The 87,447-nt window shown below is 54.9% G+C and carries 78 protein-coding genes and 5 tRNA genes (1 of these 83 cut by a window edge); 54 read left to right on the top strand and 29 right to left on the bottom strand.

The window, feature by feature from the left end; genetic code table 11:
* The first annotated feature begins 169 nt into the window (after positions 1-169).
* The 11 genes from B6S09_RS13980 to B6S09_RS13925 all read left to right on the top strand — a co-directional run bounded on the left by B6S09_RS13980 (position 170) and on the right by B6S09_RS13925 (position 11,757).
* The gene (locus tag B6S09_RS13980; protein ID WP_094279107.1) at positions 170-1,030 is read left to right on the top strand and encodes an MFS transporter; all 861 of its coding nucleotides are present in this window, start codon (positions 170-172) and stop codon (positions 1,028-1,030) included.
* Between the two features lie 27 nt (positions 1,031-1,057).
* Positions 1,058-1,831 (top strand): hypothetical protein, encoded by a 774-nt coding sequence (locus B6S09_RS13975; RefSeq protein ID WP_094279106.1) that lies wholly within the window; start codon positions 1,058-1,060, stop codon positions 1,829-1,831.
* Between the two features lie 157 nt (positions 1,832-1,988).
* On the top strand, positions 1,989-5,807 hold the full coding sequence (locus tag B6S09_RS13970) for a hypothetical protein (RefSeq protein WP_094279105.1): 3,819 nt from the start codon (positions 1,989-1,991) through the stop codon (positions 5,805-5,807).
* Positions 5,808-6,024: 217 nt separating this feature from the next.
* Complete coding sequence (locus B6S09_RS13965; RefSeq protein ID WP_094279104.1) at positions 6,025-6,411, top strand: hypothetical protein; 387 nt, start codon at positions 6,025-6,027, stop codon at positions 6,409-6,411.
* 82 nt (positions 6,412-6,493) lie between these two features.
* Positions 6,494-7,674, top strand: a protein-coding gene (locus tag B6S09_RS13960) for an IS3 family transposase (RefSeq protein WP_439331558.1) whose coding sequence is annotated in 2 segments (ribosomal slippage) — positions 6,494-6,787 and positions 6,790-7,674 — 1,179 coding nt in all. Because the reading frame shifts where the segments join, the coding sequence is not laid out codon by codon here.
* 87 nt (positions 7,675-7,761) lie between these two features.
* The gene (locus B6S09_RS13955) at positions 7,762-8,166 is read left to right on the top strand and encodes a DUF1801 domain-containing protein (protein WP_094279102.1); all 405 of its coding nucleotides are present in this window, start codon (positions 7,762-7,764) and stop codon (positions 8,164-8,166) included.
* A 179-nt stretch (positions 8,167-8,345) separates the two neighbouring features.
* Entirely contained in the window at positions 8,346-8,852 is a 507-nt protein-coding gene (locus tag B6S09_RS13950; RefSeq protein WP_094279101.1) for a GNAT family N-acetyltransferase, read from the top strand.
* Between the two features lie 233 nt (positions 8,853-9,085).
* Positions 9,086-9,712, top strand: a complete 627-nt coding sequence (locus B6S09_RS13945; RefSeq protein WP_094279100.1) for a LysE family translocator — start codon at positions 9,086-9,088, stop codon at positions 9,710-9,712.
* A 238-nt stretch (positions 9,713-9,950) separates the two neighbouring features.
* A complete protein-coding gene (locus B6S09_RS13940) occupies positions 9,951-10,331 on the top strand; it encodes a SpoIIAA family protein (RefSeq protein ID WP_094279099.1) in 381 nt (126 codons plus the stop codon).
* 113 nt (positions 10,332-10,444) lie between these two features.
* Entirely contained in the window at positions 10,445-10,708 is a 264-nt protein-coding gene (locus B6S09_RS13935) for a hypothetical protein (protein WP_134113991.1), read from the top strand.
* Positions 10,709-11,172: 464 nt separating this feature from the next.
* On the top strand, positions 11,173-11,757 hold the full coding sequence (locus tag B6S09_RS13925) for a GNAT family N-acetyltransferase (RefSeq protein WP_094279118.1): 585 nt from the start codon (positions 11,173-11,175) through the stop codon (positions 11,755-11,757).
* Positions 11,758-11,877: 120 nt separating this feature from the next.
* Here the strand turns inward: B6S09_RS13925 and yegD are convergent, their stop codons facing one another.
* Positions 11,878-13,236 carry a molecular chaperone gene (yegD, locus tag B6S09_RS13920; RefSeq protein WP_094279096.1) on the bottom strand — a complete coding sequence of 453 codons (1,359 nt, stop codon included), beginning with the start codon at positions 13,234-13,236 and terminating at the stop codon, positions 11,878-11,880.
* Positions 13,237-13,474: 238 nt separating this feature from the next.
* Between yegD and B6S09_RS13915 the strand changes: the two genes are divergently transcribed.
* The 13 genes from B6S09_RS13915 (at position 13,475) to B6S09_RS13855 (ending at position 21,963) form a co-directional block, all read left to right on the top strand.
* Positions 13,475-14,053 carry an O-methyltransferase gene (locus B6S09_RS13915; protein ID WP_094279095.1) on the top strand — a complete coding sequence of 193 codons (579 nt, stop codon included), beginning with the start codon at positions 13,475-13,477 and terminating at the stop codon, positions 14,051-14,053.
* Between the two features lie 53 nt (positions 14,054-14,106).
* Positions 14,107-14,466 carry a VOC family protein gene (locus B6S09_RS13910; RefSeq protein WP_094279094.1) on the top strand — a complete coding sequence of 120 codons (360 nt, stop codon included), beginning with the start codon at positions 14,107-14,109 and terminating at the stop codon, positions 14,464-14,466.
* 72 nt (positions 14,467-14,538) lie between these two features.
* On the top strand, positions 14,539-15,021 hold the full coding sequence (locus tag B6S09_RS13905) for a GNAT family N-acetyltransferase (RefSeq protein ID WP_094279093.1): 483 nt from the start codon (positions 14,539-14,541) through the stop codon (positions 15,019-15,021).
* 46 nt (positions 15,022-15,067) lie between these two features.
* Entirely contained in the window at positions 15,068-15,502 is a 435-nt protein-coding gene (locus B6S09_RS13900; protein WP_094279092.1) for a hypothetical protein, read from the top strand.
* A gap of 78 nt (positions 15,503-15,580) precedes the next feature.
* The gene (locus B6S09_RS13895; protein ID WP_166670326.1) at positions 15,581-16,807 is read left to right on the top strand and encodes an IucA/IucC family protein; all 1,227 of its coding nucleotides are present in this window, start codon (positions 15,581-15,583) and stop codon (positions 16,805-16,807) included.
* Complete coding sequence (locus B6S09_RS13890; protein WP_094279090.1) at positions 16,804-17,217, top strand: GFA family protein; 414 nt, start codon at positions 16,804-16,806, stop codon at positions 17,215-17,217. Before B6S09_RS13895 ends, B6S09_RS13890 begins: the two co-directional genes overlap by 4 nt.
* Positions 17,218-17,284: 67 nt before the next feature.
* Positions 17,285-18,433 carry a sterol desaturase family protein gene (locus B6S09_RS13885; protein ID WP_094279089.1) on the top strand — a complete coding sequence of 383 codons (1,149 nt, stop codon included), beginning with the start codon at positions 17,285-17,287 and terminating at the stop codon, positions 18,431-18,433.
* 79 nt (positions 18,434-18,512) lie between these two features.
* Positions 18,513-18,905, top strand: a complete 393-nt coding sequence (locus B6S09_RS13880; RefSeq protein WP_094279088.1) for a DoxX family protein — start codon at positions 18,513-18,515, stop codon at positions 18,903-18,905.
* A gap of 68 nt (positions 18,906-18,973) precedes the next feature.
* Entirely contained in the window at positions 18,974-19,480 is a 507-nt protein-coding gene (locus tag B6S09_RS13875; protein ID WP_094279087.1) for a DUF3087 domain-containing protein, read from the top strand.
* Positions 19,481-19,482: 2 nt separating this feature from the next.
* Entirely contained in the window at positions 19,483-19,698 is a 216-nt protein-coding gene (locus tag B6S09_RS13870) for a DUF3565 domain-containing protein (RefSeq protein WP_094279086.1), read from the top strand.
* A gap of 25 nt (positions 19,699-19,723) precedes the next feature.
* On the top strand, positions 19,724-20,074 hold the full coding sequence (locus B6S09_RS13865; RefSeq protein ID WP_094279085.1) for a GlpM family protein: 351 nt from the start codon (positions 19,724-19,726) through the stop codon (positions 20,072-20,074).
* A 73-nt stretch (positions 20,075-20,147) separates the two neighbouring features.
* On the top strand, positions 20,148-21,128 hold the full coding sequence (locus B6S09_RS13860) for a hypothetical protein (protein WP_094279084.1): 981 nt from the start codon (positions 20,148-20,150) through the stop codon (positions 21,126-21,128).
* A 13-nt stretch (positions 21,129-21,141) separates the two neighbouring features.
* Positions 21,142-21,963, top strand: a complete 822-nt coding sequence (locus B6S09_RS13855) for a mechanosensitive ion channel family protein (RefSeq protein WP_094279083.1) — start codon at positions 21,142-21,144, stop codon at positions 21,961-21,963.
* Positions 21,964-22,082: 119 nt separating this feature from the next.
* Here the strand turns inward: B6S09_RS13855 and B6S09_RS13850 are convergent, their stop codons facing one another.
* A complete protein-coding gene (locus B6S09_RS13850; protein WP_094279082.1) occupies positions 22,083-23,867 on the bottom strand; it encodes a BCCT family transporter in 1,785 nt (594 codons plus the stop codon).
* Positions 23,868-24,077: 210 nt separating this feature from the next.
* On the opposite strand from B6S09_RS13850, the gene recC reads away from it, so the two are divergent.
* From recC to B6S09_RS13820, 6 genes are all read left to right on the top strand, one after another.
* Complete coding sequence (recC, locus tag B6S09_RS13845; protein ID WP_094279081.1) at positions 24,078-27,494, top strand: exodeoxyribonuclease V subunit gamma; 3,417 nt, start codon at positions 24,078-24,080, stop codon at positions 27,492-27,494.
* Positions 27,491-31,093: an exodeoxyribonuclease V subunit beta gene (recB, locus tag B6S09_RS13840; protein WP_094279080.1), complete on the top strand. Its 3,603-nt coding sequence runs from the start codon at positions 27,491-27,493 to the stop codon at positions 31,091-31,093. Before recC ends, recB begins: the two co-directional genes overlap by 4 nt.
* A complete protein-coding gene (gene recD / locus B6S09_RS13835; RefSeq protein ID WP_094279079.1) occupies positions 31,090-33,093 on the top strand; it encodes an exodeoxyribonuclease V subunit alpha in 2,004 nt (667 codons plus the stop codon). The genes recB and recD overlap by 4 nt, the downstream gene beginning before the upstream one ends.
* Positions 33,094-33,194: 101 nt before the next feature.
* A complete protein-coding gene (locus tag B6S09_RS13830; RefSeq protein WP_094279078.1) occupies positions 33,195-33,719 on the top strand; it encodes a DUF3455 domain-containing protein in 525 nt (174 codons plus the stop codon).
* Between the two features lie 118 nt (positions 33,720-33,837).
* Positions 33,838-34,404 carry a sigma-70 family RNA polymerase sigma factor gene (locus B6S09_RS13825; protein WP_094279077.1) on the top strand — a complete coding sequence of 189 codons (567 nt, stop codon included), beginning with the start codon at positions 33,838-33,840 and terminating at the stop codon, positions 34,402-34,404.
* The gene (locus B6S09_RS13820; RefSeq protein WP_094279076.1) at positions 34,401-35,105 is read left to right on the top strand and encodes an anti-sigma factor; all 705 of its coding nucleotides are present in this window, start codon (positions 34,401-34,403) and stop codon (positions 35,103-35,105) included. Before B6S09_RS13825 ends, B6S09_RS13820 begins: the two co-directional genes overlap by 4 nt.
* A 54-nt stretch (positions 35,106-35,159) precedes the next feature.
* On the opposite strand, the gene B6S09_RS13815 is transcribed toward B6S09_RS13820, so the two are convergent.
* Together B6S09_RS13815 and B6S09_RS13810 are read right to left on the bottom strand one after the other, a co-directional pair.
* Complete coding sequence (locus tag B6S09_RS13815; protein WP_094279075.1) at positions 35,160-36,998, bottom strand: ABC transporter ATP-binding protein; 1,839 nt, start codon at positions 36,996-36,998, stop codon at positions 35,160-35,162.
* A 31-nt stretch (positions 36,999-37,029) separates the two neighbouring features.
* The gene (locus B6S09_RS13810; RefSeq protein WP_094279074.1) at positions 37,030-39,504 is read right to left on the bottom strand and encodes an EAL domain-containing protein; all 2,475 of its coding nucleotides are present in this window, start codon (positions 39,502-39,504) and stop codon (positions 37,030-37,032) included.
* A gap of 345 nt (positions 39,505-39,849) precedes the next feature.
* Between B6S09_RS13810 and B6S09_RS13805 the strand changes: the two genes are divergently transcribed.
* Together B6S09_RS13805 and B6S09_RS13800 are read left to right on the top strand one after the other, a co-directional pair.
* Positions 39,850-40,323, top strand: coding sequence for a hypothetical protein (locus B6S09_RS13805; protein ID WP_094279073.1), 474 nt, complete (start codon positions 39,850-39,852; stop codon positions 40,321-40,323).
* Positions 40,324-40,768: 445 nt separating this feature from the next.
* Entirely contained in the window at positions 40,769-41,032 is a 264-nt protein-coding gene (locus B6S09_RS13800; protein ID WP_243832846.1) for a DUF1496 domain-containing protein, read from the top strand.
* Between the two features lies 1 nt (position 41,033).
* Here the strand turns inward: B6S09_RS13800 and yfaE are convergent, their stop codons facing one another.
* The 5 genes from yfaE to ubiG form a co-directional block, all read right to left on the bottom strand.
* The gene (gene yfaE, locus B6S09_RS13795; RefSeq protein ID WP_094279072.1) at positions 41,034-41,306 is read right to left on the bottom strand and encodes a class I ribonucleotide reductase maintenance protein YfaE; all 273 of its coding nucleotides are present in this window, start codon (positions 41,304-41,306) and stop codon (positions 41,034-41,036) included.
* A complete protein-coding gene (nrdB, locus tag B6S09_RS13790; protein WP_094279071.1) occupies positions 41,303-42,436 on the bottom strand; it encodes a class Ia ribonucleoside-diphosphate reductase subunit beta in 1,134 nt (377 codons plus the stop codon). Before nrdB ends, yfaE begins: the two co-directional genes overlap by 4 nt.
* 112 nt (positions 42,437-42,548) lie before the next feature.
* Positions 42,549-44,825 (bottom strand): class 1a ribonucleoside-diphosphate reductase subunit alpha, encoded by a 2,277-nt coding sequence (gene nrdA, locus B6S09_RS13785; RefSeq protein ID WP_094279070.1) that lies wholly within the window; start codon positions 44,823-44,825, stop codon positions 42,549-42,551.
* A gap of 334 nt (positions 44,826-45,159) precedes the next feature.
* Positions 45,160-45,834 (bottom strand): HAD family hydrolase, encoded by a 675-nt coding sequence (locus tag B6S09_RS13780; protein ID WP_094279069.1) that lies wholly within the window; start codon positions 45,832-45,834, stop codon positions 45,160-45,162.
* A 6-nt stretch (positions 45,835-45,840) separates the two neighbouring features.
* Positions 45,841-46,539: a bifunctional 2-polyprenyl-6-hydroxyphenol methylase/3-demethylubiquinol 3-O-methyltransferase UbiG gene (ubiG, locus tag B6S09_RS13775; RefSeq protein ID WP_094279068.1), complete on the bottom strand. Its 699-nt coding sequence runs from the start codon at positions 46,537-46,539 to the stop codon at positions 45,841-45,843.
* Between the two features lie 162 nt (positions 46,540-46,701).
* On the opposite strand from ubiG, the gene gyrA reads away from it, so the two are divergent.
* From gyrA to aroA, 4 genes are all read left to right on the top strand, one after another.
* Positions 46,702-49,311, top strand: coding sequence for a DNA topoisomerase (ATP-hydrolyzing) subunit A (gyrA, locus tag B6S09_RS13770; RefSeq protein ID WP_094279067.1), 2,610 nt, complete (start codon positions 46,702-46,704; stop codon positions 49,309-49,311).
* A gap of 133 nt (positions 49,312-49,444) precedes the next feature.
* On the top strand, positions 49,445-50,530 hold the full coding sequence (gene serC, locus B6S09_RS13765) for a 3-phosphoserine/phosphohydroxythreonine transaminase (RefSeq protein ID WP_094279066.1): 1,086 nt from the start codon (positions 49,445-49,447) through the stop codon (positions 50,528-50,530).
* 527 nt (positions 50,531-51,057) lie between these two features.
* Complete coding sequence (gene hisC, locus B6S09_RS13760; protein ID WP_208321756.1) at positions 51,058-52,158, top strand: histidinol-phosphate transaminase; 1,101 nt, start codon at positions 51,058-51,060, stop codon at positions 52,156-52,158.
* Positions 52,159-52,266: 108 nt separating this feature from the next.
* The gene (gene aroA, locus B6S09_RS13755) at positions 52,267-53,547 is read left to right on the top strand and encodes a 3-phosphoshikimate 1-carboxyvinyltransferase (protein WP_094279065.1); all 1,281 of its coding nucleotides are present in this window, start codon (positions 52,267-52,269) and stop codon (positions 53,545-53,547) included.
* 160 nt (positions 53,548-53,707) lie between these two features.
* On the opposite strand, the gene B6S09_RS13750 is transcribed toward aroA, so the two are convergent.
* The gene (locus B6S09_RS13750) at positions 53,708-54,103 is read right to left on the bottom strand and encodes a MerR family transcriptional regulator (RefSeq protein ID WP_094279064.1); all 396 of its coding nucleotides are present in this window, start codon (positions 54,101-54,103) and stop codon (positions 53,708-53,710) included.
* 137 nt (positions 54,104-54,240) lie between these two features.
* On the opposite strand from B6S09_RS13750, the gene B6S09_RS13745 reads away from it, so the two are divergent.
* The gene (locus B6S09_RS13745; protein ID WP_094279115.1) at positions 54,241-54,729 is read left to right on the top strand and encodes a hypothetical protein; all 489 of its coding nucleotides are present in this window, start codon (positions 54,241-54,243) and stop codon (positions 54,727-54,729) included.
* Here the strand turns inward: B6S09_RS13745 and B6S09_RS13740 are convergent.
* The 5 genes from B6S09_RS13740 to B6S09_RS13720 form a co-directional block, all read right to left on the bottom strand.
* Positions 54,721-56,541 (bottom strand): EAL domain-containing protein, encoded by a 1,821-nt coding sequence (locus B6S09_RS13740; RefSeq protein WP_094279063.1) that lies wholly within the window; start codon positions 56,539-56,541, stop codon positions 54,721-54,723. The two genes, B6S09_RS13745 and B6S09_RS13740, sit on opposite strands and share 9 nt — an antisense overlap.
* Positions 56,542-56,728: 187 nt before the next feature.
* Positions 56,729-56,804 (bottom strand) — tRNA-Asn (locus B6S09_RS13735).
* A 14-nt stretch (positions 56,805-56,818) separates the two neighbouring features.
* A tRNA-Asn gene (locus B6S09_RS13730) sits at positions 56,819-56,894 on the bottom strand.
* A 15-nt stretch (positions 56,895-56,909) separates the two neighbouring features.
* Positions 56,910-56,985: transfer RNA gene (locus B6S09_RS13725), tRNA-Asn, on the bottom strand.
* A 16-nt stretch (positions 56,986-57,001) separates the two neighbouring features.
* Positions 57,002-57,077 (bottom strand) — tRNA-Asn (locus B6S09_RS13720).
* Between the two features lie 836 nt (positions 57,078-57,913).
* Here B6S09_RS13720 and phbB point away from each other — a divergent pair.
* The 5 genes from phbB (at position 57,914) to glnS (ending at position 63,988) form a co-directional block, all read left to right on the top strand.
* Entirely contained in the window at positions 57,914-58,660 is a 747-nt protein-coding gene (gene phbB, locus B6S09_RS13715) for an acetoacetyl-CoA reductase (protein WP_094279062.1), read from the top strand.
* Positions 58,661-58,688: 28 nt separating this feature from the next.
* Positions 58,689-59,900 carry an acetyl-CoA C-acetyltransferase gene (locus B6S09_RS13710; RefSeq protein ID WP_094279061.1) on the top strand — a complete coding sequence of 404 codons (1,212 nt, stop codon included), beginning with the start codon at positions 58,689-58,691 and terminating at the stop codon, positions 59,898-59,900.
* Between the two features lie 58 nt (positions 59,901-59,958).
* On the top strand, positions 59,959-60,294 hold the full coding sequence (locus B6S09_RS13705) for a phasin family protein (RefSeq protein WP_094279060.1): 336 nt from the start codon (positions 59,959-59,961) through the stop codon (positions 60,292-60,294).
* 106 nt (positions 60,295-60,400) lie between these two features.
* Positions 60,401-62,179, top strand: a complete 1,779-nt coding sequence (gene phaC, locus B6S09_RS13700; protein WP_094279114.1) for a class I poly(R)-hydroxyalkanoic acid synthase — start codon at positions 60,401-60,403, stop codon at positions 62,177-62,179.
* Positions 62,180-62,326: 147 nt separating this feature from the next.
* Positions 62,327-63,988: a glutamine--tRNA ligase gene (glnS, locus tag B6S09_RS13695; RefSeq protein WP_094279059.1), complete on the top strand. Its 1,662-nt coding sequence runs from the start codon at positions 62,327-62,329 to the stop codon at positions 63,986-63,988.
* Positions 63,989-64,061: 73 nt separating this feature from the next.
* Here glnS and fur read toward each other — a convergent pair whose 3' ends face one another.
* A complete protein-coding gene (gene fur / locus B6S09_RS13690) occupies positions 64,062-64,493 on the bottom strand; it encodes a ferric iron uptake transcriptional regulator (RefSeq protein WP_094279058.1) in 432 nt (143 codons plus the stop codon).
* Between the two features lie 101 nt (positions 64,494-64,594).
* Here fur and B6S09_RS13685 point away from each other — a divergent pair, with 101 nt between their 5' ends.
* Both B6S09_RS13685 and B6S09_RS13680 read left to right on the top strand, forming a co-directional pair.
* Positions 64,595-65,023 (top strand): hypothetical protein, encoded by a 429-nt coding sequence (locus B6S09_RS13685; protein WP_094279057.1) that lies wholly within the window; start codon positions 64,595-64,597, stop codon positions 65,021-65,023.
* Positions 65,024-65,104: 81 nt separating this feature from the next.
* The gene (locus tag B6S09_RS13680; RefSeq protein ID WP_094279056.1) at positions 65,105-65,347 is read left to right on the top strand and encodes an LPP leucine zipper domain-containing protein; all 243 of its coding nucleotides are present in this window, start codon (positions 65,105-65,107) and stop codon (positions 65,345-65,347) included.
* Between the two features lie 104 nt (positions 65,348-65,451).
* On the opposite strand, the gene B6S09_RS13675 is transcribed toward B6S09_RS13680, so the two are convergent.
* The 5 genes from B6S09_RS13675 to B6S09_RS13655 form a co-directional block, all read right to left on the bottom strand.
* Positions 65,452-66,360 carry a L,D-transpeptidase family protein gene (locus B6S09_RS13675; RefSeq protein WP_094279055.1) on the bottom strand — a complete coding sequence of 303 codons (909 nt, stop codon included), beginning with the start codon at positions 66,358-66,360 and terminating at the stop codon, positions 65,452-65,454.
* Between the two features lie 98 nt (positions 66,361-66,458).
* Positions 66,459-66,986: a flavodoxin FldA gene (fldA, locus tag B6S09_RS13670; protein WP_094279054.1), complete on the bottom strand. Its 528-nt coding sequence runs from the start codon at positions 66,984-66,986 to the stop codon at positions 66,459-66,461.
* A gap of 44 nt (positions 66,987-67,030) precedes the next feature.
* Positions 67,031-67,315 carry a LexA regulated protein gene (gene ybfE / locus B6S09_RS13665; RefSeq protein ID WP_094279053.1) on the bottom strand — a complete coding sequence of 95 codons (285 nt, stop codon included), beginning with the start codon at positions 67,313-67,315 and terminating at the stop codon, positions 67,031-67,033.
* A 3-nt stretch (positions 67,316-67,318) separates the two neighbouring features.
* Entirely contained in the window at positions 67,319-67,540 is a 222-nt protein-coding gene (locus B6S09_RS13660) for a DUF2788 domain-containing protein (protein WP_094279052.1), read from the bottom strand.
* Positions 67,541-67,596: 56 nt separating this feature from the next.
* Positions 67,597-68,361 carry an alpha/beta fold hydrolase gene (locus B6S09_RS13655; protein WP_094279051.1) on the bottom strand — a complete coding sequence of 255 codons (765 nt, stop codon included), beginning with the start codon at positions 68,359-68,361 and terminating at the stop codon, positions 67,597-67,599.
* A 138-nt stretch (positions 68,362-68,499) separates the two neighbouring features.
* Here B6S09_RS13655 and B6S09_RS13650 point away from each other — a divergent pair, with 138 nt between their 5' ends.
* From B6S09_RS13650 to B6S09_RS13635, 4 genes are all read left to right on the top strand, one after another.
* Positions 68,500-68,991 (top strand): replication initiation regulator SeqA, encoded by a 492-nt coding sequence (locus B6S09_RS13650; RefSeq protein ID WP_166670328.1) that lies wholly within the window; start codon positions 68,500-68,502, stop codon positions 68,989-68,991.
* 22 nt (positions 68,992-69,013) lie between these two features.
* Positions 69,014-70,657, top strand: coding sequence for a phosphoglucomutase (alpha-D-glucose-1,6-bisphosphate-dependent) (gene pgm, locus B6S09_RS13645; protein WP_094279049.1), 1,644 nt, complete (start codon positions 69,014-69,016; stop codon positions 70,655-70,657).
* Between the two features lie 144 nt (positions 70,658-70,801).
* Positions 70,802-71,830 (top strand): succinylglutamate desuccinylase, encoded by a 1,029-nt coding sequence (gene astE, locus B6S09_RS13640; RefSeq protein ID WP_094279048.1) that lies wholly within the window; start codon positions 70,802-70,804, stop codon positions 71,828-71,830.
* A gap of 184 nt (positions 71,831-72,014) precedes the next feature.
* Positions 72,015-72,890: a hypothetical protein gene (locus tag B6S09_RS13635; RefSeq protein ID WP_094279047.1), complete on the top strand. Its 876-nt coding sequence runs from the start codon at positions 72,015-72,017 to the stop codon at positions 72,888-72,890.
* A gap of 204 nt (positions 72,891-73,094) precedes the next feature.
* On the opposite strand, the gene B6S09_RS13630 is transcribed toward B6S09_RS13635, so the two are convergent.
* The gene (locus tag B6S09_RS13630) at positions 73,095-73,649 is read right to left on the bottom strand and encodes an HPP family protein (protein ID WP_094279046.1); all 555 of its coding nucleotides are present in this window, start codon (positions 73,647-73,649) and stop codon (positions 73,095-73,097) included.
* 132 nt (positions 73,650-73,781) lie between these two features.
* Between B6S09_RS13630 and B6S09_RS13625 the strand changes: the two genes are divergently transcribed.
* The 3 genes from B6S09_RS13625 (at position 73,782) to B6S09_RS13615 (ending at position 74,562) form a co-directional block, all read left to right on the top strand.
* On the top strand, positions 73,782-73,982 hold the full coding sequence (locus B6S09_RS13625) for a hypothetical protein (protein WP_094279045.1): 201 nt from the start codon (positions 73,782-73,784) through the stop codon (positions 73,980-73,982).
* Between the two features lie 52 nt (positions 73,983-74,034).
* A tRNA-Ser gene (locus B6S09_RS13620) sits at positions 74,035-74,125 on the top strand.
* A 131-nt stretch (positions 74,126-74,256) separates the two neighbouring features.
* Positions 74,257-74,562 carry a monooxygenase gene (locus tag B6S09_RS13615; RefSeq protein WP_208321755.1) on the top strand — a complete coding sequence of 102 codons (306 nt, stop codon included), beginning with the start codon at positions 74,257-74,259 and terminating at the stop codon, positions 74,560-74,562.
* Between the two features lie 33 nt (positions 74,563-74,595).
* Here the strand turns inward: B6S09_RS13615 and B6S09_RS13610 are convergent, their stop codons facing one another.
* The 5 genes from B6S09_RS13610 to B6S09_RS13590 all read right to left on the bottom strand — a co-directional run bounded on the left by B6S09_RS13610 (position 74,596) and on the right by B6S09_RS13590 (position 81,426).
* Positions 74,596-77,175 carry a TRAP transporter permease gene (locus B6S09_RS13610; RefSeq protein WP_094279043.1) on the bottom strand — a complete coding sequence of 860 codons (2,580 nt, stop codon included), beginning with the start codon at positions 77,173-77,175 and terminating at the stop codon, positions 74,596-74,598.
* A 117-nt stretch (positions 77,176-77,292) separates the two neighbouring features.
* Positions 77,293-78,276, bottom strand: a complete 984-nt coding sequence (locus B6S09_RS13605; protein WP_094279042.1) for a TAXI family TRAP transporter solute-binding subunit — start codon at positions 78,274-78,276, stop codon at positions 77,293-77,295.
* Positions 78,277-78,432: 156 nt separating this feature from the next.
* Positions 78,433-79,569 carry a MalY/PatB family protein gene (locus B6S09_RS13600; RefSeq protein WP_094279041.1) on the bottom strand — a complete coding sequence of 379 codons (1,137 nt, stop codon included), beginning with the start codon at positions 79,567-79,569 and terminating at the stop codon, positions 78,433-78,435.
* Between the two features lie 62 nt (positions 79,570-79,631).
* Entirely contained in the window at positions 79,632-80,531 is a 900-nt protein-coding gene (locus B6S09_RS13595) for a LysR family transcriptional regulator (protein ID WP_094279040.1), read from the bottom strand.
* Between the two features lie 130 nt (positions 80,532-80,661).
* Positions 80,662-81,426, bottom strand: coding sequence for a YciK family oxidoreductase (locus B6S09_RS13590; RefSeq protein ID WP_094279039.1), 765 nt, complete (start codon positions 81,424-81,426; stop codon positions 80,662-80,664).
* A gap of 151 nt (positions 81,427-81,577) precedes the next feature.
* Here B6S09_RS13590 and sohB point away from each other — a divergent pair, with 151 nt between their 5' ends.
* Positions 81,578-82,591, top strand: a complete 1,014-nt coding sequence (sohB, locus tag B6S09_RS13585) for a protease SohB (protein WP_094279038.1) — start codon at positions 81,578-81,580, stop codon at positions 82,589-82,591.
* An 82-nt stretch (positions 82,592-82,673) separates the two neighbouring features.
* Here the strand turns inward: sohB and astB are convergent, their stop codons facing one another.
* Positions 82,674-84,008 (bottom strand): N-succinylarginine dihydrolase, encoded by a 1,335-nt coding sequence (gene astB, locus B6S09_RS13580; RefSeq protein ID WP_094279037.1) that lies wholly within the window; start codon positions 84,006-84,008, stop codon positions 82,674-82,676.
* 336 nt (positions 84,009-84,344) lie between these two features.
* Here astB and topA point away from each other — a divergent pair, with 336 nt between their 5' ends.
* Both topA and B6S09_RS18475 read left to right on the top strand, forming a co-directional pair.
* On the top strand, positions 84,345-86,972 hold the full coding sequence (gene topA / locus B6S09_RS13575; RefSeq protein WP_094279036.1) for a type I DNA topoisomerase: 2,628 nt from the start codon (positions 84,345-84,347) through the stop codon (positions 86,970-86,972).
* A gap of 105 nt (positions 86,973-87,077) precedes the next feature.
* On the top strand, positions 87,078-87,242 hold the full coding sequence (locus B6S09_RS18475; protein ID WP_166670325.1) for a hypothetical protein: 165 nt from the start codon (positions 87,078-87,080) through the stop codon (positions 87,240-87,242).
* A gap of 31 nt (positions 87,243-87,273) precedes the next feature.
* Here B6S09_RS18475 and B6S09_RS13570 read toward each other — a convergent pair whose 3' ends face one another.
* Positions 87,274-87,447, bottom strand: the 3' portion of a protein-coding gene (locus B6S09_RS13570; protein WP_094279035.1) for an MGMT family protein. 165 nt of this gene lie beyond the right edge of the window; only the last 174 of its 339 coding nucleotides appear in the window; the start codon falls outside the window, past its right edge; its stop codon occupies positions 87,274-87,276.

The raw sequence follows: 87,447 nt of genomic DNA, 5'->3' as shown, positions 1-87,447 counted from the left end.
GCATCCTGCATTCTCCTCATAGGGGCGTTGAGAACTAATGTGTTTTTGGCGAAATTCATTAGATCAAACGGCAGGGTGCGCGTCTACCTCTCTGATTCAGAAGAGAATTATGAGGGGATTCGCTAGAACAGGGCGTTAGGCTATTTAATCTCTAAAAGGAAAAAATCAGTTGGGAAATTTTCGAGAAAAGGCTAGAAGGTTCTATGAGAAAAATCAGGCCTTATGTAGCAAACTAAATAGAAGTCAAAAGTTTTATTACTTTGGCTTTATTTTTGGCTTACTTGCTGCCTTTTGGTACGTCACCCCTTTTTCCGAATTATTCTTGTCAGTTTTTATAGCAGCAGGCTTACTTCTTACTTGTGGCGTCGCATCTGATATTTTAATTGTCTATAAAAAAGTCTGGGAAACAAATATAGGGAAGGGGCTTATTTTAGTTATTTATGCTGCGGCAACAAATTTTGCGTATGCTCTTTCATCCCAGATAGTAAACGAAATAGTTACATTTGAATCGTCAAAGCTTATATATTCAATAAACCTTGTTGCAGTAATGCTTTTACCGCTTTTTGTATTAGCATTCACCTATCTTGTATTTGCAGTGATATTTATTTTTGGACAGTTCTACATGCTAATAATTGCGCATGCTGAGCAGCTCAAGACCGACGAATGCCTAAAGCATATAGTGCCTGAAGAAATTGAGAATTATGCATTCAGAACGTTTTTGGTTCGTTTCTTTGTTTTTCCTTCAGTATTTGGGTTTTATTGGAGTATAGGCGGCCATGCTATGCCTGCTTATGGAGATTTCGTAGAAAATACGACGAAAGCATTTATCTATAATCTAGAAGCGAAAAAATTCTCTCGGTGTGAGCTGTCAAAGGGGCAAAAGGTAATAGAGGTAAATGATAAAGAGATAGTCGTTGTTGAAAAATTAAGTGGGGGTTACTTATTTTCTCCTCAAATTTGTTCGCCAACACTTAAGCCTAACAAAAAGCTCAACAAGGACGCAGAAAAAGACTCTGCGCCTGTTAGCTAAGCGTTAGGACTCACGCAGGTAATTATTATGGCGAATAAGAAAGTTGAAACATGCTATGCGTGCGATGAAGTAGCCACTAGTCGTGAGCATGTTCCTCCGAAATGCCTGTTTCCAACGGAACTTGGTGTTAACTTAAGGATAGGGCTTATAACAGTTCCTTCGTGTGATGTGCACAACGGAAGGAAATCTGATGATGATGAATTTTTACTTGCGAGCTTAGCCGGAATTATTGGTTGCAATAACATAGGTATGCTCCATAAATTTACCAAGGTAGATAGAGCAATTCGGCGTTCAGGTGGTCGATTACTGGGGAAGGTGCTAAAAGATCAAAAAATAAAAATACATGAACTGAGAGACGGAAATAAATTTAGTGTGGCTTGGGGAAAGCCCGATTTAAAAAGGCTGCATGACTGTTTTTCATTAATTGGTAAAGGGCTTTATAAACACAAATATGGAAAAGCATTCGACGGTAATGTTATTTGTGAAGTCCTTTATGTTCCGACGACGAACCGTGGTTGGAAAGGTTACAGAGAGTTTGCTGTAGCAGAAATGTCCAAGGAGTTATCTTCGTGTAAAGTCGAAGGTGAGAATCCGGAAGTATTTCAGTGGGTGTTGGGTCCTGAAGACCCATTTGGTTCAAGTTGTGCTAGGTTAACGTTCTACGGGAATTTGGTCGTGTATCTAGCGTTTATCTCAAGTAGGGTGAACATGGAAGATTTCGAAAGCTTATTCGATATCGCTCAAAAAACTGAAAAACCTGTTTATATACAGAAAGATGGTAAACGTTATCGTATAAACTGAAGCCCTAACAAAAGTAAGCACTTGACCCCAAAAAGCTACGCTTTTTCGGTCAAGTGTTACAAGCGTTCGGCGAATAGGTTCATCAATCGCGCCTAATCAAAGGATATAAATGGACGCTACCGCTATTCAGGCCATATAGATTTAAGGAAGTGTAAGCATGGACCACACCCACATCGTTCAAGCAGGCGACCTAGACCGTTACGCGCCTACAAGAGACAGCCAAGCGGTCATTCCAGAGCTTGTTTACTGGCTTGTTAAGCAGACCTGCTCAAACCTTGTCGTTTGTAGAATCCCTTACGGGGATGCTGTGAACCAGCCTGGTTGGGACGGCATGGTTGAAACAGATGAGGGATTTCTCGAGTTCGTGCCAAAAGGTAAGTCGTATTGGGAAATCGGAACTGGAGCCGACCCTCAGAGCAAGGCAACTGATGATTTCAGAAAGCGAACCGACGAAATCGATGATAAGCAACGCGCGGATTCCTCGTTCGTGTTCGTGACTCCCCGATCATCGGGCTCAGGGGGTTGGAACGAACCCGAGCAAACGAAGTGGTTGGAACGAAGGAAAGATAAAGGATGGAAACTGATTCGAGTCATAGACGGCGTTAAGCTCGCCGATTGGTTAAGAGAATATCCTGCCATCGGAAAGTGGTTAGCAAAAAAACTGAATCTAACGGGAAATCTCGGAGGGCTATCGACTGCAACCGAACACTGGGACGATCTAATTGCGGAGTGCGCTGCTGACGATCCCCCCTTCCCGCCCAAACTATTTACCGTCGGAAGGCCAGGGGCATGTGAGGCGTTGCAGGCACTATTTGAAGGAAAGACGCAGGTTCTCATGCTCTTCGCCGAGAGTCCGCAAGATGTCGCCGATTTCGTCTCGGCTTTTCTTGCGGAGCTGGACCCGGACACATCTGGGACCTTCAGCAATCGTTGTCTTTACATTAACGACGAACAAGCTTGGCGGAGTATCGTTGAGACCCGATCCCCTCACGTTCTAGTTGCGGACCCTCGCCTCGGGCTGGAAACCGAGGAGGGTGCAGCACTTCAGTCAATAGCCCGTCGTAAGGGCCATGCAGTGGTCGTGCCTCTTTGTGGCGCATGGTCAGGGAGTAGCCCGGAAATCCTAAAGCTGAGGAGTCCGTCGCAATCACAAATCGAGTCGGTTCTCAAAGAATCAGGATACACCGATATACGCGCCAGAGAACTTGCCAGGATTGGAGGCGACCGAATTTCCGCTCTTCGCCGCCATTTGCGAGGCTACGGAACTCTGCCGCCATACGCCACATGGGACAATGCGACTCTCATCGCGCAAGCAGGGCTAGTTGGGAAATGGGATGGATCAAGCCCCGCAGATCGCTCCGCCTTGGAAATGTTGCTGGGAAAAGGGTACGGGGAGTGGATCGAGATTCTGAGACCTGACACGCTTCGTTCGGACTCTCCCCTGATTCAAAATGACGAAAAGTGGCGATTTGTTGCCCGTGGTGAAGCGTGGGGTTCACTCGGGAGTCGGATTACCGATGATGATCTAGATAGGTTTCAGAAGACGGCGGTTAGTGTCCTGGGGGAGCGAGACCCCAAGTTTGACCTTCCCAAGGAAGAGCGATTTGCCGCGAGTATTCATGGCAAAGTGCTCACTCATTCACACCTGATTAGGAAGGGAGTTGCTGAGACACTGGCATTGATTGGAAGTCGTCCAAAGGTATTGACTTCGTGCAGCGAAGGGAAAGCGGAGTCCACCGCTATTCTAGTTGTGCGCGATTTATTAAACAAAGCGAGCTGGGATCGCTGGGCTAGTCTGGATTCAATTATGCCGCTTCTAGCAGAAGCTGCGCCCGACGAGTTCCTCGATGCGGTGGAATCTGTTCTTGTCGATCTAGAAAACACACCCTTCCATAAGATCTTTGCCGAAGAGGGAGGAGGTGGATTGGGCGGCTGGAATTATATGAGCGGACTTCTTTGGGCGCTAGAAACCTTGGCGTGGAGTCCCGAATTCCTCTCCCGCGTTTCAGTGATTCTCGCCGATATTGCCTCATTCGATCCCGGTGGGAACTGGGCGAATCGCCCTTCGAACTCGTTGGCAGATATCTTCTTGCCATGGCATGTACAGACCACAGCGCCATTTGAAAAGCGTAAATCGGCCGTTGAGGCTGTGATAAGGGAACAACCCGTTGTGGGTTGGAAGCTTCTTTTGGCGCTATTACCGCACACCCACGGGTTCACCAGTGGGTGTCATCGCCCTGTCTGGCGTGACTTCATTCCGAGGGATTGGAAAGACGGTGTCCTAAGAACCGAATACTGGGAACAGATCACTGCCTTCACCGACCTCGCCGTTGCCCTAGCAAAGAGTGATTCAGGGAAACTCTGCGAGCTAATCAAAAGGCTATCTGATTTACCAAAGTCAGCTCACGAAAGCCTGCTCGAACACCTAAGCTCGGATGCGGTTGTATCATTGCCTGAGGCGGATCGCCTGCCTCTTTGGGAAAACCTCGATGAGTTGGTTAGGCATCACCGGAAATTTTTCGATGCAGATTGGGCACTCCCAGAGGATGCGGTCAACAAGATCGCGGAAACTGCGCAAACGCTAGCACCAACCTCGCCTCCATTTAAGTACCATCACCTTTTTGGTGGCAGGGATTTTGATCTGTATGACGAAAAGGGAAATTACGATGAGCAGCGAAAGCGACTCGATGAAGCACGACAAACTGCCATTGCTGAAATCATAGGTGACAGTAATGTCGATGCCGCCTTTAACTTCGCTGCAATGGTCGCCGCTCCTTACGAAGTAGGTCGAGCGCTCGGCGTGATCGCATCCGATGAAATGGAGGGTTCGATACTGCCCTTGCTGTTGGATTCTGAGGACGACATAACGGCTCGAGTAGTTGCCGGATTCATTTGGGTTCGCTTCTGGAAACTCAAGACTGAGTGGGTGGATGCAGTTCTTGGAAGAGCGTGGTCTCCAGAGCACCAATCTAAGTTCCTAACTCTCCTTCCTTTTGAAGAGGAAATATGGAATAGGGCTTCATCGCACCTGACCGCCTCTCACGAGGCACTGTATTGGAAAAATGCGAATGTAAATCCCTACGGACCAGATCGCGACTTGACGGTAGCTATTGAAAAACTGCTTGAATACGGACGCGAAGGGGCGGCAGTCATGTGCGTCGCTCGCACGGCAGATGATAGGTCGCAGTTCAATGAATCTCTCGCCACGCGCGCTCTTCTGGCGGTCCTTGGGAGTGAGCGCGGAATTGAGGAGTTGGACAACTACCGGACGGTTGAATTGATAAAGCACCTTCAGGGATCCGAAACGGCTGACAAGGACTCTCTTTTCCGAATTGAATGGAATTTTCTCCCGTGGCTGGATCGATTCTCATCTGGATCACCGGTCACTCTGGAAAAGCGACTTGCCTCTGATCCAGCTTTCTTTGCGGAAGCTATTGGGCTCGTTTTTCGCTCAAAAAATACCAACGCGGATGATTGCGACGATCTTGAAGAACAGAAGAAGCACCTCGCCAAGAACGCATACAAACTTCTCACGGAATGGAAGCGTTGTCCAGGAAGCCAAGATGATGGAACATTCAGCGCGGAGGTGTTTAACGTGTGGCTCAATGAAGCGCGTAGGTTAACAGAAGAATCAGGACATGCGGAAGTTGCTCAGATTCAAATTGGCCATGTATTAACCTGTGCTCCCCCGGACCCCGATGGATTATGGATTCATAACGCGGTCGCTACAGCGTTGAACTTTCGCGACACAGGGGAAATGCGTTCTGGCTTCACTACTCAACTCTTCAACGATCGTGGAGTTCATGGATTCACTCACGGGCAAGAGGAGCGCAGGCTTGCGAGCGAAAATCGGGAGAAGGCGGAACAGCTCGATTCCAAAGGCTATACGCGGTTTGCTACGGCAATGCGCGAGTTCGCTGAACAATATGAGCGACAGGCTGAACGCGAAGCTAAGCGCGACCCATACGAAGACTGAGGAAATCAAGCCGAACAAGGCGCTACACCGGACGGCAATTCCGCTGCGCTCCATTGCCGCCGGTGAGCTTTGGCGTTAGGTACCTAGGTTAGAAACCGCCTAATATATAAATGTTTAATAAATGTAATTATTTGAAATAGCGCTAAAAAGCATTAACAAGAACCAATGTAATATCTTGGTTCTTATTAGTTTTTTATGTATCAGAAAGGAGAATTTTATGATTTACAATGTCAGATTGGATAAGATGATGAACTCACCAGAGGATATAAATGACAAAGGAGATACGCAGTTTCGAATAAAAATTATGCCTCAAGTCGATTTAACTTGGATAAAACAGTTTGAAGAGGCATACAATGCATCCAAATCAAATGTGTGGAGAAAAGTTCAAGTTCAAAATACCTATATTGAAATTTCATGTCATCACTCCGAACTTGTAGATTCGCATTTACCAAGTATTAAAAATGCTATCAATACAGCTAATGCAGTTTGCCAAAAAATGCATGAGGCATATGAAAAAAATAGACAAGAGGCGATTGAAAAGGAAAAGTCCGAAAAGAAAGCGAAGCAAGATATTTTGGATAATCTAAACCTTAACTTAGAGTAGTTACCTAACAATCTGTTTAAGAGTGATTCTGTAGTTCCCCCGTTTTAGTGGACACCTCAGTCAAACGAAGACGAGGTGAGAAATGCCAGCGTACAAGAACCAGAAGAAGACTCGGCAATACACGAATGAATTCAAGGTCAGAGCCGTTAAGCTGACGTACCTGAGCGGGAGAAGTGTGAAGGGTGTAGCGGAGTCTCTGGACATTCATCCCTTCATGTTGTCACGATGGCGCAAAGAGTATCGAGAAGGAAAGATCGTGGCGGACAAACGTAGGAAAGCGGAAAGTAAGCCGAAAGCTCTGAGCGAAAACGAACGGATCCGTAACCTGGAAAAACAGGTTGCTGAGCTGAAGGAGGAAAACGACCTGCTAAAAAAGTGGCAACGGTTTCTCACGGAGGAACGCAAGAACTGTTCCGGTTTGTAGCTCAGCACCGTTTTCACTATGGTGTACGACGTTTGTGCCGTTTTCTGAACGTGTCCGCCAGCGGCTTCTATGCGTGGCAACAACGTAAAACGAGCCGGCGTGACCAGGCCAATGAGGAACTGATAGAGCAAATAAAACGGACTTTCACCGCAAGCAGAGAAACCTATGGTAGCCCCAGGGTTCATCAAGCTCTGAAGCGACAAGGCATTCATGTCGGCAGAAAGCGTGTTGAGCGGCTGATGCGGGAAGCCGGGTTGAAAGCGCGCGTCGCCCGGGTGTATCGCAAAGTAGCTGGATTGCATCGTTTTTATCAGAAGTCGGTGAATCTACGTAAAGACCTGCCAAAGCCGACAGCTCCCAATCAACATTGGGCTGCGGATCTGAGCTACATCCGGGTCGGTTCACGCTGGCTATACCTTGCCGCCGTCATCGACCTGTATTCTCGCCGTGTCGTGGGATGGTTACTGGGCAAGCGTAAAACGGTATCTCTGACGCAAGCATCTCTGCAAATGGCGCTGAGAAACCGGCGCCCGAAGCCCGGTCTGATCTTCCATACGGATCGAGGAGTTGAATATCGTGCTCATGAATTACAGCACCTGCTGAAACGACACGGGATCAGAGCCAGTACCAATCGGCCAGGAATGTGTACAGACAATGCGGAGATGGAATCATTCTTCCATACCCTGAAGGGTGAATTAATTAAAGAAAACCGCTTTTATGGTGAGATGCATCTGCGGGATAAACTGGCCGGATACATCCAGCATTTTTATAATCGATTTCGACTGCACTCAAGTCTAAATTATATGATCCCAGTTGAATATGAGGCCCTGGTGGCGTAGTTGAAGAGCGTGTCCGATTTATCGGGGGAAGATCACGCCCCTGTCGGGCCGCCGCTTCGCTTCGCGTTATGTGAATAGGAGGTTTCAGTGAACAAGGTAGTCAAAGAATGCTTCGATGAATATCCGGAAAATGCTCGTGTTAGGCTAGAGGAGCTACGAAATCTAGTCTTTCAAATCGCATCTGATTTGGAGCTGGGTGAAGTCGATGAAACTCTAAAGTGGGGTGAACCTAGCTATAGTGTAAAAACAGGCAGCCCGCTAAGAATGGACTGGAAGCTAAAATCTCCTAACAACTATTACCTGTTCTTTAATTGCCAAACTAAGTTAGTCGATACATTTCGAGAATTGTATGGTGAAGAACTGGTGTTTCAGGGAAACAGAGCAATCGTTCTGTCCATATCGCAAGTGTTGCCAGAAACAGCAATCAAGTCCTGTTTAGAGTTGGCTTTAACCTATCAGCAGCGTAAACATTTACCTCTTTTTGGCGCGTGAAAAATTCACATAACAAACGACTATGGCGTCAGTAGTTAATCTTATGCTGTTTTTTCTTCCCACCTGACGCCATCGTGAAGCATCGCATTGAGGATAACAACCATCTTCCTGACATAGTATGGGGCAACGAAACTTAACCGGTGTAGGCTGCCGGAAAGTTACATGGTGAAGCAAGGGCTATGATTTTGGTAAAACTGAGGAATCTTCGTCACGAGGATAAAGAGGCTGTCATTGCCATGCTTGGCGATCCTCAAGTAATGAGGTTTCTTGGGCCTCGCCGCGCTCTGACTGAAGGTGAGGCAGGTGCATGGTTCGGGAATGCCCTCGTTAACCCGGATCGCTTCGCTATTGCCAACGCTGAAAGTGATGAATTCATCGGGTTTTGCGGCGTTAAACAGATAGATGGTGTTCTGGATTTCGGCTATTTCATCAGATCGGAGTTTTGGGGCAACGGCATAGCTGCGAAGGCATGCGAGCTGGCAGTTGAAAGGTTATCCTCAGAGATCGATTTAGAAACCGTTCAGGTTTTCATCGCGGATGATAATGTTGCTAGCCAGAAAGTAGCTCAAAAATTGGGTTGGCAGGCCACGTATAATGATTCTAAGGATGGAGATGATGGCCGTTATTACCGGATCACCCTGCAATCAGGGGTCAACCCGACACCAAAAGCGTACGATAGCAATTAAGCAACCGGATTCAGCTTGGGTGACAGACATTACCTGTATTTGTACCTGGCAGGGTTGGTTGTATCTGGCTGTGGTGGTTGAGCTGTTGCATCAAGCAGTGGTTCTATACACCGCATGGCCTTGCCCGAGCCGGAGGGGTTGATGATATCGGGCCCGCTGAACGGGCTTCTGTTTGAGGCAGGGGTGTGTCATCTGTTTCGCGGGGCAGTCCACTCACGGGAATGGAGTCGAAAATGGAGCATATAAATTATTTTCTTATCGTATTTTCAGCGATAGCGGCGATTGCTAGTCCGGGGCCGGCAACACTGGCTATCGCTGGAGCATCTATGGGGAAAGGAAGGTTATCTGGTTTACATCTTGCTTTTGGTGTATTAACCGGCTCTTTAATTTGGTCAATCCTGGCTGCGTTCGGGTTGGCTGCGGTATTGAGGTCAAATGTCTGGCTGTTTGAAGTTCTTAGGTATTTGGGAGCTTTCTATCTTCTGTATCTTGCGTACAAATCATTAACATCAGCGCTGAACCCGATGTCACACAGTATTCCGGAAGTGCAGTTAGGCTCAAAAAAAAGTAATTACTTGAAAGGTTTGCTTATTCATTTGACGAATCCAAAGGCAATCCTCTTCTTTGGTGCTCTGTATTCGATGGGTGTTCCCAACACGGCAACACCGAAAGATTTCCTTTCTGTCGTTGTGGTGGTTGGTCTGGTCAGTGCCGTGATCTTCATTAGCTATGCGGTTATTTTTTCTCATGCAGGGGTAAGAAGTCTGTATATAAAATCCAAAGCGATATTTGAAGGGGTATTTGCAGTGTTCTTTGGTTCTGCCAGCTGCAAACTTCTTCTCAGTGACATTGAGGGATAGCTTTTACAAATTGTTCAGGGCAGAGCTGGTCGTCAGCAGTATGTGTTAACGGTAACAAAGCATGATTAAGATGCCCTGCAAAAATTGAAAGTGAGGTTATACTTCATCTGGTAGATGACTCTAACATCAGTGGAGTGTTCCCAAAGTAATTGAGGGTTATATCTGATACTTTGACTGCTGATTGCTTTGCGTTGTTCCTGCCTGGTTACAAGCTCATTCAATTCATCGGTGCATTATTATGACTAACGAACATCACGGTATCTCAATAGGTATAGAGCGCTTTGGTTCCGAATTTCTCCTTGTTTTCAGGGCGACAGGGAAGCTCACCCATGAAGATTATCAGGCTATTACCCCTTTCTTAGACGCTGCTCTGGCTGGAGTCAAGGGTAAGCATGTTAAGGTATTGGTCGATATTTCATCGTTTGCTGGTTGGGAGCTTCGTGCTGCCTGGGACGATTTTAAACTGGGTGTGAAAATGGGGAGTCAAATCGAGAAGGTTGCTATTTATGGTGATAAAAACTGGCAAGAATTAGCATCAAGAGTCGGCAGCTGGTTTATCTCGGGGGAAGTGCACTCCTTTAACGATTATGGAGCGGCGATTGAATGGCTGAAGGGGTAGCTCTTTTTCATTGATTAAGACAGAATTATTTTTTGATTCTTGTCTATATTAGCTTTTATTTAAGGGCTTGAAATGAAAAAAGTGCTTTATCACTATCTCTGCTGGGTGCGGTTGTGCTGGTTTCTTCAGGGTGTACGTCAACGGCCAAACTGTTGGGCGACTTTGCTGAAATAGCGGTAGACGCTTCGCCTTTTGTGGCAGAACCTGAAGCCCGGGAAGCCTATAGTATTGAAAAAACACAACAAGGCATGACTTACACGGCAGCGACGGGTGAGGATAAAGCTTTTGTGATTGAAAAAATAGAGCACGAGTACATTACTGCCGTTGATCGTTTGTCTCGTCTTGTTGTCAGGACGGAAAAAACCGGAAAAGAATGAGACGAAGCTAATAAAGGTTACCGTTTCACCTGCCATCATATGATGACGGTTAAAAATAAGAAAACAGCGGATACATTCGGCTATTGCGTAAGTTATGACTCCGAACGTGTGGTTAATGGCACCGTCACTGATCCCCAAAAAGATTTATTCATTTATGTTGCCAGAGACAACCCCTTGTCTGTCACAACTGTGACTGATGATTTTATCAAGCTCATGTGCGGTGAAGACTTTCACAACAAGTATAAATGACCGGGATGCCTGACTATTCAGCTGGCCTTGGAAGGTAGACAGCTGATGTGTTCTTGTGCTGGATGGTGTACGGATTTCGAGACTACTATAATGGAGATAGTTGCCATCACAGGGTCATTGTGTGGTCAACATACCTGTCTGAAACGCATGTCTGGAATAAATTCGCTGGGCGGGTTTTCCACGGTGCGGATGCCTCAGTTCAAGATGGTGAGTCTATGGATATACAGAATGCGAAGAAAGAAGATGCAAAATATCTGGCATTCTTGATCAATCTGGCCGGGGAGGGCATACCGCATTATTTGTGGTCTGGGATGACCAGATCTGGAGAGACTCCATCCGATATTGGTATACAGCGTGCGGGGAGAGAGGATGGAGGTTTTAGCTACACTAATGCGAGAGTGGTAAAAGAGGGAGCTGATGTTGTTGGTATGCTCCTCTCTTACCGGCTCGACGATCCGTATATCATTGATAATTTAGACGATATTCCGGAAGTGGTCAGGCCTCTTGTTGTGCTGGAATCCAAGGCTCCCGGAACCTGGTATGTAAACGCAGTTGCCACCCTGGCATCACATCGTGGCCAGGGTATCGCCACCGGGCTGCTAAAGGACGCAGAGGCCAAAGCCATTGTTCATGGTGTTACCAGAATGAGTCTTATCGTGGCGTCAGAGAATCAATTGGCGAGAGGCCTTTATTTAGGGCTGGGCTATGAGACTCGGGAGACGCTGCCTGTGGTGGACTATCCTGGCTGTCTTCATGGCGGCAGCTGGGAACTGATGGTTAAGGAATTATCAGCTGCCTAGCCAGTGCACACCGAGCCTCTTGATGGGAACCCTGGGCCGAGATAAGGTGCCACTGGCCGTTGAACCTGACTGTTAACAGCCAGAATCAAGCTTATTCCTGCCTTGTATGGTCATCCATGTTCAGGAATAAATGGTGTTGGCCCAGCGTGTTAATCCTGCCGTTACACTGCCGAAATGATCCCCAATCACAATCGGGGTGTGAGGGAATTGCTGTTGCAGAAACTGGCTGAGTACCGGAGAGCGGGCGGTGCCGCCGGTAACAAATACCACCTCCGGCTGAGTGCCGCTTTGCGTAATGGCGTCTTGCATCAGCGCGGTGATCCGGCTCAGCTCCCGCTGGCAGGCTTGGCCAAAGCCATCCCGGTCCAGCAGCACGGCGAGGCCATCATCAATGTCGGACAGATCCACTTGCTGGCTGGCGTGCTCAGTGAGTGCAATTTTGCTCTGTTCGGCGGCATTAACCACCCGATAGCTGAGTTTGTGCTGTTGTACGGTATGCAGGCGTTTAACCAGTTCGGGCTCGGCGGCATCCCGCACCAGCTGTTGCAGAAAACGGCCGTTGGCAGCACTGTAAAACTCGGTTTGCAGGTTGATGTCATTAATGGCTACCGCCTGCCAGTAGCTGTTCACCGGAATGGCCTTGCCGCTTTTCAGTGAGCTGTTCAGGCCAAAGACCGGCATCAGGCCTTTCAGTGCCAGGGCGATGTCAAAATCGTTGCCGCCCACCCGCTCACCGCTGTGGCTGAGCAAATCCCGGCTCCGGTCTTGTGCGGCTGCCTGCTCCGGCCCCATCAGCAGCATGGAGCAGTCGGTGGTTCCACCGCCAATGTCCACAACCAGAACCCGGGTTTCCTTGGTGAGGCTGGCCTCATATTCAAAGCCTGCGGCTACCGGCTCAAACTGGAATTCTACCTCTTTAAAGCCGACTCGTTTGGCGGCACGGGTCAGGATGGCCAGGGCCTGCCGGTTGCTTTCTTCTCCGCGCAATCCCTGGAAGTTCACCGGGCGGCCAATAACCGTACGGGTGACGCTGCGGCCAAGCGCGGTTTCCGTCAGGCTTTTTACGTTGCTCATCATAGCCGCAACAATGTCTTCAAACAGCTCAATTTGCGGTGGCAGCAGGCCGCTGGCCCCCAGAAAGGATTTGGGTGACTTGATGTAGTAGCCTTCGTCGGGCTCCTGCAGGTAGTGGGTTAATGCATCACGGCCAAAGAACAGGTCGGCAGCAATGCCATCCAGAGCCAGCTCCTTGATTTCAGCCTGTCCTTTTTGCAGAGCGAAGGTACGTTGCTGTTTGAAGGCGGGCTGCTCTGCCGGAGGCAACTGAGCGTACAGCCAGTTGACGATCACTTCCCGGCTGGGGGCATACAAATTGGAGGCGATGTAACGACCATGATCGCCAAGCGGTAGAATCGCCGGCCGGTTTCCATCCATTACACCCACTGCACAGTTGGATGTGCCATAGTCAAATCCGATCATATCAAGGCCCCGCAAGCAAAAAGGCCGCGTATCGTACAGAGTTCGCCGGCCCCGGGCAAGGGCCCGTTCGGGGCGTTTGTCTGCTGCCGGTGAAGGACACGGCGCGGTAAATACTGGGGCAGAGCCGGTTTTTTTACGGTTGAACCTGCCTGCACATCCCGCCAGAATAGACTCTTTTGAGTTCTGCTATGGCTGATGCCATTAACACTCCACAGTGATATTTGCGAAGGACATTGCGATGACATTTCAGGATATGATGATGCAGCTGGAGCAGCATGGTGTTGCCAATGATTTGAACCAGCCGGACAAGTCCAGAAAATATCTTAACATTACCCGTGATACCGGTGAGTTTCTCGCTATTCTTGTGAAAGCGACGGGGGCGAGCCAGGTGCTGGAAATAGGGACGTCCAACGGCTACTCCACGCTCTGGCTGGCCTCGGCACTGCCGGAGCATGGCAAGGTTTACACCATAGAGTCCAACTCGCAGAAAGCAGCAGAGGCGGCGTTGAATTTCACCAAGGTTAATCTGACTGACAAAATTGTTCAGGTGGCGGGGGATGTGACGGAGGTGCTGCCTGCTATTCCCGGTAACGTCGATTTTATTTTTCTTGATGCAGACAGAAAGCAATATACCTTTTTGGCGGAATCACTGTTCGGGTTGCTTAAAGAGGGTGGTCTGCTGGTGTGTGATAATGCCATTTCCCACAGTGATGAACTTCAGCCATTTACCGATTGGGTGAACGGCCAGCCACATCTGAGCTGTTCACTGGTTCCTGTCGGTAAAGGAGAGCTGCTGGTGTTCAAGGGCGGCCGGTAAAGCGCTCAGGCTGCCCGGGTGGGGTGAATGGCGGCTTAACAAGAGGCTATGCCATGAACGAGCATGAAAAACTGAATTATGTTGAATTCTCATCACCCGACCTGAATGCCACCAAAGCTTTTTTTGAAAAAGCATTCGGCTGGTCGTTTACCGATTATGGGCCCGAGTACACGGCATTTTCCGGTCAGGGCCTGGATGGTGGCTTCTTCAGGGCCGATAAGTATTCCAGTACGGCCAATGGTGCAGCGCTGCTGGTGTTCTACAGCGATGATCTTGAACATACTCTTGCCAGGGTCAGTGAGGCGGGTGGCAATATCGTCAGGCCCATATTCCGCTTTCCCGGTGGTCGCCGTTTTCATTTTACCGAGCCGGGTGGTAATGAGTTTGCGGCATGGTCCGATGCCGGCGAATAAGTCGCGATGGCGATGAACATGATGAGATGGCCGCCCGGTGCCGATGCCATCATATTACTTTAAGGACTGAGCATGTCAGTGAAACCTGTAACGGACGCCATGTGGCCGGCTATTCTAACATTGCAGGAAGAGGCCTATGCCGAAGTAGCGCCAGAAAGCCTTGAGGTGCTGCAGAGTAAATGGCAGCGATCTCCCGACAGCTGTTTTGTGTATCAGGACGGTGAGCAACTGGCAGGCTACTTGCTGGCCCACTCCTGGAGTGGCGAGTCACCTCCCAGTTTATTTAAACCCCTTCCGCAAAAGGCGGGGTGTGACTATCTGTTTCTGCATGATTTGGTGATCAGCCAGCGCGCGGCAGGGAATGGCGTTGGCTCGGTGATGACGGATCATTTAATTAAAACGGCGAGTATGCTGGGATACGGTAAAATCCGGCTGGTATCGGTTCAGGATTCCAGTATATTCTGGCAAAAAATGGGTTTTATTCCCATGGATACGACGGTTTGTGCAAGCTATGGTGCAGGAGCCCAATTTATGCAGCGGGATATTTTGGTTTAAATCCGCTTTCTATATCTGTCCGGCGGTGTTTTAACAAGGAGCACGCATGTTTGTTGCATTGAAGTGGGATCATCTTATCGGTGACCATTTTATTAAATGGATTGTGGTGGAATGTGAAGGTCTGAGTAACAAGTTCGGCCTGCCTCAGGCGTTACCGCCGCGCAGGGATGTCGCCTACTTTACCAGTCCGGTATCGGCAGAGGCCGATGCAAATGCCTTTGCCGATTATAAAAATGGGGTATCGGATTTTGTACCGCAGGCAGATTATTCTCCATATATTTCCGGGCATCATGGCTTTTGTCATTATGCCTGGGACCATACCTATCTCGGCGAATTTATCAGGCATGCCGTGCTGTACTGGGAAGATGAACATCATCAGGCCGGTGAGCCTCGCAGAGACGATATTGCCTATTTTATCTGCCCGCAGACGTCGGAGCAGGACAGTCGCTTCCTGGCGCAATATAAGCTTGCCGGCCACTGAGCCGGTATATGGCAGTGATGCTGGATGCCGAATATACTTTTCTCACCATCCTACGGAGGCGGTGGAAGCCCGCAGGCCATGATTCCGACCCTGATCTACGCCGACAGATACCGTAACGAAGGCACCTGCAGTTACAGCCGTTATGCCGATCATACCCAAGCCCGGGATCAATATCGCCCCGATGCCGGGCACACGGGGTTCGCGTTGCCGGTGTTTGAGTTGCCCCGGGAGCAGATGCAGCTATATGTGGCCAATCCTTCGCCGGCACTGCTGCAACAATATCTTTCCGAAAACCGGGTGCGCTTTTGCCTGCATCCCCAGGTTCTTCAGGAACGGTCTGCTGATCCTTATGTCAGCCATACCCTTGCCGCAGGCACCCGATGCCGCGATCTGGCGGTAGTGCCCAGCTCTTCATCCCGAACCCTGTATGTGCAGCAGCATGGGCCGGCTCATGCGCTGAAGGTGCATTTTCCGTTTCAGGTGTCCCGCTATGAGCGAAAAATGCGGGACGAAGTTATCGAGCAGGCGGTCAATGTGTCCCGGGAGCTGGAGCAGGGCATTGAGCAAATGGACGGGCAGTTCGCTTTCCTGCGGGAGGTGCTGGGCGTGGTGCACCGGAGCCTGGGTAATGAGCAGGGCTGGGGAGAGAACTGGGGTTATTTGGTACGGGAGATGACGCCGTTCCCGGAAGGGACCGGTAACGGTTCTTTGCTGCCAGGATTTGCACTGTATGGCAACGACTTTTTCCATCCCGACATGCCGCCGCTGTTGTTTGAGCTGATCGGAACACGAGATCCGCTGTCGTTTGTGCTGGAACAGATCATGTTTCCCGTTATTCGCCACTGGGTGCAGGCGTTCCGGCAGTTTGGTTATTTACTTGAGCCCCACGGGCAGAATGTGTTGCTGGAAATTAACCAGGACGGAAATATTGCCCGCATTGTACATCGTGATCTGAGTGTGGGCATCGACATGCGCCGCCGGCGCGATCTCGGGCTGGTTGATGGCCGGCTGAATGCTTATAACCGTATGGAGTCGAACGAGTTTCACAGTATCACCTATGACAAGTTCATGGGCAGTCATTTTTTTGACCGCATTGTGGCGCTCTGCACCGGGCGCTATCCGTCACTTGCCAGGGCTGATTTTACCGGCCCCTGCCGCGAGGAGTTTGCGCGCTGTTTCCCTGAACATGAGCACTATCTGCCACCCACGGTGTGGTACTTCAGTGAATTGCGGGACAGCTTCAACAAACCTTTGTATCAGGACACAGGAGCCCGGCCCGAGTGGCGCCCCGGGAGGTGTTCATGAGTAGCATACATACCGGGTCCTGCCTGTGTGGCGGGGTGCGTTTTGAGATCCGGGGTGAGTTTACGGCCTTTTACCTGTGCTATTGCCGGCGCTGCCAGAAAGGCACAGGCTCGGCCCATGGTGCCAACCTGTTTTCCGGCTCGGCCAGTCTGGTCTGGCTGCAAGGTGAAGCGCTGGTGCAGGTGTTCCGGTTGCCGGATAGCCGGCACGTCAGGGGCTTTTGCCAGTGCTGCGGCTCGGCGTTGCCGGTGCAGGATAGCGCAGCGGGATGGCTGATGGCCCCGGCGGGCAGCCTGGATACAGCCGTCGCCCTGCGCCCCCGGGGGCGCCTGTTTGTCGGCAGCCGTGCCGGCTGGGCCTGTGAGCTGGACAGGGTGCCCGAATTTACCGCATTGCCGGGTGAAAAATGATTCAAAGTATTGATGTTATTAGCATTAAAGCGTTCATGTGTTTTTCTTTTGAAGATGAGTTTGTGTGATGAAGGATCCTTATGTTTACCGTGAGCGGCAGGTGCCGTCTGACGACAGGCGGGCGTTTCGCCTGGGTGAGGGCAAGATCAGTGGTTATTGTTCGCTGTTTCTCGGGGCGCTCAGCCTGCTGGCGGTACTGGCTTATCTGTATCCGTCCTGGCTGACCACCACCGAGCTGCGCCAGGTGTATGATGCCGGTGAGTTGCAGCAGGTGCTGAAATACGGCATGTATTTTTCGCTGTTTTTTGGTGTGCTGACCTTTGCGCTGAATGGCTACCGGCGGCTTGGACTGGCGGGCATTGCCCTGACGTCGTGCGCCTTTGCGCTGGGCGGCTATGGCGTGCCGGTGGGCCCTGTGGAGCCCAAAACGCTGTCGTTGGGGGTTGACTGGCTGATCCTGGCCTTTATGGGCTCGGTGGCCATTTTTACCACTCTGGAAAAGCTGTTCCCCAAATACCGTAATCAGGTGATCCTGCGCCCGGAGTGGGGGCTGGATCTGCTGTATTTTTGTTTTAACCATCTGGCCATCTCGGCCATTCTTATCTATGCCAACTACCATGCCAGTCATTTCGACTGGGCCATCAGTCCGGCGGTGCAAGGAGCCGTGCAGTCCATGCCGGTGTGGCTGCAGGTCGTGCTGATTATTCTCTGTGCTGATTTTGTGCTGTATTGGGAGCACCGGCTGTTCCATGAAGTGCGCTGGTTATGGCCGGTGCATGCGGTGCATCATTCGGTAGAACATATGGACTGGCTGGCAGGCTCACGCGGGCATTTTTTACAGGTGTTTTCAGAGCGGGCCATGGTCATGATACCGCTGTATCTGCTGGGGGCGGATGAGGCGGCACTGAACGCTTATGTGGCGTTTGCGGCACTGCAGGCGGTGCTTATTCACTGCAATCTGGGCCTGCCTTTCGGACCGCTTAAGTACCTGCTGGTTACGCCGCAGTTTCACCACTGGCACCACAGCTCGGAACAGCCGGCGCTGGATACCAACTACTCCGCCCATACCGTGGTGTTTGACTGGCTGTTTGGTACCTATCACATGCCTGCCGGGCATTGGCCGGCAGAGTATGGCACTACTGTCCGGTTGCCGCGCACCTTTATGGCGCAAACGTTTTATCCGTTGCGGCAATGGTGGCAGCGGTTGCGGAAATAACGTCTGGTTTTGGTTTGCGTCTGCGTCTGGTCGCTTATGCTATCCGGTAACAATAAAACCGATGAACAGGAGGTAAAACATGAACCATTTTCTGAGTGCCTGGCGGCCACGGGTATTAAGCCTGGTGCGGGTAATATCGGCATTTCTGTTTATGCAGCACGGCGGGCAGAAAATACTGGGCTTTCCGGCAGCCAGCCGGGGGGAGTTTGAGTTGTTCTCGCTGCTGGGGGCTGCCGGCGTGCTGGAGCTGGCTGGCGGAGCCTTGCTGCTGCTCGGACTGTATACCCGGCCCGTGGCGTTTGTGTTATCGGGACAAATGGCGTTTGCCTATTTTATGGTGCACCACCCTCGTGGATTCTGGCCGCTGAACAATGGCGGTGAACTGGCCATTATGTTCTGTTTTGTGTTCTTTTATCTGGTGTTTGCCGGTGGCGGCAGCTGGAGCCTGGACAGGCTCCGGGGCCGGCGCTGACCGGCGTTAGCAAGAACACCCGGCCGCGCTTATAATGCGGCCGTTTTTGTTTATTTGCTCAGGTGATTATGAAGCTTAAAGAGATAGATAAGGGGCGTTATCGCCGTCATCTTAACAAGGTGTTTATTGGCTCTGCACTGGCACTGGCGGTGCTCAGCCTGGGAATTGCCCAGTTGCTGATTGCGTTTTTCCCCAATGCCGCCGGCAGCCATTTTCACTGGAATTTGCTGGGCGTGGTATTTGGCGCTCTGCTGGTGGGGGCGGGGCTGAGCCGGTTGCGTCAGCATCCTTTTATGACCGAAGTGGTGTATGTGTGGGAATTGAAGCAAAGGCTGAACAAAATTGCGCGCAAACGCCGGAAAGTGGAAGCAGCAGCGGAGCAGGGGAATGAAACCGCCATGCAGGTGCTGCAGTTTTGTTATGCCGGTTCCCGCCAGTTATGGCAACTGGATGACAACACCATCGTCATGGATGAACTGACGGTGAAGCAGACCGAGCTGAATAATCTGGCCAACACGCATGGTGTCATCCTGGATGCCGGTGTGTATGACGAAAACATGCTGAAGCAGTTCTGAGTATGCGCCAGGCCATTGTCGGTTATCACCGGGATGATGAGCTGCACTGGGTTGCGGAGCTGGCCTGTGGTCACCATCAGCATGTGCGCCATCAGCCGCCTTTTATTAACCGGCCCTGGGTGAGCACGGCCGAAGGTCGGGCCGGCATGCTGGGTGTATTGCTGGATTGCAAAAAGTGTGACCGGGGAGAGCCGGCAGATAGTCAGACGGATACATGAGGTCAGGTTAACCGGAGGAGCGGGTGTGCTGTCGCTGTTTTTAAAGTCGTTACTGGGTGCGCTGGCGGTGTTGCTGATTGCGCTGTTATCCAAGAGTAAAAGTTTTTTTATTGCCGGTCTGGTGCCTTTATTCCCTACCTTTGCGCTGATTGCTCATTATCTGGTAGGAACGGAGCGGACCATGGCGGATTTACGGGTCACCGCGTTATTCGGGCTGTATTCCTTGTTACCCTATGCAGCCTACTTGCTGGCGGTGTACTGGTTCAGCTACCGCTTCAGTCTGTTTGCCACGCTGGCACTGGCAACGCTGGTCTGGGGGCTGTGTGCTGCCGGCCTGTTGCTGGGATGGCTAAGGTATTATTCCGCAACAGCCTGAACATCGTTCTTATACTGATGTTGTTTACTGCGGGTATGAACGCACCTTGTGCCATACAACCAGGAGAAATGCGATGGCTGTTGATGCTCACTGGCGGCTGATCCCGCTGAGTGACTTTCAGTGTCCGGCTCCACCGGCCACTACCCGGCTGCAGCGCGGCTGGCATACACTACAGCGGGTGCTCGGGGTAACTGAAGAGCCCGAGGCGGGAAACACGGAAGACTTGCCCGCCGACGCTGGATTTAACCGGGAGCCGGCGGTCTTTGCGCTGGACCGGTTTCTGCAAGACTGGCCGGGCGAAAGCCAGGAGGTGCGTTTTTTGCTGGAGCCGCCATTCAGCGCCGTCGCCGATATTGCCAGAGACTGGGCCGCGTGGCGGCAATGGCCACGGCTTGAACCGCCCACGACGGCGCAGTTGCTCACGGCGGATGTCAGTGCCTGGTGGCAGGTTCAGCAGGTACACGGCCCCTGGCTGATTGACGATCTGACCTGCTATTTTCTGCGCACTGCCCGGGGCATGACCTTTTTACGACGGCTGCTGATACAGCTGGCGCAAGGGGCATTTGGTCCCGGTCTGGTGGTGTGTAACAGCTGGACTTACCGGTTTATCACTGCGGGCTTTGACCCCGGGTTAACCGCCGTCTATTGCTTTGCACCGGCTACACCAGCGTTGCTGCGAGAGTTGGGCATAGAGGCAACAGAACGGCAATTGTTGCGCCTGACGGCAACGGCCAGAGGCAATGCCGGTGTGGCACTGGCATTGTGGAAAGCGCAGCACAACACATCGCCGTCGCTCCCCCATGTTCCTGCCTGCACCGACGATAACGACGCCTTTGTGTTATATGCCCTGTTATTGCACCGTGGTCTGAGTGAACCGATGTTGCAGCAGGTGCTGCCCATGCTGGCAGCGGAGCAGCTGGCGGCCTGTTTGCTCAGGCTACTGGCGTCAGGATTGGTTGCTCAGCATCAGGCAGGCTGGCAGATCAGTCCGGTGGCCTACGGTGAAGTGCGTGAGTTTCTGGCCGGGCGGGATCACTGTCTGGACGACTTTTAGCAAGGACATGCCCATGGATGCCGAGAAAATCCGTAATTTGTTTCACCGCATCACGCCGGAACTCATGATTGAACTGGCGGTGGTCGTGGCGGTCGCACTGGCGCTGGCCTGGCTGATACAACGCATGCTGCCCCTGCTGGCGGCCCGACTGCATGGCAAACGACGGCATTGGGTGCTGGCGTTAATCCCGACGTTGCGTATCCTGGTGGTCGCGGTTGCCCTGGGGTGGATAGTCAGCCTGCTGATTGAGCCGTCGCTGCGTAATATGGTGGCCATTTTGGGAGCCGTGGGGCTGGCCCTGGGCTTTGCACTGAAAGACTACGTCAGCAGCCTGTTTGCCGGCGTGGTAGCAGCGTATGAGCGACCTTACCGGCCCGGAGACTGGATTGAAGTGGACGGCTGTTATGGTGAAGTGCGTCATATTGGCCTGCGGGCGGTAGAAATGGTGACTCCTGACGACACTGTGGTGATCGTGCCGCATTTAAAGCTGTGGGACGGCCTTATCCGCAATGCCAACAACGGCGGTGCCAGCCTGATGTGTGTCGCCAGCTTTTATCTGGCTCCGGAGCACGATGCTTATGAGGTGCAGCGGGTGTTGCACGATGTGGCACTGTCGAGCCCCTACCTGAAACTGGGCCGGCCGGTGGTGGTGGTGATGGAGGATCATCCCTGGGGCAGCCGTTACCGTATTAAGGCGTACCCCATGGATCCGCGTCAGCAGTTTTTATTTATTTCTGATCTTACTGCCAGGGGCAAAGCCCTGTTGCACGGCATGGGGGTGGAGTTTGCCCGGGTAGAAGCCATGTCCGGCAGCGGGAACAACAACGCAGGGTGAAGGAGCAGACAGAAACGGCCCGAGGGCAGGGGAATGCCAGTATTAAAAAAGCCTGTGCGGGTACTACAGATGTTCGCACAGGCTTTTTGGTGGCGGGCAGGTCAGATGTGCTGCGGTGATCAGGCTTTCAGCGGGGTCACCTTGTCCGTCTCTTCGTCCTGCTGCTGCCGGATTTCTTCGTATTCTGCCTGCTGGGCCAGTACGGAGCCTTCCGGTGCTTCCGAGGTCTGGCCTTCTTCCCAGGGGGCCGATTCGGGCAATTCTTCAATATGGATGGTTTTCAGGGAATAGTCGGGCTGATAGTGCAGATCGTATTTGGCCGCTTTGATAATCGAGATCATCATCATGGCCATAATGACGATCAGCGGCGCCCCGGCAAAAATCGAAGCGGTCTGCAGCGTCGACAAGCCGCCCAGAAACATCAGCACTGCCGGCATAAAACAGAGGGTAAATGCCCAGAACAGGCGGTTCCAGCGGTGCGGTTCACCGTCGACTTCCCGCTGCACCACCGACGCCAGAATAAAGGAAATGGAGTCAAAGGTGGTGGCAGTGAAAATAATGGCCAGCAGGGTAAACACAGCAATCATCAGCCAGCTCATGGGCAGGGTATTGAGCACGGCAAAAATCGCGGCGGTCGGACTTTGCTGGTTAAGAATACCGACAATATCCAGTTCGCCGGACAGCTGCATATAAAGCCCGTAGTTACCCAGGATCACAAAAAATACGGCACAACCCAGTGAGCCGAAGAAGATGGAGCCCACCACCATCTGGCGAATGGTTCGTCCTTTGGATATTTTGGCGATGAACAGACCTACCGTTGGGGCAAACACCAGCCACCAGGCCCAGTAGAAAATGGTCCAGTCTTTGGGAAAGCGGGTTTCATTAAAACCGTACCCGGAGAAAGGGCCAAACGATTCGGTCCAGGTCATCATGGTGATCATCTGGGTGAGAGAGCGGCCAATGCTTTCCAGCCCGGTATTCAGAATAAAGCCGGTCGGGCCGGCAACCAGCACCACCGCCAGAAAGATCATGGCCAGGTAAAAATTGATATTGGAAAAAAACTGAATACCGCTTTTCAGGCCGCGCCAGGCACTCCAGGCAAACAGTGCCGTGGTGCCCAGCAACACCATGACACGGGTCCAGTCGTTCACCGGCAGGCCAAACAGCTCGTGCAATCCTTCGGTCACCATCGGCGATGCCAGGCCCAGCGTAGTGGCACCGCCTCCTATCATGCCGAACACAAAGAACACGTCCACCAGTTTGCCCCAGTTACTGGTGGCGAAGTTCTCACCAAACAAGGGTGCCAGGCTCTGACTGACCTTCAGCCGGGGGGAGTTGCGCACATGTGCGAAATAGGCGATAGGAATGGCCGGGATCAGATAGATTGACCAGGCCACCGGGCCCCAGTGAAAAATACCATAAGTGGCGGCCCAGCGAATGGCCTCGGGCGTACCGGGCTGCAGACCAAAGGGAGGGCCCTGATAGTAATAGGCCCATTCAATGATGCCCCAGTAAAGAATGCTGGCACCAATGCCGCCGCAGAACATCATGGCCGCCCAGGAGCCGTTTTTGAATTCCAGTTCGTCTTCGGGCTTGCCCAGCTTGATATTGCCAATATCTGAGAACGAAATGTAAATCACAAAGATCACGGCGATCAGGCCCAGCGCCAGGTAAAAGACGCCAAAGGTATCGGTGATCCAGGTTTTTGCCTGAGCAACCCAGCTGGCGCCCTGCTCGGGAAACAGCACTAGTGGCAGGGTAACGGCGGCCAGAATGAACAGCACTGAAAAGAAAGTAAAGCGATCGATACGGGTGTCGGGGGGAGTGTCGCCGGATGGCTGCGGTTGTGGAAGAACCGTATCAAAATCACCTAAATGAACGCTGTGTTCCTTTTTTATCGTCATTTAATGAATCCTTGTTATTACCGTTCCATGGGGTCAAAGGAATTGAGCCACGTTTCTGCTGAGCAGAAAAGATTAGAATTGTAACCATTTATTGCCTGATGGCAATGAATGGGCTGCCGGCGGCTTTTTAGCCATTGGCACAGACGATGCTTAATGTCGCATGGATTCGGCATTATGATGAGGGTCATGCACGGGAAACAAGGACTCGCAATGCAGAACAATAACGGGCTCAGCCCCGGCCTGATGGTGGTGCATGGTAATCACCTTGAAGCGCTGAGAGAACTGGCCGTGACCTGGATGCGGCGTTATCCGCTGGCCCCCCTCGAAAATGAAGTAATACTGGTGCAAAGCAACGGTATCGCGCAGTGGCTTAAGCTGGCGCTGGCCGCCAGGCAAAGCGGCGGTATTGCCGCTGCAGTGCAGGTGGATCTGCCGGCGCGCTTTTTGTGGCAGAGCTACCGTGCCGTGCTGGGCAGTCATACCATCCCGCGGCTCTCTCCTCTGGACAAGGCTCCGTTGACCTGGCGGCTGATGCGGCTGTTGCCCTCGCTGGTTACCGAGCCGTGTTTTGCACCGCTTGCGCATTTTTTACAGGATGACAGTGATGGCCGGAAACGCTATCAGCTGGCTGAACGGCTGGCGGATCTGTTTGATCAGTATCAGGTTTACCGGGCCGACTGGCTGTCTGCCTGGGCAGACGGAAAGGACGTGATGATCCACGGCCGGCGAGGCGAGCAGCCACTGCATGACAGTGTGCTGTGGCAGCCGGCGTTGTGGCGGACCTTGCTGAATGATGTGGGCGAGCAGGAGCTGGCGGGCAGCCGGGCCGGGGTTCATCCGCGTTTTGTGGCGCATATGCGCGCAAGCGAACAGCGTCCAGCCGGATTGCCGCGCCGGGTGGTGGTGTTCGGTATTTCCTCACTGCCGGCGCAGACCCTGGAGGCGCTGGCCGCCATGGCCCGTTTCACTCAGGTGCTGTTGTGTGTGCACAATCCCTGTCAGCATCATTGGGGCGACATTGTGCCGGATCAGGATCTGCTGCGTCATCAGTATCGCCGTCATGCCCGCAAGGCCGGTCAGCCTCCGGGGCTCAGCGATGCACAATTGCACCAGCATGCTCATCCCTTGCTGGCGGCCTGGGGCAAACAGGGGCGGGATTACATCAACCTGCTCGACAGTCTGGACGACCCTGACAGCTACCGTGCCCGTTTTAATGCCATTGGCAGTCGCATCGATTTGTTTGACGATGGCAACACCGCTCACCTGTTGGGTCAGTTGCAGGATGACATGCTTCATCTGCGACCATCGGCGGAAAGTCGCGAGCACTGGCCGGCGCTGACTGAAGCGCAGCTCAGCATTGAGTTTCATATTGGCCACAGTCCCCAGCGGGAAGTGGAAATACTGCACGATCAACTGCTGGCGCGATTCTCGGCAGACCCGACCCTTCGTCCCCGGGATATCATTGTGATGGTGCCCGATGTCAACGTTTATACGCCCCATATTCAGGCGGTGTTTGGTCAATATGAGCGGGACGATGATCGTTTTATCCCCTTTACCCTGGCGGATCAGGGCAGCCGGGGCAGTGAGCCGCTGCTGATTGCGCTGGAGCATTTGCTGCGTTTGCCCGACAGTCGGCTGCCGGTCAGCGAAGTACTGGATCTGCTGGATGTGGCCGCACTGCGCCGGCGTTTCGGGATTAAGGAGGCGGATCTGCCGGTGCTGCGCCGCTGGATAGAGGGAGCCGGGGTGCGCTGGGGGCTGGATGCCCGTCGGCGGGCCGCCCTCGGCCTGCCCGCCGAGCTGGAGCAAAACACCTGGCGCTTTGGCTTGCGGCGCATGCTGCTGGGTTATGCCGTGGGCACCGGGGACGCCTGGGCCGGTATTGAGCCGTATGATGAAATCGGCGGACTGGATGCAGCCATGATAGGTCCGTTGGTAAACCTGCTTAATGCCATTGATACCTTGCACGACAGCCTGACCGAGGCGGTATCGGCTCCCGACTGGGCATTACGTCTGCATGAGCTGATGGCCCGTTTTTTTGAGCCCGATAACGACCACGAACAAGCGCTGGTGGCCGGCCTGACCGATGCGCTGGAGCAGTGGCAGGCATTGTGTGCCGGCGTGGATCTTACCGAGCCCTTGCCATTGACCGTGGTACGGGAAGCATGGCTGGGCGGGGTGGATCAGGGACGCCTCAGCCAGCGTTTTCTGGCCGGGGCGGTTAATTTCTGTACCCTGATGCCCATGCGGGCCATTCCGTTTCGCCGGGTGTGCCTGCTGGGCATGAATGATGGCGACTATCCCCGCAGCGTGACGCCGCTTGATTTCGATCTGATGGCCGGGGATTACCGTCCCGGGGATCGCTCCCGCCGGGAGGATGATCGTTACCTGATGCTGGAAGCACTGCTCTCGGCCCGGGATGGGCTGTATATCAGCTGGGTGGGCCGCAGTATTCGCGATAACACCGAGCGACCGCCGTCGGTGCTGGTGGGCCAGCTGCGGGATCATCTGGCAGGCTGGCAGTTGCAAAGCGGTGCCAGCCTGCTGGAAGCCATTACCACAGAACACCCGTTACAGCCGTTCAGCCGGCGTTATTTTACGGAAAGCGGTCCGCTGAAGAGCTATGCCCGGGAGTGGGTGCAGGTCAAGGATGGCACGGCCAGCCATAATGCGGCACTGCCGCCGTGGCAGGCGGATGGCCCGGTGTTGCTGGAGCAACTGCAGCAGTTTCTGCGTCAGCCGGTGGCCACCTTTTTTTCCCGCCGGTTAAAGGTGGTGCTGGAGCAGGCCCCGGCCACCGGACAGGATGAAGAGCCGTTCGCCCTGGACGGGCTTGAACGCTACGTGATTAAAAGAGAGCTGCTCGATGCTGCCGCCGGAGCCGATGATGTGCATGACGCCCTGAGCCGGGCGGCGGGCCGGTTGCAGGGGCAGGGAAGATTGCCTCTGGCCGGTTTTGGTGAGCGGGTGCGAGCCGAGCTGCTGACTGACTTGCCGGAACAGCTGGCACGTTATCATGCCCTTTGTCATCTCTGGCCGGAACGGCTTGACTCTCCGCTACCTCTGTCAGTCAGTCATCAGGGCATGCAGCTGGAAGGCTGGCTGGGCGGGCTGTGTCAGGGCCATGGCCGGCTTGCCCTGATTGAGCTGCAACCCGGCGATCTGCAAAGTGGTAAAAGCCTGCGCTGGCACCGCCTGCTGCGGCCTTTTGTGGCGCAGGTGGTGGCCTGTGCCTCCGGTATTGAGCTGAGCCTTTACCTGGTAGGCGAAGACATTACCCTGCATGGTGCCCCCCTCCCGCAAGAGCGGGCTCAGGCCGTGGTGCAGGACTGGCTGGAAGGGTTTCAGCAAGGCATGACAGCCCCGTTGCCGGTGGCCCTGAAAACCGCCTTCAGCGCACTCGAACAATCCCATGAGGCCAACGTCTTGCCGGCGGCCCGTAAAACCTATGAAGGTGATGGCTATCACAGCCGGGGTGAACGGGCGGAAAACGGCGTGCTGATGCGGCAGTTTCCCGATTTTGACAGCCTGAATGCCGATGGCACCTTTGTCCTTTTCAGCGAACGGTTATACCGGCCGTTGCTGGAGCATGGCCCGCAGCCGCTGCCTCAGGAGGCATTATCATGAGTGCAACACGTCCGCTGGCACTGACCTTCCCGCTGTATGGCAGCAGGCTGATTGAGGCCAGTGCCGGCACTGGCAAAACCTTTACTATTTCGGCGCTGTATTTGCGGCTGGTACTGGGGCATGGCGGCGAGCAGGGCTTTGCCCGCGAGCTGCTGCCGCCGGAAATTCTGGTGGTAACCTTTACCGATGCCGCCACTCAGGAGCTGCGGGATCGCATTCGCAGCCGGCTGGTGGAAGCGGCGGCGGTGTTTCGCGGTGAAGCCGGCGGTGATGATCTGCTGGCTGCCCTGCGGGATGAAGTTCCCCCTGAACAGTGGCCCGGCTGTGCTTATCGTCTTGATATTGCGGCTCAGTGGATGGATGAGGCTGCGGTGTCCACCATTCATGGCTGGTGCCAGCGCATGTTGCGGGAGCACGCCTTTGACAGCGGCAGCTTGTTTACCCAGACCCTGCAGACCGACCACAGTGAGCTGCTGGCCGACGTGGTACGGGACTACTGGCGTCGTCAGTGTTATTGCCTGGACGGGGCGGCACTGGACTGGGTGCTGGCACACTGGCAGACGCCGGACGCGCTGTTGCCTAAGCTGAGGCCGCTGCTGAGTGAGGCGGACGGGGCCGAAGGCGGACTGGGGGAGCTGCTGACGCAAAGCCTGAACGAGCGTGAAGCCCAGTTGCAGGAGCTGAAGGCTCCCTGGGTAGCCTGGGTGGATGAGATTGAGCATCTGCTGCAATCGGCCATTGCCGCCAAACAGGTGCACGGCAAATGGCTGCAGGCCAAACGTACGGACGGCTGGCTGGCGGCCATCCGGGCCTGGCTCGGCAGCGATGCCATTGAACTGACCCTGAGTGAGGCTGCGGTTTATCGCCTCACCCCGGACGGGATCACGGAAGCCTGGAAAGACAGCGCCGATGCACCTGTTCACCCTGCCTTTGCGGCCATGCACACGCTGCCGGCGCAGCTGGCGGCGCTGGCTGCCCCGCTGGAAGCGCCGCTGCGCCATGCCGCGGCGAATGTGCACCGGCATTTTGAGCTGGAAAAGCGCCGGCGGGCCGAGATGGGCTTTGACGACATGCTTTCCCGGCTCGATGATGCGCTGGCGGGAGAGAATGGTCCGCATCTGGCAGACGTTATCCGCCAGCAGTTTCCGGTGGCGCTGATCGATGAATTTCAGGATACGGATCCGCTGCAGTTCCGCATTTTTGACACCATTTACCGGGTGGCGGAGAACCGGCGCGACAGTGGTCTGTTTATGATCGGTGATCCCAAGCAGGCTATTTACGCCTTCCGCGGTGCCGATATTTATACCTACCTTGCCGCCCGGGCTGCGACCGCAGACCGGCATTACACCCTGGATACCAACTTTCGTTCATCCTCGGCCATGGTCTCGGCGGTTAACCAGCTGTTTGAGCGGGCCGAAGCGCATGCCGACGGGGCCTTTTTGTTCCGTGAAAACGGTAACAACCCTTTGCCCTTTGTGCCGGTGCAGGCCCGGGGCCGTGATCAACAATGGCAGTGTGACCACGCCCCCGGGCCGGCACTGGTGCTGTGGCAGCTTGACAGTGAGGATGGTAAGCCGTTTTCGGGCGGTGCCTATGTGGAGCAGATGGCCGGACGCTGTGCCAGCCAGATGACCCACTTGCTGAGCCTGGGCAGTGAAGGCCGGGCCGGCTTTGCCGGCGCCGAGGGGATGAGGCCGGTGCAACCTAGTGACATGGCGGTGCTGGTACGCAGTTTTCGTGAGGCTCAGGCCATTCGCCAAGCGCTGGCGGAGCGGGGAGTACGCAGTGTGTATCTGTCCGACAAGGACTCGGTATTTGCCAGTCCTGAAGCCGGTGATCTGCTGTTCTGGCTGCAGGCGTGCGCCGAGCCCGGCCAGGATGACCGGCTCAGGGCGGCGCTGGCCACTGCCACACTGGGGCTGAGCCTGTCCGAGCTGGAACGGCTGAATCAGGATGAGCGCCATTGGGAAGACAGAGGTATGCAGTTCCTGGCGTATCGCCGGATCTGGCAGCGTCAGGGGGTACTGCCCATGGTGCACCGGCTGCTGCACGATTTTGAGTTGCCGGCGCGATTGTTGCGAGGCACGGAAGGCGAACGCAGCCTCACCAATATACTGCATCTGGCGGAGCTGATGCAGCAGGCCGCCACTGGTCTGGATGGTGAGCAGGCGCTGATCCGTTATCTGGCCGACTGCATTCACGGCGAACGTCAGGCCGCCGATGAACAGGTATTGCGGCTGGAAAGTGATGCGGATCTGGTGCGGGTGGTGACCATTCATAAATCCAAGGGGCTGGAATATCCGCTGGTATTCCTGCCGTTTATCTGTTCGTTCAGAGAAAGTGGGGCCAAAGGCAGTGCGGTGCAGTTGCATGAAAACGGCCGCAAGCGCCTGGTGCTGACCCCGACAGAGGAGCAGAAGGCACAGGCCGAGCGCGAGCGGTTGGGGGAAGATCTGCGGCTGCTGTACGTGGCCCTTACCCGTGCCCGTTATGCTTGCTGGCTGGGACTGGCCGATATTGCCGTGGGTAATGGTAAAGCTTCACGTCTGCACGATTCCGCCCTGGGTCGCTTGCTGGGTGGCGGTGCGGTACTGCAGGGGAATTTACAGGACTGGCTGCAGCCGCTGGCAAGCGAACATACGGCACTGTGCCCGGCTCCGGAAGCGAATGATACGCAGCTGCTGGCCGGACAGAGTGCGCCCCCGGCACCGATGTGGAGCACGCCGCTTCGTGCGGCGGCAGAACACTGGTGGATTGCCTCATACAGTGCGCTGCTCAGCCGGGATGATGCCGGCCGGCGCTTTGATGATGCCTCGCCGGAGCGGCCAGAGACGGGTAAAAGCGGTGATGACAATACCGAGCGCCCCTTTACGCCGTTACGGCCTGATGAAGCACCGGGCCTGCACCGTTTTCCCAGAGGGCCGGCGGCGGGAACCTTCCTGCACGGCCTGCTGGAGCTGGCCCTGACGGAGCAGCCGGATGAGCTGGCGAGTCAGCTGGCCCGTCGCTGCCAGTTACGGGGCATGGATGAGTGGGCGGATCCCCTTGCCGGCTGGCTGCAGGGACTGCTGGCCACGCCTTTGTTTGAACAGGGGCCGGCGCTGCGGCAGCTCGATTGTTTTCAGCCGGAAATGGAATTCTGGCTGGAAGTCAGCCAGGTACGCATTGCCGAGCTGGATGCGCTGGTACGACGTCATATTCTTCCGGATCGGGAGCGGCCAGCACTGGCCTCCGGACGGCTGAACGGCATGCTCAAGGGCTTTATCGATCTGGTGTTTGAACATGAAGGCCGTTACTACGTGGTGGACTATAAATCGAACTGGCTGGGGCCGGATGATGCGGACTATACCCAGGCCGCCATGGTGGAGCAGGTGATCCGGCATCGTTACGATCTGCAGTATGTGCTGTATGTACTGGCGTTACACCGGCAACTGCTGCTGCGCTTGCCCGATTATGATTACGACACCCACATGGGCGGTGCGCTCTATGCCTTTATCCGCTGTCCCGGGGCCGGCTGGTTTGATAGACCTCCCCGGATGCTGATAGAAACCCTGAATGCACTGTTTGATGGCGACCAACACGAGGAGATGCAGGCATGATCACCACGGAGACCACACCGTCCGGCTTGCTTGAGCTGCTGGAGCACTGGGTGACCCTGGGCTGGTTGCGGCCGCTGGACCAGGCGTTGACGCATTTCCTGGCGGAGCAGGTACCGCAGACGGATGCCCGGGTGCTGCTGGCGGCGGCACTGGCCAGCCATCAGCTGGGCCATGGTCATGTCTGTCTGGATCTGGCGGCGACCCTGGCCGAGCCCGACTTTGCCCTGTCGCTGCCGCCGGAAGGGGAAGACGGGCTGGCGGATGCCTGGCTGCCGTCAACGCAGCTGGCGGATCTGAACCTTGAAAGCTGGCTGGCGGCACTGGCGGACAGTGCCCTGGTGGCCGCAGCGGGTGAGCCGGACCGGCCGCTGGTGCTGAAAGGTGAGCGGCTGTATCTGCGGCGTTACTGGCGTTATGAACAAGGGGTAGCCCGGGCATTGAGCACCCGTATTGATGATGACCGGACGGTGCCTGCCGATCTGCACTGCTGGCTGGAGCGGTTGTTTCCTGAGCCATTAATGCTGGATGGCGTGCGCCAGACTGACTGGCAGAAGCTGGCCTGCGCGCTGGCAGTGAGCAGCGGCTTTACCCTGATCACCGGCGGGCCGGGCACCGGTAAGACCACCACGGTGGTGCGGTTGCTGGCACTGTTGCAAAGCACCGCCGAGCAGCCACTGCGGATCCGGCTGGCGGCCCCTACCGGTAAGGCGGCAGCCCGGCTGACCGAGTCAATTGGCGCTCAGGTGGCCTCATTACCGGTAGACGAGCGTGTGCGTGCGCATATTCCCGCGGAGGTGAGTACTCTGCACCGGTTACTGGGCAGTCTGCCGGGCAGCCGCCACTTCCGTCATCATGCCGGTAATCCGTTACCGCTGGATGTGCTGGTGGTGGATGAAGCTTCGATGATCGATCTGGAAATGATGCATAGTCTGCTGATGGCGCTGCCGAGCCATGCCCGGCTGCTGATGCTGGGCGACAAGGATCAGCTGGCTTCGGTGGAGGCGGGGGCCCTGCTGGGAGATTTATGCTGTTACGCCGAGCAGGGCCTGTATACCCCTGAGCGGCTGGCCTGGCTGGAGCAGGTCAGTGGGGAACGGGTGGCACATCCGTCTCTGGTGCCCGGTGAGCCCGGCCGTCATGCACTGGCTCAGCGGGTGCTGATGCTGCGTTACTCCCGTCGTTTTGCCGGTGGCTCTGGCATTGGCCGGCTGGCCGAGGCGGTCAATGGTCAGCAGCCCGCCCTGGCCCGGGAGCAATTGCAGCGGTTTGACGAGGTGGCCTCGGTGCGCGTCAGAGGCGAGCAGGACAGGGCGCTTAACCGGTTACTGCATCAGGGACGCGGTGCAGCGGCAGGCTACGGTGATTACCTGACGCAGCTGCACGGTGAACGACCGGCAACTGGCACTGCCTTTGATGATACTGCCTGGCATCAGTGGGCCGGCAGGGTACTGACGGCCTTTGACCGGTTTCGGCTGTTGTGCGCGGTACGGCGTGGTCCCTGGGGCGTTGAAGGACTGAACCAGCGTATTGCCGGCCTGCTGCACCGGCGCGGCCTGCTGGAAGCAGAAGAAGGCTGGTATGAGGGGCGGCCGGTACTGGTTACCCGTAACGATTACGGCTTGGGGCTGATGAACGGCGACATTGGCATTGCCCTGCGCCTGCCGGAAGGTGATGGCCGCACCGTGCTGCGGGTGGCGTTCCCCCGCAACGACGGCAGCGACGGGCTGCGTTTTGTGTTGCCAAGCCGGCTCAGTGACGTGGAAACCGTGTTTGCCATGACGGTACACAAATCTCAGGGCTCGGAGTTTGCGCATACCGCACTGATATTGCCGCACGTGCTGAATCCGATCCTGACCAAGGAGCTGCTGTATACCGGCATTACCCGGGCCAGGGACTGGTTTACCCTGCTGGAGACCGGTCAGGGTGTATTTGAGCAGGCCATCGGGCGTCGGGTAGAACGGCGCAGCGGCCTGCTGGAAACCCTGCAGCAACAGGGGTGAAAAATTTTTTGTGCCTGGGTGCATCCAGAGCAGGAGGTGGCGGGTATTACCTGTGTGGCCACGTTGCCACACACGATATTTCTGTCACAAGGAGCAATGACATGCACAACATTAACCGCAACATCACCCCGATACTGGCCTCGGCCTTTCTGTTCTCATCTGCAGCCTGGTCTGCTGTACCGGAAAATGTGCAGGTACCGGCGGGTAACAAGGTGGCGATGGAAACCGTAGGAGTAGGGAAAATTACTTATGAATGTCGTGACAGGGCTGATGCCGCCGGCGAGATGGCCTGGGTATTTATGGGCCCGGATGCGGTGCTGAAAGACGGCAGTGATACCGAGGTAGGCCGCTACTTCGGGCCACCAGCTACCTGGCAGGCAACGGATGGCTCCAGTGTGACCGGTACCCAGATGGCGGTGGCACCGGGCGGAGAGGGCAATATTCCCTTCCAGCTGGTCAAGGCCAACCCTGCCGAGGGCAAGGGAGCCATGACGGGAGTAACCTACATTCAACGACTGGATACCCAAGGCGGAACGGCACCGGTCATGAGCTGTGGCAAGGACAACAAGGGTGAGCGGCAAATTGTACAGTATCAGGCCGACTACCTGTTCTGGAAAGCCGGCTGAGGCGGGGAACACAGCCAGGCTCAGGGGAAACAGTAATATTCAGCACCGTCCGTCAGTCATGGTCTAAGCTTGAAACTGAATATGGTTTCGTTTGACTACTTTTGGACGGTGTCTCCCCATGAGTTCATCAATGGCAGATACGGATTATCAGTGCTTGCTGGCTGCTTGCGCCCGGGGTGAACGCAGTGCCCTGCACCGGCTCTACCAGTGCGAAGGCGCCCGCTTGCTCGGGGTGGTCATGCGCATTGTACGCGACCATGCGCTGGCGGAAGACATTGTGCATGATGCGCTGATCAACATCTGGCTGCGAGCCGGCACTTTTGATCCGGCTCGGGGCTCAGCCCGGGGCTGGATATACAGTGTGGCGCGGCATCTGGCCCTGAATACGGTGCGTAACCGGGGCCGGGAACAGAGCATGGAAACAGAGCAGACCGAGCTGATGGATGCTCACCGTTCATTTGAACACTGGCAACAACGTCAGGGCAATGCCACTTGGGAAGAATACGGTGCCCGGGTTGAGCACTGTCTGGGCACGCTGGAACCCGAGCGGCGCAACTGCATTCTTCACGCCTATATGGACGGCTGTACCCACCATGAAATTGCCGCCCGTCTGGGGGCTCCCCTCGGTACCATCAAGGCCTGGATCCGGCGTGGCCTGGCAACGCTCAGGGAGTGCATGTCATGAGGGAGAAGAGTCGTTCAGATCCGGCCATCTATGCGCTGGCCGGGGAATATGTGTTGGGCACCCTGTCTGCCGCTGAACGGAAACAGCTGGAGCTGCGGTTGCGGGGCGATGTCGCGCTGCAGCATGCGGTAGCGCAGTGGGAGGAGCGGTTACACCCGCTCACGGCGCTGGCAGAGTCCCGGGAGCCATCGGCCCGGCTGTGGCCCCGGGTGGAGCGCAGCCTGGATGCACTGGAGCCGTTGCAACTGGCTGGCCGGCGGCCACCCTGGTGGCGTCGGCCCTTGCTCTGGCAGGGCGTGAGTGTGGCCAGTCTTGCCGCCTGTGCGTTGCTTGCGGTGTTGTTGTGGCTGCCGCCTTCGGCAGAGCCGCGCTATGTTGTGGTGCTGGTGGCACCGGAGCAGCAGACCCCGGGCTGGCTGGTCAGGGCCAGTGATACCAGCGAGGTGCAGCTGACTCCGCTGGCGGCAGTGACGGTACCGGCGGACCGGGTGCTGCAGTTCTGGACAAAAGGAGAGGACTGGCCAAAGCCGGTATCATTGGGGTTGGTGGAACCCGGGCAGCCGCTGCGGGCTACCCTGGATAAATTGCCCCCGTTGGCCCCCAACCAGCTGTTTGAGCTGACCCTGGAGCAGCCCGGTGGGTCGCCGACCGGGCTGCCGACCGGGCCCATTCAGTTTATCGGCCGGGCGGTGGCGCTGTAACCTCAGGCCGGGCTGATGCCCGGCCTAATTCGCTTCAGTTGGTGACAAGGGCGTTCAGGGCTGCAGCCCGTCGGCCAGAAAACCACCGGTCTGGTGGTTCCACAGCTGGGCGTAGATACCGTTCTGCTCCAGCAGCTCCTGATGCGAGCCCTGCTCGACGATGCGCCCCTTGTCGAGCACCACCAGACGATCCATGGCGGCAATGGTGGAGAGCCGGTGGGCGATGGCAATAACGGTTTTACCTTCCATCAGCTGATACAGGCTCTCCTGAATGGCGGCTTCCACTTCGGAATCCAGTGCCGAGGTGGCCTCGTCCAGTACCAGAATAGGCGCGTCCTTGAGCAGTACCCGGGCGATGCCAATACGTTGTCGCTGGCCACCGGAGAGCTTGATCCCCCGCTCGCCCACCTGGGCGTCGTAGCCCCGGTTACCGTCTTTATCTTCCAGCCCGTGAATAAACTCATGGGCGTGGGCCCGCTGGCTTGCCGCCACCATTTCCTGCTCGGAGGCATCTGGCTTGCCGTAGAGAATGTTTTCCCGGATGGAGCGGTGCAGCAGGGAGGTATCCTGGGTCACCATGCCGATCTGACCGCGCAGGGAGTGCTGGGTTACCTCGGTGATGTTCTGGCCATCGATGGTGATGCGGCCTCTCTCCAGCTCATGCAGGCGCAGCAGCAGATTAACCAGGGTGGACTTGCCCGCCCCGGAACGGCCGACCAGGCCGACTTTCTCACCGGGTCTGATGTCCAGATTGAAATGCTGGATGACGGGCTCATCGCGGCCATACTGGAAAGTCACGCCTTCAAAGCGGATCTCCCCCCGATGGATGGTCAGCTCGCCGGCACCGGCTTTATCTTCAATGGCCACGGAGCGGGACAGGGTGTTCATGCCGTCGATCACGGTGCCGATATTCTCGAACAGGGCACCAATTTCCCACATGATCCACTTGGACATGCCCTGCAGGCGCAAGGCGATGCTGATGGCCACGGCGATGACGCCGACGGTGACGGTGGTGTTCATCCACAGCCCGATGGAGAGCGCAGTAATGGTAAACAACAACAGGTAGTTGATGGCGTCGACGCTCAGCACAAAGCTGGTGGCCAGACGCATCTGGCCATAGACGGTGCCGAGGAAAGCGCGCATGCCCTGTTTGGCGTAGCGGGTTTCGGCGTCGGCGTGAGCGAACAGCTTGACCGTGGTGATATTGGCGTAGCTGTCAACAATGCGGCCGGTCATCATGGAGCGGGCATCTGCCTGGGCGGTGGCAACTCGTTTCATCCGTGGGACGAAGTAGCACTGAATGCCGATGTACAGCAGCAGCCAGAGCAGAATGGGCAGCATCAGGATCAGATCCGAGTGGCCCATCATTACCAGCATGGCGATCAGGTATACGGACACATAGACCAGCACATCCAGCAGCTTCATCACGGTTTCCCGTACCGCCAGCGCCGTTTGCATGACCTTGGTGGCGATGCGGCCGGCGAACTCGTCCTGATAGAAGCTCATGCTTTGGCTCAGCAAGTAACGGTGTGCCAGCCAACGGATGGACATGGGGTAATTCCCCAGCAGCGACTGGTGCATCAGCATGGAGTGGCTGAAGCTCAGCAGCGGAACGATCACCAGTACCAGCCCCCCCATCAGTATCAGGGTATTCCGCTGCTCCGCCCAGAAGGACTCGGGATTGTGACTGGCCAACAGGTCGACCAGCCGGCCCATGAAGCCCAGTAGTGAGACTTCGATGATGGCCACCAGGGTACTGAGCAGCGCCATAGCGAGCAGTGGCCATTCAAAGCCCCTTGTATAATGGCGGCAAAAGGCATACAGGCCGTTGGGAGGTTGTGTGGCGACGTCTTCCGGAAAAGGTTTGGTCAGGTTTTCAAACAGTTTGAACATCGGGTGGTCCGGTTAAAGGAATATCAGCGTGTTACCCTGACTGTTTTATACTGTCAAGCCATTCTCTGGCAAATGTCTCCGCCGGTACCGGCCGGCCGGTCAGAAAGCCCTGTATCAGATCCACCGGATAGGGAGCAAGCGCCTGCATCTGAGCTTCGGTTTCCACTCCTTCTGCCACAATTTTGTATTCCAGCTCCCGGGCCAGCCCGGTGACTGCGGCCAGAATGGCGTTGCTGCTGCGGGACTCGCCCAGGCGCTGAATAAAGCTGCGGTCTATTTTCAGGGTGTCTATCGGCAGATCCTGTAAATAGCTCAGGGAAGAGTAGCCGGTGCCAAAGTCGTCGATGGCAATGGTAAAGCCCAGCTCGCGCAGGCCATCAAGTAACGGAATGGCCTGCACCGGCTTGTCGAGCAGCACATTTTCGGTCAGTTCAATGCCGATCAGCCCCGCCGGTAACCGGTGCTCCATCAGCAGATGCCGGAACTGTACCAGCAGATTATGTTGCCAGAATTGCTGGGTTGACAGGTTAACTGACACTGGAACCGGTAACAGCCCCTGATCCAGCCAGTGCCGTTGCTGAGCGGCGACGTTATGCAGCAGGCTCATGCCCAACGGTACAATCAGGCCGGCCCGCTCTGCCAGAGGAATAAACTCCGCCGGTGATACATGGCCAAATGCAGGATGATGCCAGCGCGCCAGGGCTTCGGCACCGGCCAGCGTCCGGTCTGTTCTGTTTACCTGCGGCTGATAAAAGACAGCCAGTCCTTCACCGGTTTCTACGGCATTACGCAGTGCGGTTTCCATGGCCAGCAGCTTGTGCTGCTGGTGGTTCATCTCCCGGCTGAACAGGCGGTAATCGTTGCGTCCTTCCTGTTTGGCCTGATACATGGCGGCATCTGCGTGGTGGATCAGTTGCTCGGCAGAGCCTGCGTCATCCGGATACAGGCTGATCCCCAGACTGCAGCCGATGCGAAACTCGTGGTTGCCGATACGAAAAGGTTTGGCTACGGTCTCTATCAGGCGCTGGGCGATACGGCTGGCTTCTTCGGGCTCATTGAGTTCGGGCAGCAGAACAATAAATTCGTCTCCGCCCAGACGGGCCAGCGTATCATCTTCGCGCAGCCGGTGGCGTATGCGCCGGGAGACGTCCAGCAGCAGCTCATCACCGGCGGCATGTCCCAGGGTATCATTCACTTGCTTGAAATGATCCAGATCGAGAAAAATCACCGCCAGGTGCTGTTTGCTTCTGTTGGCATGGGAAATGGCCAGCTCCAGCCGGTCTTCCAGCAAGCGACGATTGGGAAGACCGGTCAGCGGATCGTAGTAGGCCAGCCGGCGGATCTTGTCTTCATTTTCCCGGATATGCGTAATATCGGTAAATAGTGCGGCAAAGTGGGTAATTTTGCCGTTATCGTCATGAATGGCGGTAATCGTCAGCAGTTCGAGGTAAAGCTGGCCGTTCTTACGCCGGTTCCAGATCTCACCCCGCCAATAGCCCTTTTCACCGATGGTTTGCCACATTCCCCGGTAAAAAGCCGCATCGTGACGGCCGGAAGACAGGATGGCCGGAGTCCGGCCAATTGCCTCTTCGGCACTGAAGCCGGTGGTATGGGTAAACGAAGGATTGACGAAGACAATGCGATTGTCAGCATCGGTGATTACGATGCTTTCCAGTGAGGCCTCTATCACTCGCTCAGCCAGCTGCAGGTTAAGTCGCGAGGTGTGCAGGGCCTGATCCCGCTCTTTCAGCAGTTGCTGGATCTCTCTGAGATGGCGGAGCTCGGCTCCGTTGATGATTTCCCGGAAGCCCAGCAAGCCGACCACGTTATTATCATCCAGCACCGCCAAATGGCGTACCCGGTTATTAATCATCACATCACGTGCGTGCAACAGGCTGTCTTCGGGAGAGACCGTCAGCAATGGTTTGCTGGCCAGTTCGCTGACAGGAGTGTGTCCGTGATGACGTGCAATGATCCGTACCATATCACGTTCGGTAATGATGCCCAGCTGTGCGCCGGAGCAGGTGACGACGGCGGCATCCTGGCGATGGTGCAACAGCGCGCTGGCAGCCTCGACCAGTGACATTCTACCCGGCAGGATCAGCGGTGTCATGTTCATGGCATCTTCAACACGGCGCAGACCGAGATAGGGCTCCAGCCCCTGTTTTAAAGCCATATCGGTCTGTGACACCATGCCCACCGGGTGGCCCTGATCATCGACAACCACCAGATGACGGCACTCTTGTGTTCTGAACCAGCGCTCGGCATTACTGACCGGCGTACTGAGATGCAGGCTGTGTACCGGCTGGCTCATTACCTGATGCATCGGTACATCGAGGCAACCTGGCTTGTTGAGATCAAGCTTCAGGCTGTCACGTTCGGTCCAGATACCGATGGCACGGCCATTTTCCAGCACCAGAATGGAGCTGCACTGGCGAGTGGCCATACGCTCGGCGGCCTCCCGCAGGGAAGTCTCGGGAGAGCAGGTGAGCAGGCCGGTGTGCATCAGCCGCTCTATCAGCACGGGAGTTGTCGTAATATCAGGCACGTTACCAGGCAATATAAAGGTTTAATCACTTACCTTATATGTGGTAATTGCACTTGGCAATTATTCGATCGTGATTTCCCGCCGGGAGGGCTCGTTGTTTTGCATTGTGCGATAGCCGGATACGGAACCGTCATTGCACACTGCGGTTCTCGGTTCTCGGTTCTCGGTTCTCGGTTCTCGGCCGGTGCCTTGTTATACCTATTGTGATGTGTGACAGTGCTCTCTTCTGGTAATGAACATACAAGTCGCCGAAAAGCCGTTTATAGTCAACCTGTAGAGAAGGGCTTATGGAGGCGGAATATCATGTTTGCACGGTATCCCTGGTTACTGTTTTACCTGTTGCTGACGGGTTGTGCCGGCTCTCAGGAGCGGGCACTGGCCAGACTGGATGAGATTGCCGGACGGGTGATAAGGATACCCTGCCAGCAGCCTGATTACCGCTACCGCCAGGTGGAAAACAGCCATGTGGCCGGTTTGATTGATGAAATAGAAACCTTGCGTTGTCCGGGGCTGGAGTTGCAAACCTACCTGTCCCGGGAAGCGGCTCGGCCCGACGGCATGCCGGTTTATCTTTACGTGAGCCGCCCGCACCCGGCACTGCCGGTGTTTTTGCAACCAGGCAGTGCCGGTTCAGATCTTGAGCACCGGATTGGCCGGCCGGCCAGCCGAAAGGGAGCTCGCTGGTATTATGGCTCGGATGAAACCACAGAAAAGGTCATCATTGAGTGGCAGAACGGCCTGATAAACAGCCTGCAATGGGAATGGTATTTTGACTGAAACCAAAAAGGGCACCGCGGTGCCCTTTTGCTGAAAACATATTTTATTCAGTGTGATGACGCTTTTCCCGTTTTTCCTGACGTTTTTCTTTCAGGGTTTTCTGGGCTTTCTTTTTCACTTTTTCCTTGCTCATGATTTGGCTCCGTTATTTATCGCCTGCAAAAGGGTGCCGTTTTCCCTGTTGCCGGCGCAAAATGTCGTGATGACAGAGTTACTACATGGTCACGGCAAAATGACTACTTCAAGGTAATGTCTCCTTTATCAGCTGCCATGATGGCAATACCAACAAAAAACACAGTGTAAGCAGTACTGCTTTTACAAGTGACTAAAAATACTGGAAAAAATAATTACAACTACCCTAGCCAAGGCAGAGAGGAAAAGCAAGTGCCGGCGACAAAGGCAGTGTTAAGATAGTATCCGGTAGACGAACAATAAGGAGCAAAGCATGAAATATCTGATTGTCGCCGCTGTTTTGAGTGTGCCGGTGCTGGCCGGGGCAAACACGATTTCTACCAGTCCGGTGGAGTTGAATATCGCAGCCGGCATTGAGCCGGTATGTTACTTCGAGGACAAGCGTTATTCCCGGGGGGCAGTACTGCAGATGGGGCAACGATGGTTTGTGTGTGAACGGGAAACGTCTTTTGAGCAAAATGGCCGGTTAAGCTGGCATCCTTTTCAGCCGGATGAAGCCAAGCAACAGCGAAACTGATTCAGGCCTGTTTTTTCAGGGCAAGCAGGGAGACATTGAGGGTAACGTCGCCCTCTGGCCGGCAGCAACAGGGTAATACCTCACCGCTGGCCACGAAGGCCAGCGGGGGCTGCTGATAGCAGACACTGCCTTTTACCAGAGCAGTGCGGCAAGCACCGCAGTATCCGCTGCGGCATTGATATTCCACGGCATGACCGGTGCGCTCCAGGCCATCGAGCAGGGTTTCCCCTGCCCGCAGCTCAAAGCTGGTGTCTTGCGTATGGATCTTGCTCACAACTCAAAGTCACCCAGATCGTCGTGACTGACATGGGCGTCGATTTGTCCCACCAGGTAAGAGCTGACTTCCACTTCCTGAGGGGCGACCTGCACGTTATCGGATGACAACCAGGCGTTTATCCAGGGAATGGGGTTTTGTTTGGCACCTTCAAAGGCCGGCTCCAGACCCACTGCCTGCATGCGCAGGTTGGTGATGTATTCCACATACTGGCACAAGATATCTTTGTTCAGGCCGATCATGGAGCCGTCTTTAAATAGGTATTCGGCCCATTCCTTTTCCTGAATGGCGGCGGCCTTGAACAACTCAAAGCACTGTTGTTCACAGTCCTTGGCCACCTGCGCCATATCGGGATCATCTTCACCACTGCGCAAAATGTTGAGCATGTGCTGGGTGCCGGTCAGGTGCAGGGCTTCGTCCCGGGCAATCAGCTTGATGATTTTGGCATTGCCTTCCATCAGCTCGCGCTCGGCAAAAGCGAAGGAGCAGGCAAAACTGACGTAGAAGCGGATGGCTTCCAGCGCGTTAACACACATCAGGCACAGGTAGAGCTTCTTTTTCAGCTCATACAGATTCACCTGTACTTTCTTGCCCCGGATGGTGTGCTCGCCTTCACCATGGAGGTGATAGAAGTTGGTGTACTCGATCAGCTCGTCGTAATAGTGGGCAATGTCTTTGGCGCGCTTCTGAATGTGTTCGTTTGCCACGATGTCGTCAAACACGGTGGCCGGATTATTCACAATATTGCGGATAATATGGGTGTAGGAGCGCGAATGAATGGTCTCGGAGAACGCCCAGGTCTCGATCCAGGTTTCCAGCTCGGGAATGGATACCAGTGGCAGCATGGCTACGTTGGGGCTGCGGCCCTGAATGGAGTCAAGCAAGGTCTGGTATTTGAGATTGCTGATGAAAATATGCTTCTCGTGATCGGGCAGTGCCTGATAGTCAATGCGATCCTGAGAGACGTCTACTTCTTCCGGACGCCAGAAGAAAGACAGCTGCTTTTCAATCAGCTTCTCAAAAATTTCGTATTTCTGCTGATCGTAACGAGCCACGTTCACCGGGTTACCGAAGAACATGGGCTCCTTCATGTGATCGTTCTGAATTTGACTGAAAGTGGTATAAGACATGTTTCTTGTTCCGCAAACAAAGGCGCAGAGTCGCATGACCATGGTGTGACCATCCAACACTGCGCACAGCGGCAGGGCCAGCCCCGCCGGGATAATTTATTGTGATGGTGCCTTAGATTTTGCAGGCGCCACCAGCGCAGCCATCGTCTTCCTGCATGTCGTTCTGGGCGTCTGCCGCACCATCACGGGTGTTATGGTAATACAGGGTCTTGAGACCGAATTTATAAGCCGTGAGCAGATCTTTCAGCAGTTGCTTCATCGGCACCCGGCCGCCTTCAAAGCGGGCAGGATCATAGTTGGTGTTGGCAGAAATGGCCTGATCCACAAATTTCTGCATGACACCGACCAGTTGCAGGTAGCCGTCGTTGGAAGGCATCTGCCACAGCAGTTCATACTGGTTTTTCAGGTTTTCGTACTCGGGAACCACCTGCTTGAGAATGCCGTCTTTGGACGCCTTGACCGAGACCAGGCCGCGGGGCGGCTCAATGCCATTGGTGGCGTTGGAGATCTGACTGGAGGTCTCGGACGGCATAAGGGCGGTCAGGGTGCTGTTACGCAGACCTGTGGTTTTGATCTCTTCGCGCAGGGCTTCCCAATCCAGGTGCAGAGGCTCCTGGCAGATGGCATCGAGATCCTTTTTATAGGTGTCGATGGGCAGCACGCCCTGGGCGTAAGTGGTTTCGCCAAAGGCCGGGCATGCACCGAACTCCTTGGCCAGCTGTACCGATGCTTTCAGCAGGTAATACTGAATGGCTTCAAAGGTTTTGTGGGTCAGGCCAATGGCACTGCCATCCGAGTATTTTACGCCATTCTTGGCCAGATAATAGGCGTAGTTGATGACACCGATACCCAGCGTACGACGGTTCATGGAGCCTTTTTGCGCCGCCAGCAGCGGGTAATCCTGGTAATCGAGCAGGGCATCCAGAGCACGCACTGCCAGATCGGCCAAGCCTTCCAGATCTTCCAGCTTGTCGATGGCACCCAGGTTAAAGGCCGACAGGGTACAGAGCGCGATTTCGCCGTTTTCGTCGTTGATGTCCATCAGCGGCTTGGTGGGCAGGGCGATTTCCAGACACAGGTTGCTCTGGCGTACCGGGGCCACTTTGGCATCGAACGGGCTGTGGGTGTTGCAGTGATCCACGTTCTGAATATAGATACGACCGGTACCGGCACGTTCCTGCATCATCAGTGAGAACAGCTCAATCGCCTTGACGGTACGCTTGCGAATGTTGTCGTCGGCTTCGTACTTAAGGTAAAGCTCTTCAAATCTTGCCTGATCTTCAAAGAACGCATCGTACAGACCGGGCACGTCGGACGGGCTGAACAGGGTGATATCTCCACCCTTGATCAGACGCTGATACATCAGACGGTTGATTTGTACACCGTAGTCCATGTGGCGGACCCGGTTTTCTTCCACACCGCGGTTGTTTTTCAGTACCAGCAGGGATTCCACTTCCAGGTGCCACATGGGGTAGAACAGGGTGGCTGCGCCGCCGCGTACACCGCCCTGAGAGCAGCATTTTACTGCAGTCTGAAAATGCTTGTAGAACGGAATACAGCCGGTATGGAAGGCTTCGCCGCCACGGATGGGGCTGCCGAGTGCACGAATCCGGCCGGCGTTGATACCGATGCCGGCCCGCTGGGAGACATAACGTACAATGGCACCAGAGGTGGCATTGATGGAGTCCAGGCTGTCACCGCACTCGATCAGCACGCAGGAGCTGAACTGGCGGGTAGGGGTGCGCACGCCGGACATAATGGGCGTGGGCAGGGAAATCTTGAAGGTAGACACGGCGTCATAGAAACGGGTGACATAATCCAGCCGGGTCTCTTTCGGGTATTTGGAGAACAGGCAGGCGGCCACCAGCATATAAAGGAACTGGGGGCTTTCGTAGATATCACCGGTTACCCGGTTCTGCACCAGGTATTTGCCTTCCAGCTGTTTGATGGCGGCATAGGAGAAGTTCATGTCCCGATCGTGATGCAGGCGATCGTTCAGGGTTTCCAGCTCGGCACGACTGTAGTCGGCCAGAATGTGCTGGTCGTATTTGCCCATTTCGGTCAGGCGCACCACATGCTGATAAAAGTGGGGCGGCTCGAATTCGCCGTAGGCCTTCTTGCGCAGGTGGAACATCGCCAGACGGGCGGCCAAGTACTGATAGTCCGGTGTCTGCTCGGAGATCAGATCGGCGGCGGCCTTGATAATGGTCTCGTGAATGTCTTCGGTGCGAATGCCATCGTAAAACTGAATATGAGAGCGCAGCTCTACCTGAGAAACAGAAACATTATCGAGGCCTTCGGCGGCCCAGGTGATCACCCGGTGGATCTTGTCGAGATCGATGGGCTCCTTGTTGCCATCGCGTTTGGTAACCAGCAAATGTTTGTTCATAAGGCGAGCGTTCTCCCGGTCGTGTTGTGGCGCATAACTCGTGCGTAACAAGCACACTATATAGTGTGGTCACCGCATAGCAAAAACACAACATCTAGTTGTCATATTTGGAATGGGCACAATATAGTGTGTTGGCTCTGGTTTCTCAAGCCGGTCCAAAGGCCCGGGGGCTGTGGATAATCTGTGGGCAGTGGTACTATGTTTGCACTCACTAACTTCTGTGCCGTTGGCATTCTGGCATTAGCAAAACACTGGCTTTTTTATGGCCGGCGGAAAAACTTTTTTAAAATATTTGGCTTGCAAAAAACGCTGGAGTGCGGATCCGCAGGATCTTTCAGCAGCGGCCTGGAAAGACCGTTTTTAACCAGTGGGTCAACGCTGAAACCGACTCCATGACACCGTGTGATTGCCATTGCCGGGGATCCTCTCCGGCTGAAATATAGCCCCAGCCGGCGGCCAGGGTACGCATGCCGGCAGCCAGGCCTGCTTCTATGTCGCGACGGTGATCTCCCACATAGACGCAGTGATCTGCAGCTACCCCCAGATGGGCGGCAGCATGCAGCAGGGGAGCCGGGTGCGGCTTTTTCCGGGGCAGGGTGTCGGCACTGACGGTAATGCCGCAGCGGGAAAACAGCGGCAGATCCGCCAGCAGCGGCTCGGTCAGGGCTTTGGGTTTATTGGTGACCACACCCCAGGGAATGTCATTGCCATTAAGCCATGACAGCAGCTCGGGTACACCGGCGTAAGGCTGAGTGTGATGGCACAGGTTCATCCGGTAAAAGCCGAGCATGCGATCCCGCAGTTGCTCCAGGCCGTGTCGTTCAATCAGAGCCGGAGGAATGCCGGCCCTGAGCAGCGCATAGGAACCATCGGATGTGGTACAGGCCAGCACCTCGTCGGGGAGGGCATTCAGCCCCAGACCAGTAATAACGTGGTTGGCCGCTGCCCCCATGTCACCTGCGGTATCGAGCAGGGTGCCATCGAGATCGAACAAAACCGCCTTAAGCATGGTGGATTACTCCGGTTTAATGGCGTGGATCATATAGTTGACATCGGCATCCTGGCTGAGCGCAAAGTCACCGGTCAGCGGCCGGTACACCACGCCCTGTATATCCCTGACCACCAGGCCGGCGGCTTCAATAAAACGGCACAGCTCGGCAGGACGAATAAATTTGCGGTGATCATGAGTGCCTTTGGGCACCATTTTGAACAGGTTCTCAGCGGCGGCAATCATCAGCAGCCAGGCTTTGGGATTGCGGTTAATGGTGGAAAACACCAGATTTGCACCGGGCTTTGCCAGTGCGGCACAGGCCGCCACCACAGAGGCGGGCTCGGGCACGTGCTCGAGCATTTCCATACAGGTGACGACATCATATTGTCCAGGCTGCTCGCTGGCCACTTGCTCGGCGGTGGCCTGGCGATAGTTCACGCTGACACCGCTTTCCAGCGCATGCAGCCTGGCCACTGCCAGCGGCTCCTGGCCCATATCAACGCCGGTGACCTCGGCACCTTCCCGGGCCATGCTCTCGCTGAGAATGCCACCGCCACAGCCGATATCGATGATGTGTTTACCAAAAAGGCCATCGGCCTTATCGGCAATCCAGCCCAGACGCAGCGGATTAATGTTGTGCAGCGGCTTGAAGTCGCCGTCCAGGTCCCACCAGCGTGAAGCCATGGCGTCGAATTTGTCGATTTCCTGTTGATCTACGTTCATGAAAGCGTGCCTTAAAGTACCGGACTTGTTGAAGCGCCCATTATAACCAAGCGGCCGGGAAAATCCGCTCCGGTGATGAGTTGCTCCCGTCGGGCCGGAACTGTGCTAGAATGGTCCGCTTTTTAAAGCCATATAATCAATAACCTGGGGACAAGGCTTGCTATGACCGATTTGGCCCGAGAAATCATGCCGATCAACATTGAGGAAGAGCTGAAACGCTCCTACCTCGATTACGCCATGAGCGTGATCGTGGGGCGTGCGCTTCCTGATGTTCGAGACGGCCTGAAACCGGTGCATCGCCGCGTGCTGTTCGCCATGAACGAGCTCGGCAACGACTGGAACAAACCCTATAAAAAGTCGGCCCGTGTGGTGGGCGATGTAATAGGTAAATATCACCCCCACGGCGACAGCGCGGTCTATGACACCATAGTACGCATGGCACAGGACTTTTCCATGCGTTACACCCTGGTCGATGGCCAGGGTAACTTCGGCTCGGTGGACGGCGATTCTGCTGCTGCGATGCGTTACACCGAAGTACGCATGGACAAAATTGCCCACGAGCTGCTGGCGGACCTGGACAAGGAAACCGTCGACTGGGTGCCCAACTACGACGGCACCGAAATGATCCCGGCGGTGATGCCCACCAAGGTGCCCAACCTGCTGGTAAACGGCTCCTCCGGTATTGCCGTGGGCATGGCCACCAATATTCCGCCCCACAACCTCAACGAAGTGGTGGACGGCTGCCTGGCACTGATCGACGATGAACACATCAGCATTGATCAGCTGATTGAGCTGATCCCCGGGCCGGATTTCCCTACCGGCGGTATCATCAACGGCAAGTCGGGGATTCTTGACGCCTATCGCACCGGCCGCGGCAAAATTTATGTGCGCGCCTTGGCTGAAATAGAAGTAGACGAGAAAACCAATCGCGAAACCATTATCGTCTCCGAGCTGCCCTATCAGGTAAACAAGGCCCGGTTGATCGAGAAAATTGCCGAGCTGGTCAAGGAAAAGCGCATCGAAGGCATTTCCGCCCTGCGTGATGAATCCGATAAAGACGGCATGCGCATTGTCATTGAAGTGCGTCGGGGCGAAGTGGGCGAGGTGATTCTCAATAACCTTTATGCCCAGACTCAGATGCAGTCCGTATTCGGCATCAACATGGTTGCGCTGGATAACAATCAGCCACGTACCTTCAACCTGAAGGAAATGCTGGAGTGTTTTATTCAGCACCGCCGCGAAGTGGTCACCCGCCGCACCGTATTTGAACTGCGTAAGGCGCGGGACCGGGCCCATATCCTGGAAGGCCTGGCCATTGCCCTGGCCAACATCGATCCGGTGATTGAATTGATCCGCCGCTCGCCGACCCCGGCAGAAGCCAAGGCCGGCCTGCTGGCTCAGGGTTGGGAGCTGGGCAACGTGGCCAGCATGCTGGAGCGTGCCGGTGATGACGCCGCCCGCCCGGAATGGCTGGAGCCCGAGTACGGCATTCGCGATGGTCAGTACTACCTGACTGAGCAACAGGCCCAGGCCATTCTGGAGCTGCGCCTGCACCGCCTGACCGGCCTCGAGCACGAAAAGATCCTGGAAGAGTACAAGGCGCTGCTGGAGCAAATTGCCGAGCTGCTGCATATTCTCAACAGCGCTGCCCGCCTGATGGAAGTGATCCGTGAAGAGCTGGAAGCGCTGAAAGAGCAGTTTGGTGACCAGCGCCGCACCGAGATCACGACCTCTAGCGCCGAGATTAACCTGGAAGATCTGATCACCCAGGAAGACGTGGTAGTAACTCTGTCTCACCAGGGCTACGTCAAGTACCAGCCGCTCACCGATTATGAAGCTCAGCGTCGGGGGGGCCGCGGCAAGTCCGCTACCCGCATGAAGGAAGAAGACTTTGTTGAGCGGTTGCTGGTGGCCAATACTCACGACACCATTCTGTGCTTCTCTACTGCCGGCAAGGTTTACTGGCTCAAGGTCTATCAGTTGCCGGAAGCCAGTCGCACTGCCCGCGGCCGTCCTATCGTCAACCTGTTGCCGCTGGATCAGGATGAGCGGATCACCGCCATTTTGCCGGTGAAGGAATATGCTGACGACAAGGCGGTATTCTTTGCCACTCGTCACGGTACGGTGAAAAAGACCGGGCTGACTGCCTTCAGCCGGCCGCTGGCCTCGGGCATTCGTGCCATTAACCTGACCGAGGGCGATGAGCTGATCGGTGTGGACATTACCGACGGTGAGAACGAGATCATGCTGTTCTCCGATGCCGGCAAGGTAGTGCGCTTCCACGAAGATCAGGTGCGCTCCATGGGACGAACTGCCACCGGTGTACGTGGTATTCGTCTGGGTGATGAAGACAGCGTGGTCTCGCTGATCGTGCCCAGAGGCGAGGGGGCCATTCTGACCGCCACTGCCAACGGCTACGGCAAGCGCACCGCGTTGGAAGAGTACCCGACCAAGAGCCGTGCGACCCTGGGTGTGGTATCGATCAAGGTAAGTGAACGTAACGGTGCCGTGGTGGGAGCCATTCAGGTTGATGATGGCAACGAAATCATGCTGATCACCAACGGTGGCACCCTGGTGCGTACCCGGGTGTCGGAAGTGAGCCTGATTAGCCGTAACACCGCCGGCGTGCGTTTGATCCGTACCGGAGAAGACGAACAGGTGGTGGGGCTGCAGCGCATTGAAGAGCCGGAAGATGACGACGAGCCTATCGAAGGCGAGGAAGGTCAGAGCACCGGTGATGCCAATGATGCTGAGCCGGCCAGTGAGGAATAAATAAAACGAGGCCTGCGGGCCTCTTTTTTGTGTCTTGAATCACATTTGGTTTTGACTTGGCGCGTCCGCGCCGTGTAAAACGAGTAGGCGCCACTATTCAGGCGCTCAACATTAGCAGGTTAACTCAGGGAAAATGGAGAAGATGGTTTACAACTTCAGCGCAGGTCCGGCCATGTTGCCGGTTGAGGTGATGCAGCGGGCACAGGCCGAGTTTTGTGATTTTAACGGACTGGGTGTGTCGGTGATGGAGCTCAGCCACCGTGGGGCCGATTACATTGCGGTGGCGGAGCAGGCCGAACGGGATCTGCGTGAACTGATGCACATCCCCGATAATTACAAGGTACTGTTCCTGCAGGGCGGCGGCCGCGGTCAGTTTGCCGCAGTAGCACTGAACCTGATGGGCAAAAATGCCAAGGCCGATTATATCGTTACCGGTCAGTGGTCCCGTTCAGCCGTGGCCGAAGCGGAGAAGGTGGGGCAGGTGCGTGTGCTTGATGGTTTTGAAGCCGGTGCAGAGCCGAAAAAACTGGCCACCAGCTGGGATCTGGATCCCACGGCGGCCTATGTACACTACTGCCCGAACGAAACCGTAGAAGGCATTGAGTATGACTTTGTTCCCGAGACCGGCAATGTACCGCTGGTGGCGGATATGTCTTCTACCATTCTTTCCCGTCCGGTGGATGTGAGCAAGTTCGGTATCATATATGCCGGTGCCCAGAAGAACATAGGCCCCTCTGGCCTGGCGGTGGTGATTGTGCGTGACGATTTGCTCGATCAGGCCTGCCCGAATGTTCCGGCGATCATGGATTATGCTGCCATGGCCAAGGCCGACTCCATGCTCAATACTCCGGCCACCTATGCCTGGTATCTGGCCGGTCTGGTGTTCCAGTGGCTGAAGGAAAAAGGCGGTGTGGAAGTCATCGGTGCGCAGAACAAAGCCAAGGCGGAGCTGCTTTACAACTACGTGGACGCCAGCGACTTCTTTGAAAACCGGGTTCACCCCAGTGCCCGCTCCTGGATGAACATTCCGTTCCAGCTGAAGGACGAGTCTCTCAATGATGCGTTCCTGAAGGAAGCCAAGGCTGCTGGCCTGCTGGCGCTCAAGGGACACCGCATTGTGGGTGGCATGCGTGCCAGCGTGTATAACGCCATGCCCATTGAGGGCGTACAGGCCTTGGTCGACTTTATGGACGAGTTCGCCAAGCGGCACGCCAAATAAGCATTCACCCTGCCGGTGTGCCACGCATTCTTGCCGTTAGCGGGACGGTGCAAGCTCGTCGGCCAAAGCGCACTGTTTCTCCGGCACGCCGTGGGAAATGATACTCAATGTTTCAACCCGCTGCGAACATACTAAATGTTCGGCCGGCTTGAAACATCTCGTCACGGCGAGCAAGCTCACCCCATGCAGGCTTCACTGCGCATCTGACCGCCAAGGATGGCGGGAATGCCGAACATGCAGGAGCAATTTTCGGCCTTGGCGCAGAGGGCGCGGCGAAGCAGTCACCCTTTGACCTCCTGGTTCTAGCACAGAGCTGCCTGCACTCAAACAGGCGGCGCTACGGCGGCACGAAGCGGCAGCGGGGATTGCCGGAGCCGACCGTCAAATACCAGAGATGGCATGTGACGAGCGTCCCATGGATGGGCTCGAAGCGTGTCGGCGGAGTGCAACCGCACTGTTGCTTCGCAGTGCTGAATATCAGATAACAACATCAGGCAAGGCATCAACAACACATACAAGGAGCCATCGTGAATATTGATTTTCTGGCCCTGGCCAACCCGGGTGTCCCGGGTCTGCATCCTTACCAGCCGGGCAAGCCGGTGGAAGAGCTGGAGCGCGAGCTCGGCATCAGTCACAGCGTCAAACTGGCCTCCAATGAAAACCCATTGGGCCCGGGCCCCAAGGCCATCGCCGCCATTCAAAAAGCGCTGCCGGAACTGGCCCGTTACCCGGATGCCAACGGCTTTTCCCTGAAAACCGCCCTGGCCAGCAAACTGAAAGTAGGAGCCGATCAGATTATTCTGGGTAACGGCTCTAATGAGCTGATTGATCTGCTGTTCCATACCTTTGTCGGCCCGCAGCAGGAAGTGGTGTATTCCCAGTACACTTTTATTGTCTATGCCCTGGCCACTCAGGCCCATGGTGCCAAGGCGGTGGAAGTACCCGCGGTGAACTGTGGTCATGACCTTGACGCCATGGCCGCGGCCATCACCCCTGCTACCCGGCTGGTGTGCATTACCAACCCGAATAATCCCACGGGTACCTTTCTGACTCAGAACGAGGTAAAGGCCTTTATGGCGTGTGTGCCGGCTAATGTGCTGGTGGTGCTGGATGAGGCATATACCGAATATGTGAACGACGCTGAGCGATTGCCGTCCATCGACTGGCTGAAGGAATATCCGAACCTTATCGTGTCCCGCACTTTCTCCAAGGCTTATGGCCTGGCCGGCCTGCGGGTAGGTTATATGGTCTGTCATCCTGAGCTGGTGGCGGTGCTCAACCGGGTACGCGAACCCTTTAACTGCAACAGCCTGGCACTGGCAGCCGCAGAGGCGGCTCTGGGTGATGACGCCTATCTTGCCGAAGCAGTGGCCCTCAACCGGCAGGGGATGGCCATGTATGAAGCTTTCTTTAATGAACAGGGGCTGAAGTACATACCGTCAAAAGGGAACTTTATTACCCTGGACCTTGAGCGAGATGCCGGCCCGGTTTATGAAGCATTACTGCGGGAAGGGGTGATTGTGCGTCCGATCGCCGGCTATGGCCTGCCTGCCTGTCTGCGCATCAGCATTGGCCTGGAGCAGGAAAACCACCGCTGCATTGAGGCGCTGAAAAAGGTGCTTGGCTAATATTATTAATGCCCGTGTTAATCCTTAAGGCAAGTGGCTTGCCCCGTTGCCGCTGCCCTGATAACGTCAGGGCAGCTTTAATCGTTTTATCCCATCTTCAGGAAGATTATGGAACGCCTTAAATTATCTCCCATTGCCCGGGTGGAGGGCACGGTCAACCTGCCCGGCTCCAAGTCGGTGTCTAACCGGGCTCTGTTGCTGGCAGCGCTGGCGCAGGGCACCACGCGTCTGACCAACCTGCTCGACAGCGATGATATTCGTCATATGCTGAATGCCCTCAAACAACTGGGGGTGCAGTATGAGTTGTCGGACGATAAAACCGAATGTGTGGTGCATGGGCTGGGCCGTGCATTCAGTGCTGATGAGCCGTTGTCGCTGTTTCTTGGTAATGCCGGTACTGCCATGCGTCCGCTGTGTGCTGCCCTGTGCCTGGGCTCAGGTGATTTTACCCTGACCGGGGAGCCGCGCATGTGGGAACGTCCCATTGGTCACCTGGTGGATGCGCTGCGGGAAGCGGGTGCTGATATCAGCTACCTGAAGGCCGACGGTTATCCGCCGGTATTTATTAATGGTAAGGGCCTGTGGGGTGGCGATGTCCATATTGACGGCTCGGTTTCCAGTCAGTTTCTTACCGCTTTTCTGATGGCAGCACCGATGGCGTCAGGTGACACTCGTATCCATATCAAGGGAGAGCTGGTATCCAAGCCTTACATTGATATTACCTTGCATATCATGAAGCAGTTCGGGGTGGTGGTAGAGCACGATGATTACCAGACCTTTTATATTGCCGGTAATCAGATCTATGTTTCACCGGGTTCGTTTCTGGTGGAAGGCGATGCCTCTTCGGCTTCTTATTTTCTTGCCGCCGGTGCCATCAAGGGCCGGGTACGGGTGACCGGCATTGGTCGCGACAGTATTCAGGGTGATATTCGTTTTGCTGATGTGCTGGAAGCCATGGGAGCCAAAATCACCTGGGGTGATGACTTTATTGAAGCGGAGCATACCGGTCCGTTGACCGCTGTTGATATGGATATGAATCATATTCCCGATGCGGCGATGACCATTGCCACCACAGCGCTGTTTGCCAAGGGTACCACTCGTATCAGCAACATTTATAACTGGCGGGTGAAGGAAACTGACCGGCTCTACGCCATGGCCACCGAGCTGAAAAAGCTGGGGGTTGAAGTGGAAGAAGGGGAAGATTACCTGGTCATCAATCCAGCAGTCACGCTGCAGGAGGCAGAAATTGCCACCTATAACGACCATCGTATTGCCATGTGCTTTTCGCTGGTGGCTCTCAGCGATACGCCGGTGGTGATCCTGGATCCCGGCTGTACCTCGAAAACTTTTCCGGACTATTTCGACAAGCTGGACAGTATCAGCCTTTAAGCAAAAAGCCCCGCAAACAAGCGGGGCGTTTTTAGCTGTAAGCTATCAGCAGTAAGTTGTTCTGCGCTGCCTGCCGGCGCGAGGTCATACCTGCAAGCACAGCTCAGCATCTCCAGACCTCACCACTGATGGCTGACAGCTTAAAGGTTACAGCTGTCAGTTAGTGGTGTTTCATTTTTTCCAGCGCTTCCCGGGCCTTGATATCGGCCGCATCCAGCTCTGCCAATACCTTTTCAATATCGTCTTGCTGCTGCTGCAGCATGATACGTTTTTCGGCGATCATGGCCACCATGGAATGCAGTTGGGGGCGGGTGCTGTGTTCGGCATCATAGAGCTCAAACAACTCGCCCATTTCTGCCAGGCTGAAGCCAAGGCGTCTGCCACGCAAGGTCAGCGTCAGACGGATACGGTCCTTATGACTGTAAATACGAGTGTTGCCTTTACGTTTGGGGGTGAGCAGCCCCAGCTCTTCATAGTGACGCAGGGTGCGGGGAGTGATATCAAACTCGTCGGCCAGCTCGGAGATGGTATAGGTAACTTCCTTATTGGGCATCATGACTACTCCTGCGACAACGTAAATACAAGCCAGAACGGCGAACCATACACCCATGGCGGCATGCTGTGAAGCCCGGCTTTGACTCACACCGCCGATTACGCCAAGATTGAGCCTTTATGGCAAGAGGCGGGGACGGAGTGTTTATTTTTAAGGTCAGGGATGGTGAAGGCCATCGGGCCCGGATCCGCATTCAGGCACTGGACTGGAGCGAGCGGGGAGAGGTGACGTTCAGTGCCGACAGCGATGCGCTGGCCGTGACGTTGCTGTCGGGGTGTCGCAGTGGCAGAGGGCATTTTGAATTGCTCGCCGGTGCCAAGCCCATGGACGTGGAACAATGGCTGGAATATTTGCAGGAGCAGGGTCGGCTGAGTGAGGTGGATGTTCATATTCATACGCCACTGGAAGATGATTACACCAGCCTGTGCGGGCTGAATAATGAGCAAGTTCAGCAACTCCTGCAACTCGTCTATAAAATCGGGGGATTCAACCAGCTGCAGATCCGACGTTACCTGAAGCACAGGAACAATCCGTCTACCATGTCGACCCGTTACGGGCCCGAAGAGCTTGCCCGTTACCGCCATCTGGGCGAGCTGATCAATTATCTGCTTAAACTGAAATCAGCCTAGGCCAGCGGCCTGTGTGCTGAACTCTGCCAGCGGAAGCGGCTTGCTGACAAGATATCCCTGCACACCATCTATGTACATGGTTTCCAGCAAGCGCTTCTGATCTTCTGTTTCTACCCCTTCTGCCACCACATGGCAGCCCAGGCGCTGGGCCAGATCGATGATCATGCGAACAAATTGCTGATTGGCACTGTCATCTTCCAGATGGCGTACCAGCTCAGGATCCAGTTTGACGTAATCTGGTTTAATATCTTTCAGCAGCCGGAACGAGCCGTAACCATGGCCGAACTTGCTGATGGCCGAACGGGCACCGCTGCGGCGGAGCATTTCAATCAGGCGTTTGCCGTGACTTAGTTGATGCTCCAGTACATGCTCGTCGAGCTCAAACACCAGGCTGGCGGTGACATTGCTATTCCGCATCAGCACCCGCTCCAGCCATATCAAGAAAGAACTCTGTTGCAGGCTGGCCGGTGTCAGGTTAATGGCCCAGCGCTGTCCGGGGAGATCGTGAAGGGCGACCTGCTGCAGGATCATTTCGATAATTTTCTGTTCAAAGAGCATGGACATACCGAGCCGTTGCAACATGGCGAACACGGTAGAGGACGGGTAAACACCGCCGTTCTCATCAGGGAAGTGGGTAAAGACTTCGTTATAGCCGGGCAGGGAAGGTTTTAGTAGCCTGGCCGGCTGTATCATCAGCAGGATCTGATCTCCGTCAAGCATGCTTTGCAGTCGTTGACGCCACTGGCTTTCGCCCAGATCTTCATCGTCGCTGTTTTTCATAACAATGCGCCAGCCATTGGGCTCTCCACTCTGGGCCTGAGCCAGGGCGGAATCGGCCCGGATCAGAATGCTTTCCGGCGACTGGCCCGGTAACAGCTGGGTAAAGCCGATATAAGCGACACAGTCCAGATCATGAATGTTCTGATAGTGATATAGCTCCTGCTGTAATTCGCTCCCCAGTGAACTGGCCAGAGGGTCACACTGTCCGGGGAGCAGTACGGCAATGTCACTGCCGCTGATGCGGTAGGCATGAGCCCCAATCCGGGACTGAATTACTTTGCGGATCAGCCGGGCAATATTCTGCAGGTATTGATCTCCGGCCTGAAAGCCGTGACGGCTGTTAATATCTTGCAGGGCGATGGCCCGCACCATCATCAGAGTGGCGGTGGCCAGCCGGTTTTCATTGGCAAGCTGGTGAGTCAGATCCCGGCGAAATGCATAGCGGTTGCCCAAGGTGGTCAGGCTATCACGCTGGCTTTGCAACTGTGCTTCTTCCAGCTTTTGCTGCAGCTCTTGCTGCTGTTGCTGGTGACGCCTATGCAGCGCCATTATTTCCTGGGCCAGAGGATCTGAGAGGCTGTTAGCCGTCGGCTCAGGTTGCTGCAGCAGGGTCAGCAGGTATTGCTGTCTTGCCTTCTGTACCCGGTGGAGCCGGAATTGCAGAGCCACGCATAATATCAGGCTGAGCAGTGCCAGCGGAGCAGAGACACTGAGCCATTGCCGGGTGGCCGCCCCTGTATCCAGGGTATAAAAGACCGGAGTTTGCCCAAGTTGCTGAGGCTGTGCCAGTTCGCCAAACCACCAGGCCTGTTCCGGAAGAAGTGGTGGTGAAGCCCGTGAAAAGGCAGAGATACCCGGCAGACGGGGCTGAGCGGGAAGCTCACTCAGTAAGGCCGGAAGTTGTTGGTTCAGCTGTTGCTGCTGCATGGCGAGACTGCTGCGTGCTGCCCACCAGGGTAACAGCACACTTAATAACATCAGTATTAAGGCTACACACAGCAGGGCCTGACTGAAAGAACGGGATTCCCGCATAATCGGCATCCTTGTGAAACGGGATAACAATCAGAAGAGCATCGGGGAGCGCTGGCAGCGTCGAGGCGCTACTTATCACCCTACAACCATGATGATTCAAGCGGGTAACAATAACAAGGTGGTGAAATGGCGGAGGTGAGAGAAAACTTACAATAAAAAAGCCGGCTCAAGGCCGGCTTTCTATGTGTGGCTCCCCCTGCTGGACTTGAACCAGCGACATACGGATTAACAGTCCGCCGTTCTACCGACTGAACTAAGGGGGAACAACTTTTCAAACTGGCTCCCCCTGCTGGACTTGAACCAGCGACATACGGATTAACAGTCCGCCGTTCTACCGACTGAACTAAGGGGGAACAACTTTTCAAACTTGGCTCCCCCTGCTGGACTTGAACCAGCGACATACGGATTAACAGTCCGCCGTTCTACCGACTGAACTAAGGGGGAACAACTTTTTCAAACTTGGCTCCCCCTGCTGGACTTGAACCAGCGACATACGGATTAACAGTCCGCCGTTCTACCGACTGAACTAAGGGGGAAGAGGCATCTCTCAAATGCGTGGCGCATGTTAAAGGCTGCCCCCAAGTGTGTCAACACTGAAAAGTGATTTCCCTGTGTTATCAGTCTGTTTGCTGAAAATCTATGCGTTTCGGGTGAAAACATGGTCAATTTCAGTCACTTTCGATCGAAGCATGCCATGCTCCACAGGTTGAGAGCCACTCAAATGAGTGGGCAGTGTACATTTCGGCTAAGGCGGAAATCCATCAACCCGGTATCGTTCTGTTAAACCATACCGGGCAGCACATGATCTCCGTTCTCGCCTTCGCTGGGAATGACGTTCCTTTGCGGAGGAGACGCACTTTGAAGGACTTTGCGGGAAGTGATACCTCATGGCGGATTTGTGTGTCCTGATGCGTCCCGGCCGAGGATTAACCGACAGCCGATTAAGAGTAAACAGTCTTGTTTTGTTGGTTTTTTGTTAATGGAGATGTCTTTATTTTAATGCATAAATAATTTTTAATATTTCCAGCTGGAATAAGGGGCTAAAGGAAACTTATTAAGCCCTCATTTATTCATATTAAAAAAGAATAAAGAGGTTTATTTGACTGTTTTACTCAGGATTGTCAGTTTATGAAATCGCTTTCCTGTCATCGGGTGTTATACATTTGGATGATTGTCTTTATAAGCTGTTGTTGTTTTAATGTGAGTGTCATAAATGTAGGGTTATAGTGTTTATGCCTGAGCAAGGAGTTCGTTCGGGTGCGGTACTTGGAAATCGAATGTGTTGTTGTCTTTTGTCGGCAAAATGTGTTGGCAATGTGCACAAAAATAAGTTTGGCTTTCTTTTATTGTATATACATGGAGTAAAGTGTTCATGACCGAAAAAAAAATCGCTTTGGTAACCGGTGCTGCGGGTGGAATTGGTACGGAAGTATGTCGTTTGTTTGTTAACAATGGCTATAAAGTGCTGGCCACTCACCGCCCAGGCAAAGAGCAGCAGGCTGCAAGCTGGTTGCAGGAAGAGGGCCTGGCCGGACAGGATATACAACTGCTGGCGCTGGATGTGGCTGATCATGATGCTACCGCCACAATACTGGCCGATACCTTGCGCGAAATGGGTCATATTGATGTACTGGTGAATAATGCCGGTATTACCCGTGATGCCACCTTTAAGAAAATGTCGTGGGATCAGTGGAAAGAAGTGATGGACACTAACCTGAACAGCCTGTTCAGTGTCACTCAGCCTGTTTTCAACAATATGTGTGAAAAAGGCAGCGGCCGCATTATTAATATCTCCTCTGTAAATGGTCTTAAAGGACAGTTTGGCCAGGCTAATTACTCTGCCGCCAAGGCCGGTATGATTGGTTTTACTAAAGCACTGGCTGCTGAAGGTGCGCGTTTTGGGGTTACGGTTAATGTCGTGGCACCGGGCTATACCGGGACTCCCATGGTAACGGCTATTCGTGAAGATGTGCTGGATTCAATCAAAGCCACTATTCCTCTCAAGCGTCTGGCTACCACCGAAGAAGTAGCGGGTGCTGTTTTATATCTGGCCGGTGAATTTGGCGGTTATGTTACCGGTGAGACCTTATCTGTTAACGGTGGCTTGTACATGCAGTAAGCCAGTAATTTATTTACGGAGAAAAATAATGTCTGAATCTGTATACATTGTTGCGGCCAAGCGTACCCCGATTGGTGCTTTTCTGGGCTCACTGAAAACCGTTTCGCCAGCCGACCTGGCTGCGGCCGCCATTAAAGGTGCACTGGAACAGGCCAGGTTGTCCGGCGATGACGTGAATGAAGTGATTGTAGGCAACGTGATCAGTGCCGGTCAGGGGATGGGCATTGGTCGCCAGGCGGCGCTGGCGGCGGGCATTCCTGCCGGCATTCCTGCTTATACCCTGAACATGGTGTGCGGCAGCGGCATGAAAACACTGATGGATGCCTGTGCCCATATCAAAGCCGGTGATGCTGAGGTGGTGGTGGCTGCTGGCTGTGAAAACATGTCGCAGATTCCGCATGTGGTGAAAGGCGATTTGCGTAATGGCCAGAAGATGGGGGACATGACACTGTCTGATCTGCTGCTGAGCGATGGTCTGACCGATGTGTTCAATCAGTATCACATGGGGGTGACGGCTGAAAATGTGGTCGCCCAGGAAAGCATCAGCCGGGAAGAACAGGACGCGCTGGCCGAGGCCAGTCAGAACAAGGCTGTGGCCGCTATCGAAGCGGGTTTCTTCAAAGATGAAATCGTGCCGGTAGCCGTGAAAACCCGCAAGGAAGTGCTGACCATCGACACCGATGAATATCCCAAGGCCGGCACGACAGCCGAGGGGCTGGCTGCATTGCGCCCGGCATTCAAACGTGACGGTGGCTCGGTGACTGCTGGTAATGCTTCCGGCATCAATGATGGTGGCAGTGCCATTATTGTGGCCAGCAAGTCTGCCGTTGAGCGCCTGGGTCTGACGCCGCTGGCAGAGGTGGTTGGTTATGGTCAGGGCGGTATTGATCCTGCCATCATGGGACTGGGCCCGGTGCCTGCCATCGCCCAGGCGCTGGACAAGGCCGAGCTGCAGCTGGCCGATATCGAACGTCTGGAACTGAATGAAGCTTTTGCCGGACAGGCACTGGGCGTGGTGCGTCAGTTGTCTGCCCGGCACGATATCACCGAGCAGGCGCTGCTTGAAAAGACTAACCGAAATGGGGGAGCCATTGCCCTGGGCCACCCGCTGGGTGCCTCTGGCAACCGCATTATGGTTACCCTGCTGTATGAACTGCAGCGCAGCAACAGCAGCCTGGGGCTGGCCTCACTGTGTGTCGGTGGTGGTATGGGTACTGCAGTGATTCTGAAACGGATGTAAGGCCAATGGTGGCATTGCGTGCCGCCTTTCAGCAAACTTCAATGTAAAGGATGTCATTATGTACACGGATATTTTCAAGACTTTTAACGATCAGACTGAGAAAACCTTTGGCCCTCTGTACCAGTATAATCAGCTGGTTGCCAAAAATTTCACTGCCCTGACCAACCTGCAGCTGGAAGCTGCACGTCAGTATGCGGAGATCGGCCTGGCCCAGTTGCAGGTCAACAGCCAGGTTCGTGATGTGCAGGGGCTGGTGACCAGTGGTGCCAAGCAGCTGGAAACCATGACCCGTATCAGTCAGCAGATGATTGAAGACGGCAAAAAGCTGGCTGAGCTGGCCCAGGAATTTAAAGCCGGTCTGGACACCCTGGCTGCGGACGCCAACAAGGCCTGAGCCCTGGATTTCACCGGAATTTCTTAACAAGTGAAAGGGGCCGGAGTGGCCCCTTTCTGTTTGCAGAATAATGGCTGTGACCTTTTTCATGCAGGGAGGGGAAACAATGCAACAGAATATCTTTGAAGGCGGTGATCCCATTCGCCAGTTTTTTAAGTGGAATGAAACTGTCTGGTCCGACATACAAAAATCCAGCTTTGGCGATAATCCGGTCACCGAAGCGCTGTCGCGGGTTAATGCCGACGACCTTAATGTCTTTTATGATGTGGTAGCCAGCAACCCGGTGCGTCTGGTTGATATGCAAATGCAGTGGTGGCAGGGGCAACTGGCCATTTGCCAGAACAGCATGATGAGAGCCATGGATCGCAGTGCCGACAGTGTGATTGCCGATCCGCCCGGAGATCGCCGCTTTCAGTATGCCGGCTGGAAAGATGATCCCAGCTTCGATTTTCTCCGTCAGTCGTATCTGCACTTTGCCGATTCACTGATGCAGACTCTGGAAGCGGTGGAAGGCCTGCCGGAGCCGGTGCGTCAGCGTCTGATTTTCTTTTTCCGCCAGACCATCAATGCCCTGTCGCCCAGCAACTTTATCTGGAGTAACCCCGAGTTGCTGCACCGGACCCTGGAAGAAAAGGGGGCCAACCTGGTCAAGGGCATTAGTCTGTTTCAGGAAGACCTGGCCAACAGTGCCAATCTGCTCAAAATCCGGATGACCCGCCAGTCTGCGTTCGAGCTGGGCAAGGATCTGGCCACCACGCCGGGTGAGGTGGTGTTCCGCAATGATATTTTCGAACTGATCCAGTATCAGGCTACAACGGAACAGGTGCATCAGACGCCGCTGCTGGTGATCCCGCCGTTTATCAACAAGTTTTATATTCTGGATCTGCGTGAGCAGAACTCGCTGGTGCGCTGGCTGCGAGATCAGGGCCATACCGTGTTCCTGATGTCCTGGCGCAATCCGGGCAAGGAGCAGGCCAGCATTGGTTTTCAGGATTTGATCAATTCGGGCACCATGGAAGCCATACGGGTCGCAGAGCGCATTACCGGTGAAAAAGAAGTGAACGCCATCGGCTACTGCATCGGCGGTACCTTACTGGCCAGCACCATAGCACTGTATGCGGCTCGCCGCATGAAGCCGAGAGTGAAAAGCGCGACCTTCCTGACCACGCTGCTCGACTTCACCCAGCCCGGTGAAGTCGGCGTCTTTATTAATGAGCCCGTGGTCAGTGCCATGGAGCAGATGAATGACGCTCAGGGCTACTTTGATGGCCGGCAGATGGCCGTTACTTTCAGTCTGCTCAGAGAAAACAGCCTGTACTGGAACTATTACATCGATAATTATCTGAAAGGCGAAGAGCCGGCAGACTTTGATATTCTTTACTGGAACAGCGACAGCACCAATCTGAGCGCCACCTGTGCCAGCTTCTTGCTGCGGGAGCTTTACCTCGATAACAAGCTCAGCAAAGGAGAAGTGAAAGTAGGCAACTTTGGGGTAGATCTATCCAGAGTACAGACTCCCAGCTATTTTCTTTCCACCAAGGATGATCATATCGCCCTGTGGGATGCCACCTTCAAGGGGGCCGGCTTGCTGGGCGGTGATACCACTCTGGTGCTGGGAGAGTCCGGCCATGTGGCTGGTGTGGTCAACCCGCCGGCCAAAAATAAATATGGCTACTGGCTCAGCGAGGAAGGCTTTGAGTCTGCCGAACAGTGGCTGGCTTCGGCCAGGCGAGAGGCCGGTTCCTGGTGGCCGCACTGGCAGGAATGGGTTACCCCCCATCTTGGCAAACAGGTGGCCGCCCGCGCCATCGGCAATGAAGAATGCCCAGCACTGATGCCGGCACCGGGCCGCTATGTGCAGCAGACCCTGCCGGTGGAAGATTAGTTATTTGCTGATATTTTGAGCCGCCGGCAGGCGGCTTTCTTGCTTTTAGCCGCTTTATCATGGCGGCCCTATTGAGCCATGCGCCGGAATCATGGATCATGGTCGTTTGATCCCATCACACCATTTTCCAGTTTCGAGGTGCATTGAATGAGTCAGGCGGACCATAGTCCCAGCAATTTCATTCGTCAGATCATTGATGAAGATCTGGCCAGCGGTAAACATCAGTCGGTGCAAACCCGTTTTCCACCAGAGCCTAATGGCTATCTGCATATTGGTCATGCCAAATCCATCTGCCTGAATTTCGGCATTGCCGAAGATTATCAGGGCAAATGTAACCTGCGCTTTGACGACACCAACCCCGAAAAGGAAAGTGTGGAATATGTCGAGTCCATCAAACGCGATGTGCAATGGCTGGGGTTTGAATGGAGCGGTGACATTCGTTACTCGTCCGACTATTTCGAACAGCTCTATGGTTATGCCGTTGAGCTGATTGAAAAAGGCCTGGCCTATGTCGATGAGCTGACACCGGAGCAAATTCGTGAATATCGCGGTACTTTGACCAGCCCCGGCCGTAACAGCCCGTACCGGGATCGTCCGGTGGAAGAAAACCTGGCCTTGTTTGCCCGCATGCGTAATGGTGAATTCGCCGAGGGGACCGTTTGTCTGCGTGCCAAAATCGACATGGCTTCCTCTTTTATGGTGATGCGTGACCCCGTGATTTACCGGGTGCGTTTCGCCCACCATCATCAGACTGGTGATCAGTGGCGCATTTACCCCATGTACGACTTCACCCATTGTATTTCCGATGCGCTGGAAGGTATCAGCCATTCTCTGTGTACGCTGGAATTTCAGGATAACCGCCGGCTGTATGACTGGGTACTCGACAACATCAGCATTGATTGTCACCCGCGCCAGTACGAGTTTTCCCGGCTCAATCTGGAATATACAGTTATGTCCAAGCGCAAGCTGAACCAGCTGGTGGTCGATGGTCATGTCGCCGGTTGGAACGATCCGCGTATGCCGACGATCTCCGGCTTGCGTCGCCGTGGATATACTCCGGCCTCTATTCGCGAGTTTTGTCGTCGTATCGGTGTTACCAAACAGGATAACACCGTAGAAATGGGCATGCTTGAGGCTTGTATCCGCGACGATCTCAACGAGAACGCGCCCCGCGCCATGGCGGTGCTGCGTCCGGTCAGGCTGGTGATTGAAAACCTGCCCGAAGGCTATGAGGAAATACTTAAGGCACCCAACCACCCGAACAAGCCTGAGATGGGCGAGCGTGATATTCCGTTTACCCGTGAAATGTTCATCGACGAAGCGGACTTCCGGGAAGAAGCCAACAAAAAATACAAGCGACTGGTGCTGGGCAAAGAGGTCCGTCTGCGTAATGCTTATGTGATCAAGGCTGAACGGGTGGAAAAAGATGATGCCGGTAACATTACCACCATTTTTTGCAGCTACGACGCCGATACCCTAGGCAAGGATCCTGCCGACGGACGCAAGGTCAAAGGCGTGATCCACTGGGTATCTGCCAGTCGTGGCGTGCCGGCGGAAGTGCGTTTGTATGATCGTCTGTTCAGTGTGCCCAACCCGGGTGCGGCTGAATCCTTTGACGCGGCGCTGAACCCGGACTCTCTGCAGGTGCTCAGTGGCGCTGTGGTCGAGCCCTCACTGGCACAAGCGCCAGCCGAGCGTGCGTATCAGTTTGAGCGGGAAGGCTATTTCTGCCGTGACAGCGAAGCGGATGCTCTGGTGTTTAACCTGACCGTGGCATTGCGTGATTCCTGGGGTAAGGAAGCAGTCTGACAGACTGATACTTAACGTAAAAAAGCCGCAGCGTGCTGCGGCTTTTTTCTGGGTTGCTCAATGTTGAAACTATTTATTCGTCGTTGTGCTGACAGTCATCATTGGTGCAATGCCCATAAAGATAGAGGCTGTGATTGGTCAGCTTGATATTGAACTGTCCGGCAATGACGCGCTGGCGCTCTTCAATGACTTCGTCGTGAAATTCAATCACCTTGCCACAGTCAAGACATACCAGATGGTCGTGATGTTCCTGGGTGGCGAGTTCAAACACGGACTTGCCGCCTTCAAAATGATGGCGGGTGACGATGCCGGCATCATCAAACTGATTCAGTACCCGGTAAACAGTGGCCAGACCAATTTCTTCGCCTTGATCTATCAGCAATTTGTACAGCTCTTCCGCACTGACATGTTGGGTGTCGGGTTGTTGTAACAGCTCCAGGATTTTGATCCGGGGAAGCGTGACCTTAAGTCCTGCTTTTTTCAGTGCTTGATTGTTATCGGCCATAAAATCAACGATTCACATTTCATTTGGGTATTAGTGCCAATTTTGCGTCTTCCTGCCCCTAAAGGCAACCTGAATTCGGAAACAGTGGTAAAACCGGCGGTATGCTGACAGATCTCCTTTGTGGGTGGGATTCATTCGAGTTCTTTCTGTGTGTCAGCGCAATGCCTGCTGATTGGCATGCCGGAGCATTTGGCGGAATGATCGTGTGTTCGATGGCCGATCAGCGTTACTCCATGATGCCCGGCCCGACAGCTGGCGTGAGGCGGTGCGGCAAACGCTATCTTGTTCAGGCCAATATGGGGCAGAATGAGATGCGCAAGTTTATCCGAATCGTGACGGACTCGACGAAATCCGGCGCAAAAGCACTGGAAGTGACAAGTTTTTTCCATAATTACGTATTAACATTGTTAATGAAAGCGGTAAGTGGGTTGCTGAAATGGAGCGTGCACTCCGTGTGCGTAAAAAAGCAACAAACAGCGCTGAATCATGATGTTAAGCAAAATTTCCTAATGTCATGGTCTATAAAATAATTTGCGGTTCACGGTGAACTTCGTTCATACTTAGTTCGCCAATGTGGTCTTTTTGACTCCCATTAAAACAAGGAGCATGTAATGCGTAATAAAATGATGATGGTTGGTGGTGTAGTTGGTGCCCTGATGCTGGCTGGTTGTAGCTCTACTACTGCTCTGGAACAGAAACTGGACAGCCTGTCTCAGGACGTTCAGGCCGTTCAACAAGGCCAGCAGTCCAACGCTGCTAAAATCGACCGTCTGGCTGCTGACGTTGCCGAAGCCCGTGCTTCTGCCGACCGCGCCAACTCTCGTCTGGACCAAATGGGCCGTTACACCAAGTAACAGTCTTCCAGATACTAAAAAGCCCGACACTTGTCGGGCTTTTTTTTGGTCGAAATAACATGAATAGCCGGATGCACAGCGTTACTGTATAACCGGTTACCTTATCAGTACTGACTCTGGCCTACCAGTTGCGGTGTGGCCTGCTGCTGGCTGATGATATGCTCAAGCGTGCTTCTGTCGAGGCCGTTCTGCAGTAATGGCTCCAGCTCGCTGATATCCACCGGGCGGGTGTCTACCCGGCCTTCCGGAGTGAGGGGCTCGTGGGACTCGACAAAGGTCTGGCCGTATTCATCGGTGCTGACCTTCAGTGACTGGTTGACGATCTGTACCCGGGTACCCTTGTCGACCTGGGTGAACAGCCACTCGACATGTTCCGGATACATACGAATGCAGCCGGCGCTGGAGCGAAGGCCTACATCCAGGGGATCATTGGTGCCGTGGATCAGGTATTCACCACTGCCATAGGCCAGGCGCATGGCATATTCGCCCAGAGGATTATCGGGGCCGGCAGGCACCACGGCGGGCAGAGGAATACCTTTGGCGGCATATTCCCGCCGGGTGGTGGTAGTGGGGGTCCAGGTGGGGTTCTCCCGCATCTGGGAAATGGAGGTCACCATTTCGGGGGTTGCACGGCCAACGCGGCCAATGCCGATGGGAAAGACATAAACCTGATCTTCATTGTTCGGATAGTAGTAAAGGCGTAGCTCTGCCAGGTTAATGACAATGCCCTGGGTTTCGGCACGGGGAAGCAGCATCTGATTCGGGATCATGATGCGATCACCGGGGCGTAATAACAGCAGATCCTGCTCCGGATTGGCGGCCATCATCAGAATCGGGCTGACACCATAGTAACGTGCCAGGCCGGCCAGGGTGTCACCTTCCTGAGCGGTGTGAATAAGAATTTGTCCTACCGGCTGTCCTTTGTTAGCGGGCAGCGGTAACGGGCGCACAGCCGCTTGTGCCAGCGACAGAGGCAGCAGCAGGCCGAGCAGAATGGCACTAAACAGTTTCATAGCTTGGTTCTCTCACTGTGGTTTGAACCGGGATCATACCCTTGTTGTACAAAAAAGGGATGCGCCGGGCGCATCCCTTAAAGACCTGAACTGTCGTATTAACCTTCCAGCTCTTGCAGACACATTTCTTCATAAATCTGCTTGCACCAGCCTTTTACCCGGTCCTGAGTCAGCTCGGGCTGCCGGTCTTCGTCAATCCCCAGACCGACAAAATGAGCGTCGTCTACCAGGGCGCGGGAGGCTTCAAAATCGTAGCCTTCGGTAGGCCAGTGGCCGATGATAATGGCACCGCGGGGTTCGATAATGTCTTTCAGGGTGCCCATGGCATCAAGGAAGTACTCGGCATAGTCTTCCTGATCACCACAGCCAAAAATGGCAACCAGCTTGTCGTTGAAGTCGATTTGTTCAAGCTCGGGGAAAAAGTCATCCCAGTCGGCCTGAGACTCTCCATAGTACCAGGTGGGAATGCCCAGCAGCAGCAGATCGAAACCAGCGATGTCTTCCTTGGTGCTCTTGGCAATGTCATGGACTTCGATAAGCTGTTTGCCCAGCTCTTTCTGGATCATCTTTGCCACGGCTTCGGTGTTGCCGGTATCACTTCCAAAAAACAGACCTACACTTGCCATAATTATGCCGTACCTGTTGAGAATGTAATTGTCGGAACCTGGCGTTAATCCTGCTCTTGCTGCGCCAGTTGTTGCTGCAGCAGAGTCTGGATCAGCTCGGCTCTGCTGAGCCGGCGTTCGTTGGCCAGAACATTAAGTTTGCTGAACAGTTGCTCATCTACTTTGAGCTCTATTCGATGCAGACCGCGCTCGCGATCTCGCTTGAGCTGATTGCGTTTGTTTAGCTTAAGCTGAACCTGCCGGGGCAGGGGGTTGGTTTTGGGTCTGCCGGGCCGACGTTCGTCGGCGAACAGATCCAGCGTGGTTCTGTCTGCCTCTTGTTTGGCCATGATTTAACCCACACCACCACTTTCCCATGCCGCTTCTATAATGCCTTTGGCAATAAAGCCGGCACAGCCGAGAAACAGCACCAGCCACACAATGAAACGCCCGAATTTTGGGACGTTACCGCGTTTAAGTACATCTTGAATGGCCAGTCCGATCAGCAGAAAAATAGCTACAAAAAAGAGTTTTAGCCCCATGCTTTCCAGCAGCTCTATTTGATCCAATGACATAATGTTGACCGACCGTTAAGAATGGGCGCCACTATAGCACAAACCCTGAAAGCCTGTTAACTGAGAGCTAGCAGGAAATCCTGTACCAGACGGTTGAAAACCTGTGGTTTCTCGGCATGCAGCCAGTGGCCGGTGTCCTGGATCACCCGGGCCCTGGCGCGGGGGAACTGAGCCTGCACCGCGGATTGATGCTCGGGTAGCAGATAGTCGGATTCACTGCCTTTAATAAACAGCACCGGCGCATCATAGGGGACAGGCAGTCCCGGCCAGCCCATGATGTTTTCATAGGCGTTTCTGAGTGCCGCCACATTGAAGCGCCAGACGTTGCTGCCGCCGCTGTATGATTTCAGCAAAAACTGGCGCACACCGGCAGTATGGATATGCTTTTCCAGCACGGCATCTGCCTCTTTGCGGGTCTGGCAACCGGCATCGATCACGGCCTGCAGACCGGAAAACACATCCTGATGACGCACTTGCTGGTAGGCCACCGGCGCCATGTCGGCCACCACCAGCCCCCGCACCCGCTCCGGTGCCAGCCCGGCAGCCATCATCACCGCTTTTCCTCCCATGGAGTGACCTACCATGGCCGGCCGCTCGAGCTGCAACTGCGCAGCCAGTTCCAGCAGATCTTCTGCCATGGCGGTGTAGGTCATTTCTTCACTATGGAAAGACTGGCCGTGATTACGTAGATCCACGGCAATGACTTCAAACTGTTCTGTTAATGCCCGGTTCAGGCCGTTTAAGTTGTCAAGGCTGCCAAACAGGCCGTGTACCAGTATGACCGGCATACCCCGGCCCTGTTGTCGATAATTTAGTCCCATGAATACTGCAGTTTCATTGTTCGAAAGGTCTTCATATTGTTGCCTGAGCATGTGGCGGGCGCAACCTGCTTGGGCCGGACCCTCGCAACATGTATAATCGCCCACTCTTCACTGGGAGTGGATATGCCTGAAAAAATGATGAAAACCATTGAGGTGGATGAAGATCTTTACCGCTACATTGCCAGCAATACCCGGCATATCGGGGAGAGTGCCTCGGACATACTGCGCCGTTTGCTGAAACTGGACAATCAGGCGGATGTCCGCACCGAGCCGGTAGCAACGAGCGCGCCGGGAGAGGGAGTGCTGCGCATGCTGGATGCCGGCACCCTGTCTGCCTACGACTCGGCTATTGAACGCTTTATGACCATATTGTCGGTGCTGTATCGGGATAACCCGGTAGCCTTTGCACAGGCGTCAGATATTAAAGGCCGTAAACGCATCTATTTTGCCGATTCGGAGTCGGCGCTGCTGGCGGCGGGTAATACCACCAAACCCCGGGCCATTGAAGGCAGCCCCTATTGGGTCATTACCAATACCAATACCGGTCGCAAGCGCAACATAGTGACACAACTGATGGCTGCCATGGGGTATGCCCACGGTTTAATTGAGCGCGTCAGTAAAAGTATCTGAATTCATCAAGGACTGAATACGCATGAGCACGCATTCTCGCGCAGGTCAGCCGGCCGAACCCGCTGATCTCGTTAATCTTCCCAAACTCATGTCTGCCTTTTATCAGCTGGTTCCTGATGTTAATCAGGATGCTCAGCGGGTGGCATTCGGCACCTCGGGTCACCGGGGGTCTTCGTTTGATATCAGCTTTAACCAGGCTCATATCCATGCCATTTGTCAGGCGGTAGCCGAATATCGAAAGGCACAGGGTCTGAACGGCCCCTTGTTTCTTGGCATGGATACGCATGCTCTGTCTGAAGCGGCATTTGGGGCAGCCCTGGAAGTACTCACCGCCAACGGCGTGGAGGTGCGGGTTCAGCAGGGGGGAGGTTATACCCCCACACCGGTGATTTCCCATGCCATTCTGGCACATAACCGGGCGGATGCCGGTCAGATTGCCGATGGGATTGTGATTACACCGTCTCATAATCCGCCCCGGGATGGCGGTATTAAATATAACGGACCTGATGGTGGCCCGGCCAGTGCTGCAGCCACCAGCCAGATACAGCAGCGAGCCAATGTGTTGCTGGCCGAGGGAAATGCCGGCGTTAAACGCCTGCCGTTTGCACAAGCCCAGCAGCAGGTCACTCCCCATGACTATGTGGCCGGTTATGTGAATGATCTTGATCAGGTGATTGACATGGACGCCATTCGCCGGGCCGGTATCCGGATAGGGGTGGATCCGCTGGGTGGCTCGGGTCTGGCCTACTGGCCACATATTGCCAGGCGCTACAATCTGGACATCACGCTGGTCAATGAACGTCAGGATGCGGATTTTAGTTTTATGCCACTGGATCATGACGGCAAAATCCGCATGGACTGCTCCAGCCCATACAGCATGAGCAATCTGCTGGCACTGAAAGACGAGTTTGACATTGCCTGTGGCAATGATCCGGATTACGACCGTCATGGCATTGTCGATGCTGACGGTCTGATGAACCCCAATCACTACCTGGCGGTGTGCATTCATTATCTGTTTACCCACAGGCCGGGCTGGCGGGGCGATCTGGCGGTAGGCAAAACCCTGGTGTCATCCTCCATTATCGACCGGGTGGCAGCCAGCCTGGAACGACCGCTGATGGAAGTGCCGGTGGGCTTCAAGTGGTATGTTGAGCCACTGATGCAGGGCAGGCTCGCGTTTGTGGGTGAAGAAAGTGCCGGTGCTTCTTTCTTGCGTAAGGACGGTGGTGTCTGGACTACAGATAAAGACGGTTTTATTCCCTCATTGCTGGCGGCTGAAATCCTGGCGGTGACCGGCAAGACGCCGCATCAGTATTACGCCATGCTGACCGACACCCTGGGGCGGCCGCATTACCAGCGGGTGGACGCTCCCGCCACTTATGCTCAGAAAAAGGTACTGGCTGAGCTGAAGCCGGAGAGCATCAAAGCGGATACGCTGGCCGGTGATGCTATTGTGGCCCGCCTGACCGCTGCGCCGGGCAATGATGCGCCCATCGGTGGTTTAAAGGTGGTGACCGGACAAGGCTGGTTTGCTGCCAGACCCAGCGGCACCGAACAGGTATACAAAATTTATGCGGAGAGTTTCCGCAGTGAAGCACATCTGGAGCAGCTGATCAGCGAAGCCCGGGAACTGGTCAGTGAGGTTTTCGCCCGGGCCGGCGTCTGATGCCGGGGGCCGGTGAGCTGTCTGTACCGGCCCGTTTTTCATTTTATTATCCGGGATAACAGCGTTAGCTTTAGACATAGATACCAAAATTGTGTTTTATTGCGTTAAAATATCTGGCAATAAAATGGATTCTTGGAGGTATCTATGACTCAGACTCACAAGCTTGCTGACTTTCTTGCGCTCAGCCGAGAGCACCCCCGGTACTTGGCTCCCCTTGAATGTGAACTGCCCCATGGCACCCGAGCCGAAGTATGGGATACCGGGGTGCTGTGTCTTGAGCCGGCATCTCCCGGTGAACGGGATCTGGTTATCTCATGTGGCATTCATGGTAACGAAACTGCGCCCATTGAGCTGTGTGAAGCGTTGCTGAAGCGGCTGATAGCCGGTTCCTTGCTATGCCGGCAACGGGTGCTGTTTATTTTTGGCAACCTGGCAGGCATGAATGCCGGCCGGCGTGAACTCGATGAAAATATGAACCGGCTGTTTTCCGGCGCGCATGCGCAAGGAGAACGTATCACGCAGGAGCGCAAGCGGGCAGCGCTCCTGGAGAGTTATGTCACACGGTTCTTTTCAGCTCGCGGTAATAGCGAGCGTCTGCATTATGATCTGCATACCGCTATCCGCCCTTCACAGCGGGAAAAGTTTGCGGTATATCCCTTTCTTCACGGCGCGGCCTACAGTGCCAGCCAGCTGGCCTTTTTGCAGGCGTCCGGCATCAACACCGTGTTGCTTGCCCATGCGCCAACTTCTACCTTCAGTTATTTCAGTGCCCGCCGTTTTAATGCTCACGCCTTTACCCTCGAACTCGGCAAAGTCATGCCTTTTGGGAAAAACGACCTGACGAGGCTTACCGAGCTTGCCGGCTGCCTTGAGGCACTGATCAGTGACCCGGCCTGGCAGCCTCCGGCATTACAGCCGGCCCAGCTGGAGGTATTTGGCATCAGTCAGGAAATTTTCAAGCAAAGTGAGCATTTCCGGCTGGCCTTTGCGAGCAATGTATCCAATTTTACCTCCTTTACGCAGGGAGATTTGCTGGCAACGGATGAGCAACAGCACTGGCATGTTAAAGCCAGCCAGGAAGCAGTGGTGTTTCCCAATGCGGATGTGGCACCCGGCCACCGGGCCGCGCTGATGGTGGTACCGTTACCCCTGGCGGATTTGCCTCTGGGGTAATTGTCAGGCAGAGAGGCTTTTTTTGACTCTCATTATACTTTTGTGAACAAAATGTAGATCTTTAGTGTGTGCTTGTGCAATCATCTGGTCGTGGAAGGACGTATTACAATAAAAAGTACAAAATTAATTTATTTTGTATTCACGTCGGTATTTACTCTTTGAACCATGTGAAGGAATCACGGTTATGAAGCAAACCTGCAAGCACGTTTTCACTCTGTCTGCCCTGGCACTGGCCGTTTCTGCGGTACCTCAGGTGAGTGCTGCCACCTGGTCCGATACCTTTATCGGCTACCGTTACAGCAGTGAATTCACTGAGCCGAGTAACCCCCATGATGTTGAAAAGCATGTTTTACAGCTGACGCACGCCAGTGGCTATGCGTATGGTCAGAACTTTTTTAACCTAGATATTCTGCAGTCAGACAACATGGATCCGGCCAGTGGCGATGCCCGGGGTGAAGGTGATGGTGCCACTGAAGCTTATCTGACGTATCGTCACCAGCTGCATCTGGGCAAAGTGTTTGATACCGATCTGAGTTTTGGCCCGGTCAAGGAAGTCGCCATGACGGCCGGTTTTGATCTGAATACCAAAAATACGGCGTTTGCACCACGCAAGCAGTTGCTGGTTGTGGGGCCGACACTGAAATTTGGTTTGCCCAAGGGCTTTGCGGATCTGAGCCTGTTCTATGCCTATGAGCGCAATCACTGTGGTCTTGCACCGTGCGGTGCTCCCGGCAATCACAATGACCTGAGCTTTGACCCTTACTATATTGTGAACCTGGCTTGGGGTATTCCTTTCAATGCGGGTCCGGTACCGATGAAATTCCAGGGCTTTGGTAACTACAATGGTGCCAAAGGGCAGGATTACTTTAATGCTGAAACCAAACCGGAAGTGCTGATCCGTACTTCTCTGATGGTGGATGTGGGTGAGCTGGCGTTCAGCAAGAGTAATACTCTCTGGGCAGGGGTTGGCTATGAATACTGGGACAACAAGTTCGGTAACCATGGCAAGCCGGGTGTCGATACCCGTGCTCCTACCTTACAGCTGGAATGGCACTTCTGAGTGGCGGGTTAAATACTTGCCTTTGTGACCGAAAGAGCGCCCCGGCGCTCTTTTTTGTTTTATCAGCCATGTCCTGAGATCTGAACGGTTGGTTTGAGTCTTTTGTCCCATCTTTGTGATGGGAAATTGAACACAAAGTGCCACCTATTGTGGCTGCGTTTGTGCACAGCAGAGCAACAGGAGAACCGCCGTTTTCTTTGCAGACTAGTCGGTGATGGAGGCCGGCCGGGATTCCTGCTCGGCCGGTTGCTGCTCTTTTACGGCATGATTCTTGGGGCAGGTCACCTTGGGACCAAACGGATAGCGTCGGTGTGTAAAGATATAGTGATACATACTGGCAAACCCGACCATAAACAGGGTGCCGGCCAGGGTGGGAAGAATAAAGTCCAGCGGCGTCAGGTGTGCCCCCGACAGATAAATCAGAATAGGGTTGGCCCCGGCGGGAGGATGCAGCGTATCGGTCAATACCATCAGGGTGATACTTAAACCAAAACAGATGCCCAGGCCCAGAGTAGGATCGGGGATAAACTCCAAACCTGCTACGGTGATACAGGTGGTGAGTAAATGACCCAGGATTACATGCTTGGGACGTGACAGGGGGGCTGAGGGCAATAGCAACAATAGCACCAGGGTCGCGCCCAAGGGGGCACTCAGTACCATAAAATGGGTCCAGTCTTTCAGGTAACTCAGGCAGATAACTGCCACAAAAGCGGCGGTGCCGGCCAGGGTTGCGTCACGCAAGCGGTGTTTAAAGTGCATTGAGACCTCGTGTTGCAGTGATTTTATAATATATGCTTATAAATTGAGCGGTTAAATTGTATTTATAATGCATAAAAAATAAAAGCAGTCATTCATGCAAAAAACGCATAATTTATGGATAAGGGGTGAGCCATGAGTGAGCATGAAGCCTTGCGTAAGGCATTGCGCTGGCTGACGGAGCAGCCGTGCATCAATAGCAGTATCATTACCGAGGCCGGCCGCCGTTTTGACCTGTCTCCACTGGACGAGCAGTTTTTGCGTGATTACTTTTTGAACCAACAGCATGAATATATCACGAAAAGTGTGCAAAGTGATGATTTGAAAAGCAATTGAGTCGGTTGTCCCTTTACAGAGCAAGCCTGAACACAGTATTATTCGCGCATCAGGAGGGGTGGCAGAGTGGTTGAATGCACCGGTCTTGAAAACCGGCGTGGGTTAATAGCCCACCGTGGGTTCAAATCCCACCTCCTCCGCCAGACCAAAAAAGCCCGTTGCCAATGCAACGGGCTTTTTTGTGCTTTTCGCCAAGTTTGGTCAGGCAGCAGAGAGTTGTCGCCGTTTCTGCCCTGCATTACAGTAGCAGCCAGGTGAACCAGTAAAGGTGAAGATGATGAAAACAGTCGTGCAGGTTGATTTCCCCTACACGGGACCATTTGGCCAGGAAATGGCGACCGCTATGGCCGGTCTTGCCCAGTCCATTGCCGACGAGCCGGGGTTTATCTGGAAAATCTGGACGGAAAACCCGAAAACCGGCGAGGCGGGTGGTCTCTATTTGTTTAAAGACCCGGATAGTGCACAGCGCTATCTGGAAAAACACACCGCCCGGCTGCAGAGTTTCGGAATCAGTGATATTCGAGGACGGATTTTTGCTGTGAATGAGGCGTTAACGACGATAGACCGGGGCCCGGTATAAAATAATGCCGGCCATCAGGGCCGGCATTTCTCATTATGCCGTTGTGCCGGACCGGCGGCGGCGTTGTGCCCAGGCCACCCATGCGGTCAGCAGCAGCGCCGGAATAAACATCCACTCTTTGTCGGGGCGGTCGGACGGGCGTTGCAGGGAGACCACTTCAAGATCGAAGTCCACGCCCAGGCGTTCAGCCTGACTGCCAAAGTCCACCATGTCGATCAGCACTTTGTCACCTTCGCTACGCAAGTTGCTGATCCCAGTGCTGGCCAGTCTGTCAGCAGCACTTGAGCGGTCGGCGTCGAAATTAAGCTTCACCACCTTGTTCACCGGTTCACCAAACAAATTGGTGCCCCCCAGTTGCAGAATAATTGACTCGCTTTCCGGCAGGCTTTCCACCACTTGTTCCCACTGGCTGGCGTCATATTGCGTCATCGGCGGAAACAGTTTGTCCCAGAAAAAGCCGGGGCGGAACAGAGTAAAGGCCACCAGCAGCAATGCCAGGGTTTCCCACCAGCGGCTTTTGACCAGCCAGAACCCCTGGGTTGCAGCGGCGAACAGCAGCATGGCCGCCAGTGCACTGACAATGGTCAGCAGCAGTCCTCCCCAGCTATCTATGCCCAGCAGCAGTAGCTGGGTGTTGAAGATAAACATAAAGGGCAGAATGGCGGTACGAATGTCGTAGGCAAACCCCTGTATACCGGTTTTGATCGGATCGGCTTTGGCAATGGCTGCGGCGGCAAAGGCGGCCAGCCCCACCGGCGGTGTATCGTCTGCCAGTATGCCGAAGTAGAACACAAACAAGTGCACGGCAATCAGTGGCACAATTAATCCGTGCTGCGCGCCCAGGTTAACAATCACCGGCGCCATCAGGGTCGACACCACGATATAGTTGGCGGTGGTGGGCAGGCCCATGCCCAGCAGCAGGCTGATCACAGCGGTGAAAATCAGCATCAGCAGCAGACTGCCACCGGAGATGAATTCCACAAACTCGGTCATCACCAGGCCGATGCCGGTCAGGGTGACGGTGCCGACCACGATGCCGGCAGCAGCGGTGGCCACGCCAATGCCAATCATGTTACGGGCACCGGTGACCAGCCCCATAAACAAGTCGAAGGCACCTTCTTTCAGCAGTCCTTCGGATTGTTGCTTGCGGAACATGGCCTTGAGCGGCTTGTGGGTGACCACAATGAACATCATGAACAGCGTGGCCCAGAAGGCGGAGAGACCGGGAGACAGGCGTTCCACGGTCAGACACCATACCAGTACCACGATGGGCAGCAGGTAATACATGCCCGACTTGAAGGTGGGGCCGGGATCGGGCATATGAATATCGGGGCTGTCGGGATCGTCAATCGCGAGATCCGGCAACCGGGCAGACCAGGCCACCAGTGCCACATAGCTGACCAGAGCCAGCCCGCTCAGTACCCAGGTGGCCAGGGGGCCAAACAGGGTTTTGGTCCAGCCGATGCCGTAATAAATGATGGCAGACAGCAGCAGCATGCCGACAATCATGGTCATAAAGCCAAACAGACGCTGAGCCACGGTGACCTTGCGCCGTTGCTGCAGCGGCTGCATGCCGGCCTTTACCGCTTCAAGGTGCACAATGTAGATCAGGGCGGCATAAGAGATCAGGGCCGGCAGAATGGCGGCTTTAATGACCTCAATGTAGGAAATACCCACGTATTCTACCATCAGAAAGGCCGCTGCCCCCATAATGGGCGGGGTGAGCTGTCCGTTGGTGGAGGCGGCTACTTCAACAGCACCGGCCTTGGTGGCAGGAAATCCGACCCGCTTCATCAGCGGTATGGTAAAGGTGCCAGTGGTGACGACGTTGGCAATGGAAGAGCCGGACACCAGCCCGGATAATCCTGATGACACCACGGCCGCCTTGGCCGGACCGCCACGCAAATGGCCGAGCAGGGAAAATGCCAGCTTAATGAAGTAATTGCCGGCGCCGGCCCGCTCCAGCAAGGAGCCAAACAGCACAAACATAAACACGAAGGAAGTCGAGACGCCAAGAGCGACACCGAATACCCCTTCAGTGGTCAGCCACTGGTGGGTAACGGTCCGTGCCAGACTGGCTCCACGGTGTGCGATCACGTCCGGCATCATGGGACCGGCAAAGGTGTAGAACAAAAAGATCGCAGCCACGACCATCAGTGGCGGACCCAGCGCTCTGCGGGTGGCTTCCAGCAGCAGCAGCATGCCAATGCAGGCCACCACCAGATCCTGGGTGATGGGCAGACCGGGCCGGCTGGCCAGTTCATGGTAGAACAGGAACAGGTAGGCCGCGCAGAAGGCACCAGCCAAGGCCAGGGTCCAGTCGTGCCAGGGAATACGATCCCGGGGAGAGTGTTTTAAGGCAGGAAAGGCAGTAAACGACAGAAAGATGGCAAATGCCAGGTGAATGGATCTGGCTTCGGTATCGTTAAAAATACCGATGTTAAACATAAAGGGCAGGGGTGATACGTACCACAGCTGGAACAGGGCCCAGCACAAAGGGACCATCAGCAGTGCCCAGTGGCCAAAGCCCGTAGGGTGGCGGCCGCCGGTATCGGCCTGAGCCAGCATTTCATCCAGCGTTTGCTGAGTGTTATCCTGGGGCGGTTGAGACATGGTTTTTCCTCCGAATGTCAGCTTATACAGCAAACCGGGGCGGCAAGTTCTGCGCTTGCCGCCCCGGAGGTATCCTGACCAGTTCAGGGAAGCAAGCTTCCCCGGTGTAAGACTGAATTACTCGATCAGGCCTGCTTCCTTGTAATACTTCTGAGCACCCGGGTGCAGCGGCGCGCTCAGGCCGTCTTTCACCATTTCTTCCTTCTTCAGATTAGCAAAGGCAGGGTGCAGGCGCACAAACTGATCAAAGTTGTCGAAAACGGCTTTGGTCAGCTGATAAATTTGCTCTTCAGGTACCTTAGCGCTGGTCACCAGGTTGGCACCTACGCCAAAGGTCTGCACATCTTCATCAGAGCCGGTGTATTCGCCGCCGGGAATGGTGATATGACGGTAGTAGGCATTATCACTGATCAGTTTCTCCACTACTTCGCCGTTGACGGAGACCAGGTTGGCTTCACAGGCAGTGGTGGCTTCTTTAATCGAGCCGTTGGGGTGACCAACCACATAGACAAAGGCATCAATGCGGTTATCACACAGGGCCTGGCCATGCTCTGCCGGGCGCAGCTCAGACACCAGACTGAAGTCGTCATGGGTCCAGCCATAAGCTTTCAGCAACACTTCCATGGTATCGCGCTGGCCGGAGCCGGGGTTGCCAATGTTGACGCGTTTACCCTTGAGATCTTCAAAGGTTTTGATGTCGGCGTCCTGGCGGGCGACGATGGTAAGAGCTTCACCGTGCAGGGCAAATACCGCGCGCAGATCGTCATAAGCGCCCTGTTCGGCAAAAGGACCTTCACCCTTCAGTGCCTGATATTCCAGATCTGACTGGGCAACACCTACTTCCAGTTCACCAGAGCGCAGTGAGTTCAGGTTGTAGCCGGAGCCGCCGGTACTTTCCACCGAGCAGCGAATTCCGTGCTCGGCACGACCCTGGTTAACCAGACGACAAATGGCACCACCGGTAGGGTAATACACACCGGTTACACCGCCGGTACCGATGGTGATAAAGCTCTGATCTGCGGCCATGGCACCGGATACGCCTGCACCCAGTCCCAGGGTCATCACTGCGGCTGCGCCACTGATGGTTTTTTTAATCGACATAGTTCCTTTTCCTTGTCTTAAGGTTCAACAGTCGTGCTTTGATGATTAGTTAAGCTGTTCAAAGATAGCAAAAAGGAGTGGCGGAAGGCGAGGAAAAGGTGCCTTTTGAGTATGTTTCGGGTCAATGAAAAGGCCGGCGGAGAGCCGGCCTTGAGGTTAACGGTTGTTGATAGCGGCAATCATCCGGTGCAGGGCTTCATCCAGCATGGCACGGGGACAGCCAAAGTTGAGCCGTACAAAGTCACTGCCACCAAACTGGCCACCGGGAGAGAGTCCGACTCCGGCTTGCTCAAAGAAACCAATGGGGTCATCCAGCTCCAGAGCGCTGATATCCACCCAGGCTAGGTAGGTGGCTTCGGGAGCCAATACCCGCACATCGGGCACATTGTTCAGGCGTTCCACCAGCAGATCCCGGTTCTGGCGCAGGTAGCCGAGTTGGGCCTGCAGCCACTCTTCGCCATCGGCATAGGCGGCCTCGGCGGCGACAAAGCCCAGCAGGTTCACATCGGCCATAATGCCGCGGGCGGAACGGGTAAAACGGGTCCGCAGTTCGGCATTGGGCACCACCGCAAAGGAGCAGCACAGACCGGCAATGTTAAAAGTTTTGCTCGGTGCCATCAGAATAATACTGCGATTGGCGGCATCATCACTGATGTCGGCATATGGCACGTGAGGCTTGCCTTCATCGAGCAACAGGTCACAGTGAATTTCGTCGGAGCACACAATCAGATTGTGGCGCTCGGCAATGTCGTTGATGGCCGCCAGCTCTTCCCGGGTATAAATGGTGCCGCCCGGATTATGGGGGTTACAAAACAGTAACAGCTCACTGTCTTTGGCCTGACGTTCGAGGGATTCCAGATCCAGCAACCAGCGACCGTCTTTTTCCACCATTTCCACATGGGCGGCCTTGCGGCCATGGAAGCCGGGCGCATGCAAAAAGGGATAATAAATGGGCTTGGGCATCAGAATATGGCTGCCCGGTTCGCTGAAGGTCTGGCAGGCCAGATTAAGGGCCGGAACCACACCGGGCATATAGACCAGCCAGTCGGCCTGGATTTCCCAACCATAGCGTTCGCGTAAACGGGTAATAATTAGTTCGGTCAGTGCCGGGGTAGGGCGGCTATAGCCAAAAATACCGTGTTCTACCCGTTCATTCAGGGCATTAATTACGGCTGGCGGGGCCTTGAACTCGGTGTCGGCAACCCACATGGGCAAAATGTCGGTGCCTTCGTATTTCAGCCATTTAAGAGCACGGGTAGGGCGGCGGTCTATCCACTGATCGAAATCAAACATGAGGGTTCCTTGTCCAACTGGGAACCAGAGAGCATAAGGAAGCATGAGCGTACTGGCAACAATCAGGATAAATCTGCTTGCTGGCTTTGTTCATCATAATATTTGCGGATCAGACTCAGCAGCAGGCTGGCTGCCGGGCCGGGCGGCGTGGTGCCGGGCAATACCAGATGCGTAAAGCGCTTGCGCAGGGCCTGATTGGCCATATTGATGCGAACCAGCACGCCGTCATTGAGCAGGGGGGACACCACATCCAGCGGCAGCCAGGCAAAGCCTACCCCCCGGCGCAGTAATGACAGAGCATCGTGCAGGTGATGAATAATCCAGCGTTGCTCGCCTCTGGCCCACCCCTCTTCCTGTTCATTGCCATCGGCCAGTACCAGCTCCAACTGTTGCTCCAACTCGGTATGGGCCACCCCGCTCAGGGTGGCCAGCGGGTGGTCCGGAGCACACACCGGCACATATACCGTTGTGGCCAGGGGTAATGATGTTATGTTGGGGTAAGCTCGTGACGCAAAGACCATATGGGCGGCTTGCTGGGTAATGACGGCCTGACAGCCGGATGGCTGGGTTTCCACCAGATAAATGCGGCAGCCCCGGGACTGAGAGCGAAAAGCCGTCAGAGCCTGGTAGAGTGGCGTTCGTGGCAGAGAAGCTTCAACCACGATGCGCAGCACCGGCTCCCAGCCACTGGAAAGAATATCTGCCAGGTGTTCCAGGCTTTCCACATCCTGGGTCAGCTTGCGTGAACGCCGTAAAAACACTTCGCCCTGAGGCGTGAGACAGGCTTTGCGGCCCCGCACTTCCAGCAGTGACAGGCCCAGAGCCTGCTGCAACTTGGCCACCGCATGATTGAGGGAAGACTGACTTTTATTCAGCTTTTCTGCTGCCTGAGCATAGCCGCCATAGTCAACCACGGCCTGAAAAATACGCCACTGTTCAACTGTGCTTTTGGGACGGTACATGGAAAAGGCCTGCCTTGGCACTGCCATATAGGGGGCCTTGCCGTGGCCCCTTCAGTTAAGGGTATCCCATTCAGTTTTAGTTGATCCCTGAATATTTGTCAGTATGACGGTGAGTCAAGCCGGCTAACGCTCAGCGGGGCTGGCTGGCCATGCGATCGGCCTGAGCATCAACAGACTGGCCGTTTTCGTTGAGGCTGTCGTCGCCCATCAGGTAGAGGTAGGGGCCCATGATATCGGCTGGGGTACGCAGGCTTGCGGCTGCCTCGGCCGGAAAGGCGCGGGCCCGCATATGCGTACGGGTGGCACCGGGATTAATGCAGTTTACCCGAACGCCTGTGTCGGCCAGCTCGGCGGCCAACACTTGCATCATGCCTTCAGTGGCAAACTTGGAGATGGCGTAGCTTCCCCAGTAGGCCCGGCCCTGTTTGCCCACACCAGAGCTGGTAAAGATAATGGACGCCGGCTTGCTGTCCTTCAGCAGCGGCAGCAGGGCCTGAGTCATCAGAAACTGTGATTTGAGGTTTACCTGCATCACTTTGTCCCACTCGTCTTCGCCAATCATTTCAAAGGGGCCCAGCGCGCCCAGTTGGCCGGCATTAAACAGCACGCCATCAAGACGGCCAAACTGCTGGCGCAGGGTTGCGGTCATATCCTGATAGTTTTGCTTGGTTGCCCCCTGCAGATCCAGCGGAATAATGGCCGGCTCCGGGCTGCCTTGGGCCAGCAGTTCGTCGTAGACGGCTTCCAGTTTCTTTACCGTTTTACCAAGCAGTATCACGGTGGCTCCGTGCGTACCGTAACTCAGGGCGGCCTGACGGCCGATTCCGTCACCGGCACCGGTTACCAGAATAATTTTATTGTTGAGCAGGTCGGAAGAAGCTTGGTAATCGAGCATGGGCCTTGTTCTCTGTACAGAAAGTCAATGTGGCCCGATCAAACCAGACTCTGAGGCGGGATGCCAGTACCGAAAGCAAAAAAGCCGATTGGTGTTCTTGTTTGAGGCTGTCAAAATAGTGTCATCGGTCTGCATTGAGGAGAAATAAAACGTGGAATTTCTGTATGAATATGGCTTGTTTGCTGCCAAGGTCGTGACGTGGGTAGCGGCGGTGGCGGTGGTGATTGCACTGATTGTGGCGGCCAGGCAAAAGCAGGAGGACGATGGTCTTAAGGTCAAAGACATCAGTGCGGCGCTGCGCCGGCAGGCCCGGCGTTTGCGTCTGGCAACCGCCGTCAACGAGGCGGAGCGCAAGACTCTGAAACAGGACTTTAAACAGGCCGACAAGGCAGAGAAAAAACAGGGCGATCACCGGGACAGGCTGTATGTGATTGATTTTAAAGGCAGCATGGATGCTCATGAAGTCTCCTGGCTCAGCCGGGAAGTGACGGCCCTGTTGCAGCTGGCCGACCCGGGCGATGAAGTGCTGGTGCGAGTTGAGTCGGGGGGCGGTGTGGTGCACGGCTATGGCCTGGGGGCTGCCGAATTGCAGCGGCTGAAGGGGCATGGTCTGAAACTGACCGTGGCGGTAGACAAGGTGGCCGCCAGTGGTGGTTATATGATGGCCTGTGTGGCCGAGCAGATTATTGCCGCTCCCTTTGCCATCGTCGGCTCGGTGGGGGTGGTGGCGCAAATGCCCAACTTTAACAAGTTTCTGAAGAACCGCGACATTGATATCGAGCTGCACACCGCCGGAGAATATAAGCGGACCCTGACTCTGTTCGGGGAAAACAGTGAGCAGGGGCGAGCCAAGTTCCGGGAAGAGCTGGAAGTGATCCACCAGCGTTTCAAGCATTTTATTGCGGAAAACCGGCCTAAACTGGAGCTGGATAAAGTGGCGACCGGTGAACACTGGCTGGCCAGCGATGCCCTTGCGCTGGGGCTGGTCGATACGCTGCAGACCAGCAGTGACTATCTGCTGGCGCAGAGCAATAGCAAGCGCATTATCAGTCTGAGCTTCAAGCCCAGGCAAAGCCTGAAAGACAAACTTGGTAAGGCGGCCGAAGCCGGTGTCAGTCGTGGTCTGATGAAGCTTTATGAGGCTGGCCAGCGGCCATTTGGCTGAGAAGGGCTGTCAGTCGAAGCCGCGGGGTCTGTGACCCCGCTGGGAGGGGACCGGGATCATTACCCGGTCCCCTTTTTTACATTTACCGCTGAAACGGGTAGACGGAGCCGAGTTTCAGCAATTGTGTCAGCTCGTCCAGGGCGGTGCGGGACTCGTCCAGCAGCATGGGATCACGCAGGTCATCGGGGATCAGCCGATCACGGTAGTGACGGTGTATCCAGGCTGATAAATGGCCATACAGGGTGTCGTTCATCAGGCAGGCAGGGTTCACTGCGGCCAGCTCTGCCTCGTTCATGGCGACCCGTAAACGCAGGCAGGCCGGCCCGCCGCCGTTTTGCATGCTTTGTTTAACATCCATAAAGCGCACTTCCTGCACAGGTGTATTCATGGCAGTCAGTCGCTCAAGGTAAGCTTTGACACTGGGGGTGTCGGCACACTCGGTCGGCGCGATCAGGGCCATGTGGCCGGGGGCCAGCGTCACTAGCTGGGTATTGAACAGGTAACTGTTGATGGCATCTTGCACCGGCACATCGCTGTCACTGACTTCAATAAAGTGCATGCCGGCGTCCGGCAGTTTGCGCCGGATTTCGTCCTGTACGCCTTGGGTATCGAGGAAGGCTTGCTGGTGATAGAACAGAACATTACCGTTGCCAACGGCAATGACATCGTTGTGAAATACACCTTGATCAATCACTGCCGGGTTCTGCTGAATAAACAGGCTATTGTGTTCACTCAGCCCATGCAGGCGGGCTACCGCGCGGGACGCTTCCAGAGTCTGTCGTGCCGGATAACGCTGCGGGGCCGGCATATCAGGGCGGTGTGCACTGCGGCCATATACAAACAGCTCCAGCCCCTTTCCCTGGTTATCATAAAGGCGGGTATGGTTGGCGGCACCTTCATCACCAAAATCATCATGGGCAGGCAGAGCGGCGTGATGACAAAAGTGATTTTCATCGCTGAACACCTGGCGAAGAATGCGCCCGGTTACTCCATGCTCCAGGGAGCGGTGAAATTTATTGATCAGGTTGGCCGGCGTGAAATGAATACGGCCATCCTTTGTATCGGCACCGGGAGAAACGGTGGCGGCGTTGGCGGTCCACATGGAAGAAGCCGAGCAACAGGCTGCCAGTAACATGGGATCTTCACGGAACGCCTTATCAAGCACGTCGGCATCGGTGCCGGTAAAGCCCAGCTGGCGCAGCGTGGCGATATCAGGCCGCTCCTGTGGTGCCAGCACACCCTGCACCAGTCCCATGTCCGACAGAGCCTTCATTTTGTTCAGGCCCTGTAATGCGGCTTCCCGTGGGTGAGATGTGCTGCGGGCGTGGCGATTTGATGCCACATTGCCCCAGGACAGGCCGGCGTAGTTGTGAGTGGGGCCGACCAGACCATCGAAGTTTGCTTCCCTTTCAACCATGATAATCTCCTGTGAAGAGGGCTTTTTGCCTATTAAAGATGCTGATTCTGGCCATTATATTTGGATTTTAAGCAAGATTGTAACTTAAATGTGACGAAGAAAAATGCAAAGAGAATAATGATGCATAAAAAGCGGGCGAACAGGCGGCCTTAATAAAAAAGCAGTTGATTCCTGCGCATATGAGGGCGTTAATAAATAAATATAAATTCACCGAATTTTTTTCAGGCCCGGGCCCGGCTGGTTTGCTTTTTGTGACGATATCACTTATACAGCCGTCATTACCTTGCCGCAGACCAGCCCGAACGGGGCCGAACTTTAAGGATTTTAACGCGCTTTATGAGCAAATCTCTCGTTATTGTGGAATCGCCCGCCAAAGCCAAGACCATCAACAAGTACCTGGGCAGGAACTATGTGGTCAAATCCAGTGTCGGTCACGTCCGGGATCTGCCGACAGCCGGCTCCGCCAGCGGGAAAAAGCCTGCGGCACGTAAAACCGATACCAAAAATCTGAGTCCGGAAGAAAAGGCCCGGCTGAAAAAAGAAAAGGATCACAAGGCGCTGATCGCCCGTATGGGGGTGGATCCGGAGCATAGCTGGCAGGCCAATTATCAGGTGTTGCCGGGCAAGGAAAAGGTAGTTAACGAACTGCAGGCCTTGGCCGAAAAGGCTGATACCGTCTATCTCGCAACGGATTTGGACCGTGAGGGAGAAGCCATTGCCTGGCACCTGAAAGAATTGATTGGCGGTGACGACAACCGCTTTAAACGGGTGGTGTTTAACGAGATTACCAAATCGGCCATTCAGGATGCCTTCAGTCAGCCGTCGGAGCTGAACCTCAACCGGGTAAATGCTCAGCAGGCCCGTCGTTTTCTCGACCGGGTAGTGGGTTACATGGTGTCTCCGCTGCTGTGGAAAAAGGTGGCCCGGGGGCTTTCCGCTGGCCGTGTACAGTCGGTGGCCGTACGCCTTATCGTGGAAAAAGAGCGTGAAATCAAGGCGTTTGTACCCGAAGAATACTGGGATATTCAGGCGGCCCTGAGCAATGAGCAACAGCTGGCGCTGTCGATGATGGTCGCCAAATACCAGGGTAAAGAGTTCCGGCCCACCAATGAGACCGATGCCATGGCAGCGGTAGATGCGCTGCGTGCCGGCAGCTTTACCGTGGCCAGCCGGGATGACAGGCCCACCCAAAGCAAGCCGCCGGCACCCTTTATCACGTCGACCCTGCAGCAGGCGGCCAGCACCCGGCTGAGCTATGGGGTCAAGCGCACCATGATGCTGGCCCAGCGCCTCTATGAGGCCGGCTATATCACCTATATGCGTACCGACTCCACCAACCTCAGTCAGGAAGCGGTGACCTCGGTGCGGGATTATATTCAGGAGCAGCATGGTAGCGAGTATCTGCCCGAGTCACCTAATGTATATGGTGCCAAGGCCAACGCCCAGGAGGCGCATGAAGCCATTCGTCCATCCGATGTCAACCTGCTGGCAGAGCAGCTGGAAGGCATGGAAGCGGATGCTAAACGGCTTTATGACCTGATCTGGCGTCAGTTTGTGGCTTGTCAGATGACCCCGGCCAAATACGACAGCAGCACCATTACCGTGGCCTCCGGCGATTATGAATTGAAGGCCCGTGGCCGCATTTTACGCTTTGCCGGCTGGACCAAAGTATTGTCACCGCAAAGCCGAAAGGGAGAAGACACCGTGCTGCCGGCGGTGCAGCAGGGCGAAACCCTGACCCTGAACGAGCTGATGCCCAAGCAGCACTTTACCAAGCCGCCGGCGCGTTTTACCGAAGCGGCGCTGGTGAGGGAGCTTGAGAAGCGCGGTATTGGCCGGCCGTCTACCTACGCCTCAATTATCTCTACCATCCAGGATCGAGGTTATGTGAAGGTGGAAAGCCGCCGTTTCTACGCCGAGAAAATGGGTGAGATTGTGGCCGATCGGCTGCAGGAAAGTTTTGCCGAGCTGATGAACTACGACTTTACTGCCCAAATGGAAAGCAAGCTGGATGAAATTGCCGGCGGTACGCTGAACTGGACGCAGGTACTCGATGCTTTCTATGCTGAATTCAGCGAAGAGCTGGAAAAAGCGGAACGTTCGGCAGAAGAAGGCGGGATGCGTGCCAATGAAATGGTGCTGACGGATATCGACTGTCCCACCTGCGGCCGCAAAATGGGCATTCGTACGGCTACCACCGGAGTATTCCTGGGCTGTTCCGGTTATGCGCTGCCGCCCAAGGAACGGTGCAAGCAAACCATTAACCTGATCCCCGGTGATGAGTTTGTGCTGGCCAATGATGAAGAGGCGGAAACCGATGCACTGCGGGCCAAGCACCGGTGTGACAAATGCGGTACTGCCATGGACGCTTACCTGATCGATGACAAGCGTAAGCTGCACGTATGTGGTCAGAACCCGGACTGTGACGGTTATGAACTTGAGGTGGGCCAGTTTAAGCTCAAGGGCTACGAAGGGCCGGTGATTGACTGTGACCGTTGCGGCAGTGAGATGCAGCTCAAAACCGGCCGTTTCGGCAAATACATGGCCTGTACCAATGAGGAATGTAAAAACACCCGCAAGATTCTGAAAAGTGGGGAAGTGGCACCGCCCAAGGAAGATCCGGTTCCCTTGCCTGAGCTGCCCTGTACTCAGTCTGATGCGTATTTTGTACTGCGAGACGGGGCGGCCGGTATTTTTATGGCGGCCAGTAATTTCCCCAAATCACGGGAAACCCGAGCCCCTCTGGTGGAAGAGCTGGTACGCTTTAAAGACCGGTTACCGCCCAAGTTCCTGTATCTGGCCGAGGCACCCACTGAGGATCCGGAAGGTAACAAGGCGGTAGTGCGCTTCAGCCGTAAGAACAAGGAACAATACGTAATGACGGAGGTCAACAAGAAAGCGACTGGCTGGACTGCCCATTATGTGGACGGAAAATGGCAGCAACACCAGAAAGGCAAGAAATAATCCGTGATGTCCCGACCACTGCGGGCCATCCTGCTTTCCCGTGTACTCAGGGAAGATGAGTACCGGGAAAGTACAGTGAAGCAACGTACCTGAGCAGGAGTGAATATGGATATTCGTGAAGTAAGGCCGGGAATGATTTGCTATACCACCGAAGGCTCGGGATATGTGCTGGAAGTGGATGTTAACAATGAAATTGTGTTGTTACAGCGTGAAGACGAAACCATTCCCTTTCAGGTGCATGTCAGCGACCTACTGGACAAGCTGGACTAGCCCTCGTCGCTGGCACTGCCATTAACTGCCATTAATGCTCAAGCAGCATCAGCAGGGCACCCAGATCGGGCCGCCACTGATGCTGTTTCATATTGACCCTTTTCCCTCTGAATACCACTCCTTCGGCGAGCAGGCGCTGGCGTTGTTCCTGTGCCGCTTCACTGCCGGCCGGCAGACTGATCTCGCCGCTGGAAGAGACCACCCG

It is taken from the genome of Oceanimonas baumannii, from assembly GCF_002245495.1.
GTDB lineage: Bacteria > Pseudomonadota > Gammaproteobacteria > Enterobacterales > Aeromonadaceae > Oceanimonas > Oceanimonas baumannii.
Note: the sequence above shows the minus strand (reverse complement) of the source record. Positions and strands in the feature narration are given on the sequence as shown.

What these genes read in the sequence shown, in the direction of transcription:
- pgm (WP_094279049.1), top strand. Translation starts at nt 69,014, where the DNA reads ATGAGCACGCATTCTCGCGCAGGTCAGCCGGCCGAACCCGCTGATCTC.
- B6S09_RS13870 (WP_094279086.1), top strand. Translation starts at nt 19,483, where the DNA reads ATGCGCCAGGCCATTGTCGGTTATCACCGGGATGATGAGCTGCACTGG.
- nrdA (WP_094279070.1), bottom strand. Translation starts at nt 44,825, where the DNA reads ATGAACAAACATTTGCTGGTTACCAAACGCGATGGCAACAAGGAGCCC.
- B6S09_RS13780 (WP_094279069.1), bottom strand. Translation starts at nt 45,834, where the DNA reads ATGCTTAAGGCGGTTTTGTTCGATCTCGATGGCACCCTGCTCGATACC.
- B6S09_RS13885 (WP_094279089.1), top strand. Translation starts at nt 17,285, where the DNA reads ATGAAGGATCCTTATGTTTACCGTGAGCGGCAGGTGCCGTCTGACGAC.
- fldA (WP_094279054.1), bottom strand. Translation starts at nt 66,986, where the DNA reads ATGGCAAGTGTAGGTCTGTTTTTTGGAAGTGATACCGGCAACACCGAA.
- nrdB (WP_094279071.1), bottom strand. Translation starts at nt 42,436, where the DNA reads ATGTCTTATACCACTTTCAGTCAAATTCAGAACGATCACATGAAGGAG.
- B6S09_RS13685 (WP_094279057.1), top strand. Translation starts at nt 64,595, where the DNA reads ATGCTGACAGATCTCCTTTGTGGGTGGGATTCATTCGAGTTCTTTCTG.
- B6S09_RS13660 (WP_094279052.1), bottom strand. Translation starts at nt 67,540, where the DNA reads ATGTCATTGGATCAAATAGAGCTGCTGGAAAGCATGGGGCTAAAACTC.
- B6S09_RS13890 (WP_094279090.1), top strand. Translation starts at nt 16,804, where the DNA reads ATGAGTAGCATACATACCGGGTCCTGCCTGTGTGGCGGGGTGCGTTTT.
- B6S09_RS13975 (WP_094279106.1), top strand. Translation starts at nt 1,058, where the DNA reads ATGGCGAATAAGAAAGTTGAAACATGCTATGCGTGCGATGAAGTAGCC.
- B6S09_RS13830 (WP_094279078.1), top strand. Translation starts at nt 33,195, where the DNA reads ATGCACAACATTAACCGCAACATCACCCCGATACTGGCCTCGGCCTTT.
- B6S09_RS13970 (WP_094279105.1), top strand. Translation starts at nt 1,989, where the DNA reads ATGGACCACACCCACATCGTTCAAGCAGGCGACCTAGACCGTTACGCG.
- B6S09_RS13895 (WP_166670326.1), top strand. Translation starts at nt 15,581, where the DNA reads ATGATTCCGACCCTGATCTACGCCGACAGATACCGTAACGAAGGCACC.
- B6S09_RS18475 (WP_166670325.1), top strand. Translation starts at nt 87,078, where the DNA reads ATGGATATTCGTGAAGTAAGGCCGGGAATGATTTGCTATACCACCGAA.
- B6S09_RS13630 (WP_094279046.1), bottom strand. Translation starts at nt 73,649, where the DNA reads ATGCACTTTAAACACCGCTTGCGTGACGCAACCCTGGCCGGCACCGCC.
- B6S09_RS13855 (WP_094279083.1), top strand. Translation starts at nt 21,142, where the DNA reads ATGGATGCCGAGAAAATCCGTAATTTGTTTCACCGCATCACGCCGGAA.
- B6S09_RS13820 (WP_094279076.1), top strand. Translation starts at nt 34,401, where the DNA reads ATGAGGGAGAAGAGTCGTTCAGATCCGGCCATCTATGCGCTGGCCGGG.
- B6S09_RS13680 (WP_094279056.1), top strand. Translation starts at nt 65,105, where the DNA reads ATGCGTAATAAAATGATGATGGTTGGTGGTGTAGTTGGTGCCCTGATG.
- B6S09_RS13875 (WP_094279087.1), top strand. Translation starts at nt 18,974, where the DNA reads ATGAAGCTTAAAGAGATAGATAAGGGGCGTTATCGCCGTCATCTTAAC.
- astE (WP_094279048.1), top strand. Translation starts at nt 70,802, where the DNA reads ATGACTCAGACTCACAAGCTTGCTGACTTTCTTGCGCTCAGCCGAGAG.
- B6S09_RS13910 (WP_094279094.1), top strand. Translation starts at nt 14,107, where the DNA reads ATGAACGAGCATGAAAAACTGAATTATGTTGAATTCTCATCACCCGAC.
- B6S09_RS13905 (WP_094279093.1), top strand. Translation starts at nt 14,539, where the DNA reads ATGTCAGTGAAACCTGTAACGGACGCCATGTGGCCGGCTATTCTAACA.
- B6S09_RS13900 (WP_094279092.1), top strand. Translation starts at nt 15,068, where the DNA reads ATGTTTGTTGCATTGAAGTGGGATCATCTTATCGGTGACCATTTTATT.
- aroA (WP_094279065.1), top strand. Translation starts at nt 52,267, where the DNA reads ATGGAACGCCTTAAATTATCTCCCATTGCCCGGGTGGAGGGCACGGTC.
- phaC (WP_094279114.1), top strand. Translation starts at nt 60,401, where the DNA reads ATGCAACAGAATATCTTTGAAGGCGGTGATCCCATTCGCCAGTTTTTT.
- B6S09_RS13915 (WP_094279095.1), top strand. Translation starts at nt 13,475, where the DNA reads ATGACATTTCAGGATATGATGATGCAGCTGGAGCAGCATGGTGTTGCC.
- B6S09_RS13810 (WP_094279074.1), bottom strand. Translation starts at nt 39,504, where the DNA reads ATGCACACCGGCCTGCTCACCTGCTCTCCCGAGACTTCCCTGCGGGAG.
- recD (WP_094279079.1), top strand. Translation starts at nt 31,090, where the DNA reads ATGATCACCACGGAGACCACACCGTCCGGCTTGCTTGAGCTGCTGGAG.
- B6S09_RS13675 (WP_094279055.1), bottom strand. Translation starts at nt 66,360, where the DNA reads ATGAAACTGTTTAGTGCCATTCTGCTCGGCCTGCTGCTGCCTCTGTCG.
- B6S09_RS13750 (WP_094279064.1), bottom strand. Translation starts at nt 54,103, where the DNA reads ATGATGCCCAATAAGGAAGTTACCTATACCATCTCCGAGCTGGCCGAC.
- fur (WP_094279058.1), bottom strand. Translation starts at nt 64,493, where the DNA reads ATGGCCGATAACAATCAAGCACTGAAAAAAGCAGGACTTAAGGTCACG.
- B6S09_RS13805 (WP_094279073.1), top strand. Translation starts at nt 39,850, where the DNA reads ATGTTTGCACGGTATCCCTGGTTACTGTTTTACCTGTTGCTGACGGGT.
- B6S09_RS13600 (WP_094279041.1), bottom strand. Translation starts at nt 79,569, where the DNA reads ATGTTTGATTTCGATCAGTGGATAGACCGCCGCCCTACCCGTGCTCTT.
- yegD (WP_094279096.1), bottom strand. Translation starts at nt 13,236, where the DNA reads ATGATCGGATTTGACTATGGCACATCCAACTGTGCAGTGGGTGTAATG.
- B6S09_RS13655 (WP_094279051.1), bottom strand. Translation starts at nt 68,361, where the DNA reads ATGGGACTAAATTATCGACAACAGGGCCGGGGTATGCCGGTCATACTG.
- B6S09_RS13650 (WP_166670328.1), top strand. Translation starts at nt 68,500, where the DNA reads ATGAAAACCATTGAGGTGGATGAAGATCTTTACCGCTACATTGCCAGC.
- B6S09_RS13850 (WP_094279082.1), bottom strand. Translation starts at nt 23,867, where the DNA reads ATGACGATAAAAAAGGAACACAGCGTTCATTTAGGTGATTTTGATACG.
- ubiG (WP_094279068.1), bottom strand. Translation starts at nt 46,539, where the DNA reads ATGAACGTAGATCAACAGGAAATCGACAAATTCGACGCCATGGCTTCA.
- phbB (WP_094279062.1), top strand. Translation starts at nt 57,914, where the DNA reads ATGACCGAAAAAAAAATCGCTTTGGTAACCGGTGCTGCGGGTGGAATT.
- B6S09_RS13945 (WP_094279100.1), top strand. Translation starts at nt 9,086, where the DNA reads ATGGAGCATATAAATTATTTTCTTATCGTATTTTCAGCGATAGCGGCG.
- glnS (WP_094279059.1), top strand. Translation starts at nt 62,327, where the DNA reads ATGAGTCAGGCGGACCATAGTCCCAGCAATTTCATTCGTCAGATCATT.
- gyrA (WP_094279067.1), top strand. Translation starts at nt 46,702, where the DNA reads ATGACCGATTTGGCCCGAGAAATCATGCCGATCAACATTGAGGAAGAG.
- B6S09_RS13710 (WP_094279061.1), top strand. Translation starts at nt 58,689, where the DNA reads ATGTCTGAATCTGTATACATTGTTGCGGCCAAGCGTACCCCGATTGGT.
- topA (WP_094279036.1), top strand. Translation starts at nt 84,345, where the DNA reads ATGAGCAAATCTCTCGTTATTGTGGAATCGCCCGCCAAAGCCAAGACC.
- B6S09_RS13880 (WP_094279088.1), top strand. Translation starts at nt 18,513, where the DNA reads ATGAACCATTTTCTGAGTGCCTGGCGGCCACGGGTATTAAGCCTGGTG.
- recB (WP_094279080.1), top strand. Translation starts at nt 27,491, where the DNA reads ATGAGTGCAACACGTCCGCTGGCACTGACCTTCCCGCTGTATGGCAGC.
- B6S09_RS13705 (WP_094279060.1), top strand. Translation starts at nt 59,959, where the DNA reads ATGTACACGGATATTTTCAAGACTTTTAACGATCAGACTGAGAAAACC.
- ybfE (WP_094279053.1), bottom strand. Translation starts at nt 67,315, where the DNA reads ATGGCCAAACAAGAGGCAGACAGAACCACGCTGGATCTGTTCGCCGAC.
- astB (WP_094279037.1), bottom strand. Translation starts at nt 84,008, where the DNA reads ATGGTTGAAAGGGAAGCAAACTTCGATGGTCTGGTCGGCCCCACTCAC.
- B6S09_RS13615 (WP_208321755.1), top strand. Translation starts at nt 74,257, where the DNA reads ATGATGAAAACAGTCGTGCAGGTTGATTTCCCCTACACGGGACCATTT.
- B6S09_RS13635 (WP_094279047.1), top strand. Translation starts at nt 72,015, where the DNA reads ATGAAGCAAACCTGCAAGCACGTTTTCACTCTGTCTGCCCTGGCACTG.
- B6S09_RS13625 (WP_094279045.1), top strand. Translation starts at nt 73,782, where the DNA reads ATGAGTGAGCATGAAGCCTTGCGTAAGGCATTGCGCTGGCTGACGGAG.
- B6S09_RS13595 (WP_094279040.1), bottom strand. Translation starts at nt 80,531, where the DNA reads ATGTACCGTCCCAAAAGCACAGTTGAACAGTGGCGTATTTTTCAGGCC.
- B6S09_RS13605 (WP_094279042.1), bottom strand. Translation starts at nt 78,276, where the DNA reads ATGTCGATTAAAAAAACCATCAGTGGCGCAGCCGCAGTGATGACCCTG.
- B6S09_RS13940 (WP_094279099.1), top strand. Translation starts at nt 9,951, where the DNA reads ATGACTAACGAACATCACGGTATCTCAATAGGTATAGAGCGCTTTGGT.
- B6S09_RS13825 (WP_094279077.1), top strand. Translation starts at nt 33,838, where the DNA reads ATGAGTTCATCAATGGCAGATACGGATTATCAGTGCTTGCTGGCTGCT.
- B6S09_RS13860 (WP_094279084.1), top strand. Translation starts at nt 20,148, where the DNA reads ATGGCTGTTGATGCTCACTGGCGGCTGATCCCGCTGAGTGACTTTCAG.
- B6S09_RS13950 (WP_094279101.1), top strand. Translation starts at nt 8,346, where the DNA reads ATGATTTTGGTAAAACTGAGGAATCTTCGTCACGAGGATAAAGAGGCT.
- B6S09_RS13740 (WP_094279063.1), bottom strand. Translation starts at nt 56,541, where the DNA reads ATGCGGGAATCCCGTTCTTTCAGTCAGGCCCTGCTGTGTGTAGCCTTA.
- B6S09_RS13815 (WP_094279075.1), bottom strand. Translation starts at nt 36,998, where the DNA reads ATGTTCAAACTGTTTGAAAACCTGACCAAACCTTTTCCGGAAGACGTC.
- B6S09_RS13925 (WP_094279118.1), top strand. Translation starts at nt 11,173, where the DNA reads ATGGATATACAGAATGCGAAGAAAGAAGATGCAAAATATCTGGCATTC.
- B6S09_RS13800 (WP_243832846.1), top strand. Translation starts at nt 40,769, where the DNA reads ATGAAATATCTGATTGTCGCCGCTGTTTTGAGTGTGCCGGTGCTGGCC.
- recC (WP_094279081.1), top strand. Translation starts at nt 24,078, where the DNA reads ATGCAGAACAATAACGGGCTCAGCCCCGGCCTGATGGTGGTGCATGGT.
- serC (WP_094279066.1), top strand. Translation starts at nt 49,445, where the DNA reads ATGGAGAAGATGGTTTACAACTTCAGCGCAGGTCCGGCCATGTTGCCG.
- B6S09_RS13590 (WP_094279039.1), bottom strand. Translation starts at nt 81,426, where the DNA reads ATGCTCGATTACCAAGCTTCTTCCGACCTGCTCAACAATAAAATTATT.
- B6S09_RS13965 (WP_094279104.1), top strand. Translation starts at nt 6,025, where the DNA reads ATGATTTACAATGTCAGATTGGATAAGATGATGAACTCACCAGAGGAT.
- B6S09_RS13610 (WP_094279043.1), bottom strand. Translation starts at nt 77,175, where the DNA reads ATGTCTCAACCGCCCCAGGATAACACTCAGCAAACGCTGGATGAAATG.